At 68.3% G+C, this 87,365-nt stretch carries 96 protein-coding genes, 4 tRNA genes and 1 pseudogene (1 of these 101 only partly in view); 50 read left to right on the top strand and 51 right to left on the bottom strand.

Features of this window, described 5'->3' with window-relative positions:
• Nucleotides 1-196: 196 nt before the first annotated feature.
• From pdxT to A5744_RS19770, 11 genes are all read right to left on the bottom strand, one after another.
• Nucleotides 197-793: a pyridoxal 5'-phosphate synthase glutaminase subunit PdxT gene (gene pdxT, locus A5744_RS19820; protein ID WP_076063906.1), complete on the bottom strand. Its 597-nt coding sequence runs from the start codon at nt 791-793 to the stop codon at nt 197-199.
• 7 nt (nt 794-800) lie between these two features.
• Nucleotides 801-1,646, bottom strand: a complete 846-nt coding sequence (gene tesB, locus A5744_RS19815) for an acyl-CoA thioesterase II (protein ID WP_076063904.1) — start codon at nt 1,644-1,646, stop codon at nt 801-803.
• Between the two features lie 44 nt (nt 1,647-1,690).
• Nucleotides 1,691-2,608, bottom strand: a complete 918-nt coding sequence (gene pdxS, locus A5744_RS19810; protein WP_076063903.1) for a pyridoxal 5'-phosphate synthase lyase subunit PdxS — start codon at nt 2,606-2,608, stop codon at nt 1,691-1,693.
• Nucleotides 2,609-2,653: 45 nt separating this feature from the next.
• Entirely contained in the window at nt 2,654-3,682 is a 1,029-nt protein-coding gene (locus A5744_RS19805; protein WP_076063901.1) for an NUDIX domain-containing protein, read from the bottom strand.
• Nucleotides 3,682-4,806: a glycosyltransferase family 4 protein gene (locus tag A5744_RS19800; protein ID WP_076063899.1), complete on the bottom strand. Its 1,125-nt coding sequence runs from the start codon at nt 4,804-4,806 to the stop codon at nt 3,682-3,684. Before A5744_RS19800 ends, A5744_RS19805 begins: the two co-directional genes overlap by 1 nt.
• Nucleotides 4,806-5,714, bottom strand: a complete 909-nt coding sequence (locus tag A5744_RS19795; protein ID WP_139331430.1) for a phosphatidylinositol mannoside acyltransferase — start codon at nt 5,712-5,714, stop codon at nt 4,806-4,808. The genes A5744_RS19800 and A5744_RS19795 overlap by 1 nt, the downstream gene beginning before the upstream one ends.
• Nucleotides 5,715-5,773: 59 nt before the next feature.
• On the bottom strand, nt 5,774-6,424 hold the full coding sequence (gene pgsA / locus A5744_RS19790; protein ID WP_076063955.1) for a phosphatidylinositol phosphate synthase: 651 nt from the start codon (nt 6,422-6,424) through the stop codon (nt 5,774-5,776).
• Complete coding sequence (locus A5744_RS19785) at nt 6,421-6,984, bottom strand: HIT domain-containing protein (protein WP_076063896.1); 564 nt, start codon at nt 6,982-6,984, stop codon at nt 6,421-6,423. The genes pgsA and A5744_RS19785 overlap by 4 nt, the downstream gene beginning before the upstream one ends.
• A complete protein-coding gene (thrS, locus tag A5744_RS19780) occupies nt 6,981-9,032 on the bottom strand; it encodes a threonine--tRNA ligase (protein WP_076063894.1) in 2,052 nt (683 codons plus the stop codon). The genes A5744_RS19785 and thrS overlap by 4 nt, the downstream gene beginning before the upstream one ends.
• Before the next feature lie 64 nt (nt 9,033-9,096).
• Nucleotides 9,097-9,723, bottom strand: a complete 627-nt coding sequence (locus A5744_RS19775) for a PaaI family thioesterase (protein ID WP_076063892.1) — start codon at nt 9,721-9,723, stop codon at nt 9,097-9,099.
• A 17-nt stretch (nt 9,724-9,740) separates the two neighbouring features.
• Nucleotides 9,741-10,607 carry an aldo/keto reductase gene (locus A5744_RS19770; protein WP_076063889.1) on the bottom strand — a complete coding sequence of 289 codons (867 nt, stop codon included), beginning with the start codon at nt 10,605-10,607 and terminating at the stop codon, nt 9,741-9,743.
• 57 nt (nt 10,608-10,664) lie between these two features.
• Between A5744_RS19770 and A5744_RS19765 the strand changes: the two genes are divergently transcribed.
• Nucleotides 10,665-11,165: a DUF1990 domain-containing protein gene (locus A5744_RS19765; protein ID WP_076063887.1), complete on the top strand. Its 501-nt coding sequence runs from the start codon at nt 10,665-10,667 to the stop codon at nt 11,163-11,165.
• A gap of 9 nt (nt 11,166-11,174) precedes the next feature.
• Here the strand turns inward: A5744_RS19765 and A5744_RS19760 are convergent, their stop codons facing one another.
• The gene (locus A5744_RS19760; RefSeq protein ID WP_139331422.1) at nt 11,175-11,654 is read right to left on the bottom strand and encodes a DoxX family membrane protein; all 480 of its coding nucleotides are present in this window, start codon (nt 11,652-11,654) and stop codon (nt 11,175-11,177) included.
• 79 nt (nt 11,655-11,733) lie between these two features.
• Here A5744_RS19760 and A5744_RS19755 point away from each other — a divergent pair, with 79 nt between their 5' ends.
• Nucleotides 11,734-12,432: a helix-turn-helix domain-containing protein gene (locus tag A5744_RS19755; protein ID WP_076063886.1), complete on the top strand. Its 699-nt coding sequence runs from the start codon at nt 11,734-11,736 to the stop codon at nt 12,430-12,432.
• Here the strand turns inward: A5744_RS19755 and A5744_RS19750 are convergent.
• The 5 genes from A5744_RS19750 to fdxA are packed head-to-tail and all read right to left on the bottom strand — an operon-like array spanning nt 12,407 to nt 15,199.
• A complete protein-coding gene (locus A5744_RS19750) occupies nt 12,407-13,354 on the bottom strand; it encodes a nitronate monooxygenase (protein WP_076063884.1) in 948 nt (315 codons plus the stop codon). The two genes, A5744_RS19755 and A5744_RS19750, sit on opposite strands and share 26 nt — an antisense overlap.
• 6 nt (nt 13,355-13,360) lie before the next feature.
• Nucleotides 13,361-13,708 carry a cupin domain-containing protein gene (locus tag A5744_RS19745; protein WP_076063883.1) on the bottom strand — a complete coding sequence of 116 codons (348 nt, stop codon included), beginning with the start codon at nt 13,706-13,708 and terminating at the stop codon, nt 13,361-13,363.
• A 45-nt stretch (nt 13,709-13,753) separates the two neighbouring features.
• Entirely contained in the window at nt 13,754-14,179 is a 426-nt protein-coding gene (locus tag A5744_RS19740; RefSeq protein WP_076063881.1) for a hypothetical protein, read from the bottom strand.
• Entirely contained in the window at nt 14,176-14,820 is a 645-nt protein-coding gene (locus A5744_RS19735; protein ID WP_076063879.1) for a helix-turn-helix domain-containing protein, read from the bottom strand. Before A5744_RS19735 ends, A5744_RS19740 begins: the two co-directional genes overlap by 4 nt.
• A 22-nt stretch (nt 14,821-14,842) precedes the next feature.
• The gene (gene fdxA, locus A5744_RS19730; protein WP_076063878.1) at nt 14,843-15,199 is read right to left on the bottom strand and encodes a ferredoxin; all 357 of its coding nucleotides are present in this window, start codon (nt 15,197-15,199) and stop codon (nt 14,843-14,845) included.
• 53 nt (nt 15,200-15,252) lie between these two features.
• Here fdxA and A5744_RS19725 point away from each other — a divergent pair, with 53 nt between their 5' ends.
• Together A5744_RS19725 and A5744_RS19720 are read left to right on the top strand one after the other, a co-directional pair.
• Nucleotides 15,253-15,858, top strand: coding sequence for a DUF2249 domain-containing protein (locus tag A5744_RS19725; RefSeq protein WP_076063951.1), 606 nt, complete (start codon nt 15,253-15,255; stop codon nt 15,856-15,858).
• A gap of 85 nt (nt 15,859-15,943) precedes the next feature.
• Nucleotides 15,944-16,612 (top strand): TetR/AcrR family transcriptional regulator, encoded by a 669-nt coding sequence (locus A5744_RS19720; protein WP_076063876.1) that lies wholly within the window; start codon nt 15,944-15,946, stop codon nt 16,610-16,612.
• Here A5744_RS19720 and A5744_RS19715 read toward each other — a convergent pair.
• From A5744_RS19715 to pcaH, 3 genes are read right to left on the bottom strand one after another with little or no spacing between them, the layout of a single operon-like run.
• On the bottom strand, nt 16,598-17,824 hold the full coding sequence (locus A5744_RS19715) for a lyase family protein (RefSeq protein WP_076063875.1): 1,227 nt from the start codon (nt 17,822-17,824) through the stop codon (nt 16,598-16,600). The genes A5744_RS19720 and A5744_RS19715 overlap by 15 nt on opposite strands.
• Nucleotides 17,821-18,390: a protocatechuate 3,4-dioxygenase subunit alpha gene (gene pcaG, locus A5744_RS19710; protein ID WP_076063873.1), complete on the bottom strand. Its 570-nt coding sequence runs from the start codon at nt 18,388-18,390 to the stop codon at nt 17,821-17,823. Before pcaG ends, A5744_RS19715 begins: the two co-directional genes overlap by 4 nt.
• Nucleotides 18,383-19,144 (bottom strand): protocatechuate 3,4-dioxygenase subunit beta, encoded by a 762-nt coding sequence (pcaH, locus tag A5744_RS19705; RefSeq protein ID WP_076063872.1) that lies wholly within the window; start codon nt 19,142-19,144, stop codon nt 18,383-18,385. Before pcaH ends, pcaG begins: the two co-directional genes overlap by 8 nt.
• A 140-nt stretch (nt 19,145-19,284) precedes the next feature.
• On the opposite strand from pcaH, the gene A5744_RS19700 reads away from it, so the two are divergent.
• Genes A5744_RS19700 through A5744_RS19680 form a run of 5 tightly spaced genes read left to right on the top strand, consistent with a single transcriptional unit; the run spans nt 19,285 to nt 22,883 of the window.
• Nucleotides 19,285-20,616, top strand: coding sequence for an aromatic ring-hydroxylating dioxygenase subunit alpha (locus tag A5744_RS19700; RefSeq protein ID WP_076063870.1), 1,332 nt, complete (start codon nt 19,285-19,287; stop codon nt 20,614-20,616).
• On the top strand, nt 20,613-21,143 hold the full coding sequence (locus A5744_RS19695; RefSeq protein ID WP_076063869.1) for a 3-phenylpropionate/cinnamic acid dioxygenase subunit beta: 531 nt from the start codon (nt 20,613-20,615) through the stop codon (nt 21,141-21,143). Before A5744_RS19700 ends, A5744_RS19695 begins: the two co-directional genes overlap by 4 nt.
• Nucleotides 21,140-21,367 carry a dihydrodiol dehydrogenase gene (locus tag A5744_RS19690; RefSeq protein ID WP_076063867.1) on the top strand — a complete coding sequence of 76 codons (228 nt, stop codon included), beginning with the start codon at nt 21,140-21,142 and terminating at the stop codon, nt 21,365-21,367. Before A5744_RS19695 ends, A5744_RS19690 begins: the two co-directional genes overlap by 4 nt.
• Nucleotides 21,364-22,158, top strand: coding sequence for a 3-(cis-5,6-dihydroxycyclohexa-1,3-dien-1-yl)propanoate dehydrogenase (gene hcaB / locus A5744_RS19685; protein ID WP_076063865.1), 795 nt, complete (start codon nt 21,364-21,366; stop codon nt 22,156-22,158). The genes A5744_RS19690 and hcaB overlap by 4 nt, the downstream gene beginning before the upstream one ends.
• On the top strand, nt 22,155-22,883 hold the full coding sequence (locus A5744_RS19680; protein ID WP_076063864.1) for a class II aldolase/adducin family protein: 729 nt from the start codon (nt 22,155-22,157) through the stop codon (nt 22,881-22,883). Before hcaB ends, A5744_RS19680 begins: the two co-directional genes overlap by 4 nt.
• Here the strand turns inward: A5744_RS19680 and A5744_RS19675 are convergent.
• Both A5744_RS19675 and A5744_RS19670 read right to left on the bottom strand, forming a co-directional pair.
• Nucleotides 22,871-23,638 carry an IclR family transcriptional regulator gene (locus tag A5744_RS19675; protein WP_076063863.1) on the bottom strand — a complete coding sequence of 256 codons (768 nt, stop codon included), beginning with the start codon at nt 23,636-23,638 and terminating at the stop codon, nt 22,871-22,873. The two genes, A5744_RS19680 and A5744_RS19675, sit on opposite strands and share 13 nt — an antisense overlap.
• A 71-nt stretch (nt 23,639-23,709) precedes the next feature.
• Complete coding sequence (locus A5744_RS19670; RefSeq protein ID WP_076063862.1) at nt 23,710-28,167, bottom strand: non-ribosomal peptide synthetase; 4,458 nt, start codon at nt 28,165-28,167, stop codon at nt 23,710-23,712.
• A gap of 413 nt (nt 28,168-28,580) precedes the next feature.
• Between A5744_RS19670 and A5744_RS19665 the strand changes: the two genes are divergently transcribed.
• From A5744_RS19665 to A5744_RS19650, 4 genes are read left to right on the top strand one after another with little or no spacing between them, the layout of a single operon-like run.
• Nucleotides 28,581-29,870, top strand: a complete 1,290-nt coding sequence (locus A5744_RS19665) for a YcaO-like family protein (RefSeq protein ID WP_083679341.1) — start codon at nt 28,581-28,583, stop codon at nt 29,868-29,870.
• Nucleotides 29,867-31,360 carry a TfuA-like protein gene (locus A5744_RS19660; protein WP_076063860.1) on the top strand — a complete coding sequence of 498 codons (1,494 nt, stop codon included), beginning with the start codon at nt 29,867-29,869 and terminating at the stop codon, nt 31,358-31,360. Before A5744_RS19665 ends, A5744_RS19660 begins: the two co-directional genes overlap by 4 nt.
• Nucleotides 31,361-31,370: 10 nt before the next feature.
• Nucleotides 31,371-32,201 carry an SGNH/GDSL hydrolase family protein gene (locus A5744_RS19655; RefSeq protein ID WP_076063858.1) on the top strand — a complete coding sequence of 277 codons (831 nt, stop codon included), beginning with the start codon at nt 31,371-31,373 and terminating at the stop codon, nt 32,199-32,201.
• Nucleotides 32,198-32,863 carry a DedA family protein gene (locus tag A5744_RS19650; protein ID WP_076063856.1) on the top strand — a complete coding sequence of 222 codons (666 nt, stop codon included), beginning with the start codon at nt 32,198-32,200 and terminating at the stop codon, nt 32,861-32,863. Before A5744_RS19655 ends, A5744_RS19650 begins: the two co-directional genes overlap by 4 nt.
• 7 nt (nt 32,864-32,870) lie before the next feature.
• Here A5744_RS19650 and A5744_RS19645 read toward each other — a convergent pair whose 3' ends face one another.
• On the bottom strand, nt 32,871-33,482 hold the full coding sequence (locus tag A5744_RS19645; protein WP_076063855.1) for a TetR/AcrR family transcriptional regulator: 612 nt from the start codon (nt 33,480-33,482) through the stop codon (nt 32,871-32,873).
• Nucleotides 33,483-33,633: 151 nt separating this feature from the next.
• Between A5744_RS19645 and A5744_RS19640 the strand changes: the two genes are divergently transcribed.
• Nucleotides 33,634-34,071, top strand: a complete 438-nt coding sequence (locus A5744_RS19640; RefSeq protein ID WP_076063853.1) for an anti-sigma factor antagonist — start codon at nt 33,634-33,636, stop codon at nt 34,069-34,071.
• 60 nt (nt 34,072-34,131) lie between these two features.
• The gene (locus tag A5744_RS19635; protein ID WP_076063851.1) at nt 34,132-35,238 is read left to right on the top strand and encodes a glutamate--cysteine ligase; all 1,107 of its coding nucleotides are present in this window, start codon (nt 34,132-34,134) and stop codon (nt 35,236-35,238) included.
• A 9-nt stretch (nt 35,239-35,247) separates the two neighbouring features.
• Here the strand turns inward: A5744_RS19635 and A5744_RS19630 are convergent, their stop codons facing one another.
• From A5744_RS19630 to A5744_RS19615, 4 genes are read right to left on the bottom strand one after another with little or no spacing between them, the layout of a single operon-like run.
• Complete coding sequence (locus A5744_RS19630; protein ID WP_076063849.1) at nt 35,248-36,030, bottom strand: sulfite exporter TauE/SafE family protein; 783 nt, start codon at nt 36,028-36,030, stop codon at nt 35,248-35,250.
• Nucleotides 36,031-36,051: 21 nt separating this feature from the next.
• Nucleotides 36,052-36,975: a catalase family peroxidase gene (locus tag A5744_RS19625; RefSeq protein WP_076063847.1), complete on the bottom strand. Its 924-nt coding sequence runs from the start codon at nt 36,973-36,975 to the stop codon at nt 36,052-36,054.
• 17 nt (nt 36,976-36,992) lie between these two features.
• Complete coding sequence (locus tag A5744_RS19620) at nt 36,993-37,781, bottom strand: SDR family NAD(P)-dependent oxidoreductase (protein ID WP_076063844.1); 789 nt, start codon at nt 37,779-37,781, stop codon at nt 36,993-36,995.
• A 51-nt stretch (nt 37,782-37,832) separates the two neighbouring features.
• Nucleotides 37,833-38,444: an ABATE domain-containing protein gene (locus tag A5744_RS19615; protein ID WP_076063842.1), complete on the bottom strand. Its 612-nt coding sequence runs from the start codon at nt 38,442-38,444 to the stop codon at nt 37,833-37,835.
• Between the two features lie 65 nt (nt 38,445-38,509).
• Here A5744_RS19615 and A5744_RS19610 point away from each other — a divergent pair, with 65 nt between their 5' ends.
• The 3 genes from A5744_RS19610 to A5744_RS19600 are packed head-to-tail and all read left to right on the top strand — an operon-like array spanning nt 38,510 to nt 41,769.
• A complete protein-coding gene (locus A5744_RS19610; protein ID WP_076063841.1) occupies nt 38,510-39,439 on the top strand; it encodes a DMT family transporter in 930 nt (309 codons plus the stop codon).
• 16 nt (nt 39,440-39,455) lie between these two features.
• Nucleotides 39,456-40,988, top strand: coding sequence for a long-chain-fatty-acid--CoA ligase (locus A5744_RS19605; RefSeq protein ID WP_076063839.1), 1,533 nt, complete (start codon nt 39,456-39,458; stop codon nt 40,986-40,988).
• Nucleotides 40,981-41,769, top strand: a complete 789-nt coding sequence (locus A5744_RS19600; RefSeq protein WP_076063837.1) for an MBL fold metallo-hydrolase — start codon at nt 40,981-40,983, stop codon at nt 41,767-41,769. The genes A5744_RS19605 and A5744_RS19600 overlap by 8 nt, the downstream gene beginning before the upstream one ends.
• Here A5744_RS19600 and A5744_RS19595 read toward each other — a convergent pair.
• Nucleotides 41,764-42,585, bottom strand: coding sequence for an enoyl-CoA hydratase/isomerase family protein (locus A5744_RS19595; protein WP_139331429.1), 822 nt, complete (start codon nt 42,583-42,585; stop codon nt 41,764-41,766). The two genes, A5744_RS19600 and A5744_RS19595, sit on opposite strands and share 6 nt — an antisense overlap.
• Before the next feature lie 325 nt (nt 42,586-42,910).
• Entirely contained in the window at nt 42,911-43,411 is a 501-nt protein-coding gene (locus A5744_RS19585; RefSeq protein ID WP_076063831.1) for a hypothetical protein, read from the bottom strand.
• A gap of 113 nt (nt 43,412-43,524) precedes the next feature.
• On the opposite strand from A5744_RS19585, the gene A5744_RS19580 reads away from it, so the two are divergent.
• Nucleotides 43,525-44,004, top strand: a complete 480-nt coding sequence (locus A5744_RS19580; protein WP_076063830.1) for a helix-turn-helix domain-containing protein — start codon at nt 43,525-43,527, stop codon at nt 44,002-44,004.
• 149 nt (nt 44,005-44,153) lie between these two features.
• On the opposite strand, the gene A5744_RS19575 is transcribed toward A5744_RS19580, so the two are convergent.
• Nucleotides 44,154-44,447: a hypothetical protein gene (locus A5744_RS19575; protein ID WP_076063828.1), complete on the bottom strand. Its 294-nt coding sequence runs from the start codon at nt 44,445-44,447 to the stop codon at nt 44,154-44,156.
• 124 nt (nt 44,448-44,571) lie between these two features.
• A complete protein-coding gene (locus A5744_RS19570; protein ID WP_240563111.1) occupies nt 44,572-45,195 on the bottom strand; it encodes a DUF4352 domain-containing protein in 624 nt (207 codons plus the stop codon).
• 482 nt (nt 45,196-45,677) lie between these two features.
• Between A5744_RS19570 and A5744_RS19565 the strand changes: the two genes are divergently transcribed.
• The 3 genes from A5744_RS19565 to A5744_RS19555 all read left to right on the top strand — a co-directional run bounded on the left by A5744_RS19565 (nt 45,678) and on the right by A5744_RS19555 (nt 49,742).
• Complete coding sequence (locus tag A5744_RS19565; RefSeq protein ID WP_083679338.1) at nt 45,678-46,940, top strand: hypothetical protein; 1,263 nt, start codon at nt 45,678-45,680, stop codon at nt 46,938-46,940.
• Between the two features lies 1 nt (nt 46,941).
• A complete protein-coding gene (locus A5744_RS25245) occupies nt 46,942-48,591 on the top strand; it encodes an NHL repeat-containing protein (RefSeq protein ID WP_076063826.1) in 1,650 nt (549 codons plus the stop codon).
• Between the two features lie 152 nt (nt 48,592-48,743).
• Nucleotides 48,744-49,742 carry a YncE family protein gene (locus A5744_RS19555; RefSeq protein WP_170874539.1) on the top strand — a complete coding sequence of 333 codons (999 nt, stop codon included), beginning with the start codon at nt 48,744-48,746 and terminating at the stop codon, nt 49,740-49,742.
• 103 nt (nt 49,743-49,845) lie between these two features.
• Here A5744_RS19555 and A5744_RS19550 read toward each other — a convergent pair.
• Nucleotides 49,846-49,917, bottom strand: a tRNA-Val gene (locus tag A5744_RS19550).
• A gap of 178 nt (nt 49,918-50,095) precedes the next feature.
• Here A5744_RS19550 and A5744_RS19545 point away from each other — a divergent pair.
• From A5744_RS19545 to A5744_RS19535, 3 genes are all read left to right on the top strand, one after another.
• Nucleotides 50,096-50,168: transfer RNA gene (locus tag A5744_RS19545), tRNA-Gly, on the top strand.
• A 28-nt stretch (nt 50,169-50,196) separates the two neighbouring features.
• Nucleotides 50,197-50,270: transfer RNA gene (locus tag A5744_RS19540), tRNA-Cys, on the top strand.
• A 14-nt stretch (nt 50,271-50,284) separates the two neighbouring features.
• Nucleotides 50,285-50,359: transfer RNA gene (locus tag A5744_RS19535), tRNA-Val, on the top strand.
• Nucleotides 50,360-50,373: 14 nt separating this feature from the next.
• Here A5744_RS19535 and A5744_RS24450 read toward each other — a convergent pair.
• Complete coding sequence (locus A5744_RS24450; RefSeq protein WP_139331421.1) at nt 50,374-51,372, bottom strand: hypothetical protein; 999 nt, start codon at nt 51,370-51,372, stop codon at nt 50,374-50,376.
• A 349-nt stretch (nt 51,373-51,721) separates the two neighbouring features.
• Here A5744_RS24450 and A5744_RS19525 point away from each other — a divergent pair, with 349 nt between their 5' ends.
• Both A5744_RS19525 and A5744_RS19520 read left to right on the top strand, forming a co-directional pair.
• Nucleotides 51,722-52,675 carry an aminoglycoside phosphotransferase family protein gene (locus A5744_RS19525; RefSeq protein ID WP_076063819.1) on the top strand — a complete coding sequence of 318 codons (954 nt, stop codon included), beginning with the start codon at nt 51,722-51,724 and terminating at the stop codon, nt 52,673-52,675.
• A 57-nt stretch (nt 52,676-52,732) separates the two neighbouring features.
• The gene (locus tag A5744_RS19520; RefSeq protein WP_076063817.1) at nt 52,733-53,050 is read left to right on the top strand and encodes a hypothetical protein; all 318 of its coding nucleotides are present in this window, start codon (nt 52,733-52,735) and stop codon (nt 53,048-53,050) included.
• 9 nt (nt 53,051-53,059) lie between these two features.
• On the opposite strand, the gene A5744_RS19515 is transcribed toward A5744_RS19520, so the two are convergent.
• Entirely contained in the window at nt 53,060-53,368 is a 309-nt protein-coding gene (locus tag A5744_RS19515; RefSeq protein WP_076063815.1) for a hypothetical protein, read from the bottom strand.
• 150 nt (nt 53,369-53,518) lie between these two features.
• Between A5744_RS19515 and A5744_RS19510 the strand changes: the two genes are divergently transcribed.
• The gene (locus tag A5744_RS19510) at nt 53,519-53,794 is read left to right on the top strand and encodes a hypothetical protein (protein WP_170874538.1); all 276 of its coding nucleotides are present in this window, start codon (nt 53,519-53,521) and stop codon (nt 53,792-53,794) included.
• 9 nt (nt 53,795-53,803) lie between these two features.
• Here the strand turns inward: A5744_RS19510 and A5744_RS19505 are convergent, their stop codons facing one another.
• Nucleotides 53,804-54,055, bottom strand: coding sequence for a hypothetical protein (locus A5744_RS19505; RefSeq protein WP_076063813.1), 252 nt, complete (start codon nt 54,053-54,055; stop codon nt 53,804-53,806).
• Nucleotides 54,056-54,423: 368 nt separating this feature from the next.
• Here A5744_RS19505 and A5744_RS19500 point away from each other — a divergent pair, with 368 nt between their 5' ends.
• On the top strand, nt 54,424-54,759 hold the full coding sequence (locus A5744_RS19500; RefSeq protein WP_076063811.1) for a DUF732 domain-containing protein: 336 nt from the start codon (nt 54,424-54,426) through the stop codon (nt 54,757-54,759).
• A 189-nt stretch (nt 54,760-54,948) separates the two neighbouring features.
• Here the strand turns inward: A5744_RS19500 and A5744_RS19495 are convergent, their stop codons facing one another.
• On the bottom strand, nt 54,949-55,305 hold the full coding sequence (locus A5744_RS19495) for a DUF732 domain-containing protein (RefSeq protein ID WP_076063809.1): 357 nt from the start codon (nt 55,303-55,305) through the stop codon (nt 54,949-54,951).
• 86 nt (nt 55,306-55,391) lie between these two features.
• Between A5744_RS19495 and A5744_RS19490 the strand changes: the two genes are divergently transcribed.
• Nucleotides 55,392-56,009 carry a hypothetical protein gene (locus tag A5744_RS19490; protein WP_076063808.1) on the top strand — a complete coding sequence of 206 codons (618 nt, stop codon included), beginning with the start codon at nt 55,392-55,394 and terminating at the stop codon, nt 56,007-56,009.
• Nucleotides 56,010-56,012: 3 nt separating this feature from the next.
• Here the strand turns inward: A5744_RS19490 and A5744_RS19485 are convergent, their stop codons facing one another.
• A complete protein-coding gene (locus A5744_RS19485) occupies nt 56,013-56,354 on the bottom strand; it encodes a DUF732 domain-containing protein (protein ID WP_076063806.1) in 342 nt (113 codons plus the stop codon).
• Nucleotides 56,355-56,461: 107 nt separating this feature from the next.
• Between A5744_RS19485 and A5744_RS19480 the strand changes: the two genes are divergently transcribed.
• Genes A5744_RS19480 through A5744_RS19470 form a run of 3 tightly spaced genes read left to right on the top strand, consistent with a single transcriptional unit; the run spans nt 56,462 to nt 58,245 of the window.
• Complete coding sequence (locus A5744_RS19480) at nt 56,462-57,199, top strand: Clp protease N-terminal domain-containing protein (RefSeq protein WP_076063804.1); 738 nt, start codon at nt 56,462-56,464, stop codon at nt 57,197-57,199.
• Between the two features lie 21 nt (nt 57,200-57,220).
• The gene (locus A5744_RS19475; RefSeq protein ID WP_076063802.1) at nt 57,221-57,745 is read left to right on the top strand and encodes a hypothetical protein; all 525 of its coding nucleotides are present in this window, start codon (nt 57,221-57,223) and stop codon (nt 57,743-57,745) included.
• Nucleotides 57,733-58,245 (top strand): GNAT family N-acetyltransferase, encoded by a 513-nt coding sequence (locus A5744_RS19470; protein WP_240563109.1) that lies wholly within the window; start codon nt 57,733-57,735, stop codon nt 58,243-58,245. The genes A5744_RS19475 and A5744_RS19470 overlap by 13 nt, the downstream gene beginning before the upstream one ends.
• On the opposite strand, the gene zapE is transcribed toward A5744_RS19470, so the two are convergent.
• The gene (zapE, locus tag A5744_RS19465) at nt 58,223-59,299 is read right to left on the bottom strand and encodes a cell division protein ZapE (protein ID WP_139331419.1); all 1,077 of its coding nucleotides are present in this window, start codon (nt 59,297-59,299) and stop codon (nt 58,223-58,225) included. The genes A5744_RS19470 and zapE overlap by 23 nt on opposite strands.
• On the opposite strand from zapE, the gene A5744_RS19460 reads away from it, so the two are divergent.
• Genes A5744_RS19460 through msrB form a run of 4 tightly spaced genes read left to right on the top strand, consistent with a single transcriptional unit; the run spans nt 59,298 to nt 63,341 of the window.
• A complete protein-coding gene (locus A5744_RS19460; protein WP_076063799.1) occupies nt 59,298-60,062 on the top strand; it encodes a pyrimidine reductase family protein in 765 nt (254 codons plus the stop codon). The two genes, zapE and A5744_RS19460, sit on opposite strands and share 2 nt — an antisense overlap.
• Before the next feature lie 14 nt (nt 60,063-60,076).
• Entirely contained in the window at nt 60,077-61,636 is a 1,560-nt protein-coding gene (locus tag A5744_RS19455) for an alpha/beta fold hydrolase (RefSeq protein WP_076063796.1), read from the top strand.
• 35 nt (nt 61,637-61,671) lie between these two features.
• Complete coding sequence (gene aftC / locus A5744_RS19450; RefSeq protein ID WP_240563108.1) at nt 61,672-62,934, top strand: arabinofuranan 3-O-arabinosyltransferase; 1,263 nt, start codon at nt 61,672-61,674, stop codon at nt 62,932-62,934.
• Nucleotides 62,931-63,341 carry a peptide-methionine (R)-S-oxide reductase MsrB gene (gene msrB / locus A5744_RS19445; RefSeq protein WP_076063793.1) on the top strand — a complete coding sequence of 137 codons (411 nt, stop codon included), beginning with the start codon at nt 62,931-62,933 and terminating at the stop codon, nt 63,339-63,341. Before aftC ends, msrB begins: the two co-directional genes overlap by 4 nt.
• A 16-nt stretch (nt 63,342-63,357) precedes the next feature.
• Here the strand turns inward: msrB and A5744_RS19440 are convergent, their stop codons facing one another.
• Genes A5744_RS19440 through hemE form a run of 4 tightly spaced genes read right to left on the bottom strand, consistent with a single transcriptional unit; the run spans nt 63,358 to nt 67,245 of the window.
• Nucleotides 63,358-64,107, bottom strand: a complete 750-nt coding sequence (locus tag A5744_RS19440; RefSeq protein ID WP_076063791.1) for a class I SAM-dependent methyltransferase — start codon at nt 64,105-64,107, stop codon at nt 63,358-63,360.
• Nucleotides 64,104-64,799, bottom strand: a complete 696-nt coding sequence (hemQ, locus tag A5744_RS19435; protein ID WP_076063789.1) for a hydrogen peroxide-dependent heme synthase — start codon at nt 64,797-64,799, stop codon at nt 64,104-64,106. The genes A5744_RS19440 and hemQ overlap by 4 nt, the downstream gene beginning before the upstream one ends.
• Nucleotides 64,800-64,804: 5 nt before the next feature.
• Entirely contained in the window at nt 64,805-66,178 is a 1,374-nt protein-coding gene (locus tag A5744_RS19430) for a protoporphyrinogen oxidase (RefSeq protein WP_076063787.1), read from the bottom strand.
• Entirely contained in the window at nt 66,175-67,245 is a 1,071-nt protein-coding gene (hemE, locus tag A5744_RS19425) for a uroporphyrinogen decarboxylase (RefSeq protein WP_076063785.1), read from the bottom strand. The genes A5744_RS19430 and hemE overlap by 4 nt, the downstream gene beginning before the upstream one ends.
• A gap of 52 nt (nt 67,246-67,297) precedes the next feature.
• Here hemE and A5744_RS19420 point away from each other — a divergent pair, with 52 nt between their 5' ends.
• The 3 genes from A5744_RS19420 (at nt 67,298) to A5744_RS19410 (ending at nt 70,079) form a co-directional block, all read left to right on the top strand.
• On the top strand, nt 67,298-68,104 hold the full coding sequence (locus tag A5744_RS19420; RefSeq protein ID WP_076063783.1) for an enoyl-CoA hydratase/isomerase family protein: 807 nt from the start codon (nt 67,298-67,300) through the stop codon (nt 68,102-68,104).
• Between the two features lie 144 nt (nt 68,105-68,248).
• Nucleotides 68,249-68,785, top strand: a complete 537-nt coding sequence (locus A5744_RS19415; protein ID WP_233147926.1) for a DUF3000 domain-containing protein — start codon at nt 68,249-68,251, stop codon at nt 68,783-68,785.
• Between the two features lies 1 nt (nt 68,786).
• A complete protein-coding gene (locus A5744_RS19410; protein ID WP_076063781.1) occupies nt 68,787-70,079 on the top strand; it encodes a ribonuclease D in 1,293 nt (430 codons plus the stop codon).
• Here A5744_RS19410 and dxs read toward each other — a convergent pair.
• Nucleotides 70,076-71,989: a 1-deoxy-D-xylulose-5-phosphate synthase gene (gene dxs / locus A5744_RS19405; RefSeq protein WP_076063779.1), complete on the bottom strand. Its 1,914-nt coding sequence runs from the start codon at nt 71,987-71,989 to the stop codon at nt 70,076-70,078. The genes A5744_RS19410 and dxs overlap by 4 nt on opposite strands.
• A 72-nt stretch (nt 71,990-72,061) precedes the next feature.
• On the opposite strand from dxs, the gene A5744_RS19400 reads away from it, so the two are divergent.
• Both A5744_RS19400 and A5744_RS19395 read left to right on the top strand, forming a co-directional pair.
• Entirely contained in the window at nt 72,062-72,505 is a 444-nt protein-coding gene (locus tag A5744_RS19400) for a CBS domain-containing protein (RefSeq protein ID WP_076063777.1), read from the top strand.
• Between the two features lie 33 nt (nt 72,506-72,538).
• Entirely contained in the window at nt 72,539-73,828 is a 1,290-nt protein-coding gene (locus tag A5744_RS19395) for an ArsB/NhaD family transporter (RefSeq protein ID WP_076063775.1), read from the top strand.
• On the opposite strand, the gene A5744_RS19390 is transcribed toward A5744_RS19395, so the two are convergent.
• A complete protein-coding gene (locus A5744_RS19390; protein ID WP_076063773.1) occupies nt 73,825-75,030 on the bottom strand; it encodes a class I SAM-dependent RNA methyltransferase in 1,206 nt (401 codons plus the stop codon). The two genes, A5744_RS19395 and A5744_RS19390, sit on opposite strands and share 4 nt — an antisense overlap.
• Entirely contained in the window at nt 75,027-77,021 is a 1,995-nt protein-coding gene (locus A5744_RS19385; protein WP_076063771.1) for an APC family permease, read from the bottom strand. The genes A5744_RS19390 and A5744_RS19385 overlap by 4 nt, the downstream gene beginning before the upstream one ends.
• Nucleotides 77,022-77,110: 89 nt before the next feature.
• On the opposite strand from A5744_RS19385, the gene A5744_RS19380 reads away from it, so the two are divergent.
• Nucleotides 77,111-77,794, top strand: a complete 684-nt coding sequence (locus A5744_RS19380) for a TrkA family potassium uptake protein (RefSeq protein WP_139329517.1) — start codon at nt 77,111-77,113, stop codon at nt 77,792-77,794.
• Nucleotides 77,791-78,465: a TrkA family potassium uptake protein gene (locus A5744_RS19375; protein ID WP_076063767.1), complete on the top strand. Its 675-nt coding sequence runs from the start codon at nt 77,791-77,793 to the stop codon at nt 78,463-78,465. Before A5744_RS19380 ends, A5744_RS19375 begins: the two co-directional genes overlap by 4 nt.
• Here the strand turns inward: A5744_RS19375 and A5744_RS19370 are convergent.
• Together A5744_RS19370 and A5744_RS19365 are read right to left on the bottom strand one after the other, a co-directional pair.
• Nucleotides 78,462-79,142, bottom strand: coding sequence for a DUF3159 domain-containing protein (locus A5744_RS19370; protein ID WP_139331418.1), 681 nt, complete (start codon nt 79,140-79,142; stop codon nt 78,462-78,464). The two genes, A5744_RS19375 and A5744_RS19370, sit on opposite strands and share 4 nt — an antisense overlap.
• A complete protein-coding gene (locus tag A5744_RS19365) occupies nt 79,139-79,507 on the bottom strand; it encodes an OB-fold nucleic acid binding domain-containing protein (RefSeq protein ID WP_076063766.1) in 369 nt (122 codons plus the stop codon). The genes A5744_RS19370 and A5744_RS19365 overlap by 4 nt, the downstream gene beginning before the upstream one ends.
• Nucleotides 79,508-79,643: 136 nt before the next feature.
• Between A5744_RS19365 and A5744_RS19360 the strand changes: the two genes are divergently transcribed.
• A complete protein-coding gene (locus A5744_RS19360) occupies nt 79,644-80,342 on the top strand; it encodes a hypothetical protein (RefSeq protein ID WP_076063764.1) in 699 nt (232 codons plus the stop codon).
• Here the strand turns inward: A5744_RS19360 and A5744_RS19355 are convergent.
• Together A5744_RS19355 and dut are read right to left on the bottom strand one after the other, a co-directional pair.
• The gene (locus A5744_RS19355) at nt 80,339-81,067 is read right to left on the bottom strand and encodes a DUF3710 domain-containing protein (protein WP_076063762.1); all 729 of its coding nucleotides are present in this window, start codon (nt 81,065-81,067) and stop codon (nt 80,339-80,341) included. The genes A5744_RS19360 and A5744_RS19355 overlap by 4 nt on opposite strands.
• A complete protein-coding gene (gene dut, locus A5744_RS19350) occupies nt 81,067-81,531 on the bottom strand; it encodes a dUTP diphosphatase (RefSeq protein WP_076063760.1) in 465 nt (154 codons plus the stop codon). The genes A5744_RS19355 and dut overlap by 1 nt, the downstream gene beginning before the upstream one ends.
• Nucleotides 81,532-81,556: 25 nt before the next feature.
• Between dut and A5744_RS19345 the strand changes: the two genes are divergently transcribed.
• Nucleotides 81,557-82,033 carry a DUF3093 domain-containing protein gene (locus A5744_RS19345; RefSeq protein WP_076063937.1) on the top strand — a complete coding sequence of 159 codons (477 nt, stop codon included), beginning with the start codon at nt 81,557-81,559 and terminating at the stop codon, nt 82,031-82,033.
• A gap of 6 nt (nt 82,034-82,039) precedes the next feature.
• Here the strand turns inward: A5744_RS19345 and A5744_RS19340 are convergent, their stop codons facing one another.
• Nucleotides 82,040-82,342 (bottom strand): DUF4193 domain-containing protein, encoded by a 303-nt coding sequence (locus tag A5744_RS19340; RefSeq protein ID WP_003919098.1) that lies wholly within the window; start codon nt 82,340-82,342, stop codon nt 82,040-82,042.
• A 188-nt stretch (nt 82,343-82,530) separates the two neighbouring features.
• On the opposite strand from A5744_RS19340, the gene cei reads away from it, so the two are divergent.
• The gene (gene cei / locus A5744_RS19335) at nt 82,531-83,181 is read left to right on the top strand and encodes an envelope integrity protein Cei (protein WP_076063758.1); all 651 of its coding nucleotides are present in this window, start codon (nt 82,531-82,533) and stop codon (nt 83,179-83,181) included.
• 14 nt (nt 83,182-83,195) lie between these two features.
• Here cei and A5744_RS19330 read toward each other — a convergent pair whose 3' ends face one another.
• Entirely contained in the window at nt 83,196-84,068 is an 873-nt protein-coding gene (locus A5744_RS19330; protein WP_076063756.1) for an inositol monophosphatase family protein, read from the bottom strand.
• Between the two features lie 79 nt (nt 84,069-84,147).
• Between A5744_RS19330 and A5744_RS19325 the strand changes: the two genes are divergently transcribed.
• The 3 genes and pseudogenes from A5744_RS19325 to marP form a co-directional block, all read left to right on the top strand.
• Nucleotides 84,148-84,957 (top strand): polyphosphate--glucose phosphotransferase, encoded by an 810-nt coding sequence (locus tag A5744_RS19325; protein WP_076063755.1) that lies wholly within the window; start codon nt 84,148-84,150, stop codon nt 84,955-84,957.
• 177 nt (nt 84,958-85,134) lie between these two features.
• Nucleotides 85,135-86,673 carry an RNA polymerase sigma factor gene (locus tag A5744_RS19320; protein ID WP_076063935.1) on the top strand — a complete coding sequence of 513 codons (1,539 nt, stop codon included), beginning with the start codon at nt 85,135-85,137 and terminating at the stop codon, nt 86,671-86,673.
• 227 nt (nt 86,674-86,900) lie between these two features.
• Nucleotides 86,901-87,365: pseudogene (gene marP / locus A5744_RS19315) on the top strand (acid resistance serine protease MarP) (its annotated part continues 180 nt past the right edge of the window); the annotation flags it as partial.

Raw genomic sequence — 87,365 nt, 5'->3', positions numbered from 1 at the left:
ATCGTCAACGGCCGGCACTGAAGCCCCGTCTGTCACTTGTTCACCCGAGGGCCGCGGCTAGGGATGTGCCCGCCTCACAGCGACAAGCCGGACGGCTGGGGATCGGGCCTGGTCACCGGAGATCCTCCGGATTGTCGCTCTGAGGCGGGCACATCCCTAGCCGCGGCCCTCGGGTGAACAAGTGACAGACGGGGCTTCAGTGCCGGCCGTTGACGATGTCGACGAACAGCTGGTGGATGCGGCGATCGCCGGTCACCTCGGGGTGAAAAGCCGTCGCCAGCATCCGGCCCTGCCGCACCGCAACGATGTGCCCCGCGGCCCGGGCCAGCACCTGCACGCCGTCACCGGCGCGCTCGACCCACGGCGCGCGGATGAACACCGCCCGCACCGGGCCGTTGAGCCCCGCGAACTCGATATCGCCCTCGAACGAATCGACCTGCCGTCCAAAAGCATTGCGCCGCACCGTCATATCTATCGCGCGCAGCGGCAGCGCCTCGCGTCCGCCCGCGCCGGCGTCGAGGATCTCGCTGGCCAGCAGGATCATGCCGGCGCACGCGCCGTAAGCAGGCAGGCCGTCGGCCAGCCGCGCCCGCAGCGGCTCGAGCAGGTCGAGGTCGAGCAGCAAGTGGCTCATGGTCGTGGACTCGCCGCCGGGAATGACCAGGCCGTCGATCGCCTCGAGCTCGCTGCGCCGGCGAACCGGCATGGAATCGGCGCCGGCTTCGCGCAGCGCGGCGAGGTGCTCGCGGGTGTCGCCCTGCAGCGCCAGCACGCCGACCCGTGGTGCGCTCACTGTGCCCTCACTGTTCAGAAGGCCGGAATCCGCGCTTATAGCGGGTCAGCCCCTCCTGCATGACGGCCGCGACCATCTCGCCGGTCTGGGTGAAGATCTTGCCCTGCGTGAGCGCGCGACCGCCGCTGGCCGACGGCGAGCTCTGGTCGTAGAGCAGCCACTCGTCGGCCCGGAACGCCCGCATGAACCACATCGCGTGGTCGAGCGACGCCACCTGCAGGTGCTCACGCACGTCGAGGTGGGTCACCTGCGCCGAGCCCAGCAGAGTGAGGTCGCTCATGTAGGCCAGCGCGCAGATGTGCAGCACCGGATCGTCGGGCAGCGGGTCGCGGTGGCGAAACCACACCTGCTGCTGCGCGGCCTTCCCGGGCGACAGCTGCAGCCGGTCGCGCGGCACGATGCAGACGTCCCACTCCTCGAACTGCTTGAACCCCGCATCGTCGAAGACCTTGATCGAGTTCAGCCCGGGCAGCCCGTCGGGGGGCGGCGCGGCCGGCATGGGGTCCTGGTGGTGGATGCCTTCCTGATCGGTCTGAAACGACGCCCCCATGCTGAAAATGATCTCGCCGTGCTGGATGGCGTTGACGCGCCTGGTGGCAAACGAGCCGCCGTCGCGGGTGCGCTCGACGATGAAGACCGTGCGCGCCAGGGCGTCCCCGGGCCGCAGAAAATAGCCGTGCAGCGAGTGCACTTGGTACTGCGGGTCGACGGTGCGCACCGCCGACACCAACGACTGGCCGGCGACGTGACCGCCGAAGGTGCGTTGCAGGAATCCGGATTCCGGGCTGAACACGCTGCCGCGGTAGATGTTGACCTCGAGTTGCTCGAGATCAAGGATCTCTTCGATCGCCACGGCTACGAAAGTCGGCTCTTCGCGCAAGCGCTCATCGCTATTTTTTACCAGCCGCGTTCGGCGAGGCGATGCGGCTGCGCGATCTGCTCCACGTTGATGCCGACCATCGGCTCGCCCAGGCCGCGGGACACCTTGGCCAGCACGTCGGGGTCGTCGAAGAAGGTGGTGGCCTTGACGATCGCGGCGGCGCGCGCCGCGGGGTCGCCCGACTTGAAGATGCCCGAGCCGACGAACACGCCCTCGGCGCCGAGCTGCATCATCATCGCCGCGTCGGCGGGAGTCGCGATCCCGCCCGCGGTGAACAGCGTGACCGGCAGCTTGCCCGCGCGGGCCACCTCGACGACGAGTTCGTAGGGCGCCTGCAATTCCTTTGCGGCGACGTACAATTCGTCTTCGGACAGCGACGTCAGCCGTCGGATCTCGCCGCCGATGGCCCGCATGTGGGTGGTCGCGTTGGAGACGTCTCCGGTACCCGCCTCGCCCTTCGAGCGGATCATGGCCGCGCCCTCGTTGATGCGGCGCAGTGCCTCACCGAGGTTGGTCGCGCCGCACACGAACGGCACCGTGAACTTCCACTTGTCGATGTGGTGGGTGTAGTCGGCGGGGGTCAGCACCTCCGACTCGTCGACGTAGTCGACGCCGAGGCTCTGCAGGATCTGCGCCTCGACGAAATGCCCGATGCGGGCCTTGGCCATCACAGGGATGGTGACCGCGGCGATTATGCCCTCGATCATGTCGGGGTCGCTCATCCGCGACACCCCGCCCTGGGCGCGGATGTCGGCGGGCACCCGCTCCAGCGCCATCACCGCGACGGCGCCGGCGCCCTCGGCGATGCGGGCCTGCTCCGGGGTGACGACGTCCATGATGACGCCGCCCTTGAGCATCTCGGCCATACCGCGCTTGACCCGGGCCGTTCCCGTGGCCTGATTCGACTCCACTGGCTTCTTCTTTTCCTCAGACATTGCGCTTCCACTCTAGTGGTCAGCGACAAGCGGGTTTTCTCGCGATCAGCGGATCGACTCGAGCACGCCGGGGTTGCGGGCGTCGTCCGCCAGCCGGAGGGCCGCGGGCAGCAGTTCGCCGAGTTGCAGCGGGTAGACCTGTTCGCCGGCCGCGGTCAATTCCGCGATGTCGTTCGCGTCACACCACCGGGCGCCGTGGATGTAGCGGCGTTCCAGCTCGGTGCGTCCCGCAAGGGACGGCTCGAACCGCCGCGTGCGATGCACCAGGTAGAACTCCTCGCTGTCGATCAGGGTGCCGTTGAACTCGAACACCTCGTCGCGCCGCCAGATCGGCCCGACCATGTCGGCCGCCTCGACGCGCAGGCCGGTTTCCTCGGTGAGCTCCCGGGCGGCGGCCTCGGCCAATCGTTCGCCGGGGCGCACCTCGCCGCCGACGGTGAACCACCACCGCGGCGCGCTGCCGTCGGTGATCGCCGGATCCGAACCGCACAGCAGCAGCACCGCGCCGGTTTCGTCGAGCAGCACCACCCGCGCGGAGGTGCGGTGGCTGGGCGCGCCGTGGTGGCTGTGCGCCAACGCGTGGGGGCGTTCCACGATCTCGAAATAGCTTGGCAGCGCGGCCGTTCCACCGAGCCGCAAGGCGCGCACCATGCGCCGCTCGGCCAGGGCGAGGGTGTCGCGCACCGCGTCGTTGTGGAAACGGCGGGCCAGCAGCAGGCGTGCCTCGGCGTCGGCGAGCTCGGCGATCAGGCCCGCGGGCAGCGACGCCGGATCCACCATCGCCAGCGCGGCCGAGAGCTCGTTTTCCGCGTTCTCCCGCGCGTGCCGGGGCGCGCGTTCCGCGGCGTCGGCCAGGGCGGCCAAGCGCCTACCTTCCGGCGCCCCGCCGTAGGCGTCGATCGCGACCGCGCGGGCCACCACCGCGCGCCGCGCCAGCGCGCCGTCGAGCGCCTGCCAGGACAGGTCGTAGCGAACGTTCAAGCGGTCCAGCCGGGTGGCCCGCTGATAGGCCCACGCGGCGCACACCGCCAGCACCACGACCAGCGCGACAACGGCGACGATCAGCCAGACCATCAGCTGGCCACCTGAACTTTGGCGCCCGACCCGGCGACCGTCTCGTACACCCGCATGATCTGGCTGGCCACCACCGACCAGTCGTAGCGACGGACCGCCTCGGACGCGGCCGCCACATAGCGCTGCCGCACCACATCGTCGTCCAGCACCTCGATCAGCGCGTCGGCCAGTGCGCCGGCGTCGCCCACCGGCACCAGGCCGCCCAGTTCGCCGTCGCGCAGCACGCGGCGGAACGCGTCGAGGTCGCTGGCCACCACCGGGGTGCCCGCGGCCATGGCCTCCACCAGCACGATGCCAAAGCTCTCGCCGCCGGTGTTGGGCGCGCAATAGACGTCGGCGCTGCGCATCGCCGCGGCCTTGCCGGCGTCGTCCACCAGCCCGAGGAAACGCATGTGCTGCGCCAATTCGCCCGCCTGTTCCCGCAATTCGTCCTCGTCGCCGTGACCGACGATCAGCAGCTGGACGTCGGAAAAGCGCTCGACCACCCGGGGCAGCGCGTCGAGCAGGACCGACATGCCCTTGCGCGGCTCGTCGTAGCGGCCCAGGAACAGCACCGTCTTGCCCGGCCGCGGATAGCCGTCCAGCGGCGCGGCATGGGCCAGGGAATCGACGTCGACCCCGTTGGGGATCTCCACAGCGTCGGAGCCCAGCGCCTCCATCTGCCAGCGCCGCGCCACGTCGGACACCGCGATGCGGCCGACGATCTTCTCGTGCCAGGGCCGCAGCACACCCTGAAACACCGACAGCGTCAGCGATTTGGTGGTCGAGGTGTGAAACGTCGCCACGATCGGGCCCTCGGCGACCCGCAGCGCCCACATGGACAGGCTGGGCGCATTCGGCTCGTGCAGGTGCAGCACGTCGAATTCGCCTTGGGTGAGCCACTTTCGGACCCTGCCGTGGACCGCCGGACTGAACTGGAGCCGCGCGACCGATCCGTTGTAGGGAATCGGGATGGCCCGCCCGGCGGAGACGACGTAGTCGGGCAGTGACACGTGCGGCGACGCCGGCGCCAACACGCTGACCTCGTGCCCGCGGGCGCGCATCACCTCGGCAAGTTGCAGGACGTGCGACTGCACCCCGCCCGGTACGTCGAACGAGTAGGGACAGACCATCCCGATGCGCATCAGGCTTCCTTCAGCCGCGCCCGCCGGGCATCGGACACATCGGCCAGCCATTGCGGCTGCATCATGTGCCAGTCGGCCGGGTGAGCGGCGATGTTCGCGGCGAACTGGTCGGCCAGCGCCTGGGTGATGACGCGCACGTCGCCGCTGCTGCAGTCCAGCGCCGGGTGTATCGAAATTGCCCAGCCTTGAACGTCTCCGTCCTCGAACCAGCAGTGCACCGGCAACAGGGCCGCCCCGGTCGCGATCGCGAGCTTCGCCGAGCCCGCCGGCATCCGGGTGGCTTCGCCGAAGAATTCGACTTCGACGCCAGTGCGGGTGAGGTCGCGCTCGGCCATCAGGCACACGGCTCGGTTGTCCCGCAGCCGTTCACACAGCACCTCGAAGGGGGGCCGTTCGCCGCCGGACAGCGGCAGCACCTCGAAGCCGAGCGTTTCGCGGTACGCGATGAAACGGTTGTAGAGCGACTCCGGTTCGAGTCGCTCGGCGACGGTGGTGAAAGTGCCGAAGGTGTGGGCCAGCCAGACGCCGGCCATGTCCCAGTTGCCGCTGTGCGGCAGCGCCATTACCACCCCGCGGCCCGCGGCCAGGGCCTTTTCCAGGTTGTCGATCCCCCGGACCGAATCGTGCAGCCGGCGGGCCAGTTCGGGCAGATTCATGGTCGGCAGGCGGAACGCCTCACGCCAGTAGCGGCCATAGGAGGCCAGCGAGGCGCGCATCAGTTCGTCGGGCACGTCGGCCGGCGCGACGCCGATCACGCGGGCCAGGTTCTTGCGCAACTGGTCCGGCCCACCATTGCGCGCCGCGTAGCGCGCCCCGGTGTCGAACGCGGTGCGCGCGGCGAATTCCGGCACGGCCCGCACCGCCATCCAGCCCGCCGCGTACGCCCAGTCGCTGGCGTGCCGGCCCATCAAGCGGCCCGCGAACCTGCGCGGCAGGTCGAAGACTTTCAGGCCGGCCGGGGTGGCGATCACGGCTGGCCCGTTCCGGGCGGAATGGGATCGGTCGCGCCGGGCGAACTCCGCGCCCTGTGCAACCGCTGCACGCACGTGACGAGGCTGGCCGCGGCCAGCAGCCACATCGCCACCGGCAGCGCCCACGGCAACGGGTACACCGGAAGATCCGACAGCCCGGCGCCGACCAGCACGATGATCAACCGCTCCGGGCGTTCGATGATGCCGCCGTCGCCGCGCAGCCCGCTGGCTTCGGCCCGGGCCTTGACGTAGGGGATCACCTGCGACGTGACCAGGCAGATCAGGGTCGCAACCACCAGCAATTTGTCGTGCAGCCCGAACGCGATCCACCACAGCAGCCCGCAGAACACGGCGCCGTCGCTGATGCGGTCGCACGTCGCGTCGAGCACCGCCCCGAAGCGGGTGCCGCCCCCACGCTCGCGGGCCATCGCGCCGTCGAGCATGTCGAACAGGACGAAGAACCAGACCACCAGCGTGCCGGCGAACAACTTGCCCATCGGGAACAGCGCCAGCGCGCCCGCCACCGCGACGACGGTGCCCAGGATGGTGACGACGTCCGGCGTCAAACCCATCCGCAGACACGCCCGCGCCGTCGGGGTGCTGATCCGCGTGAACGCGGCCCGCGACAGGAAGTGCACCTTGCTCATGGTTGCCGGGCCCACTCCGTGGCCAGCAGCTGACGCGTTTCGCGCAGCAACTGCGGAATCACTTTGGCGCCACCGACGATGGTGATGAAGTTCGCGTCGCCGCCCCACCGCGGCACCACGTGAACGTGTAGGTGTTCGGCCAGGGAACCACCCGCCGATGTGCCAAGGTTCATCCCGACGTTGAAGCCGTGCGGGTGCGACACGTTCTTGATGACGCGAATTGCCTTCTGGGTGAACGCCATCAGCTCCGCGCTCTCCGCGTCCGTCAGGTCCTCGAGCTCGGAGACCCGCCGGTACGGCACCACCATCAGGTGCCCGGGGTTGTACGGGTAGAGATTGAGCACGGCGTAGACGAGTTCGCCCCGGGCGACCACCAGGCCGTCCTCGTCGGGCAGCCGCGGGATGTCGGTGAAGGGCTGCTCGGTGTTGGCGTTGTCGCGCTTCATCGGCGCCTCGGCGAGGTAGGTCATCCGGTACGGCGTCCATAACCGCTGCAGGTGATCACTCTCGCCGACGCCGGTGTCGACGATGGTGTCCTCCGCTTCCTCCCGACTGCTCACGGCCCGACCACTTTCACCAATTCCGCTGTGGGAGCGGCGTTCTCGCGATCGGCTATCCACTTGACGATCGCATCGACCGCGCTGTCGCGGGGCACGCCGTTGATCTGCGTGCGGTCGCCGAAGCGGAAGCTCACCGCCTCGGCGGCCACGTCGCGGTCGCCGGCCAGCAGCATGAACGGCACCCGCTGGCCGGTGTGGTGGACGATCTTCTTGGCCATCCGGTCGTCGCTGCCGTCCACTTCGACCCGCACCCCGTGCGACTTCAATTGGGCGGCAACCTCTTCCAGGTAGGCGATGTGCTCGTCGGCGACCGGGATGCCGACCACCTGGACGGGTGCCAGCCACGCCGGGAACGCCCCCGCGTAGTGCTCGGTGAGGATGCCGAAGAACCGCTCGATCGACCCGAACAGCGCGCGGTGAATCATCACCGGGCGCCGCCGGCTCCCGTCGGCGGCGGTGTATTCCAGCTCGAAGCGCTCCGGGAAGTTGAAATCCACCTGGATGGTCGACATCTGCCAGCTGCGGCCCAGCGCGTCGCGGGCCTGCACCGAGATCTTCGGTCCGTAGAACGCGGCGCCGCCGGGATCAGGAACCAGTTCGAGGCCCGACTCCCGGGCGACGTCGGCCAGCGTGGCGGTGGCCTCCTCCCACACTTGTTCGGAGCCGACGAATTTGTCCGGGTCCTTGGTGGACAACTCCAGGTAGAAGTCCTCCAGCCCGTAGTCGCCGAGCAGCTCGAGCACGAAGCGCAGCAGCGAAGCCAGCTCGTCGTGCAGCTGTTCGCGGGTGCAGAAGATGTGCGCGTCGTCCATGGTGAATCCGCGGGCGCGGGTCAGCCCGTGCACCACGCCGGACTTCTCGTAGCGGTACACCGTGCCGAACTCGAAGAGCCGCAACGGAAGTTCGCGGTAGGAGCGCCCACGCGAACCGAAGATCAGCGTGTGCATCGGGCAGTTCATCGGCTTGAGGTAGTAGTCCTGGCCCGGCTTGCGCACCGTTCCGTCGTCGTTGTATTCGGCGTCGAGGTGCATCGGCGGGAACATGCCGTCGGCGTACCAATCCAGGTGGCCCGAGGTGTGGAACAGCTGCGCTTTGGTGATGTGCGGGGTGTTGACGAACTCGTAGCCGGCCTCGATGTGCTTGCGCCGCGAATACTCCTCCAGCTCCCTGCGCACGATGCCGCCTTTGGGGTGGAAAACCGCTAGGCCGGAACCGATTTCGTCGGGAAAGCTGAACAGATCCAGCTCGGCGCCCAGCTTCCGGTGATCGCGGCGCTGGGCCTCCTCGATCAACGTCAGGTGGTGCTCGAGCGCCTCCTGCGACTCCCACGCGGTGCCGTAGATGCGTTGCAGGCTGGCGTTTTCCTGGTCGCCGCGCCAGTAGGCCGCGGAGCTTCTGGTCAGCTTGAACGCTGGGATGTGCTTGGTGGTGGGGATGTGCGGGCCGCGGCACAGATCGCCCCACACCCTTTCGCGGGTGCGGGGATTGAGGTTGTCATAGGCGGTGAGTTCGTCGCCGCCGACCTCCATGACGTCGGGGTCACCCGACTTGTCGTCGACGAGTTCGAGCTTGTAGGGCTCGTTGACCAGCTCCTCGCGCGCCTGCTCCTTGGACTCGTAGACCCGCCGGGAAAACAGCTGGCCGTCCTTGACGATCTGGCGCATCCGTTTTTCCAGCGCCTCCAGGTCCTCCGGAGTGAACGGCTCGGCCACGTCGAAGTCGTAGTAGAAGCCGTCGGTGATGGGCGGTCCGATGCCCAGCTTGGCTTGCGGGAACAGGTCCTGCACGGCCTGCGCCAACACGTGCGCGGTGGAATGCCGGATGACGCTACGGCCCTCGTCGGTGTTGGCCGCCACCGGAACGACCTCGGCGTCGGCGTCGGGTGCCCAACTCAAGTCACGCAGCTTCCCTTCGGCGTCGCGCACCACCACGATCGCGTCGGGAGTCCCCCGGCGCGGCAACCCCGCCTCACCGACCGCGGCAGCCGCGGTCGTCCCGGCAGGCACCCGGATCGGGGCTGCTGGGGCTGGGTTTGCGGGGGCACTCATCGGGTTGGGTCTCCAAGGCTGGGGTGGCGTGCTTGATCGTTGCAATGCTATCGGGGTGGGAGTATCAGGGCTGCCCAGGCTTGAGCCGCACGAACAGGGCGTCGGCTTCGGTCAGCAGGGTGTCGCCGTCGCTTAATCGGCCCGACACGAAGATCTTGCGCCCGTCCACCCGGTCGACCCCGGCATCGATCTGTAGTTCCTTTTCGATCGGCACGATGTGGCGGTAGTCGATCTTGAGGTAGGCGGTGCGCTGATAGGGACCTCCCGTCAGCACCGCCGACGTCAGCCCGAGCACGGTGTCGAACAGCAGCCCCAACGCCCCGCCGTGCACTGCGCCGTTACGGCCCAGATGAAATCGGGCGAAGCGGGCCCAGCCGTGGATCCGGCCGTCCTCGCCCTTGCGCGCCGACATGGGCACCGTCAGGACGTTGCCCCGCATGGGCAGATCCATCCGGCGGCCCGACGGTGAGCGCCATTCGTCGCCGTCGAACGGAGCCAGCAGCGCCGACACCTTCTCCAGTTGGTCCGCCGCCTCGGCGATCACCTCGTCGGGCGCGTCGACGGCGCGGGCGTGGTCCTGCAGCTTGCGTACCGCATCGACGAACCGGCCGTAGTCGGGCCCGCCCTTGACCGTCGGTTCGGGCGGGTTGAATCCACCGCCGGGGTGTTTCTGATGGTCGCCGCCCACCAGGACACCGTATTGCGTGGCTACTGCGCTCCGGCAGCCGCCAGGGTCTCGAACTCGTCGTCGGACAGGGTGATCTCGGCGGCGGCGACGTTCTCCTCCAGGTGCGCCACCTTCGACGTGCCCGGAATCGGCAACATCACCGGCGACCGCTTCAGCAGCCAGGCCAGCGCCAGCTGCGACGGCGTCGCGTCATGGTCGGCGGCGATGCGTTGCAGCGGGCCGTCCGGGGCGGCCAGCGGCCCGGCGGCCAGCGGGAACCACGGGATGAAGCCGATGCCCTGGCCGGCCGCGTAATCCAGCAGCGGTTCGGCGCCGCGCGACGACAGGTTGTACATGTTCTGCACCGACACGATCTGCGTGACCTGCTGGGCTTCCTTGAGCTGATCGGTGTTGATCTCCGACAGGCCGATGTGGCGGATCTTGCCCTCGTTTTTCAGGTTGAGCAGCTCGCCCACCTGGTCGGCCAACGGGAAGTTCCGGTCGATGCGGTGCAGCTGGAAGAGGTCGATGGTGTCGACGCCGAGGCGGCGCAGGCTCATCTCGGCTTCCTGGCGCAGATAGCTCGGATTGCCGAGCGGGATCCACACGTCCGGGGCGGTGCGCAGCAGCCCCGCCTTGGTCGCGATCACCAGCCCGTCGTAGGGATGCAGCGCCTCGTGAATGATCTCCTCGGAAATGTAAGGCCCGTAGGAGTCGGCGGTGTCGATGAAGTTCACCCCGAGTTCGGCGGCGCGCCGCAACACCCGCACGCATTCGTCACGATCGGCGGGCGGGCCCCAGACGCCCTGGCCCGTCAGGCGCATGGCGCCGAAACCCAGTCGGTTGACGGTCAGGTCGCCGCCAATGGTGAACGTTCCGGAAGCTTGGGCTACGGTCTGCGCGGTCACCCCTACGACCGTACGCCGCCGGCGTGACCGCGCGTCCCCGCGTGGCAAGCTGAGGACGTGGACCTACAAGCGCTAGAAGAACTTCCGCTGACGTACTCGGAGGTGGGCGCGACCGCGGCCCTCGAGCTGCCCGCCGGATACGGGCACCTCCATACCCAGCGCCAAATCGGCACGGGCAGGCAACGTTTCGAGCGGGCCGCCGACGCGGTCATGCGCTGGGGCATGCAACGCGGCGCCGGCCTGCGGGTGCGGGCCAGCTCGGAGGTCGCCGAGGTCGACACCGTGGTGTTGGTGCGAATGGGCTTTCTGCCCGCGCCGTGCCGCGTCGTTTACGTCATCGACGAACCGGACATCCGCGGGTTCGCCTACGGCACCCTGCCTGGCCATCCCGAGTCCGGCGAGGAACGCTTCGTGGTGCGCCACGACCCGACCACCTCCGCGGTGTTCGCGGAGGTGTCGGCATTCTCCCGGCCCGCGACCTGGTGGAGCAAGGCCGGCAGGCCACTGGTATCGGTGGCCCAGCGGATCATCGCGAGGCGATACCTGCGCGGGGTGTGACGGGCGCGGTCAGCGCGCTGCGACACCGCCCCCGGTGCTGACGCCGATGCTGCCGCTGTGCACGGCCTGCGCCAGCCGGCCCAGCGCCACGGCGCCGACCAGCAATCCGAAGTCGCGCAAGGCGATGTCGTAGAAGCCGGACAGGGTCAGCAGGTCGATGATGATCCCGGCCAGCCAGGCCGCGACCACCCAGGCGCCGATCCGGGGCGCGATCGCGACCAGCACACCGGCCGCGATTTCGATCACGCCCACCACATACATCAGCTGGTCCGCGGTCCCGGGCACCAGATTGTCGATCCAGGGCGCCAGATACATGCTCCAGTGATGCGGGTGTGTCAGCACGTTGAAGAACTTGTCCAGCCCGAACAGGATCGGCGCGATCGTGAACACGGTGCGAAGCACGAGGTACGCCGAATAGGCCGGATCCTTCAATTGACCGGCCAGGCCTGGGCTCGCTCCGACTCGCCGAGTAGCCACAATTGCCTCCATTTCTAACGGATAATAATTCGAACGTTAGAAGCTGTAGACTGTAGCGTCAAGAGTTTTGTCTGTTAGAAATGGGCGTCAAGTGGACGACGGGCTGGAGCGTGACGCCGCGGGCATCGGGGCGCTCGCCGACCCGGTGCGCCTGCGGCTGTACCGATTCGTCTGCGCGCAGCCGGGGCCGGTGAGCCGGGAGCAGGCGGCCGACGCCGTCGGTATCCCCCACCATCAGGCCAAATTCCATTTGGATCGGTTAACCGCCGAGGGGTTGCTCGAAACGGAGTACGCGCGTTTGACCGGCCGGTCCGGCCCCGGCGCGGGGCGGACCTCAAAGCTGTACCGCAGGGCCGGCCGCGACATCGCGGTGAGCCTGCCGCAGCGCGAGTACGAGCTGGCCGCCCGGCTGATGGCCGAGGCCATCGCGCGGTCCGCGGACACCGGGGAGCCGGTCGTCGACGTGCTCAACGGGGTCGCCCACGACTATGGCCGGACGATCTCCGCCATTACCCGGCCGCCCGCGGACGCCGGGGAGGCACTCGAGCGCACGGTCACGCTGCTGAACAACCACGGCTATCAGCCCCGGGCGGTCGACGGAGCGGTGCAGCTCGCCAATTGCCCGTTCCATGCGCTGGCCCGGGAACAGACCGAGCTGGCCTGCGGTATGAACCACGCGCTGATCACCGGCGTCGCCGATGCGCTGGCCCCGCACGGTCCCGACGTCCGGTTGGAGCCGGGGCCGGACCGGTGCTGCGTGGTGCTTAAGACGGCCGACCCCAAGCGGTGAGCAGGCGTTCCGCGCCCGCGCACATCCGCTCGATGACCTCGCCGACCGACGCGTCGTCGCCGATCATGCCCACACTCTGACCGGCGTCGACCGGCGCGATGCTGCGATCGTCGGCGTCGGTCGCCGCGGCCAGCTCGTCGCACGCCGACCGATCGAGCACCCCCTCTTTGCCGGTCCAACGCGCGACGAAATTGTTGGCCAGCACGCGGGACGGGAACCGGGCCGGCCACGGCAGGCCCTTGGCGACGTCGAAGACCCGGGTGACCGCGGTGTCGGTGGCGCGGGCCGCGATCAGGGCCCTGCGGCTGCCGTCGCCGGTCAACGCTTCCGGGCACGCCGCCAGGCGGGTGCCCACCCACGCGCCGCTGGCCCCGGCGGCCAGCACGGCGGCCAGGCTGCGCGGCGAGGCGATCCCGCCGCCGGCAAGCACCGGCACCGACACCGCATCCAAGACGGTGTCGAGCAACGGCAGCGTCGCGAGCTTCACGTCGCCGTGCCCGCCGCCCTCGGAACCCCGCGCGACCAGAACGTCGACCCCGGCATCCGCCGCCTGACGGGCTCCGTCGGCGTCGTAAACCTGTGTGGCGGTGGCGATTCCGGCGTCGTGAGCCTTGCCGACCCACGACCAGTCGGTACCGAAGCTGACCGACAGCAGGGCGGGCCGCGCGGCCAGGGCATCCTCCAGCAGCCCCGCCTCGTTGCGCATCACCCAATCGACCAGGCCGATTCCAAACGCGCCGCGCACGTGCCGCAACTCGGCACGCAACGACTCACGCGTCGCGACACTGCCCATGCCCACCATGCCCAGGCCACCGGCGGCGGTCACCGCCGCGGCCAGACGGCCGCCGGCGACCCCACCCATCGGCGCGTTGACGATGGGCACCCGGAGGCCGAAGCTGCTCGACCAGGGCGTCGACAGCATCGGAGGCTAATGGGTCAGCGAGGGAATGGTCTTGAGCACCGTCAGCATGACGACCGAGTCCTCGACCGCATGCAGGGAATGGCGTACGGCCGGAATCGCCACGTAGTCGCCGGCCTTGCCGTCCCAGGCGTCACCGCCGGCGGTCAGGCGTACGTGACCCTGCAGCACCTGCAGCGTGGCCTCGCCGGGGCTGTCGTGTTCGGACAGGTCGTGTCCGGCGAGCAGGGCCAGCACGGTTTGTCGGAGTTCGTGAGTGTGGCCGCCGTGGATGGTGTGTGCGGCCCGCCCGCTGTGCGACTTCTGGGCCTCGGACAACTTTTCTGCGGCCAGGCTGGTCAACGATATGGATTCCATGGCGAGTCCTTCGCGGATCGAGGGCGGGCTTCGAGACGGATTTTGTCAGGCGGTAAGTAGGAGTATCCCCGCCGCGATCAAACCAACAACCTTCACCACCTCGAGGCCGACGTAGGCGTAGTGACCGCGGGAGCGCGGCCCCTGCGACCCGGCGAGCACCTGGTCGGAACGGCTGGTCAGCCGGGGACGCACCGCGACCAGCTGGATCGCCAGCGCGGCGAAGGCGACGAAGAAGGCCACGGCGGTGCGCGTCGGCGTCGGGCCGGCGAGCACGATCGCGAGGATGACGAGGGCGAAGGCGACCTCGACGGTGTTGAGGGCGCGAAAGACCAGGCGTCCGATGCCCAGCCCGATCTGCAGGGTGACGTTGGGCGCGCGGAACTTCAGCGGGGCTTCGAGGAACGAGATGGCCAGCACCATGCCGAGCCAGACGAAGGTGATCGCGACGACGATCGCCGATCCGGCGCTCACTTGGCGAGGAGCTTCAGGTGAGCCAGGCACAGATCCGGTTCGACGAACTCGTCGAGCCGCTCGACGGCGACCGGGGCGCCCCAGGCCTCCATGGCCCCCTGCATGAACCCGAGATGGACCGGGCAGATCACGTTGGTTCGGTTCTCGGCGACTTCCAGGAACGGGCAGTGCCGCAGGCCGACCTGTTGCTCCCCGCCGGCCGCCCGGCGTTCGGGCGCGAAGCCGAGATCGTCGAGCACGTCGACGAGGTGGTCGATGGCGGCCTCGGCGTTGGAGGCATCCGTCGGCAGGGATTCAAGCTTGCGCCCCCACGCCCGCCCGGCGGCCAGCGCCTTGGCGCGCGGATCGCGTTCGGCGGCGACCGCCGCGGTCAGTATCTCGGCGAGCAATCGATAGTGGCGCGTGCCGCCGCGGTCCATCTGCCGGACCGCGGCGAACATCAGCGGCGGTCGGCCCGGCCCCTTGCGGCCCGGCTCGACCTGCTCCACCTGGCCGTCGCCGACCAGGCTGTCGAGGTGGAAGCGGACGGTGTTGGGATGCACGCCCAGCACGTCGGCAATCGCGACGATGCTCATCGGATCGGGCGACGCCCGCAGCACCCGCAGCACCTCCCGGCGGCGACCAACGGATTCGGAAACCATGACCTGCGCGCTCAACGGTGGCTCACGCTCCTTCAGAGTCGTCGGCTCCCGGCTGCGCGGCCACCAGGGGTGTGTCGACGCCGAGTGGACCTATCTTGGCAGCCCCGCCCGGGGAGCCCAGCGGGGCGTCGCGGCCCGGCAGGGTTTCGGTGAAGAACGCTTCGTTGTCGGCCAAGTAGGGTTTGAGCTCCTCGGGCAGGTCGTCCTCGTAGTAAATCGCATCGACCGGACAAACCGGCTCGCAAGCCCCACAGTCCACGCATTCGTCGGGATGGATGTAGAGCGCCCGGCCGCCCTCGTAGATGCAGTCCACTGGGCACTCGTCCACGCAGGCCCGATCCATCACGTCGATGCATGGCTTCCCGATCACGTAGGTCATGCGCTAGAGTTTACACAATATGAGTTGTGAAAACTATACGGTACGGGAGAGTGCTGGCAGACAACGAACTTGACGTCCGCGCGCTGCGCAAGCCGGACAAGCACCCGACGATCTTCGCGACGTACGCGGCGCTCGCGGTCGGCGAGTCTTTCGTCCTGGTGAACAACCACGACCCCAAGCACCTGCGCGACGAATTCGACGCCGACCTTCCAGGCAGCTACGGCTGGGAGTACGTCGAACGGGGACCCCAGGTGTGGCGAATCCGGATCAGCAAGCTCACCTCCACGGCCCTCCCCCGAATCCTGGCGAACACCACCGAATTAACGACCGACGCCGATGCGACCGGGGCGGTCTGGAAGCTGCAGGCCCGCGAGCGCGATCTGGACTCGAACGTCATCGCGCTGTCCGCGGGGGGCACTATCGATTCGCATGCCGGACCCGACCTGGACGTGTTGATCCATGTGCTGTCCGGCGGCGGCCGGCTGACCACCGAAGCGGGCACGATCGACCTGTCCCCCGGTGCGCTGCTGTGGTTGCCCCGGCGTTCGCGACGCCAGTTCGCCGCGGGCCCGAATGGGCTCCGCTACCTCACGGTGCACCAGCGCCGCCAGGCGTTGGTGCTGGAACCCCTGAAAAGCCCGGCGCGGCAGGCGGTCTGACGGCGGGGCGGCCGCGCGCTCGTAGTTTGCTCTTAATCAATCGTTTCGTTGACAATCTTCGGCGCCTCGATGAGCGTTGTTAGCTGTGCGCGACCTGCCGACGCGAACCCAATACGTGCACGCACCCCGGGGCCGACGCGCCACTCGCCTGGTGGGCGACGACCGCGAGCGCGCGATCCTGGCCGCCGCCGAGCGGCTCCTGGCGCAGCGACCCCTCGCCGACTTCTCCGTGGACGACCTGGCGAAGAGCGCGGGCATCTCCCGTCCCACCTTCTACTTCTACTTTCCGTCGAAGAACGCGGTGCTCCTGTCGCTGCTGGACCAGGTGAACACGCGGGCACACGCGGCCCTCACGGCCCTGGCCGGCAAACTACCCGGCGATCCGGTGGCCGTGTGGCGGGCCCGCATCGAGGCGTTCTTCGAGGCGTCCGGCTCGCACCGCGCGGTCGCCGTCGCGGGCGCGGCCGCCAAGGCGACCAACCCCGAGGTGCGACAGGCGTGGTCGACACTCATGCACAGGTGGATCTGGTCGACCACGGCGGCGATCGAGGCCGAGCGCCGGCGTGGCGCCGCCCCGAAACTCGTTCCGGCCGAGCATCTTTCGGTGGCGCTGAACATGCTGAGCGAGCGGGTGATGGCGGCGACGTTCACCACCGAAGAGGGCGCGATACCCGAAGACCGGGTGATCGACACACTGGCGCACATCTGGCTGGCCAGCATCTACCAAGACGGCAAGGCGTCAAGCGCCCCGTAGCATCCGCTCGGCGCGAGCCAAGGTGTCGTCGATCAACCGGTCGACGGCGCCGAAGTAGGTCGGCGACGGCGGCTTTCCCGCCAGTTCGGCGATGGACCGCTGCTCCCCGAGAACGTCTGCGGCGCCGAGGTTTTCGGCCATCTTCTCGGGATGAACCTGCAGTCCGGCCAGCAGCTCGACGCACTGGGAACCCGCGACCACGGCCCGTCGCGCCAGGGTCCGCAGCGTGTCCCATTCGGCGTGCCAGGCACCGTCCGGGCGTTCGTCGTTGGCCAGCGCCGCGGCGGTGTGCAGGGTTGCCGCCAACGGCGGCGCCGACAGGGCGGCCCGCCGGATCAGGATGGACAGCACCGGATTGCGCTTGTGTGGCATCGACGAAGAACCGCCCCGGCCTTCGGCGGCCGGTTCGCCGAGTTCGGCAATCTCCGGGCGCCCCAGGGTGAGGACGTCCGAGGCGATGCGGCCCCAGCAGTCGGTGCACCCGACGAGGGCATCGGCGGCCGCGGTGACCGGCGTTCGCGTCGTGTGCCAGGGCGCCCGGACGTCCAGGCCCAGCGCGGTGGCCGTATCCAGGGCCAGGCGATCCGAGACGTCCGCCGGATCGTCGGCATCGGTGAGCAGCGTCGCCAATTCCGTTGTGGCGGCTCGGGTCCCGGCGGCGCCGCCAAACTGGATCGGGGTGGGCAGCGCCCGGAGCCGCTCGTACGCGTCGAGCACGCCGCCCAGCCAGCCGGCCGCCTTGGCGCCGAACGTGGTGGGCGCGGCGTGCTGGGTGAGGGTTCGGGCCACCATCGGGGTGGCCCGATGATTTCCGGCCAGCACGGTCAGCGCCGAAATCTGTTGGGTGAGCTGCGCTATGACGGCTTCCGTCGCGGCACGCACGGCGAGCATCAGGCCGCTGTCCAGCACGTCCTGGCTAGTGAGTCCGCGGTGGATCCACGGCCCGATCGCCGGGAGCGCCCGTTGCCGTAGCAGCTCGGCCAGGCCGATGACCGGGTTGCCGCCGTCCTCGGCGGTGAAGGCGAGCAGCTCGCAATCGGTCGGGTTCACCAGGTGTGACAGGTCCATGTTCGCGCACTCGGCGGGTGCGACGCCGACGGTCGCAAGCGCGCCCAACCAGGCGGACTCCGTCGCCACCATCGACTGCAGCAGTGCCCAGTCCGTCATGTACTCGCCGGCCCGATGGTCCCCGGGCCACAGCAGATTCGTCATCGCCCCTCGTCCCCGTATGCCAGAAAAACCGTCTCGTTCGGGCCCTGCAGATGGATGTCGAAGCGGTAACCCGTTCGGCCGGAATCACTTTCGACCACGCAGAGCAGGCCGGGCCGCCGGCCCGGATCGATCGCGCTCAACAGCGGATCGGCAGCCAAGTCCGCGCCGGGCAGATAGGCGCGGGTGAACAACCGGTCCAACAAGCCCCGGGCGAAGACGACGAGGGCGAAGAACGGTGGCCGCCCGCCGCCTGCCGAACCGGGCGCCAGGGTGGTGAACGCGTAGTGGCCCGCCGCGTCGGTGGCCGCGCGCCCCCATCCGGTGAACCCGGCCCCGTCGCGCCGCAGCGAGCCGGCCTGGCGCGCGATTCGGCCGGCGCCGTCGGCCTGCCAGAGTTCGACGAGCGCGTCCGGGACCGCGGCGCCGGCGCCGTCGTAGACGGCGCCGTGTAACCGCACGGCCTGCGGATGCGCGGCGTCGACCAGGTCGCTGCCCCCGGGATACGGCAAAGCCATGCCGAAGAACGGTCCGACGGTTTGCCCTGGGGTACAAGCCAATTCAAACACTGTCTTCCGTCCAGGTTCGGCGGCTTCCGCAGACCACGATGTCCCACCGGTATCCGGTCGCGAATTCCGGCTGGGTGAGGTCGTGGTCGTATCCCGCGATCAACAGTTGGCGCGCAGCGGGATCCAGGATGGACTGGAATATCGGGTCCAGGTCGAACAACGGGTCGCCGGGAAAGTACATCTGGGTGACCAGGCGCTGAGTGAACGCCGTTCCGAAGATCGAGAAGTGGATGTGCGCCGGGCGCCAGGCATTGCGGTGGTTGCGCCAGGGATAGGGTCCGGGCTTGACGGTGACAAAGCGGTACGACCCGTCGGCTCCGGTCAGGCAGCGGCCGGCGCCGGTGAAGTTCGGGTCGAGCGGCGCGGGGTGCCGGTCGAGCTGGTGGTGGTAACGGCCGGCGGCGTTGGCTTGCCAGATCTCGACCAGCTGGCCGGCCACCGGCGCGCCGGAATCGTCGAGGACCCGCCCGCTTACGATGACGCGCTCGCCGATCGGCTCGCCCGGGTGGCGGGCCGTCAGGTCGGCGTCGAGGGGGTCGACGTCCTGCGGGCCGAAGCACGGCGCCGCGCGTTCGACCTCGTCGGGATCGACAACCAGCAGAGGGCGTTTCGGGTGGCGCAGGGCGCTGCTGCGGTAGGGCGGGTAGTCCAGGCGCGGCTGCGGCCCGGCTCCGCCAGCGCGCCGGTGGCCGGCCGCGAGGCACGCGATCTCCGCGGTGATGTCGGCCTGCGACGCGACGCGCTGGGCGGTCATGAGCCGTGAGGCTACCCGCGATGCGGCCGAGAATTACAGAGCGCGCACCAGCGCGGCGCGGCCGGGCTGATTGACCGGAGGCCCAGTCTGCGGGACTCTATCTAGAGGAAGTTGTTTCTGTAGAACAGAGTGAGCCGCCGATGTCAGATCAGCCCCGTGACCTAGCCGCTGTCTTCGAGAGCGTCCGCCGGGGGATGATCCCCGCGCACATCTACAACGACAGGCAGCTGTTCGAGCAGGAGAAGGAACGGTTGTTCGGCCGGGCATGGACCTTCGTGGCCCACGAGTCGGAGATCCCGCAGGAGGGCGACTACGTGGTGCGCCGGGTCCTCGACGATTCCTTCATCATCACCCGCTGCGCCAACGGCGAGGTGCGTGCCTTGTTCAATATGTGCCTGCACCGTGGCATGCAGGTCTGTCGCGCCGAGATGGGCAACGCCTCCAACTTCCGCTGCCCGTACCACGGCTGGACCTACCGCAACGACGGCCGGCTCACCGGCTTGCCGTTCCACCGCGAGGCCTACGGGGGCGACGAGGGGTTCGCCAAAAACCAGACCCTGCTGCCGGCACCGAACCTGGCCGGCTACAACGGGCTGTTGTTCATCAGCCTGGATCCGCACGCCGAGCCGCTCGAGGACTTCCTCGGCGACTTCAGGTTCTACCTGGACTACTACACCAAACAGAGCGCCGGCGGCCTCGAGGTGCGGGGCCCGCAACGATGGCGGATCAAGGCCAACTGGAAGATCGGCGCCGAGAACTTCGCCGGCGACATGTACCACACGCCGCACACGCACGCGTCGATCGTCGACATCGGCCTGTTCCGCGAGCCAAAAGCCCAGAAGCGCAAGGACGGCGCCACCTACTGGGCGCACCGCGGCGGCGGCACCACCTACAAACTGCCGCCCGGCGGCTTCGAGGAGCGGATGCGCTACGTCGGCTATCCCGACGAGATGATCGGCCGCATCAAGGACACCTGGACGCCGCGGCAGCAGCGGGTTGTCGGCGAGGACGGCTTCATGATCTCCGCGGCGACCTGCTTCCCGAACCTGAGTTTCGTGCACAACTGGCCGAAATTGCCCGGCAGCGAGGCGGTTTTGCCGTTCATCTCGATCCGGCTGTGGCAGCCGATCAGTGCGAACGAAACCGAGGTGTGCTCGTGGTTCGCGGTGGACTCGGCCGCTCCCCCGCAGTACAAACGGGACTCCTACAAGGCGTATTTGATGTGCTTCGGTTCGACCGGCATGTTCGAACAAGACGACGTGGAGAACTGGGTGTCGCTGACTACCACCGCGGGCGGTTCGATGGCGCGCCGCCTGCTGCTGAACAGCCGGATGGGCCTGCTGCCCGATGACCGTCCGGTGATCGAGCCGCTGACGGCCGAGTCGTTTCACGGGCCGGGACGCGCGCAGGTCGGCTACAACGAGAACAACCAGCGCGAGTTGCTGAGGTTGTGGGCGGATTACCTGTCATGAGAAAAGCTCTGCCGTTCAATGACATTCGTCATCTGCAAGCCCATCAGTTCCTGGTCGACGAGGCCTACCTGCTGGACGCCCAGGACTACGACGCGTGGCTGGACACGCTGACCGACGACGTCCGCTATGTGATGCCGGTCCGGGTTACCACGGCACGCGGCGCCGGGTTCGACACGTTTTCTTTTCCCAAACCGGGGATGGCCCATTTCGACGAGGACAAGTACTCGCTGCGCCAGCGGGTCGCGCGCTTCGCCACCGAGCACGCCTGGACCGAGGATCCGCCGTCGCGGCTGCGGCACTTCGTGACCAACGTGCGCACCTTCGACGGCGACGACGAGGCAGACCTGGTAGTCGAATCGGCCGAACTGCTCTTCCGTAGCCGCGGGGACGTGAACGAGAGCGCGCTGGTGTCGTGCGGCCGCGAGGATGTCCTGCGCAGGTGTGGCGATAGCTGGAAGCTGGCCCGCCGCAAGATATTTGTCGACGAGTCGGTGCTGCGGATGCAAAACCTGGCGGTGTTCCTGTGAGCGACGAGCCCATCACGATTGCCAACGAATTCAGCGAGGTCGTGGTGCGCCGGGTCGATACGCGCAACGGGTCGCGGCTGCTGATCAGCGCGCCCAAGACCGGGCGGTGGATCAGCCTGGACGCGCTCGAGATCGAGGCACTCACCCGGCAGAACAGTCGTACGCTGGCGGCCATGGTCGGCAATTCCGATGGCCCGCTGCTGCCCGACGAGGGGGAACGATGACGGCCTGGCTCGAGGGCAAGCGGGCGCTGGTGGTGGGGGCCGGTTCGGGCATCGGCCGCGCCGTCGTCGACGCGTTTTGCGCCGAGGGCGCCAAAGTCGCCGTGCTGGAACGTGATCCCGGTAAATGTGCGGCGCTGCGACGGGAGTCGCCCGGCCTCCCGGTCATCGAAGGCGATGCCGTCAACCGCGAGGCCAACGAGCGCGCGGTCGCCGCGGCGGTGGAGGCGTTCGGTGGACTGGACACGCTGGTGAACTGCGTCGGAATCTTCGATTTCTACAAGGGAATTGGCGACCTCGACGCCGACGGCCTTACCTCAGCTTTTGACGAAATCTTCCGTACCAACGTGCTCAGCCATCTGCACTCGGTCAAGGCCGCGGTGCCGGCGTTGCAGGCCGGAACCGGCTCCTCCATCATCCTGACCGAGTCGGCGTCGTCGTTCTACCCCGGACGCGGCGGCGTGCTGTATGTGTCGTCCAAGTTCGCCGTGCGCGGGCTGGTTTCGGCCCTGGCGCACGAGCTGGCGCCCGGGATTCGCGTCAACGGGGTGGCGCCGGGCGGCACGCTCAACACCGACCTGCGCGGCCCGTCCACCCTGGGACTGGACGCCGTGCGCCTCGACGACACCCCCAACCGCGCGCGCGACCTGGCCGCGCGCACCCCGCTCAACGTCGCGCTCGACGGCCGCGACCACGCATGGAGTTACGTGTTCCTGGCGTCCGACCGATCCCGCGGTATCACCGGCGAAACGATCCACCCCGACGGCGGATTCGGGTTGGGCGCGCCACGATGACACGCCTTGACGAGCAGCGCGCCCTGGTGGCCCAGGGCTGCCGGGTCGCCGCGGCCCGCGGCCTGGTCGACGGCATCCTCGGCCACCTGAGCCTGCGGATCGACGACGAGCGCCTGCTGATTCGGTGCCGCAGCGACACCGACACCGGAGTGGCCTTCACCCGGGCGTCCGACGTCCGGCTCATTACCTTCGACGGAACCGCCGGCGCCACAGGCGAACTCGACGGCTACCGCGTGCCCAACGAACTGCCCATCCACGTCGAAACCCTACTGGCCAACCCGGACTACCGGGCCGTCGCGCACCTGCACCCGCCCGCCGTCGTCGCCGCCGACCTCGCCGGCATCGAGGTCCGGCCCATCTACGGGGCCTACGACATTCCCGGCGCGCGGCTGGCCCGCGGCGGCGTGCCCGTCTACGAACGCGCCGTGCTGATCCGCAATTCGGCGCTGGGCAAGGACATGGTGGCCGCCATGCGCGGCCGGCCGGTGGTGATCTGCCGCGGACACGGAATCACCAGTGCCGCGGCCACCGTCGAGCAGGCGGTGCTGCAGGCGATCAGCGTGGACGCACTGGCGCGGATGTCGTTGCGGGTGCGCTCGGCCGGCGGCACCCTGGCCGACATCGACGACTCCGACTGGGACGACCTGCCGGACCTGGGAGCCGCGTTCACCGCCGAGGCGGCCTTTCGCCACGAGGTGGCCCGCTTAGGCGCTCAGCCGAGCTGATCGCCAATCTCCTTGGCCGCCTTGGTGAGTGCGGCGGCCACCGACGAGTATTGCGAGCTGCGCAGCCGCTGCTGTGGGGCGGCGGCGTTGAGCGCGATGCGCAGTCCGGGAGCCCGGGTCGGGATGGGCACCGCGACCGACGCGACACCTTCCTCGCTCTCCTCGCGATTGACCGCGTAGCCCCGCTCGCGGATGCGGCCAAGCTCCGCCTCCAACTCGGTGCGGCTGCCGATCGAACGAGAGGTGATGCGCTGCAACGGTTCATCGGGTAGCAGTTGACGCAATTCCTGCTCGGACAACTGGGCCAGCAGGACCTTGCCCGTCGAGGTGCAGTGGGCCGGCAGGGTGCGCCCGAGCCGCGACGCCACCCGCACCGCGGCGGGCCCCTCGACCGCCGCGACGAAACGAACGCCCGCGCCGTCGAGCATTCCGAGGTGAATGGTTTCGCGCAGTTGTTCGCTGAGGCTGCGCATGATCGGCGTGGCCGATCGCTGAATGTCGATGCGGCCGAAGATCGCAAACGCCACACCGGTCAACGACGGGCCCGGCAGATACGCCTTGGACACCGGGTCTTGGCGGACGAACCCGCGATAGGCCAGCATGGCCAGCAGCCGATGCGCGGTCGAGGACGCCACCCCCAGGTAGCGCGTCGCCTCGCTCAACCGGATCTGCGGCTGCTCACCCAGCAGCAGCAGCAGCTTGAGCGCGTTGTCGACCGACTCGATCGGGTACTGCGGCGCGCCCTTCCCGGACATGAACTCACGGTAGCCCGTCCGTCACGTCGCGGCCGTCCCAATTGCCCCACGAGTCTGCCGCCTGGCTCTCCTCACAAGTCGATCGACGAAAGCCGCAATTGCGGATCGGCTGTCAGCGTCCCCAACAGCTTCTCCAACTGGTCGATCAGGGTTTTGACCGCGGTCGGGGTGAAAACCGCGGTGCGGTATTCCACGACGCCGCTGATTCCGGCGGGCTCACCGCCGTCGGCGAACTCTTCGGTGAGCGACAGCAAGAAGTTCATTCGTGCTGTCCCGGTGTGTACCGGATCCCACGTGACATCCAGATCGCCCAGCACCCGCGCGGCGGGCTTGTTGTTCTGCCAGGCCAGCATCGTTTGTATCAGGGGGCGGGGCGGCACTGAGCGCGCCGCGCATATCCGGTCGACGAGAAGTCCGTAGGGCAGGTCCTGGCGGTCGAACGCCTGCAGGCCGCGCGCACGAACGCGAGCCAGCAGCTCCGCGAAGGTGTCGTCATCGGCCACCCCGACGCGTAGCACGACGGTGTTGACGAAGACCCCGACCAAATCGTCCAGCGCCGGGTGGCCGCGGCCGGCCACCGCGATTCCCACAGGGACGTCGGTGCTGGCGGTGAGTTTGGACAGCAGCGCAGCGAAGCCCGCGTGGACAACCATGAAGCTGCTGGCGTGATGCTGGCGCGCCACGCGGATTATCTTGCGGTGCAACGCCGCCGGCCACTCTACGGCCACGATATCGCCGTGGTTGTCGGCCACCGCTTCGTCCGGCCGGCCCGAGCCTAGCTCCAGGCCTAGGGGCATGCCCGCGAGAGTCTCTTCCCAAAAGTTGAGCTGGGCGGCGATGATGCTGTGCGGATCGGCCGGGTCCCCCAGATGGGCGCGCTGCCACAGCGCGAAGTCGATGTATTGGATCGGAAGCGGCGCCCACTTAGGGGCGTGGCCGGCGCATCGACTGCGGTAGGCAGTGTCGAGGTCGGCCGATAGCGGGGCCACCGACCAGCCGTCGGCGGCGATGTGGTGCACGGCAATGGCCAGCAGGTGGTCATCGTCGGCCACGCGATGCAACTGGGCGAACAACGGGATCCGGGTGGCCAGGTCGAATTCGTGACGGGCATGGGAGGCGACGGCCTGCTGGAGCCGCCGCGGGGACCACGCGGTGGCGTCAACGACCTGCCAGCCGAAGTCCGCCCGTTCGAGAGGAACGACGACTTGTCGGGGTGGGCCCTCGAGGGCCGGATAGACGGTGCGCAGGATTTGATGGCGGTTCACCACGTCGACGAGGGCCTGACGCAGCGCCTCGACCTCGAGGGGGCCCCGAAGCCTAAGCGCCCACGCGATGTTGAAGACCGGAGACGGTCCGTGCAGTTGAGTGACGGTCCACATCCGGTGTTGGGCATGCGACAACGGCACCGCCGCGGGCCGCGCCACCGGAACCAATGGGGTCGACGGAGTCGAACCGGCTGAGACGAGGGGCGCCAGCTGGGCGATCGTGGGCGCATCGAACAGTGCCCGCACGGACAAGCGGGCGTCCAAAGTGGCGTTGAGCGCCGCGGTGACGCGCATGGCCAGCAGTGAGTCGCCACCCAGATCGAAGAATGATTGGTCGACACCCACCCGTTCCAGCCCTAGGACGTGGGCGTAGAGACCGGCCAGGATTTCCTCGACCGGGGTGCTCGGAGGCCGGTACTCGGCGGCGGTGTATTCGGGGGCCGGCAAAGCGGCGGTGTCGAGTTTGCCATTGACGGTCAGCGGCAACCGCTCGAGCGTCATGATCGCCGCAGGCACCAGGTAGTGGGGCAAGCGGGCGCCCAGTTCCGTTCGAACGGTGGCCGGGTCGGCCGCACCGGTGATGTAGCCGACGAGGCGTTTGTCTCCGGGACGGTCCTCGCGGGCGATCACCGCGGCCTGCCCTACCCCCGGCAACCGCGCCAGCTCGGCGGCGATTTCGCCGGGCTCGATGCGGTAACCGCGAATCTTGACCTGGTCATCCGCCCGGCCCGCGTAGTGCAGTTGCCCGTCGGAACTCCAGCTCGCGAGGTCGCCGGTGCGATACATTCGCGTCCCGTCCCCGCCGAACGGACACGCCACAAAGCGCGAGGCCGTCAAGGCGGTGCGGCGCCAATATCCGAGGCCCACCTGGGCGCCCGCGACATACAACTCGCCTACCACACCAACGGGCACCCTGCGCAACCACTGGTCTAAGACGAACACCACCGTTCCCGGCAGCGGGCGGCCGATCGGTGGTACCCCGCAACCTGGTTGCAACGGATCGCTGATGGACACGCACACCGTGGTTTCGGTGGGTCCGTAGGCGTTGATCATCGTTCGCCCGGGCGCCCAGCGATCCACGACGTCGGACGTGCAGGGCTCACCGCCCACCACCAATGTCGTACCGGCCAGGCCGTCTGTCGACAGCGCCGCCGCAGCCGACGGAGTCTGCGTCAGGGCGGTGACGTGTTCGGCCACAAGCAGCGCGTGAAAGTCCTCCAGCGACTGCGTCACCTGTTCGGGGACCACCACCAGGCGTCCTCCGTTGAGGAGCGCGCCCCAGATCTCCCACACCGAGAAGTCGAAAGCGTAGGAATGGCATTGGGTTATCGCTCGGCTCGTCTGGTTGTTGAACGGTGCCGGCGCGCCGATCAGTTGGGTGATGTTGTGATGGGTGATCGCCACTCCCTTGGGCGCCCCGGTGGTGCCCGAGGTGTAGAGAATGTAGGCGATATCCTCGGCGGCCGGTGTCGGCACGGCCGCGTCGGGTGGTGCGCCCGCCGCGGTGTCAGCGGCATCACCGACGTCGATGACCACCAGGTCATGGCCTCCGAGCCGGTGGGCCAGCTGGTGAGTAGTCAGCGCCGCTGCCGGTGTGGTGTCCCGCAGCAGGAACGCGATGCGGGCGTCGGGGTGATCCGGGTCGATGGGTAGGTAAGCGGCTCCAGCTTTCAGCACTCCCAGGATCGCGACGATGGCCTCGTTGCTGCGTGGTAGCAGCAGGGCCACCACGTCACCGCGGCCTACCCCGACCCCGGTCAACCGGGATGCGAGCCGACGGCTGGCGTTGTCGAGCTGCCGGTAGGTCAAGACCACGCCGCCGCATGCCAGCGCGGCCGCCTCCGGGATGCGCGCGGCGTGGGCGGCAAACAGGCCCGGCACCGTCGAGATCGAGGGTGCCGGGCTCGTCAATGCGGCACGGTTGCCCCATGCATCGAGTCGCGCGCGCACGGGCTCGTCGACCAGAGCGATCGAGGATAACCGTCCCGGCTCGGAGGTCATGGCCATGAGCAGCTTTTCCAGGCGGTTGGCCAACGCGGCGCCCTCGAAATCTGGAGACGGCGGATCCGCACCCGCGGTGCTCAGCGACAGCCGGTCGCCATCCTGGATGAAGAACAGTCCGAATCGGTCCGCACGCCCGAAATTGGTGTAGACCAACGATGCCGGCGCACCGCCGAACGGCAGGATCGTGGTCGACGGGAACAGATTGACGGCGACCCTGCCACGTGTCGCGGCTGCGCTCCGGTGCGCAGCGCTGTTCAGCAATTCCTGCACCGGAAAACGCTGATGCCGCAGAACTTCTCGTATCCGAGCTTCCACATGCTCACATAGGCCCGCAACCGACGAGGTCGGCGACGCCGTCAACACCAGCGGCACGATCCCGGCAACCATCCCCGGAATCGTCTTCGACTTTCGAGTCGTTCGCCTGCTCACCGGGAAGTCGAGTACCACCTCGGATCCGCCCGCGCCCCAACCCGGTACCAAAAGCGCGCACGCCGCGGTCAGCACCGCCGATCGACGAACGCCCAACGCGTCAGCCAGGCGCTGCGCCCGTTCGACGACCGCAACATCCAGCGGCACCGGCATGGACGCGGTGCCCGCATGATGCTCGTCGCCTGCCCGCGGCAAGCGATAATCCGCCCGATCGCTCTGCGGGGGAAGATTCTCGGTCCAAAACGCGAGATCCTCTTGATAACTGCCGGATGCCTCATATTCCGATTCGCACGCGACCAGGTCGTACAGCGAGCCAAAAGAGGGAGCCGGAACCGGTGCCCCGGCGGCAAAGGCCGAGTAGACCAGGGCGACGCGATTTGCGAAAAGGACGGAGCCGAATCCATCGATGACGATGTGGTGGATACAAATGAACAAGCAAAATTCATCTGGCAGTGTGCGAAACAATGCGAATCTGAACAGCGGCCCGCCCCACGGCATCGGGTCGCGTTGAATGGACGACGCCAGCTTGCGGGCCTCCCGAAAGGGTTCCCGCGCGCCGCTCACGTCGTAGAAGGGGACCTCGACGTCCGGATAATCGGTGGCTGTCTGAACGATTTGTCCGTCGAGCTCGAAAATGCCGACTCTCAGTGGCTCCGCCTCGGCAACCACATGCCGGATCGCACGTTCCAGCAAGCCAGGCTCGACCACACCGCTGATCACCACGAAATACCCGGCCTGCCAGCCTGTCGCCGAATCACCCGTTTCCTGAGACAGCCAAATGTCGCGCTGTCCTCGCGTCAGTTCAAGCGAATTCTCGGCAGGTCGGGTCACACGTCGTCCCTTGGCTCGACACTCGGGCAGTGTGTCACGCGAATGATATCGACCATGCACCTCGCGCGAATTGCCGCGGACTCCTATCCCGATTGGGGGACAGCCCTGTCCCCCAAACGGCGTAGTCGAAATTACCCCGTGCACTAGCCGATCGTCGGATACCGCTGAGGCCCGGAAACCGAAAAACTTGCTGAGACGCGCCACTGGCATACGAAAGGAGGGAGGTGATCATATGTCCCACGAGCTTCTCTTTTGCGAGACCGAGACCGCGTTCACGGCTCCTGCCTTCCACGCCGACGAGGCGGTCGCCTGAGGAAACATGGCGGGAGTCTCGTCTCACGCCCTGACGAGATAGGACTCCCGCCATTATCAAAACGCTCACTCCCGGCGCGCCGACTAAGTACCGTGAGGCTATGTCGGAATTGTCGGGATTCGACACTCACGACATTCACCGATCGGCCCAATCGGCCAAATCGGCCCAGGATTTGGCCGGCCCGGATTGGTCGCACTGGCCGGCTCGCGTTTTAGGCCACCCCGATTCAGCGAGAATCGCCTACCGCTCGGGCACCCACCGCATCATCTCCCCCGATCAAACTTGGTCTGCCGTCCAACCTCTGCTGGCACCCGCCGGCATCACCCGCGTAGCCGACCTCACCTGGCTCGACGACATCGGAATTCCGACCGTGCAGGCGGTGCGACCGGCCTCGCTGACGTTGACGGTAAGCCAGGGCAAGGCCACCACCTATCGCGCCGCGCAGGTCTCCGCGGTCATGGAGTCGTTGGAGAACTGGCACGTCGAGAACGTCAAGCCAGACCTATTACGCACGCCCACAACAAATCTCGCCGCCGAGCTGACCTACGATCCCGCCGACCTCAACCGTCCCTGGGGTAGCCTCTACCATCCCGGCGTCAAGCTCGATTGGATGATCGCAACGACGTTGCTAACCCGCCGCCAGACCTGGGTGCCGTGGTTAGCCGTCCTGGTGAACGTGGCGGTCACCGACTCCTGGGGACCGCCGATGTTCGCGATGGACACCACAGGATTGGCTTCGGGCAATAGTTACGACGAGGCGACCCTGCACGCTTTGTACGAGGTTATGGAACGGCATAGCCTTGCCACCGCCGAACCGGGGTCGACGTTGTTCCACGTGCCGCTCGACGACGTGGCCGCCTCCGACTGCGCCCCATTGGTCGAAAAGGTTCACCAGGCGGGCAGCGAACTGCAGATCGCCCGGCTCGACACCTGGGACGGTTTCTTCTGCTTCGCAGCGGAGCTGACGTCGCCGGCGGTGGAGGTGCCGTTCAGCGGCAGCGGGCTGCATCACGACCCAAACGTGGCATTGTCGCGGGCGATCACCGAAGCCGCGCAATCCCGGCTGACCGCCATCAGCGGAGCGCGCGAAGATCTGCCCGCGGCCATCTACCAACGCTTTGCCCGCCTGCACACCTACGGCGCCGCGGCACGGTCCATGCGGTCGATGCCCACCGCGGAACCGAGGCCGTGGCAGATCGAGGGCACCGACTCGCTGGCCGAGCTGACGGCGTCGGCAGCCACCGCGGTTGCCACCCGGTCGGGCACCGAGCCGCTGGCCGTGGTGTGCGACTTCCCCGGCGGATGCGTCCCCGTCGTCAAGGTCATCGCCCCCGGCCTAATGGCATCGATCGTCTCGCCGATGCGGACCCCGCTGCAGGCCCCGGCATGACAACTTCCGCGCGCATCGTCGTGACAGCCGGACCCACCATCGGCGTCGACGACATCCGGACCGTGGTGCCCAAAGCTGAAGTGGTGGAACCGATTTCGTTCGGACATGCTCTCGGGTACGGGTTGCGGCCAGGCGATACGCTGCTGATCGTCGACGGGCTTTTCTTTCAGTCGGCCTCCGTCCGCCACAAAGAACTCCTCACCCTGATCGACGACGGCGTGCGGGTTGTCGGCTCGTCCAGCATGGGTGCGTTGCGCGCGGCGGAACTGCACGAATTCGGCATGGAAGGCTACGGCTGGGTCTTCGAGGGCTACCGGGATGGCTGGCTGGAGGCCGACGACGAGGTAGGCATGGTGCACGGCCATCCCGAGGACGGATACCCGGTCTTTGTCGATGCCCTGGTCAACATCCGTCAAACCCTCAGGGCCGCAGTCGAATCCGGAGTGGTAGCCGCATCGTTGTCCGATCGACTCATCGACGAAGCGCGCCGCACACCTTTCACCATGCGCACCTGGAACCGGCTGCTGGACGCCTTGCACGTCCCGGAAAGCCGAGAGCTGGCCAAGCGGCTGCGGTCGATGCGGGTCGACGTCAAACATGCCGATGCGCTGCTCGCGCTGCGCGAGATTGCCCGTGGGCCCGGTGGCGGTACCGCCGCGCCGGGCCCGCCTCCAACGGTGTGGTCGCACCGGTGGCGGCAGCGTTGGGCACCGCCGACGGCTGTCGCCGTAGCGGCCGAAAACGGCGACGAGTCGATCGTGCATATTCGCGATGACGAGGTGCTGTCGCTGCTGAGCGTGTGCGCGACTGACCACTGGGCGTATCTCCCCGCGCTCGAGCAGGTCGCCGCCTGGTACTGGACGTCGGAGCATCCCGGCGAGCCCGGCAGCGTGAAGGAGCGTGCCGCTGCGGCCGTCACCGAGGTGACCGCCGGTGCGTCATGCGACACCGACGAACAAAAGCTGGCGGCCCTGCAGACCGTGGCGCACCGCTACGCGCTGGCCGCGGGCATCATCGACGAGTCGGGCTTTCCCGAAACGGTCAGCGAGCAATGGCTCACCGCCGAGGAGCGGGAAACGATGGGTGCCGATCCGATCGCGATATCGGCCCGGATCGTCACGCGCACGCTGTTTTTCAGCCGCTCGCTGCCGGCCATCCAGCACTTCCTCGATCTGCTGCGCGATGATCCGAGGCAGTCCGAATGGCGCGAGCTGGCCGCGCGGGCGGTGGCCAGGCGTGACGAATTGGCACTCCAGAAGCCGCACTTGAACCTTCACCGGCCGGATCCGACACAGCTGAAGAACCTCTTCGGCGCCCGGTGGGGCACCCCGGTGGACCGCGTAGCGCTGGCCCGGCGTGGGCTGATGACCGAGGACGCCTTCTACGCGGCCGGTTCGCTATTTGCCGTGGCAGCGGCCGATGACCAGCTGCCGACCTTCGAAGTCGGCACCCTCGGTCGGGGCCACGCGACGATGGTGGGTAGCCGTTAGTCTCGGCTTCGTGCGCGAGGTCAATCCGACCGGCTACAGCCGCTACGTCGCCATCGGGGACAGCCAGACCGAGGGCTTGTGGGACGGCGACGACACCGTCGGCGTCCTGGGATTCGCCGACCGGCTCGCGGCCATGCTCGATTCGCTCTATCCGGGTCTGCAGTACGCCAACCTCGCGATCCGCGGCAAGCTGGTGGCCGACGTCCTCCGCGAGCAGGTCCCGGAGGCACTGGCGATGCGGCCGGATCTGATCACCGTCTGCGCCGGGATGAACGACGTCATCCAGCCCGGACGATCCTTCGGCCGCGCCCTCGCCGACCTCGACCACGTCTACGCCGCGCTCGCCGAGTCGGGGGCGACGGTGGTGACGACGACCTTCCCGAACGTCGCGCAGTTCCTCCCCCTCGGCCGGGTGGTGGGCCCGCGGCTCGCCCGCATCAATACCGCGATCCGCGTCGCCGCCGACCGCTACGGATTCAGGCTCGTCGACCTGTACAGCGCGCCGTCGATGCGCGACCTGCAGACCTGGAGCATCGACCGCGTGCACGCGTCCACCCACGGGCACATCCTGTTTGCCGCCGCAGCGGCCGAAGCCCTCGGGCTGCCCGACAGCAATCATGACTGGGCCGCGGCCAGCCTCAACCCCACGCGCTCGTTCACCGCCGGCGCCTACGGCCACCTGCGCTGGGCGCAGGACAGTTTCTTCCCCTGGATTTGGCGCCGCATGCGCGGTCTGTCGTCGGCCGACGGGCGGGTGCCGAAGCGTCCGCGCCTGGAACCGGTCCGCGCGGAGGGCATTGCGGCGCGGATCGAGCGCCCGTCAGGCATCCTTGACCCATGAATGTTCAGGCTTTGCTGCAGTCGATCCCGCCGCTCGCGGTCTACCTCGTGGTCGGCGGTGTGGTCGGGATCGAGAGCCTGGGCGTGCCCCTTCCCGGCGAGATCGTGCTAGTGAGCGCCGCCCTGATGTCCTCGCATCACGACCTCGCCGTCAACCCGATGGGCGTCGGCGCGGCCGCCGTCATCGGCGCGGTCGTCGGCGACTCGATCGGCTACAGCATCGGGCGCCGGTTTGGCCTGCCGCTGTTCGACAAGCTCGGCCGGCGTTTTCCCAAACACTTCGGCCCCGGGCACGTGGCGCTCGCCGAAAAGTTGTTCAACCGCTGGGGAGTTCGGGCGGTGTTCTTCGGCCGCTTCATCGCGCTGCTGCGAATCTTCGCCGGGCCGCTGGCCGGCGCGCTGAAGATGCCTTACCCCCGCTTCCTCGCGGCCAACGTCTCCGGCGGCATCTGCTGGGCCGGCGGCACCACCGCCCTGGTCTATTTCGCCGGAATGGCCGCCGAACGGTGGCTGGAACGGTTCTCCTGGATCGCGCTTGTCGTCGCCGTGGTTGCCGGCGGCGTCGCGGCGATCCTGTTGCGGGAGCGCACATCCCGCGCGATCGCCGAACTCGAAGCCGAGCACGAACGCAAGACCGGCACGACGGCCGTCGACGCTGCTTGATGTCGGGCTAGCCGACCCCCTCATCCTCCGTCGGCGTGCGGTGCTGATCGATCAGGGTGCGGGCCATCTTCTGGGCGCGCAGGGCGGCATTGGGATCGCCCACCGCCGCGAGAATGATGGCGCCCTTCATCAGGATGTGCCAGGACCAGGCGAAGTCCTCGATGTCGGACAGGCCCGCGGCCACGGCGCGCTGGCGGACGATGTCGCGGACGTTGTCGATGTGCGCGACGCTGGCCTGCCCGGCCGGGTGATCCGCTCCCAACTCGAGCAACACGTTGATGAACGAGCAGCCCTCATAGCCGTCGCGAAGTTGAAACCAGTCATGCATGACGTCGAAGATCGCCAGCAGCTGTTCCTCCGGCGTGGTGCCGCGCTCGCGTGACTGCGCCTCGATCAAACCGTGCGTCCAGACCTCCTCGCGGCGCTGCAACACGGCCAACACGAGATCGTCCTTGGTCGCGAAATGCCGGTACAGCGTCGCCTTGGCCACACCGGCCCGCTCGATCACCTGATCGGTGCCGACCGCGCGAATGCCCCGCCTGCTGAACAGCTCGTATGCGGCGTTCACGATGCGTTCACGAGGCGGGGTGGCTGGCGTCGCGACATCAGGCGTTGTCATGACCCGCCTCACCATACTCTTAAGGCCAGCCAGTAGACAGACCGGCCTGTCTCGTTATACAAATGAGATTCGCGATCCGCGAAAGTCTGTCTTCAGACGTGCAGGACGGGCATCCATCCCGGCGCCAAGCGCCGGTGGAAGGGAGTCCATCATGAGTCCGGTCATTTCAGAACCGATATCGCGGCCCCATCTGATGCTCAGCACCCGGCTGGTCTACGAGCTGGGCGACCCCCACAGCAGGCTGCGGGCGACCACCGATCGGTGCGAAGGCGCGGTGCTGATCAACGCCGGCGGCGAGATCGACGCCTGCAACGAGCACGCCTGGCGCCACCTGGTCACCGAGGCGGCCAACGTCGCAACCCCGCCCGGCCCCCTCGTGGTCGACGTCACCGGCCTCGACTTCATGGCCTGCTGCGCGTTCGCGGTGCTCGCCGATCAGGCGCAACAATGTCATCGCCGTGGCATCGAACTACGCGTGGTCAGCCGCCAGCCCGTCGTCGCCCGAGTCATCGACGCGTGCGGGCTCGGCGGCCTGCTGCCCATCTATCCGACGACGGACTCCGCGCTGTCGATGCCCGCTCGCTGGTGAGCTGGCTTCCGCCAAAGACGTTGGGCCACAGTCGCTTTCCTTCTCGGCCTCGGAGGCTGGATGAGCGATCTTCCCAGTTTCCGGCCCACCTTCGGTGTTGAGGAGGAATTCCTCCTCGTCGACCCGCGCACCGGCGAGCCCGCGCCGCGCAACACCGCGGTGGCGGACGAAGCCGAGCGCCGCGGCGTCACACTGCAGCTCGAGCTGAGCAGCTGCCAGGTCGAAACGACCTCCAGCGTGGTGAGCGGCAGCGCGGAACTCGGCGAGGAACTCATCCGGCTGCGGCGCACCGCGGCGCAGGCCGCCGAGGCCGCCGGGGTTCGGCTGCTGGCCTTGGGGCTGCCGCCGGCCACGCCGCACGAGTTTCCCGTCACGGACACCGAGCGATACCGGCGAATCGGCGAGCAGTTCGGCATGATCGCCCACGAGCAGGGGATCTGCGGATGCCACGTCCACGTGGAGGTGCCCGACCGGGCGGCGGCCATCCACGTCAGCAACTGGCTGCGGCCGTGGCTTCCGTCGCTGCTGGCGTTGTCGGCGAATTCCGCGCTGTATCGCAACGCCGACAGCGGCTACGCGAGCTGGCGCAGCGTCCTGTGGCGACGCTGGCCCGTCGCCGGGCCGCCGCCGTTCTTCCCGGCGCCCGAGGATTACGACCGCACCGTGGCGATGCTGATCGACAGCGGCGTGATCCTCGATCGCAAGATGATCTATTGGGACGTGCGCCCGTCGGAGAACTTCCCGACCATCGAGGTCCGGGTGGCCGACGTGCCGGCGACCGTCGCCGAGACCGTGCTGCTCGCCACCCTGATCCGGGCCGCGGTGATGACGGCGCTGGCCGCGCGCGGCCGCGGCGACGACGTCGGGCGCCTGCAACCCGCGGCACTGCGGGCGGCGTATTGGAAGGCCGCCCACGACGGATTGGCGGGCCATGCGCTCGATCTGGTCGGCGGCCGCGGGGCGGTGCCGGCCCGTGAACAGCTGCATACCCTGGTGCAACGGTTGCGCCCCGCGCTGGACGCGCTCGGTGAATACGACCGCGTCACAACGGAACTCGACCGTATCGCCGCGCAGGGCAACGGGGCGATACGGCAGTTGCGGGCTTGGCGAAAACGCCGCGAGGTGATGGACGTCATCGCGGCAGCCGCGGACGCCACGCTGAGTTGACCGACACTGCTATACCGTCAGCAGCCGATACAGCCCGATGAGGCCGACCACGACGATGGTGGAGCGCAACGCATTTGGCGACAGCCGACGCCCGTAGCGCGCGCCGAGGAATCCTCCGATCAGCGAGCCCGCCGCAATGATCCCGGCGACCGGCCAGCTGATGCGATCGAAGGCTACCAGCGTATAGCTCACCGCAGCAACAACATTCACCACCAGCGTCAAGAGGTTCTTGGCCGCATTCATCCGCTGCACCGACTCCGGCAGCAGCGCGCCCATCACGCCGACCAGCAGGATGCCCTGCGCCGCAGTGAAATAGCCGCCGTAGACGCCGATGCCGAAGGTGGCGAGCACCAGCACCGCCTTTCGCGTCGGCGTGATGTGCTCGGCCGAGCGCCCCTCTTCCTCGGCGCGCCGGCGCGCCCACGACTGGATTCGCGGCCCGATCACCACCAGGATCAGGGCCAGCACCAGCAGCACCGGCACGACCCGGGCGAACACCGTCGGGGGCAGGTGCAGGAGCAGGAAGGCACCCACCATCGCGCCCGACAGCGATGCCGGGATCTGCCAGGCCAGCCGATCCCACTGGCCGCGCAGCTCGGCGCGATAACCCCAAGTGCCCGACACGCTGCCCGCCACCAAACCGACCGCGTTCGACATGGTGGACGTCACCGGCGGATAGCCGAGGGCGACGAGCGTCGGGAACGTGATCAGCGTGCCCGACCCGACGAGCGCATTGATGGCACCGGCGCCAAACCCGGCCAGGGCGATCAACAGCACATGGGAGAGCAGCACTCCCGAGGAGCTTAGTCCGCGTCAGGCGGACGGCGCTTCGGGACCGCGATCGACGCCGGTGCGTAGCTTGACCGACGCGGAGTACGCGAGCGTGCGGAACCGCAGCACCGGGTCGTCGGAAGGTTCGATGCCGTCGGTGACACGCATCGGGTCGAATACCACGATGTCGTCGCCACGTTCGCGTTCGGTGTCCAATCCGGTGATCTCGAGGGTGCCGACGGTGACCGTCTCGGTGCTCTGCCACGGCGCCGAGGGGTCCACGGTGGAGTCGTTCGGCCCGGCGATCTGCACGCGAAAGTCGAACCGCACCGGCCCGCCGGCCAGGCGGGCGGCCAGCTCGTCGGTGAGAAAGTCTTGGCCCGAGGCGGATCCGGAGCTAGGTGCCTCCCCCGCCGCCGGGATCAGGTGGTAGCGAACGAATCTGGTGCTGCCGTCGGCGCCGATCCAGCGGAAGGCGTGCAGCCCGTGGTATTCGGTGGTGGCGTAGCTTGCCGGGACCTTGCCGGCGTCGCGCAGCAGCGGCAGCGCGCCGAGCAGCCGGGGGTGGGTGAGGAAGTACCGGGCCATGCGCAGCGGCGTGGTGAGGCCGGGCCGCATCGCCTTCAGCAGGTCGACGAAGCCGTCCGGGGTGCTCGACACGAACAGCCGCGCGGTCTGGGTCGAGACGTCCGTCGTGGAGCCGTCGGGCAGGGTGAACTTCACCGCCATTCCGCGCACGCCCGGGGAGTTGTCGGCCTGCGTCGGGTTTCCCGATCCGTTGGAAAAGCGAATCAGCGCCGGGACCGTCGAGCCGTCGAGATGCATGGCGCGGGACAGCACGGCCCCGTCGGGTGTCGCCGTGAAGGTGCCGCGGTACAGCGTGCCTTTCGCGTGCAACGCCCGGCAGCCCGGCTGCGCTCCCCCGGTGCTTCGAATCGCCTCGATCGCGTCGTCAGGAGTGACCATGCGCGAATCTTAAGGCGCTAGTCGGGGAAGCCGAAGAGTTTGACGACGCCGTGATCGCGACCCGCCGTATAGCCGCCGTCGACGGCGATGGCCTGGCCGCTGACGAAGGACGCGTCGGGCGACAGCAGGAAGGCCGCCATGGCCGCGACCTCGTCCGGTTGGCCGAGCCGCTGCAGGGCGTGCTCCTCGGTGATGGAGGCCAGCGGGCCCTCCATGCCGGGCAGGCCGAAAACGCTTTGCGCCATTGGTGTTTCGATGAAGCCGGGACAGATCGCGTTGGCGCGGATGCCGCTGGGGCCGTAGTCGAGCGCAATGTTCTTGGTGAGCAACACGACGCCGCCCTTGGCCGCGTTGTACGAGCTGCCGCCCGCGGTGCCCTCCAGGCCCTCGATGCTGGCGACGGTGACGATCGAGCCCCGTTCGCCGTCGACGCGGTCCTGCTCGATCATTCGCGCCAGCGCGGCCTTAGCCACGAGAAACGTGCCGGTGAGGTTGATGCCGATCACCCGCTCCCATTCCTTGCGGTCAAGCAGGTGCACCGGCCCGCCGCCGGCGACGCCCGCCGCGTGGAACACGCCGTCGAGGCGGTCGGGCACGGCGGCCAGCACCGCGGCGATGGCGTCCTCGTCGGTGATGTCGGCGGTGACGAAGTGAAAGTCGGCTCCGAGGTCGGGTGGGGCGGCCACGTCGGCGCCGATGACGGTGCCTCCCTCGGCGAGCAGACGCCGCGCGGTGGCCAGGCCGATGCCGGACGCCGCGCCCGTCACGACGAAGGTGCGGGACACGGCGCGATCGGCGTTGATCATGGCAGTGATAGTGGCACACCGGCGCCCGGTGCGCGCCCAGGGCGCCGCGCGCTACTGACCCGGCCGGCCGTCCCGGGTGCGCTCATAGAACCGTCGGACCCGCGCCCGGTTGCCGCAGTCGGCCGTACTGCACCAGCGGCGGTTCTGCCGGTGACTGCCGTCGACGAACAGCCAGCCGCAGGCGGAGTCGCCGCATCCCTTGATGCGCGAGAAAGGGACGGTGGTCAACAGCGTCACCGCTTCGGCGGCCAGCCGATGCAGCGGCGTTTGGGCGATCAGCGTCGCCTCATGCCATGCGCCGACATCCCCGTCGATCGTGAGGCGTTGGGCCCGCAGCGCGGATCGGTACGCGTCGGCGATCGCGCCGGCGTCGCGGGTCGACCCGCACCCTGTCCAGACGCGATGGAGCGCCTCTCTGAGCCGGACGGTCTGACGCAGCGCTTTGCCGGCGGCATCGCGGTGCGAGTCGGCCCACTGGGCGAGCTCACGCGCCTCGCCTGGGGACAGCACACCGGCGTGACGCGCCCACGCCGCGAGGTCGAGGTAGTCCTCCAGGTATTCCGTACGGCGCTGCGGGTCACCCCGCCACGCCACCGTATTGACCAGGTCGACCGCGGGATGACCCCCACGCAGGTCGAGTAGGGCAGCCTCCGAGCGCACCATCAGCCATCACCGCCTAATTCCTAAATATCGATTTAACCATTAGGCAGTGGGGTACGCGTATCGGTATGAGATGCATACCTGCAGACCGGGTCGGATTGGGCGTCGGCGCGCTGTGCCTGTCCGCCTCGGCCGTGTTCCTCAAATTGGCCGCGACAACGCCGGCGACCGCGACGGCCGCACGCTGCCTGTTCGCGCTGCCGGTGGTCGTCGCGCTCGCTATCCCGGAATGGCAACGTGGCCGTGGTCTGTCACGACGCGGCCTGCTGTTGGCCGTCTGCTGCGGTGTCCTGTTCGCCGGCGACATGTTGCTGTGGACGCAGGCCATACCGGAGGTGGGGGTGGGCCTGTCGACCGTCCTGGTCAACACCCAGGTCGCCGTCGTCCCACTGTTGAGCTGGCTCGTCGACCGGGAGAGGGTCTCACTCCAGTTCCTGCTGGCGCTGCCCGCACTTTTGGTCGGCGTCGCGCTCGCCGGCGGGGTGCTGGAGCACGGGATCTCAGGCAGCAACCCCCCGCTGGGCACCGCGCACGCGATCGGTGCCGCGCTGTGCTACTCGGGATTCCTGTTTCTGCTGCGACGCGGCGGGCAGGCCGGCCAACCCATGCAGACCTACGCGGTGCTACTGGCCACGTCGGCTGCTGTGGCGGTCGCCGCCGGACCCCGGTGGCACGGCCTGGACCTGTGGCCGGGCTGGCGCGCCTTGGGGTGGTTGATGCTGGTCGCCGTGACGGGCCAGTTGCTCGGCTGGTTGTTCGTGGCTTTCTTCTCGGCCCGCGTCCCCAGCACCGTCAGCTCTGCGCTGCTATTGCTGACTCCGGTGGGCGCGGTCGTATTGGGCGCCGCCGTGCTGGGCGAGCGCCCCTCCGTGCTGCAGCTCGGCGGTTGCGCGATGGTGCTGTCCGCCGGCTACCTCGCCAGCGCGCGTCGATCCGAAACCCCGGCCCGCCGCCACATGCCGGAGCGGGACCGCGTATCACAGAGTGGAACAAATTGAGATCAGCGGAGGGCTTATGGACAGCACGACGCTCGCCGGGCTGGTCGAGCAGCACGCCCGGCGGCGGCCCGACGACGTCGCGATCCGCTACGGCGCGCGGCAGTGGTCGTGGGCCCAGTGGTGGTCGCGGATTCGGCGCGCGGCCGGTGCGCTGCAAGCCGCCGGCGTGCGGCGCGGCGACTGCGTCGCGTTCCTGGACAAGAATCACCCGGCCTGCCTGGAAATCCTGTTCGCCGCGGCGTCGATCGGCGCGGTGACCACCGTCGTCAACTGGCGAGTGATGGGCGATGAGCTCGCGCACGTGCTGGCCGACAGCCGCCCGCGGTTGCTGTTCGCTGGCGCCGAACTGCGGGCCGCCGCCGAGGCGGCCGCCGCGCGAGTCGACGGCCTGGACCGCATCGTGGTGATCGACGACCAGTACGAATCCCTGCTCGCCGCAGCGCAACCCGCGCAGGCCGCCGAGGTCGACGCGGGCGAAACCGCGCTGGTGATCTACAGCTCCGGCACCACCGGGCGACCCAAGGGCGTGCTGCTCAGCCAGCGCGCGCTGGTTAATCACGCGGCGAATCTGGCGCCGGCGTTCCCGTTCGCCGACGGGGACGCGAATCTCGTGGCGATGCCCCTCTTCCACGTCGGCGGAATCGGGTATGCGCTGTTCGGCATCGCGGCGGGGGCGCCGACGATCATGACCCGCGAGCCCGACGCCGCGGCATTGATCGGGGCGGTGCGGGCTGGCGCGACCCACGCGTTCTTTGTGCCACCCGTCATCGCCCGGTTCCTGGACGCCGGCGAGTCGGCGAGCGCCGCGATCGCGGGCCTGCGCTACATCGTCTACGGGGCGGCGCCCATGCCGTCGCCCCTGCTGCACCGCGCGCTCGAAACCTGGCCCGAGACGAAGTTCGTCCAGGTGTACGGGCAGACCGAACTGTGCGGGGCCGTCACGGCGCTCGGCGACGACGACCACCGCGACCCCGACCGGCCGCACCTGCAGCTGTCCGCCGGAAAAGCCGTGCTGGGCACCGAGATTCAAGTCGTCGATCCCGAAACGGGCGAGCGGTTACCCGCCGGCGAGCCGGGCGAAATCTGGGTGCGAAGCAACCAGAACATGACCGGCTACCTGAACCGTCCGGAGGCCAGCGCCGAGACGATCACCGCCGACGATTGGGTGCGCACCGGCGACATCGGCCGCCTCGACGCCGAGGGCTACGTCTACATCGAGGACCGGCTCAAGGACATGGTCATCACCGGCGGCGAGAACGTGTACGGCCCCGAGGTGGAAAGCGTGCTCATCAAGCATCCCGCCGTCGCCGACGCCGCCGTGATCGGCGTGCCCGACGACTTCTGGGGTGAATCGGTCAAGGCGATCGTCGTGGCCACCGACGAGGTCGACGCGAACGACATCATCGCGTTCTGCCGCCGCCACCTGGCCGGCTACAAATGCCCGCGGACCGTCGAGTTCGTGCCGTCGCTCCCGCGCAACGCCAGCGGCAAGATCCTCAAAACCGCGCTGCGCGAACCGTATTGGGAAGGCCGGGCACGCAATGTTTGACTCGCGGCGACGCGACTTTGCGATCAGCGTGCTGGGCGGGCCGACGACGGTGATCGACATCGCCGGGCGCCGGATCGTGATGGATCCGACCTTCGACCCGCCCGGTGCGCACGCCTACCTGACCAAGCTCGCCGGGCCGGCGGTGGGCGCCGACGCGCTGGGTCCGGTGGACGCGGTATTGATCAGCCACGACCAGCATCCGGACAACCTCGACGACGACGGCCGCCGGATGGCGCTCGCCGCCCCGCTGGTGCTCACCAATCCCGGCGCCGCCGACCGGCTGGGCCCGCCCGCGGTGGGCGTTCCGGCGTGGGAGTCGTATGACCTGCCCGGCGGCTCGGGTTCGCTTGCGGCGCAGGCCGTTCCCGCGGTCCACGGCCCGGCCGACGGGCAGCGTGACGCCAGCGGCCACGTCAATTGCGAGGTGACCGGCTTCGTGCTGTCGGGGCCGGGCGTGCCCACCGTGTATCTCAGCGGCGACAACGCCTCGCTGAGCGCGGTCAAGGCCATCGCCGATCGGGTCGGCGAGATCGACGTCGCGGTGCTGTTCGCGGGCGCGGCGAGCGTGCCCACCAAGGAGAACGGCCGGCCGTTGACGCTGACGTCGGCGCGCGCGGCCGCGGCCGCCGAGGTGCTCGGCGCCAAGGTGGTAATACCGGCGCACGTCGACGGCTGGGCCCACTTCAGCGAGGGCGCCGACGAATTCGCCGCGGCGTTCGATCAGGCCGGGATCGCCGGCCTGCTGCGGGTCGCCGCGCGCGGCGAGTGGATCGACCTATAGCCGTCCCTCGGTGCGCAGCTCCGGGTGCACCCAATCCGGCGAGCGGCGCTCCTTGAACGCGCGGAAGCCTTCGCGCGCCTCGGCGTCGGTGAGGCTGGCCGTCATGCCGATGCGGTCGTACAGGCCGAGGTAGTTGTCGATGCTGGACTTGATGACGCCGCGGGCGCGCGGCGCGGTCCGGCACACCTGCGCCAGCAGGTCTTTGGCGGTGGCGAGCAGCTCGTCGTCGGGCACCATCCGGGTGACCAGGCCCCAGTCGAGGGCCTCGGCGGCGGTCAGCACCCGGCCGGTAAACATCAGGTCGCGGGTGCGGACCGGCCCGATCACGCGCAGCAGCATCTGGCTGTAATAGGTGTCGGCGTAGCCGCGGAACAGCTCGGGCACCCGGAAGGTCGCGCGCTCGCTGACCACGGACAGGTCGCTGCACAGCGCGATCTGCATGCCGCCGCCCTGGCACAGCCCGTTGACCGCGGACACAACGGGCTTGGCCGACGTGCGCACCGCGTCGAACGGCGTGACGTCCATGCCCAGCGCCGAGCCGAACGTCATCCAGTTGTCCGTCGTTCCCCCGCCGCCCATGTCGCCGCCAGGCGTGAAGACGTCCCCGGTTCCGGTGATCAGCAGCCCGGCCAGGTCCGGGTCCTCGGTGACACGCCCTATGGCGTAACGGATTCCGAAGTACATCGCGGGGGTCAGGGCGTTGCGGGCTTGAGGCCGGTCGATCGTGCACACCGCAATCGGGCCCTGGCGCTCGAAGGTCAAATACGGGGTCCCCAGCCAGTCGCCCTCGGGCGGGCGAGGGGTGTCGTCCGGTATCGCCACGGGGCTCCTCTCACGCGCCGGCGCTTAACATCGCGCCCCAAGACTGTAACGCCCCGACCCTCCTCGGATGCTTTCGAGGTCTTACAGCCTGAACATCTCGCGGGACATGGCCGCGTCCTCGACGAAACTTTCGCGCCGGTGGTAGTGGGGTCGTGTGGGCCGGCTCCTGCGCCGCGGTCTTATGACTACGGCGCAGGCGGCAACGACGGTGTCGGTGACCAATTGTGTCAATTGTCGACCAATGCTGTTGCGCGGCAACCCGACAGCCCGTGACGCGGCCCATTGGTCGAGCGCCGGCCCTCTGGCCCCCGCCGCGATGTCAGCCACCGGTCGATCCCACGAGCGTGGCCTGTTGTCCGGCGAGGCGTTGCTCGGCGTACTCGCGTCCTTTGCCGGAGTCGCGCAGCACTGCGGCCGCGATGTCGGCCAGACGGACCACGCGTCCGCCGGCACCCCAGTTGCCGTCGGGGATTTCGTTGCCAATGACCCAGATCCTCAGGGCGTCTTGGTCGTAACGCCCGTCTTCGGCGGCCAGGATCGCGTTGGTGATGGCGGCGACGACACTTGCGGTGCGCGCGTCGTCGAGCTGGCCCTGCGGCACTGAGGCGATCACCTTGTAGTGCGGGGCCGAAGGTGTTTCACCCGCATGCAGCATCGCCGCGGGCCGATGCAGCCACACCTTGGCCAAGGATCGCGCGACGGGATCGGACGGGTCGGCTCCCTCGTGTTCGATCAAGATCTCGGCGAGCTCGCGCAGGAGCCGGGTTTCGGTTTCCTCCGGCAAAGCATCTTCGGGGATGTAAACGTCGAGCATGGGCATAGCAGTGCGCCTTCCGGTTCGAGGGCGGGCCTCGCAAAGCACCCTGAGTTGTTTTACACAACGCAGGCTAGCTGGAGCTGAGTTGCAATGTCAAACTCTGGTAGGCTGAGGCCATGCCTGACCTGCGTGACAGCTATACCGCGGAGAACTGTTCGATCAAGCGGGCGCTCGAGGTCGTCGGCGAAAAGTGGACCCTGCTCGTCATGCGGGAGGCGTTCTACGGTGCCCGCCGATTCGATCAGTTCCAAGCTCGCATCGGATGCGCGCGCAACATCCTCAGCGAACGCCTGGTGACTTTGACCGAGGCCGGGCTACTGCAGCGAGTCCCCTATCGCGAACCTGGACAACGGGAGCGACACGAATACCGGCTCACCGACAAAGGATTGGACCTCATCACCGCCGTCATCGCCCTCATGCAATGGGGGGACCGCTGGCAAGCCGACGCTGACGGACCACCGGTCCAGATACTGCACCGCGACTGCGGCCATCCCGTCGAGGCCATCCTTCGCTGCCCCCACGACGACACTCTCCTGTCCGCCCGCGAGCTTCAACCCGTGCCCGGACCGGGCGCCCGCCGGAGAGGCGCTGTGTGACTTGCCGATCCTCGTGCCGCCGAGAAGCTTTCGCTGCGCCGAACGTGCACGTGTGGCGGAAAATTTCGCGAAATCTCACCCTGAGAGCACGTTGGGTGAAGATGCCCGTGCCAGCCCCAACCCCGACCGCGAATTAACGACTCACGGCACTAGACGAACTGCATCGTGACGGTTCCGATGGTCTGCGAGGCGTCGGCGACCAGGGTGGCCAGTTGGCCCTGCAGCGTGGTCGTGGCCTCGCTCACCGGCTTGTCACAGAAGCGGCAGTGCGTCTTGAACTGCGGCTGGTCCTGCTCATCCGGCCAGAATCGGCGATCCCCGACCATAGCGCCGGGGTCGTACACGACCGACTGGTGCGGGGCCTCCTTGAGGATCCGACCCACGGGGTGGCGTTGCGGGCATTCGAGTTTCAGCACGCCGATGCCCTCTTGGTTGGCTGCCATCGTCCACCGTCCTTGTCTCGCGCTCTGTAGCGGCTGGGACTAGTCGATCACGATTTTGGTCGGAGTGGTCGGGTGGTCGATATCGCGCCTCGTGGAGTCACATTCGCGGCAAGCGTGGCGGAACTCAGGTGAGAAGGACCTGGACGCCTGCTGAGAAGATTGACTCGTGCAGCTGCAGCGTACCGCTCGGAGGAGTCCCGACCGGAACATCAAAGGACACGACAACTTGGATGCTGTTGCCTGGGTTTACGGGCACGTTGGCGGCTTGCGTCCACATCGCAGCAGCGCTGTTGGCCTCAAATACGCTGTCGTGGATCTTCAGTTTCTGGTTCGTCGCGAAGAACGTCTGGGGTTTGTTGCCGGCATTAGTAACGGTCATATGGACGTTCAGGAAAACGCCCTGCGCGGTCACCTGCATGAATTGGTTAGATGGAATGCCGGCAATCTTGGACTGGTCGACCGAAGTGACGACGAACACGGTGTCGCCGTCGCGTGCTTCCTGTCCCACTGCGGCCGGGGGCGCCTTGGTCGTCGTAGTGATGGTGATCGAAGGAGGCATCGTCGGCGCATGCTGAGCGGAAGGCGTCACGGTCTTGCCTGTGTGGTGACCGACTGCCGCACCAATGACGATGAGCGCTCCACAGCCACCGAAGAAAAGCGCCACAACGCCGATAAGGATCCACGGCCACACCGGGCGCTTCCGCGGCGGTTGGTAAGGGTAGGGATTCCAGTTGGATGGCGTGGTCACAGTTCGCGGACTCTACGTGATCAACTCCTGCTCTGGAGTCGATTCACGGCCGAAAGACTTCGAATCAATTGATGAGTCGACTGCGCGTTCGACAATCACCATTGCGCCCACTTCATGGCTGACAACAACCCGTACGGCCAGTCGGAGCCACGGATGCCGTTAGACCGCGAGCGCCGAGGGTGCCAAGGCGGCAGAGCAGCAGCGGTCGGTCGGACGGCGGCCGCGGCGTAGTCCGTGCTTCCCCTCGGACTCAAGGGCTTGTCATATGTGCCAAAAGTGTCCGCGACATTGTCGAGGGCGGCTTTGACGCGCAGTTGTTGGTCGCGGACGCCTTAGGCCTGAGGCTCCCTACCTCGCGGCGGGGCGCACAAGAACCGCGCAAGAATCACGCAAGGTATCAGCGACATCGTTGCCGCAATTGCCAGAGCAGCCGTGAACGGTGACGCTCCCAACCACTTACCGCTCGCGGGAAAGGAACCGAAATGATTGCAAGTTTGCGCCACGCGCCCGGCGGCCACGAAGCCCCGGGGAGGACATGGCGACGGCGCGCAGGCCTCGTCGCGCTGGCCGCGGTTCTGGCGGCAGGGTGCTCGTCGAACGACGCGACCGCATCGCACCAAGCGCCGGGTAGCCCCACGACATCCGTGCCGACCGCGGCTGCAGAGATGGCGGCTCATGGGGTCGAGAAATCGATCGGCGACGTGCCCTGGTCGCAAGTCGGTCCGGGCTGGATGCTCGCCACATGGAGCCCGGCCGAGAGCGTGCCTCCCGGCGGGTCGCGGCCTCCGGGCTCGCCGGCGCCCGACACGGTCCCCGTCACCCTGTACCTCGTCGACCCGGCGGGCGGTCGCTACGCGATCACCACCTTCCCGCCGAACGCTGAACCCAGTGGGGTCGACTGGTCGGGCGACGGCAGCCACGCCGTTTGGGCCTCCGCGGGCCCCGGAAAATCGACGGTGATCACCGAGCTCGACCTGCACAACGGCACCCGCACCACATTCACCGTTGATGGCTCGTCTGTCGCACCTCGTTTCACGCGCCCCGACGGCAAGGCGCTGCTGCTGACAGTGGACAAGAAACTGATGCGGGTCGACCTGGCCGGCAATCCGCAGCTGACCTATCCGACCGACAAGCTCGCGAGCGCCTACGACGGTCAGTACCTCGCAACCCCGGACGGCACGCAGCTGGTGCTGGGTACCGCCTCCGGCCTTGCTCTGATGGGCAACGACGGAACAGTCGGTAAGGAGCTGTCGTCTGCGGCAGGAAGCTGCTCACCGGTGCGATGGTGGGACGCCGACGCGAAAGCCGTCCTCGCCAACTGCAGTGTCGCAAACCAGCGCGCACGGCTCTGGCTGGTCCCCATCGACGGTTCGGCACCGACCGCGCTGACCGCGCCGATAACGGACCCGGCGTCGCACGACAACGGCGACATAAGCGCATGGCAACTGCCGGCCGGCACCTATGTCCAGTACGCGGGTGGATGCGGCGCCATCCACCTCGGCAAGCTCAACCCCGATGGCACGGTGTCCAAGGTGTCGGTGCCCAACGTCGATCCGAGTCACAGCATCTACGTGATCGGCGTCCACGGCGGGAACCTCGACCTCAAAGCCACGGTCGCCGGTTGCGGGCCCGCCCAGTCGCTGCTCGAGTACGACCCCGCCGCCGGCACCACCAACGTTCTGCTGGGACCGCCGCTCAACGGCGGCGCGGTCATCAGCGCAGTGCCTTACCCGGGCGAGAAGTAGCGTGCGACCGCACCAGCGGCCGTGGCGGCAACGCGCAAACGCCACGATCGTCGCCCTCGCCGTGGCCGTCACCGGCGTCGCAGCGTGCCACTCGCGGTCGACGCCGGCGCCCCAACAAAGCGTGCTGCCGCTGGGCGGTCTCAACCACCCCGCCGGCGTCGCGGTGGATACCAACGGCGCGGTGTATGTCGCCGACAGCGGCAACCAACGGGTGGTGAAGTTGGCCCCCGGGTCGAACAGCCCGATGGTGCTGCCGTTCAGCGGGCTCAACTACCCCGACAGCGTGGCGGTGGACAAAGCCGGCTCCGTCTATGTCACTGACGACCACAACAACCGGGTCGTGAAACTGCCGGCCGGGTCCAACACCCAGACGGTGTTGCCGTTCACGGGCCTCAACGGCCCGGATGGCGTGGCAGTGGATGCGGCCGGCGCCGTCTACGTCGCCGACTACCTCAACGCCCGGGTGGTCGAGTTGACCGCCGGGTCGACCACCCAGACGGTGCTGCCATTCACCCACCTCGGCCTCCCGCGCGGTGTCGCGGTGGACGGCGCGGGCACCGTCTACGTCGCCGACTTCGGCGGCAAGCGGGTGGCGAAGCTGGCGGCCGGCGCGACCACCCAGGCCGTGCTCCCATTCGACGGCCTCCGAGGCCCCATCGGGGTGGCGGTGGACACGGCTGGAAGGGTTTCCGTCACAGACTATTTCAACAACGCCGCGGTGACGTTGGCAGCCGGATCGTGCAGCCAGACGGTGTTGCCGTTCACCGGCCTCACCGGCCCCGAGGGTGCGGCGGTCGACACCGCCGGAAGTGTGTATGTGGCCGACGGCCAAAACAACAGAGTCGTAAAGCTCTCGTCGGCGCAGTCGACGGCGCCGCCGGCGTGCCGACAGATGGTACTGCCCTTCACCGGCCTCGACGATCCCTGGGCCGTGGCGGTGGACAACGCCGGCAATGTCTATGTCGTCAACAACAGCCCGGGCGAGCACCGCAACCGGGTAGTCAAGCTGGCGGCCGGGTCCAACACCCAAACCGACCTGCGGTTCGCCGGCCTCGGCTTCCCCGAGAGCGTGGCGGTCGACACCGCCGGCAACACGTACGTCGTCGACAACACAACCAATCGAGTGGTGAAGTTGGCGCCGGACTCCAATACCCAGACCGTGCTGCCGTTTTCCGGCGTCGGCCCCCGGGATGTCGCGGTCGACACCGCGGGCGATGTATTCGTCACCGATTACCGCAAGAATCGGGTGCTGAAGTTGGCCGCCGGGTCTAAAACGCCAATTGTCCTGCCGTTCACCGGCCTTGGCGACCCTGGGGGGCTTGCGGTAGACACCGCCGGCGATGTCTACGTCGTCGACTTCGACAAGGTCATGAAGCTGGCGGCCGGGTCGAACAAGCCAACGGTCCTGCCGTTCACCGGCTTCAGCCGAGTCGGCGGCCCGCACGGCGTGGCGGTGGACACGGCGGGCGCGGTCTACGTCGCCGACTCCGCCAACAAGCGGGTCGTGAAGCTCGCGGCCGGGTCGAACACCCAAACTGTGCTGCCAATTGCCGGTCTCGGCGAGCCGTGGGGGGTGGCGGTGGACGCGTCGGGCGCCGTCTACGTCACCGACCGCGATAGCGCCGAGGTGGTGAAGGTGGCGGCGGACTGATGCGTCGCACGATTTTGCCTGCGCTGCAAGGTGTTTGAACCGGCACAAGAACCAAGCAAGAAACACGCAAGGCGCCCACCGCAGCCTTGACGTGACCGACCACACCAGCCGCGCGCGGCGACCCAATGTTCGGCGGAAAGGAAAGCCAAGTCATGAAGAACGCAAAAATCGCGGCGCTCTCCATCGCGACCGCCGCGACAGCGCTCGTGCTGCTCGCCGGGGCCGACATCGGCGTCACCGGATGCAGTAAGACGCCGCCGACTTACCGGGTTACGGCCACGGTGCCCGTCGGCAAGTGGGCGTCGGGGGTGGCGGTGGACCCGGGCACCCACACCGCCTACGTCACCAACGTCGACGACAGCACGGTGACGCTGATCGATGGCTCGACGCGCACCGTCACCGCCACCGTGCCCGTCGGCAAGAGTCAGGACCCGGTCGGGGTGGCGGTGGATCCGGGCACCCACGCCGTCTACGTCATCAGCGCCTATAACAAGGTGGCGGTGATCGACGGGTCGACGCGCACCGTCACGGCCACCGTGCCGGTCGGCGACCACCCGATCGGGGTCGCGGTGGATCCGGGCACCCACACCGTCTACGTCGCCAACAGCGGCCCCGCGCTGCCGGTGTCGGTGATCGACGGCTCGACGCGCACGGTCGTCGGCACCGTGCCCGTCGGCGGCCACCCGGTCGGGGTCGCGGTGGATCCGGGCACCCACACCGTCTACGTCGCCAATCAATTCGACAACACGGTAACCGTGATCGACGCCTCGACACGCACGGTCGTCGCCACGGTGCCCGTCGGCGGCCACCCGGGCGAGGTGGCGGTGGACTCGGGCAGCCACGCCGTCTACGTCGCCAACGAAGGCGACGGGACGGTGTCGGTGATCGACCCGTCGACGCGCACCGTCACCGCCACCGTGCCCGTCGGCAAGCAGCCGGACGGGGTGGCGGTGGATCCGGGCACCCACACCGTCTACGTCACCAACAACCGCGACAACACGGTGTCGGTAATCGACGCCTCGACCCGCACCGTCACCACCACCGTGCCCGTCGGCACGCACCCGGGCGGGGTGGCGGTGGATCCGGCCAGCCACGCCGTTTACGTCACCAACGGCGGCGACAACACGGTGTCGGTGATCGAATCTCGATAGTGGTTGCAAGGGCCCGCCGGGCGACGGATTGTCTTGTACGCCAAGGAGCGTGGGTGCACCAAACCTGTACCAAACCCGGCGGTGTTCGTGCAGGTCAGCAGGGTGGTCCCGGCTGGGATCGAACCAGCGACCTTCCGCGTGTGAAGCGGACGCTCTCCCACTGAGCCACGGGACCGGCGCCGAGAGGCGAACGACGTCGAAGGGTAGCACGGCCGGGACTTCGCGGGACGCCAGCTGCGCCCGCGAGGGTCGCGCGATAGCCTGGACACGGCCCGCGTCAAGAGATTTGTGTGGGCCCGCTTACGTGGACTATCGTCGTCCTTCGCACCGGGCGACGATCTCGTCCGTTGCGCGCGGATGTAGCGCAGTTGGTAGCGCATCACCTTGCCAAGGTGAGGGTCGCGGGTTCGAATCCCGTCATCCGCTCGAAGGTGCAAGTGGCATCAATCCCAGCGGTGGAGTGGCCGAGTGGTGAGGCAACGGCCTGCAAAGCCGTGCACACGGGTTCGATTCCCGTCTCCACCTCCAAAGTTCGACTCCCAGCGCGATTAGCTCAGCGGGAGAGCGCTTCCCTGACACGGAAGAGGTCACTGGTTCAATCCCAGTATCGCGCACCAGCGGCCGCAGTGCCCTATTCGCTCATCGCGGAAAATTCCAGCCACATGTGTTTCTTGATCACGCGCATGTGAGCTATCGCCACCACTATCAAACTGCTCAGCGCGCCTCCCGCAAGCCCCACTACGAGCGCAATCAACACCTTGTGCTGGGGCGCCGACTCCCATTGGTGGAGGATCGGCGCGGCCAATCCTTCGTAAAGTCCTACTAGCACAGCAAACGAAAGAATTGGAACTCCGGTCAACGCCAGGCGCTGTTCGGTTGTATCTAGTTGGATCCCCAGGCGCGGCGCGGCTTTCGCCACCAACAAGTAAACGCAGGTAGTAAAGATGATGGCGCCCGCCGCTGAGACAAATCCGAGCAGGACCAGATTCGCCGTCAAGGAAAACACCAAGAGGCCACCAATGCATTGCTGTATCCAAAAAATAAGCGCCAGCAACAAGCCGCCCCACAGTCCGATAGCGAATGGATGGGCCACTCGCACAATAACCGCACCGTTAAGCCTAATCTTTAACCTGCGGAAGGCGAAGTAATTCAGCAACAGAGAAATTATCAGCGCCCCGACAAATCCTATGACAACTCCATATACGCCGATGACCGCCATTCTGGTTACAAACGATACGGTATGGGCGGTTGATTTTACGGTAGGCCCAGTTTCCAAAAATAACGGCACCAAAGGGACCGTGATGCCTTCTAACAGCGCAAACAGCCAGACCAGATGCCAAGACAAGTTGACGTCGACTTTTGCACATCGCTCCTGCATCGATCTCCTGTCGGGCGTCGCGTACTCGCTCGGGATCCCGGGCGCGCTAACAGAAAATTCGACGGCACAGCGGCGTTTGACGAAGGTCTGCCCGCACCCTTGGCAAGACTTTATCGTGGCATCGGGTGTGAGCAGCAATTTATGCGCTGGATAGAACCAAGAATGCACCGGCCACTGTTCGGCGCAAACTTGGTCAATCCGGCGCCCGGCACCGCGCCGTGCGGCCGGCTGACCTCGCAGAATCTGACCCACAACGGCGCCACGCAAGCAGCGCCGTTGTGGGTCAGCAGAACTGATTTAGGCGCAGGTTACTGTTCCGGGTATCGAACCGCTGCAACCAGTTATCGTGCATCCGGTCGAACCCAACATCACCGCGACCAATGCCACGGCCGCCGCGCCAGCTTTCAACATCCGCCGCTTGCTGCTCTTAGCGTTCATCGGATGCCCTTTCATCTCGGGTTGAACACCTGTCTAACAACGTTTGATGCTACCGCCGTCGGACGGAACGGGGAAGAACATTTTTGCCGTTTTGAGGTCGAGTGTCGGCGCCCATAAAGCACCGAATGCGCCGCACTATAAATGGAGTCAACAAACTGATAACATGCTGCAGCTCAAACCGAGTTTTCCGGTCAAGATCCAAAATTATGCATTCATCATGAACCCACTGGAGCGAGCGGTCGCGGGTTTCGTGACGCGGCAACTTAGCTGTCAGCCCGACCGCGTTATCCGGGTCGATTCCTTCGCCACCAACGTGGTTTACGAGGTCGACGCGGGCGGACGTCGATTCGTCGTGAAAGCGTCGACGAGCCATGACGCGTTGGCGGCCGAGGCGTGGGCATGTGCGCGGGGCGCGGAGGCGGGCTGTGGCGCTCCGGAGATCCTGGCGCTGGGGCGCCTCGGCGGGAAGGACAGCATGAGCGCCCTGGCGATGAGCCGCATTCCCGGCGAACCGATCGCGCCGGGGCATCCGGCGATTGTCGAGGTCGGGGCCGCGCTGCGACGCTTGCACGACACGAGATCACCAGGCTTCGGCTGGCTTGCGGAGGCGACGTGGAACGAGAGCGGCGGCTTCTCGCCGCCGCACACCTCCTGGCCCGGCTTCCTACAGAACATCTGCGGCGAGGTTCGTCGCATGGCCGGCACCGATTCGATCGCGGACACCGTGGCTGACGAGGCGGCGGCGGCACTCGGCGCTCACGCCGGAGCGCTGGCCGCCGTCGAGGTCGGGGCGTTGTGTCACGGCGATCTGAAGGCTTCCCACATCCTCGTCGATGCGGACAGGCTCTCCGGCGTAATCGATTGGGGTGACGCGGTTGTCGCGGATCCCAGGTGGGACATCGCGCGGTTTACGCATCGCGCCGATACGGCGTCGGTCTCCTTATTGCTTGAGGGGTATCGCCCCGATCGCGCGGCGAGCGACGAGCTGGCCTGGTGCATTCCGCTCTATGCGGCGCTGTGGATGCTCGTCGACGCGTCCGTCGCGCACAATCTGGGACGCCCCGCCGAGGCGCCGCTGGCCGAGGCGATGGCGCATTTGCAACGGCTACCCGGCTAGCGCGCGCGCCGCGGAATCCGTGCAATGATCGAGTGGCAGTAGTCCAAGGGAGACGCCATGACTGCATTCAAGATCACGTCGCGGGGGTTGTCCGTCTTCATCGTCGGCCTGGGCGCCGCACTGACGGCCGCAGGGCTGATCGCCGCGGCGCCGCCGGCCAACGCCGGCTGCCAGTACGGAGGACCCGTTATCAGCAAGTGCGATGGACCCGTCCAGCCCGATGGCACCTGGCAACGTTGCGTGGTATCTACCCATTGGATCCTGAACGGCATGAGTTCCTACCAAGTGCCCGAAAGACGTTGCGATCCGATGGGCCCTGGCCAGCAGCCGTGGGGTTCCGGCTTCGCCGACCCGCCTACGCACATCGACGACTGAAAGGCTCCGCTACGGGTGCTCCTGCATGACGCATTGCACGATCCCGTTGGCGACGCGCGAGTCGAATCCGGTCTGCTCCAATTTCTGAGCTTCCGCGGCAGGGGAAACACCGGCCTTGAGATCCATCTGGACCGATCCGGCGAGCTGCTGACTTTGTGGGTTGGGTTCGCTCAGCGGGATTTCCGTAATGGTTCCCACGCAGCGCCGGTAACCGCTCATATCAGCGCGGGCAGACGGCGCCTCCATCAGCACGAGCGGGGCGATTGACAGGACGGCCATTACGACGCCGGCCGCCGCGGCGACATTGGTGAATCGCATTCACGCATAGTATCGCCGAGAATGCCCAAGGTAAACGGCCATTTGGGGTCGCCGTCCGGCGAGAAGCGTTGGTGGACAAGGGCGCCGGAATGGTAGATGGCAAAATGGAGACCCGGCTGGCAGTTGATCGAGGGCAAAGCAGAGGACACAGTGAGGATCGCTACGAAAATCGTCGCCGGCGGGCTCGTCGGCCTCGTGTCATTGTTTTGCGCCGGCGTCGCCCAGGGCGATAGCGACCAGGAGAAGGAGGCATGCCAGCTGATGGACGACCCGGAGGCCGCTCAATTGGGTTATGCGCCAGCCGAATACGCCTTCATGTTATTGCGTGCGAAGATGTCGGCCGAGACCGCAAGGGTTGTCATGTCCGAGGCCGCCCATGACGTCTGCCCGAATCACATCATCGACCTACCGGCCGGCTGGCGGTAACGCCCGAAGTTAGTCGGCAACCATGAGAGACGCCGCGAGCGCGTAGGCCCGGACGGCGGTCGCCAATCTCAGCCGCGAGCCGTTGAACCGAGCCCATCCAAATGACGCATCGATCAAGAGATCGGCGAAGCGGGCCAGCTCACGGTCCTCCGGCGGATTGTCGGCGACCGCGATGGCCGCTCTGCACAATCGGCCGGGGTCGACGTTGTCCTCCCGCACAACGGCTTCCGCGAGCATGATCAATTCGGTAGTGCTGTCCACTTTTCTCCCGTTTCGGTGTTGAATCCGGACGCAGTCAACCGCCCGTATAAGAGTGCGTAGCGGGTCGTATTGGCCATCTGCGTTTGCCGCCCGAGCGACAAGGCGGTCACCGGCATGATGGGTGCGGGCCGGAGACGCCAGCCGTTTCATGTTATCAACGGTGCAAACGTGACTACAGATGCAGTAGTCACTATTGAGATACAAGTGGTTCACAGCGGGGAAACGTATCGACCGGGGTTGACCTGGGACGACGCCTCGTATCGGGTTCGTCAAGAATTTATTGAGAAACCATAAAGGCCCTGTGCCGATTCTGTTGTCAACGCAAAACAGCGCCCCCCACAACACACATCAGCACAAGGAGTACCCCGATGTTCACTCGCCGTTTCGCAGCCCCCGCAGCCCGCGCCACCCTGACCGCCGCCGCGCTCGGCCTCGCCGCACTCGGCTTCGCCGGCACCGCAGGCGCAACCACTGTCGATGACGCCTTCCTCGCGCAGCTGCAAGCCGACGGAATCACGCCGCCCACCGCGGCGCGCGCCATCAGCGACGGCCACGCCGTCTGCAAAGCCCTCGACAACGGCCACTCGAGCCAGGAGGTCATCAGCGCGGTGGCCCAGTCCACCGGCCTGAGCACCAAGAGCGCCAAGACGTTCGCCGTCGACGCCGCCTCGGCCTACTGCCCGCAATACGTCACCTCGACCTAACAGCCACCACCGTCGATGCGGGGGCCCGCCCGGGCCCCCGCATCGAGCCGTGTAAAGGACTGCGCCGCAGCCGTTTACGGTGGACCGCTGACCGCGGCGAAATCGCTCCCGCAGCTGTGGATCGTTTTCCCACCCAGAGCACCATGGCGTTGGCAACACAGGTGGGCTGCGCGGGGCCGGCCGCGCCCGTCAGCGCCCCAAGGCGGCGAGCGATGCGTCCTGACGCGCGCGGGCGAGGGCGGCGGGGCAGTACGCCTCCGCCGCGATGCCGGTGAACTTCGCCGCACCGTCGCCCGCGAAGCCGGGGTTGTATTGCTCCAGGTTCTTGACGACGTCCACGGCGGCCATTCCCCCGTTGACCAGATCGCACACCTTTTTGCCGGCCGCCACCGCGCGGTCGGGATCCTGATAGGTCAGCCCGGCCTGGTTGAGCGCGGCGAGAAAGGCTTGATCGGTGCCGTTGCCGCCGTCGGTGTTGTCGGCGTGTGCCGGCGCGGCCATCGCGACCATGGTGGCGACGCTCAACAGCATCGGCAGACGTCTCATAGCTCCCCGATTCTGGCAGAGGCCACGCCGGTGTGCATCCCGGGCGAGTGCCGAGCCGGTGGGCGGATGGTGTTATCTAGGACGACGTGGCGGCCATCATCGTTCTCGACGTCTTTGTCGGCATCATCGCTGTGCTCGGGCTGATCGCCCTCGCGAATCGCCTACGGGCACAGCGCAAAAACCCGCGCGCCAAAGGCGTCCTGATGGTTATCGATCGGCTCACGCCGCGCCGCCGGGGCCAGGCCCGGCTCGAGGTGAGGCTGCGGATGGCGGGGCCGACCGTGCGTTACGAAGTGGGGCTCGACCTCGAAGCGGACGGCAATCGATTCGACGTCTCGACGCCCAAACCCGCGATACGCCCGTCGATGGGCTGCGACGACGAAGAACTGTCGTGGGCTTTTGAGATTCCCGACGAGGACCTCGACAGGGTCTGGGTGATCGCCTCGTGGATGGAGGCGCGGGGCACCGGCCTCAGGATGGCGGCGCTGGCGTGGAATCTGAGCACGCGCGAGGTCTACGAGTGGAGGTGGGCGGCCGACTGGCGACTCTCGCGGGCAGGCCACTGGCGGAAGCGACGATCGGCACCGACGCCCCCGCGCACCATTCCCGGGCTAGGGCCGCTGGAACTCGGCCGGGCGCCCACAGGTCGGCGGCCACCGACCACGGAACCCGACGAGGGCGGGGCGGCGCCGGCCGAAGGTTGACTCCTACGACGGCGCGGGGGTCTCAGAGCTCGGGCTCGAGCTGGTGTCCGATGCGGTATCCGGGCAGTACGTGGTCTGGGCGATGGCCGCGAACTTGGCGGCTTTGTCCGGGTTCAGCGAGGCGTTCTTGGTTCCGAGCGTCTTGACGACAGTCGACATGTCGGTGCCCCCGCTGACCTTGTCGCACACCCATTTCCCGGCCCCTACCGCCGCATCCGAGTCGGAATAAGTGATACCGGCCGCTTTGAGCGAGGCGAGGAATGAGTCGTCGCTGCTATCGGCGTGGGCGGGCACGGCCAGGCCGATTGCCGCGGCAAAACCTGCCAGGGTCAGAAGTAGTTTCATGAGTCAGCATTGTCGCAGCGCAGGTACCCGGCCGCACTACGTGTAACAAAGCATTAACCGTCAACCCTGAGTTGACATCCCCAGGGCGTCAACCTACCGTTGACGACATGGCCGATTCCACGCCCATCGCCTATCCCGTCCGCCTCGACGAGATGATCAACGCGATCAAACAGGTACACACCGACGCGCTTGATCAACTGGCCGACGCCGTGCTGGCGGCCGAGCATTTGGGTGAGATCGCCGACCACTTGATCGGCCACTTCGTCGACCAGGCGCGCCGATCGGGAGCATCCTGGACGGACATCGGCAAGAGCATGGGCGTCACCAAGCAGGCCGCGCAGAAGCGGTTCGTCCCCCGGGCCGAGGCCACCACCCTGGATCCCGAACAGGGTTTCGGGCGCTTCACGCCGCGGGCCCGCAACGCCGTCGTGGCGGCCCAGAACGCGGCGCATCAGGCGGCCAACGCCGAGATCACCCCCGACCATCTGCTGCTCGGCGTGCTGGACGATCCGGCCGCATTGGCCACGCAGCTGTTGCAACGGCAACGGGTCGACGTCAAGGCGCTCAGGGCCGCCATAACCCTTCCCGCGTCCACCGGAGAGCCTCCCAAACTCATCCCGTTCAGCGGCCCGGCGCGCAAGGTGCTGGAGCTGACCTTCCGCGAGGCACTTCGGCTGGGCCACAACTACATTGGCACCGAACACATGCTGATGGCCCTGCTCGAACTCGAGGACGGCGCGGGACCGCTGCACTCCGCCGGCGTCGACAAGGAACGGGTTGATGACGATGCCGCGGCGGCGCTCGAAGCACTGGCCAGCGGGAAGCACCCCTCCCCTTCTGCATAGCGCCTGTGCAATCATGCGATGATGCATCGCTGGCTGATCGCCCTGTCCGCCTTACTCGTTGCCGCCGCGAGCGTCGCCACCGCCGGGGTCGCGGCTCCGCCCGCGCGGGCTCAAGACGCACCGATCGGCCACATCGGCGACACGCTGCGGGTGGCCACCGACACCTACATCGCCGACGTCACCGTCAGCAGCGTGGCCCCCTGCGACCCGCCGCCCGGCTTCGGCTACACGCGCAGCGGCGTTCCGATCAAAAGCTTCCCCGGCAGCACCCCCAACCGGGCGGATGTGACGGTCCGCGCGATCCGGGTGCCCAACCCGTTCATCTTGGCGACCGTGTTCAGCTTCGACGGGGTGACTCCATTTGCCGACGCCTACAAGCCGCGTGCGACCGACGCACCCGACGCGCTGGACAACGTGCTCACGAATGCGCCGAACGGGGCGATCGTCCGGGGCGGGGTGTACTGGGACGCCTACCGCGATCCGGTCTCCAATGTCGTACTGCTGGACAAGAAGACGGGCCAGCATCTCGCGCAGTGGAACCTCTGACGCTCGAGGTTCACCTCGCCACGACGGATTGCGTCGACGAGCTGGCCGCGGTCGCCGCGCGCACCTTCCCGCTGGCCTGCCCACCGTCGATGGCGCCGGAGAACATCGCGTCGTTCGTCGACACCCACCTGTCGGCCGACCGCTTCTCGGACTACCTGGCCGACCCGCAATACGCCGTCCTCATCGCCACGAAGAACCGCCGAATCATCGGGTACGCCATGCTCGTTCGCGGCTTGGACGACACCAGCAGCGCCGAGCTGTCGAAGATCTACGTCCTGCCGGAGTTGCACGGCACCGGGGTCTCGACGGCGCTGATGGAGCGCGCGCTGGCCCTGGCCGGCGACTGGAGCGTGCGCCGCGTCTGGCTCGGCGTCAACCAGAAAAACCAACGCGCGCAACGCTTTTACGCCAGGAGCGGTTTCGAGGTCAGCGGCACCAGGACGTTTCAGGTGGGCGACGCCACCGAGGACGACTTCGTCATGACCCGCGAGGTGCGTTGACCCAGGCGGTCAGCGCCAACAGCCGAGACGTGGCCCGCAAATACTTCTTTCGGTATCCGCCGGCCAGCATCTCCTCGCTGAAGATGGTGTCCAGCTTGGCCCCGGACGCCACCACCGGGATGCCGGCGTCGTACAGCCGATCGGTCAGCGACACCAGCCGCAGCGCGACGTTCTGGTCATCGATGCCGTGCACGCCGGTCAAAAACACCGCCGTCACGCCCTCGATGAGCGTCAGGTACCGCGACGGATGCATGGTCGCCAGGTGCGCGCACAACGCGTCGAAGTCATCGAGCGTCGCGCCCTCCACCGCCGCGGCACGCGCGGCGACCTGATCGTCCGGCAGCGGCGGCGGCGCCGGGGGCAGATCGCGGTGCCGGTAGTCCGGGCCTTCGATCCGCACGGTCGTGAAAATCCTTGCCAGCGTGTTGATTTCACGCAGAAAGTCCTGGGCGGCAAATCGGCCCTCGCCGAGTTGCTCGGGCAGCGTATTGGAGGTGGCGGCCACCGACACCCCCCGCTCGACCAGCGACGAGAGCATCCGCGAGATCAGGGTGGTGTTGCCCGGGTCGTCGAGTTCGAACTCGTCGATGCACACCGCCGTGTAGTCGGCCAGCAGATCGATGCACTCGGCGAAGCCGAACACCCCGGCCAGCTGGGTCAGCTCCCCAAACGTCGCGAACGCCTTGGGGTCCGGCAGCTCGTAGTAGGCCGAGGCCAGCAGGTGAGTCTTGCCCACCCCGAAACCGCCGTCCAGATACAGTCCGACGCCGGGCAATACCGCCCGCCTGCCGAACAGCTTTCGGCGACCGGCCCGGCGTTGCACCGCCTCTCCGCAGAAATCCCGGCAGGCCACGACGGCGGCCGCCTGGGTGGGTTCGGCCGGATCCGGGCGGTACGTCGCGAAGCTCACGTCGGCGAACGTTGGCGGCGGCCGCAATTGGGCGATCAGCCGCTCGGGCGACACGGTGGGATGCCGATCGACCAGGTGAGCCACCCGGCCGGAAGCGGACCCGTGCATGCAGGAACTGTAGCGGCGTGCTGCAATCGAGCCCATGCCCCTTCCTGAGGCGCCGCCGCTGACGCTGCTCGGCTCGGCACGCGAACTCGACGACGGCGAACTCCCTCAGCTCTACGCGTATCCCGACAAAGACAAGACATGGGTGCGCGCGAATTTCATCACCAGCCTCGACGGCGGCGCCACCGCCGACGGCAAAACCGGCACCATGGCGGGGCCCGGAGACCGATTCATCTTCCACCTGCTCCGCGAGCTCGCCGACGTCATCGTGGTCGGCGCGGGCACCGTGCGGATCGAGGGATACTCCGGGGCGCAGTTGGGCGCCGTCCAGCGCCAGCGCCGACAGGCCCGCGGTCAAAGCGAAGTCCCGCAATTGGCGATCGTGACGAAGTCGGGTCACCTCGACCGGGACATGGGGGTGTTCACCCGCACCGAAGTGTCACCGCTGGTGCTCACCTGCACGGCGTCCGCCGATGCGACACGCCGCCGGCTCTCCGGTCTTGCCGAGGTGATCGACTGCTCCGGCGGCGATCCGGACCGGGTCGACGAGGCCGCCCTGCTGGCGATCCTCGGGGCGCGCGGCATGCGCCGCGTCTTGACCGAGGGCGGGCCGATGCTGCTCGGCGCGTTCGTTCAGCGCGACCTGCTCGATGAGCTGTGCCTGACCATCGCGCCCTACGTGGTCGGCGGCCTGGCCCGGCGCATCGCGACCGGCCCGGGCCAGGTGCTGGCCCCGATGCGCTGCGTGCATGTTCTCAGCGACGACGCCGGCTACCTGTACACCCGCTACGTGAAGGTCTAGCTACTGTGGTCGGCATGAGTCGGCAGCTGGCGTCCGCGGCGATCCTGGTCGCGACGAGCGTCGCGGTGGCCGGCTGTGTCCCGGGCCTGGGCGCAGACCCGCGGTTCGCCACGAATTCCGGTGCCCGCCCCCAGGGCGCGGCCACGACGAAGCCGCCGCCGGCCGGTCCGCCGCCGATCGCCGCGCCCAAGAACGACCTGTCCTGGCACGACTGCACGTCGCAGCTTTTCAATGACGCGGCGCTGCGGCCCCCGGCCGGGATCCAACTCGACTGCGCGAACTACGACGCCGACCTCGACCCCGTCAACGGCGGGTCCGGAACGGTGACCATCGGCGTGGTCCGTGCGCGGTCGAGCCAGACCCCGCAGGACGCGGGGCCCCTCGTCTTCACCACCGGCTCCGACCTGGCGTCCTCGGCGCAGCTGCCGGTCTGGCTCTCGCAGGCGGGCGGCGACGTGCTGCAGACCCACCCGATCGTCGCGGTGGACCGTCGCGGCATCGGCATGTCGAACCCCATCGACTGCCGGGATCACTTCGCCCGCACGGCGATGCGCGATCAGGCGCAATTCCAGACCGGCGACGATCCGGTGGCCAACCTGTCCGACATCGCCAACACCGCGACCACCAATTGCACCGACGCCATCGCGCCCGGCGACAACGCCTACGACAACGCACACGCCGCGTCGGACATCGAGCGGCTGCGCAGCCTGTGGGACGTGCCCGCCGTCGCGTTGGTCGGCATCGGCAACGGCGCCCAGGTGGCGCTGGCCTACGCCGCATCGCGGCCCGACAAGGTCGCGCGATTGATCCTCGACTCGCCAATTGCCTTGGGCGTCAACGCCGAAGCGGCCGCCGAGCAGCAGGTCAAGGGCCAGCAGGCCGCGCTCGACGCGTTCGCCGCGCAGTGCATTGCGGTGAACTGCGCGCTCGGCGCCGATCCCAAGGGCGCCGTCAGCGCGCTGCTGGCCGACGCCCGCGCGGGCAAGGGGCCCGGCGGCGCGTCGGTGGCGCAGGTCGCCAACGCCGTCACCGTCGCGTTGGGCTTCCCGTCCGGCGGCCGCGTCGGCGCCACCACCAGCCTGGCCAACGCGTTGTCCGCGGCGCGCTCCGGCGACGCCAGCCAGCTGAACAGCTTGATCAACCACGCCGATGCCACGCAGGACTCCGACGGCCAGTTCGTCAACTCCTGCAGCGATGCGATCAACCGCCCGACCCCGGACCGGGTTCGCGAACTGGTCGTCGCGTGGGGCAAGCTCTATCCGCAGTTCGGCACGGTCGCCGCGCTCAATTTGGTCAAATGTGTGCACTGGCCCACCGGTTCGCCGCCCGCGCCGCCGAAGAAGCTCAAGGTCGACGTCCTGCTCTCCGGTGTGCAGAACGACCCGATCGTGGGCAGCGAAGGGGTCGCCGCGACCGCCGCCACGATCATCAACGCCAACGCGGCCAGCAAGCGGGTGATGTGGCAGGGCATCGGCCACGGCGCCAGCATCTACTCGCCGTGCGCGGTGCCGCCGCTGATCGGCTATCTCAACAGCGGCAAGCTGCCGGGGACCGACACCTACTGCCCCGCCTGATACTTGGTCCCCTCCCCCCGGTGTACGGTGCGCTGGTGACCGCGCTCTCCGACGCCTTCCGACCCCGCACCGGCGCACCGAGTACGGCGACGATATTGCGGTCGGCGCTGTGGCCGGTGGCCATCCTGTCGGTACTGCACCGCAGCATCGTGGTCACCACCAACGGCAACATCACCGACGATTTCAAGCCGGTCTACCGCGCGGTGCTGAACTTCCGGCGCGGCTGGGACATCTACAACGAACACTTCGACTACGTCGACCCGCACTACCTGTATCCCCCGGGCGGCACGCTGCTGATGGCGCCGTTCGGATACCTGCCGTTCGCGCCGTCGCGCTACCTGTTCATCCTGATCAACACCATCGCGATCCTGATCGCCTGGTACCTGCTGCTGCGGCTGTTCAAGTTCACGCTGTCCTCGGTGGCCGCCCCCGCGCTGCTGCTGGCCATGTTCTGCACCGAGACCGTGACCAACACGCTGGTGTTCACCAACATCAACGGCTGCGTGTTGCTGGCCGAGATGCTGTTCCTGCGCTGGCTGCTGGACGGCCGGGTGAGCCGACAATGGTGGGCCGGGTTGGCGATCGGCCTTACGCTGACGCTCAAACCCGTGCTGGGCCCGCTGCTATTGCTCCCGCTGCTGAACCGGCAGTGGCGGACGCTGGTGCCGGCGTTCGCGGTTCCCGTCGTCATCAACCTGGCCGCCTGGCCTTTGGTGAGCGACCCGATGGACTTCGTCACCCGCACGGTGCCGTACATCATGGGCACCCGCGACTACTTCAACAGCTCGATCGAGGGCAACGGCGTGTACTTCGGGCTGCCCACCTGGCTGATCGTGTTCCTGCGAATCCTGTTCACGCTGATCGCGATTGGCGCCATGTGGCTGCTGTACCGCTACTACCGCACCCGCGACCCACTGTTCTGGTTCACCACGTCGACGGGCGTGCTGCTGCTGTGGTCGTTCCTGGTGCTGTCGCTGGCCCAGGGCTACTACTCGATGATGCTGTTCCCGTTCCTGATGACGGTCGTGCTGCGTAACTCGGTGATCCGCAACTGGCCGGCGTGGCTGGGGATCTACGGCTTCATGACGCTGGACCGCTGGCTGCTGTTCAACTGGATGAGATACGGCCGCGCCCTGGAATACCTGAAGATCACCTACGGCTGGTCGCTGCTGCTGATCGTGACGTTTACGGTCCTGTACTTCCGGTATCTGGACGCCAAGGCCGAGGACCGCCTCGACGACGGGATCGATCCCGCGTGGCTGACGCCCAAGCCCATCCGAGCTAGCGTGGATGCATGACTAGCCCGAAGCTGCACCTGACCGACGACGAGTGGCGCCAGAAGCTCACGCCCGAGGAGTTTCAGGTGCTCCGTCGCGCGGGCACCGAGCGGCCGTTCACCGGCGAGTACACCGACACCAAAACCGAAGGCGTCTACCAGTGCCGGGCGTGCGGGGCCGAATTGTTCCGCAGCACAGAGAAATTCGCGTCGCATTGCGGCTGGCCGTCGTTCTTCGACCCGGCCAACTCCGACGCGGTGATACTGCGTCCCGACCATTCGATGGGCACGACGCGCACCGAGGTGCTGTGCGCCAACTGCCACAGCCACTTAGGCCACGTGTTCGCCGGCGAGGGTTACCCCACGCCCACGGATCAGCGGTACTGCATCAACTCGATCTCGCTGCGCCTGGTGCCTGCGGGGAACTAGCGCGGGAGGACCTGCGTCAGTCTGCGCGGGTGGCGTGGCATTCCCAGAACGGCGCGTGCACCCGGCCGTTGACCAGCCACGGCTCCGTCGCGTGAAACCACTCCAGCATGGGCTGCACCTGGTCGGCCATGTCGGGGTTGCGCGCGATCATCATCTCAATCGTCTGGACGCTCATGTTGATCAAATAGGTGGTCGGGCCCAGGTAGGTGATCTCCCACCCGGCGTCGGGAAACACCCCACGAAAGTCGTCCTCAGGCAAGGACCGCATCATCTTGAAGCCGTTGACGTTGTGCTCGCCGAACTCGAACATGTACAGCCGCGCCCCGGGCCTGGTCGCCCTGTGCAGCGCCCGCGCATACGACTTCTTCATCTCGGGTTCGGTGCTGAAGACGTGGTAGAAGGCGCAGTCGACGACGGTGTCGAACCGGCCGTCGAGCCCCTCCAGCTTGGTGGCGTCGGCCACCTCGAAATTCACTGATACCCCGGCCTTTTGGGCGTTTTCCCGCGCGCGCTCGATGGCACCTGCCGACCCGTCGATGCCGGTCGCCGAGTAGCCCGCCGACGCGTAGTAGATCGCGTGGTGGCCCGGTCCAGTGCCCGGGTCGAGCACCTCGCCCTTAATCGCGCCCAGCGCGACCAACCGCTGGACGACGGGCTGCGGACCGCCGATGTCCCAGGGCGTGGCGGCCGGCAACCCGTGCGACATCCGCTCGTCGCGGTACATCTCTTCGAAGCGGGTGGGGTCCGTCGGATCGGGTTGGGTCATGGCAGCGCGTTCACCAGTTGCTCGACAGGCACCCGCGGGCCGGTGAAAAACGGTGTCTCCGCACGGGTATGACGTCGCGCGTCGGTGGCGCGCAGCTCGCGCATCAGGTCGGCGATGCGATCCAGCTCGGGCGCCTCGAAGGCCAGGATCCATTCGTAGTCGCCGAGCGCGAACGCCGGCACCGTGTTGGCCCGCACATCCTTGTACTCGCGGGCGGCCATGCCGTGCTCGGCGAGCATCCGGCGGCGCTCCTCGTCGGGCAGCAAGTACCACTCGTAGGACCGCACGAACGGATACACGCAGATGTAGGCGCCGGGCTCCTCGCCGGCCAGGAAGGCCGGGATGTGGCTCTTGTTGAACTCGGCGGGCCGGTGCAACGCCACGCTGCTCCAGACCGGCGAGCACGCGCGCCCCAGGGTGGTGGTGCGCCGGAAGTCGGCGTAGGTCGCCTGCAGCGCTTCGACGCGCTCGGCGTGCGTCCAGATCATGAAATCGGCGTCGGCCCGCAGGCCCGACACGTCGTAGAGGCCGCGGACCACGACGCCGCGCTCTTCCTGCAGCTTGAAAAACGTCGACGCGTCATCGATCACGGCGTCGCGCTGCTCGCCGAGTTCGCCGGGACGCACCGAGAACACCGAGAACATCAGGTAGCGAAGCTGCGAATTCAGCTCGTCGTAGTCAAGCTTGGCCATGAAACCTATCGTGCCACTTCCGCATCCGCGGCCTCGACGGCCCTGATGATGCGCTCGGCAGCGCGGCCCGCCGCCCCGATGCACGCCGGCACGCCGATCCCGTCCAGGTAGCCGCCGGCCACGGCGAGCGTCGGCGGCAGCCCGGCGCGCACCTCGGCGACCACGTCGGCGTGGCCCGGGCCGTACTGCGGCATCGCGTCGATCCAGCGTCGCACCAGCGCATCGACCGGCTCGACGTCCAGGCCGAACACCACTGCCAGGTCGCTGACCGCCCAGGACAGCAGCTGCTCGTCGGAGGCGCTGGACGCGAGGTTGTCGCCGTAGCGACCGAACGACAGCCGCAGGAACTGCGTGTCGCCCGCGATCCCCCACTTGCGCGACGACAGCGTGAGCGCCTTGGCGTGCAGGCGCTCACCGCTGGCGACCAGCACGCCGGAGCACTCGGGAAGCGGCGTGCTGCCCGGCACCGCCAGCGCCACCACCGCCGACGACGCGCTGCCGATCCGACTCGCGGCGGCGCCGCTGCGCGGGGCGGTCTCGGCCAGCAGGCGCGCCGCCCGCGGCGCCGGAACCGCGAGGATCACCCCGTCGGCGTGCCAGGAGGCGCCGCTGTCGTCGAGCAGCGACCAGCCGCGCCCGGCCCGTTCGAACCGGTCCACCGCGGCCCGGACCCACCGCGGCCGGGCGCGCTCGACGAGCTCGTCGATCAGCACCCGATAGCCGCCGTCGAGCGCGCCGAACACCGGTGCGTCGCTGGCCGGCGGCAACCCCTGGGCGACCGCGTCGGTCAGGCTGGCGGCACCGCGGTCCAGCGCCGCCGCCACGGTGGGCGCGGCCGCCCGCAGCCCGATCGTCGCCGCCGAGCCCGCGTACACCCCGCCCAGCAGCGGGTCCACCGACCGGGCCACCGTCTGTTCGCCGAATCGGTCGCCGACCAACTCGGCCACCGCGGGGTCGCCGCCGGGCCGCCAACCGAGGGGGCGGCCTGGTTCGGCGTCGATGCGCGCGACGGTCGCGTCGTCGACCAATCCGGCCAGCGAGGACCCCGACGACGGAATCCCGGTGACCGTGGCCGTCGGCAGCGGGTGCAGCTCGTGGGCGCTGTAGATCAAGGGCCGGGCGCCGGTGGTGGTCAGCTGGCGCCCCGACAGGCCCAGTTCGGCCAGCAGCGCCGGCATCTCGGGCCGGCGTCGCACGAACGCCTCGGCGCCGGTGTCCATCGGCCGTCCGGCCACCAGCTCGGTGCGCAGCACCCCGCCCAGGTTCTCGCCCGGATCGAACAGCGTGATCGCCGCGTCGTTACCAGCCGCCGCGCGCAGCCGGTAGGCCGCGGTCAACCCCGAAATCCCGCCGCCCACAACACAATACGAGCGCGTCATAGCGAGTGGACCAGCGCCACCAGCTCAGTCAGCACGCCGGGGTCGGTCTCCGGCAGCACCCCGTGGCCGAGGTTGAACACGTGGCCCGCGGCGCCCGCGTCGATGGCGCGGCGCCCGTCGTCGACGACGGCCCGTGCGGCGCGTTCGGTCACCGGCCAGCCGGCCAGCAGCACCACCGGATCGAGGTTGCCCTGCAGCGCGGTGCCGGGTTCGACGCGGGTGGCGGCGTCGGCGAGCGCGGTGCGCCAGTCCACCCCGACGACGCTCGCCCCGGCCGCCGACATCGCGCCCAGCAACTCGGCCGTCCCGACCCCGAAGTGCGTCATCGGCACGCCGCATTCGGACAGGGTGGCGAACACCCGACAGCTGTGCGGCAGCACGTATTGGCGGTAGTCGGCCAGCGACAGGGTGCCCGCCCACGAGTCGAACACCTGGATGGCGTCCACCCCGGCACCGATCTGGCCGCGCAGGAAGGCGATGGTGAGATCGGTCAGCTTCGACATCAACGCGTGCCAGCTCGCCGGTTCGGCCAGCATCATCGCCTTGGTGCGGGGATGGTTGCGGCTCGGCCCACCCTCGACCAGATAGGACGCCAGCGTGAACGGCGCGCCGGCAAAGCCGATCAGCGGAACGTCGCCCAGCGCGTCAACCAGTAGCGAAACGGCCTCACACACCGGCTGAATCGCTTGTGGGTCAAGGGGTTTCATGGCGTCGATGTCGGCGTCGGTGCGCACCGGCTGCGCGATCACCGGGCCGACATCGGTGACGATGTCCAGATCGACACCCGCGGCGCGCAGCGGCACCACGATGTCGGAGAACAGGATCGCCGCGTCGACGCCGTAGCGGCGTATCGGCTGCAGGGTGATCTCGCAGGCCACCTCGGGCTCGAAGCAGGCCGCCAGCATGCTGTGTCGCTCCCGCAGCGCCCGGTACTCGGGCAGCGAGCGGCCGGCCTGCCGCATGAACCACACCGGCACCCGGTTGGGTTTGCGCCCGGTGACGGCGGCCAGATACGGCGACTCGGGAAGCTCGCGACGAGCGCGCGCGGGGTTGTCGGGGTCCTTCATTGGCCTCAATGCTGCCACGAGGCCCGCCATTCGCTTGCGTAACATCAACCCGATGCCAGTCAACTACGGGGACTTCCCCAGCCTTCGGTGCGAAACCGGCGAGAACGGCGTCCTGACGCTCGTTCTCGACGCGCCCGGGCTGAATTCGGTCGGGCCGCAGATGCACCGCGACCTCGCCGACATCTGGCCGGTGATCGACCGCGATCCCGAGGTGCGCGTCGTGCTGGTCCGCGGCGAGGGCAAGGCGTTCTCGTCGGGCGGCAGCTTCGACCTGATCGAGGAAACCATGGGCGAATTCGAGGGCCGGATCCGCATCATGCGGGAGGCCCGCGATCTGGTGCTCAACATGGTCAACTTCGACAAGCCGGTGGTCTCGGCGATCCGCGGCCCGGCCGTCGGCGCCGGCCTGGTGGTGGCGCTGCTCGCCGACATCTCGGTGGCGGGCCGGACCGCGAAAATCATCGACGGCCACACCAAACTCGGGGTGGCGGCCGGCGACCACGCCGCGATCTGCTGGCCGCTGCTGGTCGGCATGGCCAAGGCCAAGTACTACCTGCTCACCTGCGAGACGCTGCTCGGCGAGGAGGCGGAACGCATCGGGCTGGTCTCCGCCTGCGTCGACGACGACGACGTCCTGCCGACCGCGACCCGCCTCGCCGAGAACCTGGCGCAGGGCGCCCAACACGCGATTCGCTGGACCAAACGCAGCCTCAACCACTGGTACCGCATGTTCGGTCCGACCTTCGAAACCTCGCTTGGCCTGGAATTTCTCAGTTTCGGCGGCCCCGACGTGCGGGAGGGCCTCGCCGCGCATCGCGAGAAGCGTCCGGCTCGATATCCCAGCGGAACCGGCGGCTGAGCAGGCGCAATGCGGGCTGGTAACGGGTTGGTCGCGACGCGCGCGGGAATCGGCGCGCCTGTTTCGGCGTGTCCTGGGGTAGGTCTACCGTCAAACGCTGTGACCTCTGCTGAACCGGCCCCATTCCGCGAGGCGGTGGCGGCGATGAACGCCGTGACCGCGCGGGCGGAGATCGAGCTGGGCCCCATTCGGCCACCGCAGCGCCTGGCGCCCTACAGCTACGCGCTGGGGGCCGAGGTCAAGCATCCCGACGTCGAGGTCGTCCCCGAGCGCTCCGAGGGCGACGCCTTCGGCCGGCTGATCCTGTTGTACGACCCGGACGGCGCCGACGCCTGGGACGGCACCATCCGCCTGGTCGCCTACATCCAGGCCGACCTGGACCCCAGCGAGGCCGTCGATCCCCTGCTGCCGGAGGTGGCGTGGAGCTGGCTGGTCGATGCGCTGGAATCCCACACCGACAACGTCACCGCCCTCGGCGGTACCGTCACCGCCACCACGTCGGTTCGTTACGGCGACATCTCCGGACCGCCCCGCGCCCACCAGCTGGAGCTGCGGGCATCCTGGACGGCGACCGACCCGGGGGTCGGAGTCCACGTTGAGGCGTTCTGCGACGTGCTGGAGCACGCCGCGGGCCTACCACCGACCGGAGTCACCGACCTGGGCTCCCGGTCACGCGCCTGACATGGGCGAACCCGCGGCCGATGCGCCCGGCGGCACCGAACCCAGCCCCACGCCGCTCCTGCACCCCACCGACGGAGTTCCCGACCTGTCCGTCACCGTCGCCGAGATCAAGGCGGCCGCGCGACGCCTGGAGGCGGGCCGCGGCCCGTTCGCCGTCGACGCCGAGCGCGCGTCGGGTTTCCGCTACTCCAACCGGGCCTACCTGATTCAAGTCCGGCGGGCCGGGGCCGGCACCGTGCTCATCGACCCGGTCAGCCACGGCGCGGACCCGGTGACCGCGCTGCGCCCCGTCGCCGAGGTGCTGGCGACCGACGAGTGGATCCTGCACGCCGCCGATCAGGATCTGCCGTGCCTGGCCGAGGTCGGGATGCGGCCGCCGGCGCTGTACGACACCGAGCTGGCCGGGCGGCTGGCCGGGTTCGAGCGGGTGAACCTGGCGACCATGGCCCAGCGGTTGCTGGGCCTGGGGCTGGCCAAGGGCCACGGCGCGGCCGACTGGTCCAAGCGACCGCTGCCCGCCGAATGGCTCAACTACGCCGCACTCGACGTGGAACTGCTCATCGAACTACGCGCGTCGATCGCCGACGTCCTGGCCGAACAAGGCAAAACCGATTGGGCCGCACAGGAATTCGACTACCTGCGCAGCGAAGGCCTCAAGGAGTCGCCGGCGTCGCGGCGCGACCGCTGGCGGCGCACGTCGGGGATCCATCGGGTGCGTGACCCGCGCGGCCTGGCCGCGGTTCGCGAACTGTGGACCACCCGCGACCGCATCGCGGCGCGCCGCGACATCGCGCCCCGGCGCATCCTGCCGGACTCGGCCATCATCGACGCCGCGCTGGCCGATCCGAAGACGGTCGACGACCTGGTGGCCCTGCCCGTGTTCGGCGGGCGCAACCAGCGCCGCAGCGCCGCGACGTGGCTGGCGGCGCTGCAGGCGGCCCGGGAAAGCCGGAATCCCGCCGACGACGTCGAGCCGCCCAACGGGCCGCCGCCGCCGGCGCGCTGGAGCCGACGCAAACCCGAAGCCGCCGCGCGCCTGGAGGCGGCCCGGGCGGCGCTGTCGGAGGTCTCCGAGCGCGTCAAGGTTCCCACCGAGAACCTGGTCTCACCCGACCTGGTGCGACGGCTGTGCTGGGACTGGCAGGACATCCAGCAGGGAGCGGCCGACCCGCTCGACGCCGTCGACGGATTCCTGTGCGCCGGCCACGCCCGGACCTGGCAGCGAGAGCTCGTGGACCCGGCGCTGGCGCAGGCGCTGCGGGCGCCGGCGGACACTGGCGACGCCGGCGCTTAGTCGAGGTGCTCGCGGATCTCGGCTTCGGTCAGCGGACTGCCCAGGGCGGCAACCCAACCGGTGATGCGGCGGGCCACATCCTGGTCGGTCAGCCCGAGGTCGGCCAGCACCTCGCCCCGCGAGGCGTGCTCGTAGAACTCCTGCGGCAATCCGACGTCGCGGCACGGGACGTCGATGTCCGCCCGCCGCAGCGCGGCCGAAACCGCCGAACCCACGCCGCCATTGACGCCGTTGTCCTCACACGTCACGACCAGCTTGTGCTGCGCCGCCAGGTCGAGGACACCCTCGGACACGGGCAGCACCCAACGCGGGTCGATCACCGTCACGCCGATCCCCTGGTTGTGCAGCCGCTTGGCCACCTCCAGCGCCATCGGCACGAACGCGCCGACTGCCACCAACAACACGTCGTGGTTCGACCCGGCCGCCGGCACCGCGAGCACGTCGATGCCCGATCGGCGCTCTAGCGCCGGAATGTCTTCGCCCACATCGCCTTTGGGGAATCGGATCGCCGTGGGCCCGTCGTCGACATCGAGCGCCTCACCGAGTTCCTCACGCAGCCGGGTGGCGTCGCGGGGCGCGGCCACCCGCATGCCGGGAACGATGCCGAGCATCGACAAATCCCACATGCCGTTGTGGCTGGGGCCGTCCGAACCGGTGATCCCGGCCCGGTCGAGCACCATGGTCACCGGCAGCCGGTGCAGCGCCACGTCCATCATGATCTGGTCGAACGCCCGGTTGAGGAACGTCGAATAAATGGCGACCACCGGGTGCATGCCGCCCATCGCGAGCCCGGCCGCCGACGTCATCGCGTGCTGCTCGGCGATGCCGACGTCGAACAACCGATCCGGGAAGCGTTGCCCGAACGCCGTCAGCCCGGTGGGGCCGGGCATCGCCGCCGTGATCGCCACGATGTCGCGCCGCAGCCTGGCGTACTCGATCAGCGCGTCGGCGAAGACCTTCGTCCAGCCCGGGCCGGCGATCTTGGTGACCTGCCCGGTGGCCGGGTCGATCGGGACGGTCGAGTGCATCTGCTCGGCCTCGTCGGCTTCGGCCGGGGCGTAGCCCATGCCCTTGCGGGTCACGACGTGCACGATCACCGGGCCCCCGAATCCGCGGGCATGGCGCAGCGCCGCCTCCACCGCGCGCTCGTCGTGACCGTCGACCGGGCCGACGTACTTCAGGCCGAGGTCGGTGAACAGCAGCTGCGGCGACAGCGAGTCCTTGATGCCGGCCTTGACGCTGTGCATGAAGCGGTAGGCGATCTTGCCGAAGAGCGGCATCGAGCGCACCACGTCGCGGCCCTTTTCCAGCATCTGTTCGTACGCCGGCTGCAGCCGCAGCGAGGCCAGGTGGTCGGCGACACCGCCGATGGTGGGCGCGTAGCTGCGGCCGTTGTCGTTGACGACGATGATCACCGGACGCCGGGTCGCGGCGATGTTGTTCAGCGCCTCCCAGCACATCCCGCCGGTGAGCGCGCCGTCGCCGACGACGGCGACCACGTGCCGGTTGCGGTGCCCGGTCAGCTCGAATGCCTTGGCCAGGCCGTCGGCATACGACAACGCGGCGCTGGCGTGGCTTGACTCCACCCAGTCGTGTTCGCTCTCGGCGCGCGACGGATATCCTGACAGCCCGCCCTTCTTGCGCAGGGTTTCGAAGTCGTGGCAACGCCCGGTGAGCATCTTGTGGACGTAGGCCTGGTGGCCGGTGTCGAAGATGATCGGGTCGTGCGGCGAATCGAATACCCGGTGCAGCGCGAGGGTCAGCTCGACGACGCCCAGGTTCGGCCCCAAGTGCCCCCCGGTGGCAGCGACCTTGTGGATCAGGAACTCGCGAATCTCGCCGGCCAGATCGCGGAGCTGCTGTTGGGAAAGGTGCTGCAGATCAGCAGGCCCGCGGATCTGTTCCAGCATCCCGTTAGTCTACGCAGCGGCCGCGGGATCACTAGTTCAACGCCGCGGCGCCCGCGACGTATTGTCTGCACTATGCGTGCCGCGGAACTCGCCGAGGACTTCCCGGTCGTCACCGTCGACTCCGGCGCGCTGGACGCCGCCCGCCTGCTCGCCGAGCACCGCCTGCCCGGAATCGTCGTCACCGACGCCGCCGGAAAACCGTTCGCGGTGCTGCCGGCGTCCCAAGTGGTGCGGTTCATCGTGCCCCGCTACGTGCAGGACGACCCGTCGCTGGCCGGCGTGCTCAACGAATCGATGGCCGACCGCGCCGCGGACAAGTTGGGCGGCAAAAAGGTGCGCGACGTCCTACCGGACCACCTGACCGACGTGCCGTTCGCGGATGCGGACGACACGATCATCGAAGTCGCCGCGGTGATGGCGCGATTGCGCAGTCCGCTGATCGCGGTGGTCAAAGACGGTACGTTGTTCGGCGTGATCACCGCATCGCGCCTGCTGGCCGCGGCGCTCAGACACTGACACCCCCAAAGCCTTGAGCACACAGGACAATCGATGAGCGTCGTCGCGGTCGTCGTGTTCGTCGTCGCCTACGCGCTGATCGCCAGCGACCGCGTCAACAAGACGTTGGTGGCGCTGGCCGGCGCGGCGGTCATGCTGCTGCTGCCGGTGATCCATTCCGACGACGTGTTCTACTCCCGCGATACCGGAATCGACTGGGACGTCATCTTTTTGCTGCTAGGCATGATGATCATCGTCAGTGTGCTGCGGCAGACCGGCGTGTTCGAATACACCGCGATCGTGGCCGCCAAGCGAGCGCACGGCTCGCCGCTGCGCATCATGATCCTGCTGGTGCTGGTGACCGCGTTCGCGTCGGCGCTGCTGGACAACGTCACCACGGTGTTGCTGGTCGCCCCTGTCACGTTGCTGGTGTGCGACCGCCTGGAGATCGGTCCGGCACCGTTTCTGATGGCCGAGGCGTTCGCGTCGAACATCGGCGGCACGGCGACTTTGATCGGCGATCCGCCCAGCATCATCATCGCCAGCCGGGCGGGCTTGTCCTTCAACGACTTTCTGATCCACCTGACGCCGATCGTGATCGTCATCGTCGGCGCCTTCGTCGCGCTGCTACCGCGGCTGTTCCCGGGCGCTTTCGACGTCGACCCCGAGCGGGTCGCCGACGTCATGTCCCTGGAAGAGCGCGAAGCCATCCGCGATCCCAGGCTGCTCATCAAATGCGGGGTGGTCCTGGCCGCGGTGCTGGCCGGGTTTGTCGCGCATTCGGCGATACACCTGGAGCCGTCGCTGGTGGCGCTGCTGGGTGCCGGCGTCCTCATCGTGATTTCGGGGCTGGATCATTCGGACTACCTGTCCGGCGTGGAATGGGACACGTTGCTGTTCTTCGCCGGCCTGTTCGTCATGGTCGGCGCGCTGGTGAAGACCGGGGTCGTCAAGGACCTGGCCCGGCTGGCCACCGAGGCGACCGGTGGGCACGCCCTGTTGACGACGATGTTCATCCTCGTGCTGTCGCTGGTGCTCAGCGGCGTCATCAACAACGTTCCCTACGCCGCGACGATGGCACCCGTTGTCGGACAGCTGGTTTCGTCGATGGCGGGCCATGTGCACCCGCAGGTGCTGTGGTGGGCCCTCACGCTCGGCACCGACCTCGGCGGCAACCTCACCGCGGTCGGCGCCAGCGCCAACGTGGTCATCCTCGGGATTGCGAAACGGGCGGACAGCCCGATCTCGTTTTGGGAATTCACCCGCAAGGGCGCGATCGTCACCGTGGTCTCCGCGGTGCTGTCCGCGCTGTACTTGTGGCTGCGGTATTTCGTGTTGAGCTAGCCGCGCGTCAGCAGCGCCACGCATTCGCCGTGATGGGTCAGGGGGAACGCATCGAACACGGTGATCTTCTCGACGCGGTAACCGTGGCCGAGGTACAGGCCGATATCGCGCGCGAAAGACGCTGCCTCACAGCCGATGTGCACCACCCGGGGCACCGCGGCGGCGGCCAGCAGGTCGATGACCTCACGTCCGGCGCCCGACCGAGGCGGATCCAGCACCGCGACATCCGCTCTTGAATCGGTGCGTTGTGAAGCCAGCACCCGCCGCACCGAATCGGTGACGACGTCGACCTGGGGCAGGTCGACGAGCGCGGCCCGGGCGGCCCGCGTCCCCGCGCGGGAGGTGTCGACCGTCAGCACCCGCCCGGACTCCCCCACCGCGTCGGCCAGCGCCGCGGCGAAGACGCCCGCGCCGCCGTAGAGATCCCATACCGTCATGCCCGCGGCGGGCCGCGCCCAGTCGGCGACCAGCCCGCTGTAGACCGCCGCCGCGTCCCGATGCGCCTGCCAGAACGCGGTGACCGGAACCCGCCAGGTCCGCATACCCACCCGCTGCACCGCCTCGTAGCCGCCCTGCACCACGTTGGTCGCGGTCCGCTTGCCCTGCCGCAACGTGCACACCACGTGGCGCTCGCCGGCGTCGTCGACGGCCACGTGCAACTGGGCGCCGGGCGGCCAACCGGGCTCACCCAGACCGTCCAGCATCCCGGCGGGCAGCTGCGCGCAGCGCAGGTCGGTCACCAGCTCGTCGCTGTGGTAGCGGTGGAAGCCGGGGCGACAGTCGGCGCCCACCTCGAGCCGGACACGGGTGCGCCAACCCGTGTGGCCGCGCTCCGAGAGCGGCTGGGCCTCACCGCTCCAGCCGTATCCGCCGAGGCGCTGGAGTTGATTGGCCACGACGTGCGCCTTGAGCGCGCGGGCCGCCTCCGGGCGGGCGAACGCCAGGTCGCAGCAGCCGGCGCCGTCCACCCCGGCGATCGGGCACAGGGACTCGATCCGGTCGGCCGACGGCTCGATCACCTCGATAACCTCTGCGTGCCAATACGATCCGCGATCCGCGGTGACGCGCACCCGCACCCGCTCGCCGGGCAGCGCGTAGCGGACGAACACGACCCGGCCTTCGTGGTGCGCCACGCAGCTGCCGCCGTTGGCGGGGGCTCCGGTGTCCAGCGTGAGTTCGCGGGGCTGTGCTTCGGTGCTCAATCGAAGATTCCGCGACGAGCGTCGCCGGGTGCGGCGTGCGGTTGAAACGCCTTGAGCCGCTCGGACGAAGTCAGCTGCCAGGGAACGGAAGTGACCATGACGTTGGGCATGAACAGCAGCCGGCCCTTGAGCCGCAGCGCGCTCTGGTTGTGCAGCACCTGCTCCCACCAGTGGCCCACCACATACTCGGGGATGAACACGGTGACCACCGTCCGCGGCGACTCCTTGCTGACCCGTTTGACGTAATCCAGTACGGGACGGGTGATTTCACGATAGGGAGAGGCGATGACCTTCAGCGGCACGCTGATTTCGCTGTCCTCCCACTTGTGCACCAGGTCGCGGGTTTCCGCGTCGTCGACGCTGACCGTGAGGGCCTCGAGCACATCCGGGCGGGTGGCGCGCGCGTAGGCCAGCGCGCGCAGGGTAGGCAGGTGCAACTTCGACACCAGGACCAGCGCGTGGTTACGGCTGGGCAACACCACGTCGTGTTGGGCGGCCGCCTGCTCCTCCAGCTCCCGGCCGACGGTGTGGTAGTGGCGGTGAATCAGTTTCATGATGATGAACAGCAGGCTCATCGCGAACAGGGCGATCCACGCCCCGGCGACGAACTTGGTGACGAGGACGACCAACAACACCGCGCCGGTGGACAGCAATCCGACCGTGTTGACAATCCGCGAACGCATCATCTTGCGCCGCACGCGCGGATCGGTCTCGGTGCGCAGCAGCCGCGTCCAGTGCCGGACCATGCCGATCTGGCTCAGCGTGAACGAAATGAACACGCCGACGATGTACAGCTGGATCAGCGCGGTGACCTCGCCGCGGAACGCGATGATCGCCAAGAGCGCCGCGCCGGACAGGAACAGGATTCCGTTGGAGAATGCCAATCTGTCTCCGCGGGTGTGCAATTGGCGCGGCAGGTAGCTGTGCTGCGCCAGGATCGAGCCGAGCACCGGGAAGCCGTTGAACGCGGTATTGGCCGCCAGGACCAGGATCAGCGCGGTCACCGTGGCGATGAGCAGGAAGCCGATGTGAAAGCTGCCGAACACCGTCTCGGCCAGCTGCGTGACCAACGTCTTCTGGTAGTAGTTCGGCGGGGCGCCGGTCAGCTGCCTTGCGGGGTCCTCGACCAGTTTGACCCCGATCTGCTGGGCCAACACGATGATGCCCATCAGTAGGGTCACCGCGATCCCGCCGAGCATCAGCAGGGTCGTCGCCGCGTTGCGCGACTTGGGTTTCTGAAAGGCCGGCACGCCGTTGCTGATCGCCTCGACACCGGTCAGCGCCGCGCACCCCGACGAAAACGACCGCGCCACCAGGAACGCCAAAGCGAGGCCGACGATCTGGCCGTGCTCGGCGTGCATCTGGAAGCCGGCGGACTCGGCCCGCAGCGGGTTGCCCAGCACGAAGATCCGGAACAAACCCCAGCCGATCATGACGAGGACGCCGATGATGAACGCATACGTCGGAATGGCGAAAGCCAGCCCGGACTCGCGGACCCCGCGCAGGTTCAGCGCCATGACGAGCAGGATGGCGGCCACGCAGAAGAGCACCTTGTGTTGGGCCACGACCGGGATCGCCGACCCGATATTCGACATCGCCGACGCCGTCGAAACGGCAACGGTGAGAACGTAATCCACCATCAGGGCACTGGCCACCACGAGGCCGGCGGTGTCGCCGAGGTTGGTGGTGACCACCTCGTAGTCGCCACCGCCCGACGGGTAGGCATGCACGTTCTGGCGGTAGCTGGCCACCACGACCAACATGACCGCGGCCACCGCAAGGCCGATCCAGGGCGTCAACGCATAGGCGGTCACTCCGGCCACCGAGAGCATCAGGAAGACTTCCTCGGGCGCATACGCCACCGAGGACAGGGCGTCGGAGGCGAACACCGGCAAGGCGATCCGCTTGGGCAGTAGCGTGTGACTCAGCCGGTCGCTGCGAAACGGCCGGCCGATCAGCAACCGGCGCGCGGCTGTTGAAAGTTTGGACACGAGAGCCAAGGGTAAGCCCACCCCGGTTTGCCGGTAGCGTTCCCTAGGCGAGAAGCAACGCATACAGAACCCAGCCGAGAGGACCTCAAGTGCGGGTGGTTGTGATGGGCTGCGGCCGGGTGGGCTCTTCACTGGCCGACGGCCTGTCCCGGATCGGGCACGACGTCGCGGTCATCGACCGCGACAGCGCCGCCTTCAACCGGCTTAGCCCGGAGTTCGCGGGCGAGCGGGTACTGGGCCAGGGATTCGACCGCGACGTCCTGCTGCGGGCCGGCATCGAGAAGGCCGACGCCTTCGCCGCGGTGTCATCCGGGGACAACTCCAACATCATCTCGGCCCGGCTGGCCCGGGAGACGTTCGGCGTCAACCGCGTGGTCGCGCGTATCTACGACGCCAAGCGCGCCGAGGTCTACGAACGCCTCGGCATCCCGACGATCGCCACCGTGCCGTGGACCACCGATCGGCTGCTCAACGCGCTGACCCGGGAGAGCGAGACCGCCAAGTGGCGCGATCCGACCGGCACCGTCGTCGTCTCGGAGGTGGTGCTGCACGAGGATTGGGTGGGACATCGGGCCACCAATCTGGAGCAGGCCACCGGCGCACGCGTGGCGTTCCTGATCCGGTTCGGAACCGGGGTGTTGCCGGAGCCCAAGACCATCATCCAGGCGGGCGATCAGGTCTACATCGCCGCGATATCCGGGCGCGCCGCCGAGGCGGTGGCCATCGCCGCGTTGCCGCCCGGTGAGGACCTCGAGGCGGGAGCGGGCCGATGAAGGTAATGGTCGCCGGGGCAGGGGCCGTGGGCCGCTCGGTCACCCGCGAGCTGATCGGCAACGGGCACGACGTGACGCTGATCGAGCGCAACCCCGAACACGTCGACGTCGACGCCATCCCGGCCGCGCACTGGCGGCTGGGCGACGCCTGCGAGCTGAGCCTGTTGGAGTCGGCGCACCTGGAGGATTTCGACGTGGTGGTCGCGGCGACCGGCGACGACAAGGTCAACGTGGTGCTCAGCCTGCTGGCCAAGACCGAGTTCGCGGTGCCCCGGGTGGTGGCGCGGGTCAACGATCCCCGCAACGAATGGCTGTTCACCGACGCCTGGGGCGTGGACGTGGCGGTGTCCACCCCGCGGATGCTGGCGTCGCTGATCGAGGAGGCCGTCGCCGTCGGCGATCTGGTGCGGTTGATGGAGTTCCGCAAGGGTCAGGCCAACCTGGTCGAGATCACCCTGCCCGACGACACACCGTGGGGCGGCAAGCCGGTGCGCCGGTTGCAGCTGCCCCGGGATGCCGCGCTGGTGACGATCCTGCGCGGGCCCCGGGTCATCGTGCCCGAGGCCGACGAACCGCTGGAGGGCGGCGACGAACTGCTCTTCGTCGCGGTCACCGAGGTGGAGGAAGACCTGCGCAAGCTGCTGCTGCCCGCCGCCCCGCCCGCCGACTAGTCGAGGCCGGTGTCCGCCTCGACCGAAGCGGCGGGGTCGCCCGCCTCACCCGCCGCGGATATCGCTCGCTGAGCGGCCTTGACCGCCGCGTAGGTGAGCAGCCCGGCAAGGATCGTCAGCGGCCAGCCCATCCCGATCCGCGCCACGCCCAACCAACCCGTCCGACCGGCGTCGTAGAGCTGCTGCTGAACCACGTACCGGGCGGCGAACACCAGCATCCAGCCGAGCGTGGCGATGTCGAACGCGTACACGGCCCGGGAAACGCCGCGCCACCCGTGGTCACGGCCGCTGGCCCAGGTCCACAGGTAACCGACCACCGGGCGGCGGATCAGGATGGACACCGCGAACACCACCGCCCAGAACAGCGATCCCCAAATGCCCAGCAGGAAATAGCCTTTCGACTCGCCCATCAGGTACGCGACGAGCGCGCAGAAGGCGACGCCGAAGAACCCGGAGAACGCCGGATTCGGCGATTCGTGCCGGATCAGCCGCCACAGCAAGACCAGCGCGGCCACGCCCAGCGCGGACCCGATCGCGGGCAGTAGGCCGAACAACGAAGAAACCGTTACGAAAGTCACAACCGGCAGCGACGAGTAGACGACACCACTCACCCCGCCCGCCTGTGCCAGCAGCCGTTCCAGTGTGGTGCGGCTGCCGGTCTCGCCGGGAATGCTCACCGCTGAATTTCGTAGTGCGGGTTGTAGATGGCCTTGGTGCCGTTCTCCAGCTTGCCCAGCCGGCCCCGCACCCGCAGCGTGCGGCCCGAGTCGATGCCGGGGATCCGGCGCTGCCCCAACCACACCAGCGTGACGGTGTCGGTGCCATCGAACAATTCGGCGCGGACCCCGCCCGCGCAGGCCTTACCGTTGCATTCCACGCTGCGTAGCGTGCCCACCATCGTGACTTCCTGGCCGCGCTCGCAATCGATCACGCGCTGCGCGCCGGTGCTGGCCACCTCGTCGGACAACTCCTCGGAGTCGAGTTGTTCCGGGTCCTCCGTCAATCGACGGGTGAGCCGGCGTAGATATCCCTGGGCCCCCATGGCCACTCCTGACAATGCTGTAAAAGCTTCGGCGCTTCCTCTATGCCAACGGACACCGTAGACCTCTTGGTTCCCCCGCGCCAACCGAACCCAAACCGGATTTTGGGCGCCCGTCGGCGCCGGGCACTATCGAGGGGTGGCTGTCGATCTGCGCGGTGTCACGACGGTGCTGTTGCCGGGCACCGGATCCGACGACGACTATGTCTACCGGGCGTTTTCCGGGCCCCTGCGGGAGGTCGGCGCATTGCTGGTGACCCCGCCGCCGCGCCCGGACCGGTTGATCGACGGCTATCTGTCCGCGCTTGACGCCGCCGCCGGCGACGGCCCCATCGCGGTCGGCGGCGTGTCGATCGGTGCCGCTGTGACGGCGGCGTGGGCGCTCGCGCATCCCGAACGCACCATCGCCGTCCTGGCCGCGCTGCCGGCCTGGGCCGGCGCCCCGGGATCCGCCCCGGCCGCTCTCGCGGCGCGGCATTCGGCGGCGCGGCTGCGAGCCGACGGGTTGGCGGCGACGACCACGCAGATGCGGGCCTCCAGCCCGCCATGGCTGGCCGACGAGCTGGCCCGCTCGTGGCGGGCCCAGTGGCCGCAGCTGCCCGACGCGATGGAGGAAGCCGCGGCCTACGTCGCGCCGAGCTGCGCCGAGCTGGCCGGGCTGGCCGCGCCGCTGGGGGTCGCCGCGGCGGTCGACGATCCCATTCACCCGCTGCAGGTCGGTGTCGACTGGGCCCGCGCCGCGCCACGCGCGGCGCTGCGGACGGTGACGCTCGATCAGATCGGCGAGGACGCCGCGGCACTGGGCGCGGCCTGCCTGGCCGCCTTGGGAGACCTCTAGCCGCCGGTGGTGGTGCGCAACTGCTGCATGGCCGAGCCCTCGGCGCTGCGGCGCGCGGCGGGCTCGCCGGGTGGCTGCTGGGCGTCGGTTTGTTGCTCGGCCTGCTGGGCCGCCGCCCGCAGCTGCTCGACCATTGGCTCGGGCAGCTGCACCGGCAGCGGCGTCCGCACCGGCAGCGGCGTGTCGCCGCGGCGAACCACGGTGTCCGCCAACGCCGCCCGCGCCTCCTGCTCCAGCGCCTCGATGGTCTCGGGCGCCCCGTTGACGACGCAGCGGATCATCCAGCGGTAGCCGTCGACGCCGATGAAGCGCACCACGCCGGAGGCGACACCGACGACTTCCCGGCCCCACGGGCCGTCCTTGATGCTGACTTGGGCAGAGTCCTTGCGCAGCGAGTCGGCGAGCTCGCCGGCCACCTCGCGCCACAGCCCGCCCGTCTTGGGCGCCGCGTACGCGGCGATGGTGAAACGGCCGTTGGGCGTGACCACCCAGACCGCGCTCGGGACCCCGGTCTCGGTCAACTCGACTTGGAGCTGGCCGCCGTCCGGCATCGGGATGAGCACCGAGCCCAGGTCGAGTCGGGCCAGCTCGGCGACCGCGGGGTCGTCGAAGTCCTCGATGTCGAACGGGCCCTCGAGCTCGTCGTCGGTATCGTCCTGCGCCTCGACGTCCTCGGCCGCCGTCGGTTCGATGTCGTCCTTGTCGGAGCGTCTACCCAGTGCCATCACAAACTCGCATGTCCGCCGGAGGAACCGTGACCGCCATCGCCACGGGATGTTCCGGCCAGCCCGGCCTCGTCGAACGACGAGACCTCCACCAAATCGACTAACTCGACCCGTTGCACCAGCAACTGGGCGATACGGTCGCCGCGATGCACCAGGATGGGCTCGGCCGGGTCGAGGTTGATCAACGCAACCTTGATCTCGCCGCGATAGCCCGCGTCGATGGTGCCCGGGCTGTTGACGATCGAAAGCCCTACGCGCGCAGCCAATCCCGAGCGCGGATGGACCAGCCCGACCATCCCGTGCGGAATCGCGACCGCGACCCCGGTTCGCACCAGGGCCCGGTGCCCGGGCTCCAGCCTGACGTCCTCGGCGCTGTAGAGATCGACGCCCGCATCGCCGTCGTGGGCGCGGCTGGGCAGCGGGAGCCCGGGATCGAGACGGACAACAGCCAGAGTGGTCGACACGGGGCCACAGATTACCCTTGACCGCGTGTCTAGTACGCGCGTCGCACCACACAGCGTGCGATATCGCGAACGGCTGTGGGTTCCATGGTGGTGGTGGCCACTGGGTTTCGGCCTGGCCGGGCTCATCGCCTTCGAAGTCAACCTCGGTGTTCGCTCCCTACCCGCGTGGCTGCCTTTCGTCGCCCTGTTCGCGGTGGCGGCCGCCGCGCTGTTGTGGCTGGGCCGCGTCGAGATCAAAGTCACCGCCGGCGCCGACGGGGTCGAAATGTGGGCGGGCGACGCGCATCTGCCGGTCACCGTGATCGCCCGGTCCGCGGAAATAGCGCGCTCGGCGAAGTCGGCGGCACTGGGGCGCCAGCTCGACCCGGCGGCCTACGTGGTGCATCGGGCGTGGGTTGGCCCGCTGATCCTCCTGGTCCTCGATGACCCAGACGACCCGACGCCGTACTGGCTGGTGAGCTGCCGTCACCCGGAGCGGGTGCTGTCCGCATTGCGGAGCTGACCTGGCTCAGGCCGCGCAGTCGGTACAGATCATCACGCCGTTCTTTTCGCTGGCGAGCCGACTGCGGTGTTGCACCAAAAAGCAACTCGAGCAGGTGAACTCGTCGGCCTGCTTCGGAATAACGCGTACCGAGAGCTCTTCACCGGAGAGGTCGGCGCCAGGCAGTTCGAAAGACTCGGCGGATTCGGATTCGTCCACGTCGACGACGGCAGACGCCGCTTCGTTCCGTCGTGCTTTGAGCTCCTCCAGCGAATCCTCCGAGACGTCGTCCGTCTCGGTGCGCCGTGGAGCGTCATAGTCGGTAGGCATCGTCCTATCCCCTCTATGCCCGCGTTCCCGCGTTACCCAAGGAACGCTTTGTACCAGCGTCGAACGCATCCACCAAATGATTCGTGCCCGGATCACGGCCCATTAAGTTGTGATTTACGTCACACCCCCGGATTGACCCTTGTGTTCGCCTCTAAACAGTGCGTTTGGGGTGCCGCTAGAGTGCACCTGTGGTCGCACAAATCACCGAGGGTACCGCCTTTGACAAGCACGGTCGGCCCTTTCGGCGACGCAATCCCCGCCCCGCGATCGTGGTGCTGATTTTCCTGGTTGTGGCGACGGGCGTGGCGTGGACGATCGCGCTGACCCGGCCCGCCAAGGTGCACGAGGTCGCCGTGTGCAACCCGCCCCCGCAGAAGGAGGGATCCGCGACGCCGCAGCTCGGTGAACAGATGTCGCGATCCGCCATGGCGGACGTCACACCGGCCAAGCTCACCGACACGAAGGTCCGCGTCCTCAACGCCAGCGGCCGGGGCGGTCAGGCCGCCGACGTGGCGGGCGCGCTGAAGGATCTGGGCTTCGCCGCGCCGACGGCCGCCAACGACCCGATTTACGCGGGCACCCGACTGAACTGCCCGGGCCAGATCCGGTTCGGGACGGCCGGGCAGGCCGCCGCGGCGGCGGTGTGGCTGGTGGCGCCGTGCACGGAGCTGTTCAACGACAACCGAGCCGACGAAACCGTCGACCTCGCCGTCGGCACCGACTTCTCCGGGCTCGCGCACAACGACGACATCGACACCGTGCTCGCCGGCCTGCGCCCGGGCGCCGCCGACGCATCGGATCCCGCGCTGCTGCAAAAGATTCACGCCAGCAGCTGCTGAATCCCCCGGCGCGCTCAGTCCGGGATCGGTTCCAGGCCGTTGAACCGCTCGAGCGCCGCCAGCAGCTCGTCGGCGATGCCGGGGGCGGCCGCGACCACCAATCCGGTGCCACCGACCGATCCGTTCGGCGCCGGCAGCAGCACCCGGGCCCCCGCTTCGGCGGCGATCAGGGCCCCCGCGGCGGAGTCCCAGACCTGCAGCCCGTGCTCGTAGAACGCGTCCAGCCGGCCGGCCGCGACCATGCACAAATCCAATGCGGCGGAACCGATCCGGCGCACGTCGCGGACCACCGGCAACATCCGCGCCAACAGCGTCGCCTGGGTGGCGCGGCGCCGCCTCGAATAGCCGAAACCGGTGCCCAGCAACGCCATCGACAAGTTGTCGACGGCGCTGCACCGCAACTCCCGCGTCCCGCGCCCGTCGGTGACGTGGGCGCCGAGGCCGTTAGCCGCCGAGTACACCCGGCCGGCGACGACGTCCGCGACGGCTCCCGCCACCGACGCACCGTCGACCTGAACCGCGACCGAGACCGCGTAGGCCGGGATGCCGTAGACGAAATTCACCGTTCCGTCGATGGGGTCCAGCACCCAGGTGACCGTGTCGGCGGTGGCCGCCGAGCCGGTCGGCCCGCCACCCTCCTCGCCGAGAATCGGTTCCCCAGGCCGTAATTGGGCCAACCGGTCGCGCAACAGCCGTTCGGTTTCGGTGTCGACCACCGTTACCGGATCGGTCGGGGTGCTTTTCGAGCGCACCGCGCCGCTGTCGGGGGCGCCGGCCGCGGCACCGAACACCTCGGCGCGGCGAGCGCGCACGAACTCGGCGGCCTCGGCGGCCAGGGTCTCGGCGACGGAACGTAGCGGCGCGGGGTCGCCGTCATATCGCGTCACCCGCCTATCGCATCACAGTCGCCGCCGCCGCGGCGGGGCTAAGGTGAGCTCACAGCGCAAGTCTCGCCGAGGAGATTCGATGACCAGCACCGACTCGACCACGGACACGCCCGCCACCGACGCGGCGGGCGGCACACCGCAACGTCGTGGATTTGGCATCGACGTCGGCGGCAGCGGAATCAAGGGCGGAATCGTTGACATGGACACCGGACAGCTGATCGGCGACCGGTTCAAGCTGTTGACCCCCCAACCGGCCACACCGCCGGCCGTCGCCAAGACCATCGCGGCGGTCGTCAACGAATTCGGCTGGACCGGCCCGCTCGGGGTGACCTACCCCGGCGTCGTCACCCATGGCATCGTCCACACGGCGGCCAACGTGGACAAGTCGTGGATCGGGACAAACGCCCGCGACGTCATCTCCGCCGAGCTCGACGGCCAGGAGGTCACGGTTCTCAACGACGCCGACGCCGCGGGCCTCGCCGAAGAGCGGTATGGGGCGGGCAAAGGACACTCGGGCTTGGTGGTGCTGCTGACGTTCGGAACCGGGATCGGGTCCGCGGTCATCCATAACGGGACGCTGATCCCCAACACCGAATTCGGCCACCTGGAGGTCGGCGGCAAGGAAGCCGAGCAACGGGCGGCGTCGTCGGTCAAGGAGCGCAACGACTGGAGCTACGAGAAGTGGGCCAAGCAGGTGAGCCGGGTGCTGGTCGCCATCGAGAACGCGATGTGGCCCGACCTGTTCATCGCCGGCGGCGGCATCAGCCGCAAGGCGGACAAATGGCTGCCCCTGCTGACAAACCGCACCCCGGTGGTGGCCGCGGCCCTACTCAACAGCGCCGGCATCGTCGGCGCGGCGATGGCGTCTACGTCCGACGTGACGCACTGATTTTCGCCCGGTGGGCCGGTACAAGCGCGCACTGTCGTTACAATGGTCACCGGCGACCGCCCGACCGATAGCGTGCCAGTACTCACGCCGAGATCAACGCCGACATTCGACATAGCAGACACTTTCGGTCCACCATGCCCAGACCCACCGGAAGTGAGCCCAACCGAAGGGGTGTACGTGGCAGCGACCAAGACCAGCACGGCGACTGAATCGCCGGCGAAACGCACCGCCACCAAGTCCCCCGCCAAGCGCTCGGCGGCAAAGGCCGCCAATGGCTCCGCGCCGGCAAAGCGCGCCACTCAGGCGACGGCTAAGACGGCATCGCGGAGCACCAAGTCCGCCGCGACCACCGAGCCCGCCGCGGCGACCGGCGCCGCGAAGAAGACGCGCGCGGCCGCCAAGAGCGCGCCGGCCAAGGCGCCGTCGGGCCGCGGGACGAAGGCGTCCTCCAAAAAAGCCGCCGCGGAGGAACCGGAAGCCGATCTGGAAGCCGTCGACTCCGACGCCGCCGAAGACTTCGACGGCGAACCCGACATAGAGCCCGGCGAGGACATCGAGATCGACGCCGCCGACCTCAACCTCGACGACCTGGAGGAAGACGTCGCGCCCGACGCCGAGCTGGAGCCGGCCGCGGAAGGCGACGCCGCACCCGCCGCGGCCGCCGGCGAGCCCGCCGCCGAAGAGGACGAGGAGATCGCCGAGCCCAGCGAAAAGGACAAGGCCTCCGGTGATTTCGTCTGGGACGAAGACGAGTCCGAGGCATTGCGGCAGGCCCGCAAGGACGCCGAACTCACCGCGTCGGCGGACTCGGTTCGCGCGTACCTGAAGCAGATCGGCAAGGTGGCGCTGCTCAATGCGGAGGAAGAGGTGGAGCTGGCCAAGCGGATCGAGGCCGGCCTCTACGCCACCCAGCTGATGACCGAGCTGGCCGAGCGCGGCGACAAGCTTCCCGCCGCCCAGCGCCGCGACATGATGTGGATCTGCCGCGACGGCGACCGCGCGAAGAACCATCTGCTGGAAGCCAATCTGCGGCTGGTGGTTTCACTGGCCAAGCGCTACACCGGCCGCGGCATGGCGTTCCTCGACCTGATTCAGGAAGGGAACCTGGGCCTGATCCGCGCGGTCGAGAAGTTCGACTACACCAAGGGCTACAAGTTCTCCACCTATGCGACGTGGTGGATCCGCCAGGCCATCACCCGAGCCATGGCCGATCAGGCCCGCACCATCCGCATCCCGGTGCACATGGTCGAGGTGATCAACAAACTGGGCCGCATCCAGCGCGAGCTGCTGCAGGACCTGGGCCGCGAGCCCACGCCCGAGGAGCTCGCGAAGGAAATGGACATCACGCCCGAAAAGGTGCTGGAAATCCAGCAATACGCGCGCGAGCCGATTTCGCTGGACCAGACCATCGGCGACGAGGGCGACAGCCAGCTGGGTGACTTCATCGAAGACAGCGAGGCTGTGGTGGCCGTCGACGCGGTGTCGTTCACGCTGCTGCAAGACCAGCTGCAGTCGGTACTGGAAACCCTCTCGGAACGCGAGGCCGGCGTCGTGCGGCTGCGTTTCGGCCTCACCGATGGCCAGCCCCGGACGCTGGACGAGATCGGGCAGGTATACGGCGTGACCCGGGAACGCATCCGCCAGATCGAGTCCAAGACGATGTCAAAGTTGCGCCACCCCAGCCGTTCTCAGGTGTTGCGCGACTACCTGGACTGACACCGAACTGGGCACGCCCGCCGACCACATCATCCCGTACTCGCGCGGCGGCTCTTTTTGTCGATTGGGCTCCCGTTACGGTCGCTTCGAACGGGGTACACCTCCCAGGTGGTCGGCGGAGTTGGTAACGGAGGGATGTGCCCGTGCGCCGAACGCGTGGGGCGGTAGCGGCTCCGACGGCGTTCATGTTGCTTGTGGCCGCGACGGCGGTCTCCGGCTGCGGGATCGTCGACACCCCCGACGCAGACCTCGCCAACAATCCCGTAGTCGCCGCGACGAAGTCGAGCGTGGTTACAGTCCGTGCCGTCGCGCCTTCGTGTCAGAAGGAACAGGAAGGCAGCGGGTTTGTGGTCGCCGACCACACCGTGATGTCAAATGCACATGTGGTCGCCGGCTCCGACAGCGTGACCGTGCAAGACACCGACGGCACGTCCTACGACGCCACCGTGGTGTCCTACAACCCGCGCGTCGACATTTCGATTTTGACTGTGCCCGGCCTTCCGGCGCCGCCGCTGGCCTTCGCTAACGCCCCGGCCGCCACTGGCACCGACGCGCTGGTGATGGGCTTCCCCGATGACTCGTCATTTGAGGCCACGCCGGCGCGTATCCGGGAGGTCATCGAACTCACCGGGCCCGACATTTATCGCACGACGACGATAACCCGCCAGGTGTACACGATCAGGGGCACTGTG

It is taken from the genome of Mycobacterium sp. IS-1264, from assembly GCF_001954195.1.
Lineage (GTDB): Bacteria > Actinomycetota > Actinomycetes > Mycobacteriales > Mycobacteriaceae > Mycobacterium.
Note: the sequence above shows the minus strand (reverse complement) of the source record. Positions and strands in the feature narration are given on the sequence as shown.

What these genes read in the sequence shown, in the direction of transcription:
- pdxS (WP_076063903.1), bottom strand. Translation starts at nt 2,608, where the DNA reads ATGTCTGAGGAAAAGAAGAAGCCAGTGGAGTCGAATCAGGCCACGGGA.
- A5744_RS19805 (WP_076063901.1), bottom strand. Translation starts at nt 3,682, where the DNA reads ATGGTCTGGCTGATCGTCGCCGTTGTCGCGCTGGTCGTGGTGCTGGCG.
- A5744_RS19800 (WP_076063899.1), bottom strand. Translation starts at nt 4,806, where the DNA reads ATGCGCATCGGGATGGTCTGTCCCTACTCGTTCGACGTACCGGGCGGG.
- A5744_RS19795 (WP_139331430.1), bottom strand. Translation starts at nt 5,714, where the DNA reads ATGGGCCGGCACGCCAGCGACTGGGCGTACGCGGCGGGCTGGATGGCG.
- pgsA (WP_076063955.1), bottom strand. Translation starts at nt 6,424, where the DNA reads ATGAGCAAGGTGCACTTCCTGTCGCGGGCCGCGTTCACGCGGATCAGC.
- thrS (WP_076063894.1), bottom strand. Translation starts at nt 9,032, where the DNA reads ATGAGTGCCCCCGCAAACCCAGCCCCAGCAGCCCCGATCCGGGTGCCT.
- A5744_RS19760 (WP_139331422.1), bottom strand. Translation starts at nt 11,654, where the DNA reads ATGGAGGCAATTGTGGCTACTCGGCGAGTCGGAGCGAGCCCAGGCCTG.
- A5744_RS19750 (WP_076063884.1), bottom strand. Translation starts at nt 13,354, where the DNA reads ATGCTGTCGACGCCCTGGTCGAGCAGCTTCGGCCTCCGGGTGCCCATC.
- A5744_RS19745 (WP_076063883.1), bottom strand. Translation starts at nt 13,708, where the DNA reads ATGGAATCCATATCGTTGACCAGCCTGGCCGCAGAAAAGTTGTCCGAG.
- A5744_RS19735 (WP_076063879.1), bottom strand. Translation starts at nt 14,820, where the DNA reads ATGGTTTCCGAATCCGTTGGTCGCCGCCGGGAGGTGCTGCGGGTGCTG.
- fdxA (WP_076063878.1), bottom strand. Translation starts at nt 15,199, where the DNA reads ATGACCTACGTGATCGGGAAGCCATGCATCGACGTGATGGATCGGGCC.
- A5744_RS19715 (WP_076063875.1), bottom strand. Translation starts at nt 17,824, where the DNA reads ATGACGAATCTGCTGTGGCCCGGGGACCATCGGGCCGGCGAGTACATG.
- pcaH (WP_076063872.1), bottom strand. Translation starts at nt 19,144, where the DNA reads ATGACCGCCCAGCGCGTCGCGTCGCAGGCCGACATCACCGCGGAGATC.
- A5744_RS19700 (WP_076063870.1), top strand. Translation starts at nt 19,285, where the DNA reads ATGTCAGATCAGCCCCGTGACCTAGCCGCTGTCTTCGAGAGCGTCCGC.
- A5744_RS19695 (WP_076063869.1), top strand. Translation starts at nt 20,613, where the DNA reads ATGAGAAAAGCTCTGCCGTTCAATGACATTCGTCATCTGCAAGCCCAT.
- hcaB (WP_076063865.1), top strand. Translation starts at nt 21,364, where the DNA reads ATGACGGCCTGGCTCGAGGGCAAGCGGGCGCTGGTGGTGGGGGCCGGT.
- A5744_RS19680 (WP_076063864.1), top strand. Translation starts at nt 22,155, where the DNA reads ATGACACGCCTTGACGAGCAGCGCGCCCTGGTGGCCCAGGGCTGCCGG.
- A5744_RS19675 (WP_076063863.1), bottom strand. Translation starts at nt 23,638, where the DNA reads ATGTCCGGGAAGGGCGCGCCGCAGTACCCGATCGAGTCGGTCGACAAC.
- A5744_RS19665 (WP_083679341.1), top strand. Translation starts at nt 28,581, where the DNA reads ATGTCGGAATTGTCGGGATTCGACACTCACGACATTCACCGATCGGCC.
- A5744_RS19660 (WP_076063860.1), top strand. Translation starts at nt 29,867, where the DNA reads ATGACAACTTCCGCGCGCATCGTCGTGACAGCCGGACCCACCATCGGC.
- A5744_RS19650 (WP_076063856.1), top strand. Translation starts at nt 32,198, where the DNA reads ATGAATGTTCAGGCTTTGCTGCAGTCGATCCCGCCGCTCGCGGTCTAC.
- A5744_RS19645 (WP_076063855.1), bottom strand. Translation starts at nt 33,482, where the DNA reads ATGACAACGCCTGATGTCGCGACGCCAGCCACCCCGCCTCGTGAACGC.
- A5744_RS19640 (WP_076063853.1), top strand. Translation starts at nt 33,634, where the DNA reads ATGAGTCCGGTCATTTCAGAACCGATATCGCGGCCCCATCTGATGCTC.
- A5744_RS19635 (WP_076063851.1), top strand. Translation starts at nt 34,132, where the DNA reads ATGAGCGATCTTCCCAGTTTCCGGCCCACCTTCGGTGTTGAGGAGGAA.
- A5744_RS19625 (WP_076063847.1), bottom strand. Translation starts at nt 36,975, where the DNA reads ATGGTCACTCCTGACGACGCGATCGAGGCGATTCGAAGCACCGGGGGA.
- A5744_RS19620 (WP_076063844.1), bottom strand. Translation starts at nt 37,781, where the DNA reads ATGATCAACGCCGATCGCGCCGTGTCCCGCACCTTCGTCGTGACGGGC.
- A5744_RS19615 (WP_076063842.1), bottom strand. Translation starts at nt 38,444, where the DNA reads ATGGTGCGCTCGGAGGCTGCCCTACTCGACCTGCGTGGGGGTCATCCC.
- A5744_RS19610 (WP_076063841.1), top strand. Translation starts at nt 38,510, where the DNA reads ATGAGATGCATACCTGCAGACCGGGTCGGATTGGGCGTCGGCGCGCTG.
- A5744_RS19605 (WP_076063839.1), top strand. Translation starts at nt 39,456, where the DNA reads ATGGACAGCACGACGCTCGCCGGGCTGGTCGAGCAGCACGCCCGGCGG.
- A5744_RS19600 (WP_076063837.1), top strand. Translation starts at nt 40,981, where the DNA reads ATGTTTGACTCGCGGCGACGCGACTTTGCGATCAGCGTGCTGGGCGGG.
- A5744_RS19585 (WP_076063831.1), bottom strand. Translation starts at nt 43,411, where the DNA reads ATGCCCATGCTCGACGTTTACATCCCCGAAGATGCTTTGCCGGAGGAA.
- A5744_RS19580 (WP_076063830.1), top strand. Translation starts at nt 43,525, where the DNA reads ATGCCTGACCTGCGTGACAGCTATACCGCGGAGAACTGTTCGATCAAG.
- A5744_RS19575 (WP_076063828.1), bottom strand. Translation starts at nt 44,447, where the DNA reads ATGGCAGCCAACCAAGAGGGCATCGGCGTGCTGAAACTCGAATGCCCG.
- A5744_RS19565 (WP_083679338.1), top strand. Translation starts at nt 45,678, where the DNA reads ATGATTGCAAGTTTGCGCCACGCGCCCGGCGGCCACGAAGCCCCGGGG.
- A5744_RS19555 (WP_170874539.1), top strand. Translation starts at nt 48,744, where the DNA reads ATGAAGAACGCAAAAATCGCGGCGCTCTCCATCGCGACCGCCGCGACA.
- A5744_RS19525 (WP_076063819.1), top strand. Translation starts at nt 51,722, where the DNA reads ATGCTGCAGCTCAAACCGAGTTTTCCGGTCAAGATCCAAAATTATGCA.
- A5744_RS19520 (WP_076063817.1), top strand. Translation starts at nt 52,733, where the DNA reads ATGACTGCATTCAAGATCACGTCGCGGGGGTTGTCCGTCTTCATCGTC.
- A5744_RS19515 (WP_076063815.1), bottom strand. Translation starts at nt 53,368, where the DNA reads ATGCGATTCACCAATGTCGCCGCGGCGGCCGGCGTCGTAATGGCCGTC.
- A5744_RS19500 (WP_076063811.1), top strand. Translation starts at nt 54,424, where the DNA reads ATGTTCACTCGCCGTTTCGCAGCCCCCGCAGCCCGCGCCACCCTGACC.
- A5744_RS19495 (WP_076063809.1), bottom strand. Translation starts at nt 55,305, where the DNA reads ATGAGACGTCTGCCGATGCTGTTGAGCGTCGCCACCATGGTCGCGATG.
- A5744_RS19485 (WP_076063806.1), bottom strand. Translation starts at nt 56,354, where the DNA reads ATGAAACTACTTCTGACCCTGGCAGGTTTTGCCGCGGCAATCGGCCTG.
- A5744_RS19480 (WP_076063804.1), top strand. Translation starts at nt 56,462, where the DNA reads ATGGCCGATTCCACGCCCATCGCCTATCCCGTCCGCCTCGACGAGATG.
- A5744_RS19475 (WP_076063802.1), top strand. Translation starts at nt 57,221, where the DNA reads ATGCATCGCTGGCTGATCGCCCTGTCCGCCTTACTCGTTGCCGCCGCG.
- A5744_RS19460 (WP_076063799.1), top strand. Translation starts at nt 59,298, where the DNA reads ATGCCCCTTCCTGAGGCGCCGCCGCTGACGCTGCTCGGCTCGGCACGC.
- zapE (WP_139331419.1), bottom strand. Translation starts at nt 59,299, where the DNA reads ATGGGCTCGATTGCAGCACGCCGCTACAGTTCCTGCATGCACGGGTCC.
- A5744_RS19455 (WP_076063796.1), top strand. Translation starts at nt 60,077, where the DNA reads ATGAGTCGGCAGCTGGCGTCCGCGGCGATCCTGGTCGCGACGAGCGTC.
- msrB (WP_076063793.1), top strand. Translation starts at nt 62,931, where the DNA reads ATGACTAGCCCGAAGCTGCACCTGACCGACGACGAGTGGCGCCAGAAG.
- A5744_RS19440 (WP_076063791.1), bottom strand. Translation starts at nt 64,107, where the DNA reads ATGACCCAACCCGATCCGACGGACCCCACCCGCTTCGAAGAGATGTAC.
- hemQ (WP_076063789.1), bottom strand. Translation starts at nt 64,799, where the DNA reads ATGGCCAAGCTTGACTACGACGAGCTGAATTCGCAGCTTCGCTACCTG.
- A5744_RS19430 (WP_076063787.1), bottom strand. Translation starts at nt 66,178, where the DNA reads ATGACGCGCTCGTATTGTGTTGTGGGCGGCGGGATTTCGGGGTTGACC.
- hemE (WP_076063785.1), bottom strand. Translation starts at nt 67,245, where the DNA reads ATGAAGGACCCCGACAACCCCGCGCGCGCTCGTCGCGAGCTTCCCGAG.
- A5744_RS19420 (WP_076063783.1), top strand. Translation starts at nt 67,298, where the DNA reads ATGCCAGTCAACTACGGGGACTTCCCCAGCCTTCGGTGCGAAACCGGC.
- A5744_RS19415 (WP_233147926.1), top strand. Translation starts at nt 68,249, where the DNA reads ATGAACGCCGTGACCGCGCGGGCGGAGATCGAGCTGGGCCCCATTCGG.
- A5744_RS19410 (WP_076063781.1), top strand. Translation starts at nt 68,787, where the DNA reads ATGGGCGAACCCGCGGCCGATGCGCCCGGCGGCACCGAACCCAGCCCC.
- dxs (WP_076063779.1), bottom strand. Translation starts at nt 71,989, where the DNA reads ATGCTGGAACAGATCCGCGGGCCTGCTGATCTGCAGCACCTTTCCCAA.
- A5744_RS19400 (WP_076063777.1), top strand. Translation starts at nt 72,062, where the DNA reads ATGCGTGCCGCGGAACTCGCCGAGGACTTCCCGGTCGTCACCGTCGAC.
- A5744_RS19395 (WP_076063775.1), top strand. Translation starts at nt 72,539, where the DNA reads ATGAGCGTCGTCGCGGTCGTCGTGTTCGTCGTCGCCTACGCGCTGATC.
- A5744_RS19375 (WP_076063767.1), top strand. Translation starts at nt 77,791, where the DNA reads ATGAAGGTAATGGTCGCCGGGGCAGGGGCCGTGGGCCGCTCGGTCACC.
- A5744_RS19365 (WP_076063766.1), bottom strand. Translation starts at nt 79,507, where the DNA reads ATGGGGGCCCAGGGATATCTACGCCGGCTCACCCGTCGATTGACGGAG.
- A5744_RS19355 (WP_076063762.1), bottom strand. Translation starts at nt 81,067, where the DNA reads ATGGCACTGGGTAGACGCTCCGACAAGGACGACATCGAACCGACGGCG.
- A5744_RS19340 (WP_003919098.1), bottom strand. Translation starts at nt 82,342, where the DNA reads ATGCCTACCGACTATGACGCTCCACGGCGCACCGAGACGGACGACGTC.
- A5744_RS19325 (WP_076063755.1), top strand. Translation starts at nt 84,148, where the DNA reads ATGACCAGCACCGACTCGACCACGGACACGCCCGCCACCGACGCGGCG.